The 108,738-nt window shown below is 69.8% G+C and carries 111 protein-coding genes, 16 pseudogenes and 1 riboswitch (2 of these 128 cut by a window edge); of the genes and pseudogenes, 60 read left to right on the top strand and 67 right to left on the bottom strand.

The genetic code is table 11. The features are described 5' to 3' along the window. Both MU852_RS14350 and MU852_RS14345 read left to right on the top strand, forming a co-directional pair. On the top strand, positions 1-2,108 hold the 3' portion of the coding sequence (locus MU852_RS14350) for a PAS domain S-box protein (protein WP_249750128.1). 1,360 nt of this gene lie to the left of the window's left edge; only the last 2,108 of its 3,468 coding nucleotides appear in the window; its start codon lies beyond the left edge, outside the window; it ends in the stop codon at positions 2,106-2,108. Continuing rightward, positions 2,009-2,332 (top strand): response regulator, encoded by a 324-nt coding sequence (locus tag MU852_RS14345; protein ID WP_249750127.1) that lies wholly within the window; start codon positions 2,009-2,011, stop codon positions 2,330-2,332. Before MU852_RS14350 ends, MU852_RS14345 begins: the two co-directional genes overlap by 100 nt. A 63-nt stretch (positions 2,333-2,395) precedes the next feature. On the opposite strand, the gene MU852_RS14340 is transcribed toward MU852_RS14345, so the two are convergent. Both MU852_RS14340 and MU852_RS14335 read right to left on the bottom strand, forming a co-directional pair. Continuing rightward, positions 2,396-2,752 carry a DUF6481 family protein gene (locus tag MU852_RS14340; protein ID WP_249750126.1) on the bottom strand — a complete coding sequence of 119 codons (357 nt, stop codon included), beginning with the start codon at positions 2,750-2,752 and terminating at the stop codon, positions 2,396-2,398. A gap of 227 nt (positions 2,753-2,979) precedes the next feature. Next, positions 2,980-3,162, bottom strand: coding sequence for a hypothetical protein (locus MU852_RS14335; RefSeq protein WP_249750125.1), 183 nt, complete (start codon positions 3,160-3,162; stop codon positions 2,980-2,982). A gap of 541 nt (positions 3,163-3,703) precedes the next feature. On the opposite strand from MU852_RS14335, the gene MU852_RS14330 reads away from it, so the two are divergent. Continuing rightward, positions 3,704-4,798, top strand: coding sequence for a cell wall hydrolase (locus tag MU852_RS14330; RefSeq protein ID WP_249750124.1), 1,095 nt, complete (start codon positions 3,704-3,706; stop codon positions 4,796-4,798). Positions 4,799-4,827: 29 nt separating this feature from the next. Here MU852_RS14330 and MU852_RS14325 read toward each other — a convergent pair whose 3' ends face one another. Continuing rightward, positions 4,828-5,589, bottom strand: coding sequence for a DUF1365 domain-containing protein (locus MU852_RS14325; RefSeq protein ID WP_249750123.1), 762 nt, complete (start codon positions 5,587-5,589; stop codon positions 4,828-4,830). Next, positions 5,586-6,926: an NAD(P)/FAD-dependent oxidoreductase gene (locus MU852_RS14320; RefSeq protein WP_249750122.1), complete on the bottom strand. Its 1,341-nt coding sequence runs from the start codon at positions 6,924-6,926 to the stop codon at positions 5,586-5,588. The genes MU852_RS14325 and MU852_RS14320 overlap by 4 nt, the downstream gene beginning before the upstream one ends. A 130-nt stretch (positions 6,927-7,056) precedes the next feature. Here MU852_RS14320 and MU852_RS14315 point away from each other — a divergent pair, with 130 nt between their 5' ends. The 7 genes and pseudogenes from MU852_RS14315 to MU852_RS17975 all read left to right on the top strand — a co-directional run bounded on the left by MU852_RS14315 (position 7,057) and on the right by MU852_RS17975 (position 10,545). Further along, positions 7,057-7,440 carry a sigma-70 family RNA polymerase sigma factor gene (locus tag MU852_RS14315; protein ID WP_283843654.1) on the top strand — a complete coding sequence of 128 codons (384 nt, stop codon included), beginning with the start codon at positions 7,057-7,059 and terminating at the stop codon, positions 7,438-7,440. 8 nt (positions 7,441-7,448) lie between these two features. Further along, the gene (locus MU852_RS17545; RefSeq protein ID WP_283843653.1) at positions 7,449-7,625 is read left to right on the top strand and encodes a sigma factor-like helix-turn-helix DNA-binding protein; all 177 of its coding nucleotides are present in this window, start codon (positions 7,449-7,451) and stop codon (positions 7,623-7,625) included. Further along, complete coding sequence (chrR, locus tag MU852_RS14310; RefSeq protein WP_249750121.1) at positions 7,622-8,263, top strand: cadmium/peroxide/UV radiation responsive anti-sigma factor ChrR; 642 nt, start codon at positions 7,622-7,624, stop codon at positions 8,261-8,263. Before MU852_RS17545 ends, chrR begins: the two co-directional genes overlap by 4 nt. A 54-nt stretch (positions 8,264-8,317) precedes the next feature. Further along, positions 8,318-9,055 (top strand): annotated as a pseudogene (locus MU852_RS14305) (DUF1295 domain-containing protein); the annotation flags it as partial. A 58-nt stretch (positions 9,056-9,113) separates the two neighbouring features. Continuing rightward, positions 9,114-10,133: an SAM-dependent methyltransferase gene (locus MU852_RS14300; RefSeq protein WP_249750120.1), complete on the top strand. Its 1,020-nt coding sequence runs from the start codon at positions 9,114-9,116 to the stop codon at positions 10,131-10,133. Between the two features lie 11 nt (positions 10,134-10,144). Beyond that, a complete protein-coding gene (locus tag MU852_RS14295; RefSeq protein WP_347342310.1) occupies positions 10,145-10,420 on the top strand; it encodes a DUF2177 family protein in 276 nt (91 codons plus the stop codon). Further along, positions 10,417-10,545 (top strand): DUF2177 family protein, encoded by a 129-nt coding sequence (locus tag MU852_RS17975; RefSeq protein WP_347342398.1) that lies wholly within the window; start codon positions 10,417-10,419, stop codon positions 10,543-10,545. Before MU852_RS14295 ends, MU852_RS17975 begins: the two co-directional genes overlap by 4 nt. Before the next feature lie 71 nt (positions 10,546-10,616). On the opposite strand, the pseudogene MU852_RS14290 reads toward MU852_RS17975, so the two are convergent. The 4 genes and pseudogenes from MU852_RS14290 to MU852_RS14275 all read right to left on the bottom strand — a co-directional run. After that, positions 10,617-12,266 (bottom strand): annotated as a pseudogene (locus MU852_RS14290) (cisplatin damage response ATP-dependent DNA ligase); the annotation flags it as partial. A gap of 98 nt (positions 12,267-12,364) precedes the next feature. Further along, positions 12,365-13,480, bottom strand: a complete 1,116-nt coding sequence (locus tag MU852_RS14285; protein WP_249750119.1) for an ATP-binding protein — start codon at positions 13,478-13,480, stop codon at positions 12,365-12,367. A 95-nt stretch (positions 13,481-13,575) separates the two neighbouring features. Further along, positions 13,576-14,178, bottom strand: coding sequence for a hypothetical protein (locus MU852_RS14280; protein ID WP_249750118.1), 603 nt, complete (start codon positions 14,176-14,178; stop codon positions 13,576-13,578). An 83-nt stretch (positions 14,179-14,261) separates the two neighbouring features. Then, positions 14,262-14,567, bottom strand: a complete 306-nt coding sequence (locus MU852_RS14275) for a BolA family protein (protein ID WP_249750117.1) — start codon at positions 14,565-14,567, stop codon at positions 14,262-14,264. A gap of 45 nt (positions 14,568-14,612) precedes the next feature. On the opposite strand from MU852_RS14275, the gene MU852_RS14270 reads away from it, so the two are divergent. The 3 genes from MU852_RS14270 to MU852_RS14260 all read left to right on the top strand — a co-directional run bounded on the left by MU852_RS14270 (position 14,613) and on the right by MU852_RS14260 (position 15,945). Then, positions 14,613-15,281, top strand: coding sequence for a J domain-containing protein (locus MU852_RS14270; protein WP_249750116.1), 669 nt, complete (start codon positions 14,613-14,615; stop codon positions 15,279-15,281). A gap of 132 nt (positions 15,282-15,413) precedes the next feature. Then, the gene (locus tag MU852_RS14265; protein ID WP_249750115.1) at positions 15,414-15,653 is read left to right on the top strand and encodes a DUF4170 domain-containing protein; all 240 of its coding nucleotides are present in this window, start codon (positions 15,414-15,416) and stop codon (positions 15,651-15,653) included. A 91-nt stretch (positions 15,654-15,744) separates the two neighbouring features. Continuing rightward, positions 15,745-15,945, top strand: a complete 201-nt coding sequence (locus MU852_RS14260; RefSeq protein ID WP_249750114.1) for a hypothetical protein — start codon at positions 15,745-15,747, stop codon at positions 15,943-15,945. A gap of 4 nt (positions 15,946-15,949) precedes the next feature. Here MU852_RS14260 and MU852_RS14255 read toward each other — a convergent pair whose 3' ends face one another. Continuing rightward, positions 15,950-16,615: a protein tyrosine phosphatase family protein gene (locus tag MU852_RS14255; protein ID WP_249750113.1), complete on the bottom strand. Its 666-nt coding sequence runs from the start codon at positions 16,613-16,615 to the stop codon at positions 15,950-15,952. 81 nt (positions 16,616-16,696) lie between these two features. Here MU852_RS14255 and MU852_RS14250 point away from each other — a divergent pair, with 81 nt between their 5' ends. The 5 genes from MU852_RS14250 to lpxK are packed head-to-tail and all read left to right on the top strand — an operon-like array spanning position 16,697 to position 21,533. Further along, entirely contained in the window at positions 16,697-18,535 is a 1,839-nt protein-coding gene (locus MU852_RS14250; protein ID WP_249750112.1) for an ABC transporter ATP-binding protein, read from the top strand. Then, the gene (locus MU852_RS14245) at positions 18,532-19,215 is read left to right on the top strand and encodes a lysophospholipid acyltransferase family protein (protein ID WP_249750111.1); all 684 of its coding nucleotides are present in this window, start codon (positions 18,532-18,534) and stop codon (positions 19,213-19,215) included. The genes MU852_RS14250 and MU852_RS14245 overlap by 4 nt, the downstream gene beginning before the upstream one ends. Positions 19,216-19,225: 10 nt before the next feature. Beyond that, entirely contained in the window at positions 19,226-20,143 is a 918-nt protein-coding gene (locus MU852_RS14240; RefSeq protein ID WP_249750110.1) for a 3-deoxy-D-manno-octulosonic acid transferase, read from the top strand. 5 nt (positions 20,144-20,148) lie between these two features. After that, on the top strand, positions 20,149-20,520 hold the full coding sequence (locus tag MU852_RS14235; RefSeq protein ID WP_249750109.1) for a hypothetical protein: 372 nt from the start codon (positions 20,149-20,151) through the stop codon (positions 20,518-20,520). Further along, positions 20,517-21,533, top strand: a complete 1,017-nt coding sequence (lpxK, locus tag MU852_RS14230) for a tetraacyldisaccharide 4'-kinase (protein ID WP_249750108.1) — start codon at positions 20,517-20,519, stop codon at positions 21,531-21,533. The genes MU852_RS14235 and lpxK overlap by 4 nt, the downstream gene beginning before the upstream one ends. On the opposite strand, the gene MU852_RS14225 is transcribed toward lpxK, so the two are convergent. Beyond that, positions 21,518-22,843 carry a metal-dependent hydrolase family protein gene (locus tag MU852_RS14225; RefSeq protein WP_249750107.1) on the bottom strand — a complete coding sequence of 442 codons (1,326 nt, stop codon included), beginning with the start codon at positions 22,841-22,843 and terminating at the stop codon, positions 21,518-21,520. The genes lpxK and MU852_RS14225 overlap by 16 nt on opposite strands. Before the next feature lie 126 nt (positions 22,844-22,969). Between MU852_RS14225 and MU852_RS17540 the strand changes: the two genes are divergently transcribed. Together MU852_RS17540 and MU852_RS17535 are read left to right on the top strand one after the other, a co-directional pair. Then, positions 22,970-23,494, top strand: a complete 525-nt coding sequence (locus MU852_RS17540) for a murein L,D-transpeptidase catalytic domain-containing protein (protein WP_283843648.1) — start codon at positions 22,970-22,972, stop codon at positions 23,492-23,494. Next, positions 23,463-23,669 (top strand): murein L,D-transpeptidase catalytic domain-containing protein, encoded by a 207-nt coding sequence (locus MU852_RS17535; protein WP_283843647.1) that lies wholly within the window; start codon positions 23,463-23,465, stop codon positions 23,667-23,669. The genes MU852_RS17540 and MU852_RS17535 overlap by 32 nt, the downstream gene beginning before the upstream one ends. Here MU852_RS17535 and trhO read toward each other — a convergent pair. From trhO to MU852_RS14200, 4 genes and pseudogenes are all read right to left on the bottom strand, one after another. Next, positions 23,639-24,606: pseudogene (trhO, locus tag MU852_RS14215) on the bottom strand (oxygen-dependent tRNA uridine(34) hydroxylase TrhO). The gene MU852_RS17535 and the pseudogene trhO overlap by 31 nt on opposite strands. An 18-nt stretch (positions 24,607-24,624) precedes the next feature. After that, positions 24,625-25,899: a phosphoribosylamine--glycine ligase gene (gene purD / locus MU852_RS14210; protein WP_249750106.1), complete on the bottom strand. Its 1,275-nt coding sequence runs from the start codon at positions 25,897-25,899 to the stop codon at positions 24,625-24,627. A 48-nt stretch (positions 25,900-25,947) separates the two neighbouring features. After that, positions 25,948-26,406, bottom strand: a complete 459-nt coding sequence (locus MU852_RS14205; protein ID WP_249750105.1) for a hypothetical protein — start codon at positions 26,404-26,406, stop codon at positions 25,948-25,950. An 18-nt stretch (positions 26,407-26,424) separates the two neighbouring features. Then, positions 26,425-26,586 carry a hypothetical protein gene (locus MU852_RS14200; protein WP_249750104.1) on the bottom strand — a complete coding sequence of 54 codons (162 nt, stop codon included), beginning with the start codon at positions 26,584-26,586 and terminating at the stop codon, positions 26,425-26,427. A gap of 65 nt (positions 26,587-26,651) precedes the next feature. On the opposite strand from MU852_RS14200, the pseudogene xseA reads away from it, so the two are divergent. The 5 genes and pseudogenes from xseA to argS all read left to right on the top strand — a co-directional run bounded on the left by xseA (position 26,652) and on the right by argS (position 31,949). Beyond that, positions 26,652-28,132 (top strand): annotated as a pseudogene (gene xseA, locus MU852_RS14195) (exodeoxyribonuclease VII large subunit). 79 nt (positions 28,133-28,211) lie between these two features. Next, the gene (gene lspA, locus MU852_RS14190; RefSeq protein WP_249750103.1) at positions 28,212-28,718 is read left to right on the top strand and encodes a signal peptidase II; all 507 of its coding nucleotides are present in this window, start codon (positions 28,212-28,214) and stop codon (positions 28,716-28,718) included. Between the two features lie 69 nt (positions 28,719-28,787). Continuing rightward, positions 28,788-29,351, top strand: coding sequence for a DUF3035 domain-containing protein (locus MU852_RS14185; RefSeq protein ID WP_249750102.1), 564 nt, complete (start codon positions 28,788-28,790; stop codon positions 29,349-29,351). A gap of 134 nt (positions 29,352-29,485) precedes the next feature. Continuing rightward, positions 29,486-30,145 (top strand): Tat pathway signal sequence domain protein, encoded by a 660-nt coding sequence (locus MU852_RS14180; protein WP_249750101.1) that lies wholly within the window; start codon positions 29,486-29,488, stop codon positions 30,143-30,145. Between the two features lies 1 nt (position 30,146). Beyond that, the gene (gene argS / locus MU852_RS14175) at positions 30,147-31,949 is read left to right on the top strand and encodes an arginine--tRNA ligase (RefSeq protein ID WP_249750100.1); all 1,803 of its coding nucleotides are present in this window, start codon (positions 30,147-30,149) and stop codon (positions 31,947-31,949) included. A gap of 3 nt (positions 31,950-31,952) precedes the next feature. Here the strand turns inward: argS and MU852_RS14170 are convergent, their stop codons facing one another. Next, on the bottom strand, positions 31,953-32,111 hold the full coding sequence (locus tag MU852_RS14170; protein ID WP_249750099.1) for a hypothetical protein: 159 nt from the start codon (positions 32,109-32,111) through the stop codon (positions 31,953-31,955). Positions 32,112-32,183: 72 nt separating this feature from the next. On the opposite strand from MU852_RS14170, the pseudogene MU852_RS14165 reads away from it, so the two are divergent. Next, positions 32,184-33,217 (top strand): annotated as a pseudogene (locus MU852_RS14165) (adenosine deaminase). Here MU852_RS14165 and pncA read toward each other — a convergent pair. The 3 genes from pncA to MU852_RS14150 all read right to left on the bottom strand — a co-directional run bounded on the left by pncA (position 33,214) and on the right by MU852_RS14150 (position 35,979). Further along, a complete protein-coding gene (pncA, locus tag MU852_RS14160; RefSeq protein WP_249750098.1) occupies positions 33,214-33,852 on the bottom strand; it encodes a bifunctional nicotinamidase/pyrazinamidase in 639 nt (212 codons plus the stop codon). The pseudogene MU852_RS14165 and the gene pncA sit on opposite strands and share 4 nt — an antisense overlap. A 2-nt stretch (positions 33,853-33,854) precedes the next feature. Then, positions 33,855-34,820, bottom strand: a complete 966-nt coding sequence (locus MU852_RS14155) for a class 1 fructose-bisphosphatase (RefSeq protein ID WP_249750097.1) — start codon at positions 34,818-34,820, stop codon at positions 33,855-33,857. 124 nt (positions 34,821-34,944) lie between these two features. Continuing rightward, the gene (locus MU852_RS14150) at positions 34,945-35,979 is read right to left on the bottom strand and encodes an alpha/beta hydrolase (RefSeq protein ID WP_249750096.1); all 1,035 of its coding nucleotides are present in this window, start codon (positions 35,977-35,979) and stop codon (positions 34,945-34,947) included. A gap of 210 nt (positions 35,980-36,189) precedes the next feature. Beyond that, positions 36,190-36,284, top strand: a riboswitch (glycine riboswitch). A gap of 44 nt (positions 36,285-36,328) precedes the next feature. Here MU852_RS14150 and gcvT point away from each other — a divergent pair. From gcvT to gcvPB, 4 genes and pseudogenes are all read left to right on the top strand, one after another. Then, positions 36,329-37,440: pseudogene (gcvT, locus tag MU852_RS14145) on the top strand (glycine cleavage system aminomethyltransferase GcvT). Between the two features lie 11 nt (positions 37,441-37,451). Next, entirely contained in the window at positions 37,452-37,817 is a 366-nt protein-coding gene (gene gcvH, locus MU852_RS14140) for a glycine cleavage system protein GcvH (protein WP_249750095.1), read from the top strand. A 230-nt stretch (positions 37,818-38,047) separates the two neighbouring features. Then, positions 38,048-39,396 (top strand): annotated as a pseudogene (gene gcvPA / locus MU852_RS14135) (aminomethyl-transferring glycine dehydrogenase subunit GcvPA). A 14-nt stretch (positions 39,397-39,410) separates the two neighbouring features. Beyond that, positions 39,411-40,984: pseudogene (gene gcvPB / locus MU852_RS14130) on the top strand (aminomethyl-transferring glycine dehydrogenase subunit GcvPB). A 2-nt stretch (positions 40,985-40,986) separates the two neighbouring features. Here the strand turns inward: gcvPB and MU852_RS14125 are convergent. Next, a complete protein-coding gene (locus MU852_RS14125; RefSeq protein WP_249750094.1) occupies positions 40,987-41,589 on the bottom strand; it encodes a TetR/AcrR family transcriptional regulator in 603 nt (200 codons plus the stop codon). Between the two features lie 70 nt (positions 41,590-41,659). Between MU852_RS14125 and MU852_RS14120 the strand changes: the two genes are divergently transcribed. From MU852_RS14120 to MU852_RS14110, 3 genes are all read left to right on the top strand, one after another. Further along, positions 41,660-42,679: an SDR family oxidoreductase gene (locus tag MU852_RS14120; RefSeq protein ID WP_249750093.1), complete on the top strand. Its 1,020-nt coding sequence runs from the start codon at positions 41,660-41,662 to the stop codon at positions 42,677-42,679. A 192-nt stretch (positions 42,680-42,871) separates the two neighbouring features. Next, complete coding sequence (locus tag MU852_RS14115) at positions 42,872-43,198, top strand: hypothetical protein (protein ID WP_249750092.1); 327 nt, start codon at positions 42,872-42,874, stop codon at positions 43,196-43,198. 128 nt (positions 43,199-43,326) lie between these two features. Beyond that, positions 43,327-43,794, top strand: coding sequence for a DUF6789 family protein (locus MU852_RS14110; protein WP_249750091.1), 468 nt, complete (start codon positions 43,327-43,329; stop codon positions 43,792-43,794). A gap of 72 nt (positions 43,795-43,866) precedes the next feature. Here MU852_RS14110 and MU852_RS14105 read toward each other — a convergent pair whose 3' ends face one another. From MU852_RS14105 to MU852_RS14085, 5 genes are all read right to left on the bottom strand, one after another. Then, on the bottom strand, positions 43,867-44,382 hold the full coding sequence (locus MU852_RS14105; RefSeq protein WP_249750090.1) for a F0F1 ATP synthase subunit B: 516 nt from the start codon (positions 44,380-44,382) through the stop codon (positions 43,867-43,869). Next, positions 44,382-44,954 carry a F0F1 ATP synthase subunit B family protein gene (locus MU852_RS14100; RefSeq protein ID WP_249750089.1) on the bottom strand — a complete coding sequence of 191 codons (573 nt, stop codon included), beginning with the start codon at positions 44,952-44,954 and terminating at the stop codon, positions 44,382-44,384. Before MU852_RS14100 ends, MU852_RS14105 begins: the two co-directional genes overlap by 1 nt. A 66-nt stretch (positions 44,955-45,020) precedes the next feature. Next, a complete protein-coding gene (locus MU852_RS14095) occupies positions 45,021-45,245 on the bottom strand; it encodes a F0F1 ATP synthase subunit C (protein ID WP_008261286.1) in 225 nt (74 codons plus the stop codon). Between the two features lie 56 nt (positions 45,246-45,301). Beyond that, entirely contained in the window at positions 45,302-46,087 is a 786-nt protein-coding gene (locus MU852_RS14090) for a F0F1 ATP synthase subunit A (protein WP_249750088.1), read from the bottom strand. A gap of 6 nt (positions 46,088-46,093) precedes the next feature. Then, positions 46,094-46,456 (bottom strand): AtpZ/AtpI family protein, encoded by a 363-nt coding sequence (locus MU852_RS14085; protein WP_249750087.1) that lies wholly within the window; start codon positions 46,454-46,456, stop codon positions 46,094-46,096. Positions 46,457-46,706: 250 nt separating this feature from the next. On the opposite strand from MU852_RS14085, the gene ispH reads away from it, so the two are divergent. Continuing rightward, positions 46,707-47,678, top strand: coding sequence for a 4-hydroxy-3-methylbut-2-enyl diphosphate reductase (ispH, locus tag MU852_RS14080; protein ID WP_249750086.1), 972 nt, complete (start codon positions 46,707-46,709; stop codon positions 47,676-47,678). Between the two features lie 6 nt (positions 47,679-47,684). On the opposite strand, the pseudogene scpB reads toward ispH, so the two are convergent. The 5 genes and pseudogenes from scpB to MU852_RS14055 form a co-directional block, all read right to left on the bottom strand. Further along, positions 47,685-48,355 (bottom strand): annotated as a pseudogene (scpB, locus tag MU852_RS14075) (SMC-Scp complex subunit ScpB). Then, positions 48,348-49,181 carry a segregation and condensation protein A gene (locus MU852_RS14070; protein WP_249750085.1) on the bottom strand — a complete coding sequence of 278 codons (834 nt, stop codon included), beginning with the start codon at positions 49,179-49,181 and terminating at the stop codon, positions 48,348-48,350. Before MU852_RS14070 ends, scpB begins: the two are co-directional and overlap by 8 nt. A 48-nt stretch (positions 49,182-49,229) precedes the next feature. After that, positions 49,230-50,279, bottom strand: coding sequence for a beta-N-acetylhexosaminidase (gene nagZ, locus MU852_RS14065; protein WP_249750084.1), 1,050 nt, complete (start codon positions 50,277-50,279; stop codon positions 49,230-49,232). After that, positions 50,276-51,064 carry an SPOR domain-containing protein gene (locus MU852_RS14060; protein WP_249750083.1) on the bottom strand — a complete coding sequence of 263 codons (789 nt, stop codon included), beginning with the start codon at positions 51,062-51,064 and terminating at the stop codon, positions 50,276-50,278. Before MU852_RS14060 ends, nagZ begins: the two co-directional genes overlap by 4 nt. A 77-nt stretch (positions 51,065-51,141) precedes the next feature. Next, positions 51,142-52,330, bottom strand: a pseudogene (locus MU852_RS14055) (deoxyguanosinetriphosphate triphosphohydrolase). Positions 52,331-52,459: 129 nt separating this feature from the next. Here MU852_RS14055 and erpA point away from each other — a divergent pair. Together erpA and MU852_RS14045 are read left to right on the top strand one after the other, a co-directional pair. Continuing rightward, complete coding sequence (gene erpA, locus MU852_RS14050; protein WP_249751973.1) at positions 52,460-52,777, top strand: iron-sulfur cluster insertion protein ErpA; 318 nt, start codon at positions 52,460-52,462, stop codon at positions 52,775-52,777. Positions 52,778-52,859: 82 nt separating this feature from the next. After that, entirely contained in the window at positions 52,860-53,780 is a 921-nt protein-coding gene (locus MU852_RS14045; protein WP_249750082.1) for a hypothetical protein, read from the top strand. Between the two features lie 6 nt (positions 53,781-53,786). On the opposite strand, the gene MU852_RS14040 is transcribed toward MU852_RS14045, so the two are convergent. From MU852_RS14040 to MU852_RS14025, 4 genes and pseudogenes are all read right to left on the bottom strand, one after another. Further along, on the bottom strand, positions 53,787-53,987 hold the full coding sequence (locus MU852_RS14040; RefSeq protein ID WP_249750081.1) for a hypothetical protein: 201 nt from the start codon (positions 53,985-53,987) through the stop codon (positions 53,787-53,789). Beyond that, positions 53,984-55,167: pseudogene (locus MU852_RS14035) on the bottom strand (PepSY-associated TM helix domain-containing protein). The gene MU852_RS14040 and the pseudogene MU852_RS14035 overlap by 4 nt, the downstream one beginning before the upstream one ends. Positions 55,168-55,473: 306 nt before the next feature. After that, positions 55,474-56,376 (bottom strand): annotated as a pseudogene (locus MU852_RS14030) (TonB-dependent receptor); the annotation flags it as partial. Then, the gene (locus MU852_RS14025; RefSeq protein WP_347342397.1) at positions 56,325-57,041 is read right to left on the bottom strand and encodes a TonB-dependent receptor plug domain-containing protein; all 717 of its coding nucleotides are present in this window, start codon (positions 57,039-57,041) and stop codon (positions 56,325-56,327) included. The gene MU852_RS14025 and the pseudogene MU852_RS14030, both read right to left, overlap by 52 nt. A gap of 350 nt (positions 57,042-57,391) precedes the next feature. On the opposite strand from MU852_RS14025, the gene MU852_RS14020 reads away from it, so the two are divergent. From MU852_RS14020 to MU852_RS14000, 5 genes are all read left to right on the top strand, one after another. Further along, positions 57,392-57,700 (top strand): metalloregulator ArsR/SmtB family transcription factor, encoded by a 309-nt coding sequence (locus MU852_RS14020; protein WP_249750079.1) that lies wholly within the window; start codon positions 57,392-57,394, stop codon positions 57,698-57,700. Beyond that, entirely contained in the window at positions 57,697-58,377 is a 681-nt protein-coding gene (locus MU852_RS14015; protein ID WP_249750078.1) for an SdpI family protein, read from the top strand. The genes MU852_RS14020 and MU852_RS14015 overlap by 4 nt, the downstream gene beginning before the upstream one ends. Positions 58,378-58,409: 32 nt before the next feature. Continuing rightward, positions 58,410-59,354 carry an alpha/beta hydrolase gene (locus MU852_RS14010; RefSeq protein WP_249750077.1) on the top strand — a complete coding sequence of 315 codons (945 nt, stop codon included), beginning with the start codon at positions 58,410-58,412 and terminating at the stop codon, positions 59,352-59,354. A 69-nt stretch (positions 59,355-59,423) separates the two neighbouring features. Continuing rightward, the gene (locus tag MU852_RS14005) at positions 59,424-59,720 is read left to right on the top strand and encodes an autorepressor SdpR family transcription factor (protein ID WP_249750076.1); all 297 of its coding nucleotides are present in this window, start codon (positions 59,424-59,426) and stop codon (positions 59,718-59,720) included. Continuing rightward, a complete protein-coding gene (locus MU852_RS14000) occupies positions 59,717-60,091 on the top strand; it encodes an ammonium transporter (RefSeq protein ID WP_249750075.1) in 375 nt (124 codons plus the stop codon). The genes MU852_RS14005 and MU852_RS14000 overlap by 4 nt, the downstream gene beginning before the upstream one ends. A 2-nt stretch (positions 60,092-60,093) precedes the next feature. On the opposite strand, the gene MU852_RS13995 is transcribed toward MU852_RS14000, so the two are convergent. The 3 genes from MU852_RS13995 to MU852_RS13985 form a co-directional block, all read right to left on the bottom strand. Next, complete coding sequence (locus tag MU852_RS13995; protein ID WP_249750074.1) at positions 60,094-60,834, bottom strand: prephenate dehydrogenase/arogenate dehydrogenase family protein; 741 nt, start codon at positions 60,832-60,834, stop codon at positions 60,094-60,096. A gap of 130 nt (positions 60,835-60,964) precedes the next feature. Further along, a complete protein-coding gene (locus tag MU852_RS13990; protein WP_249750073.1) occupies positions 60,965-62,296 on the bottom strand; it encodes a dihydroorotase in 1,332 nt (443 codons plus the stop codon). 165 nt (positions 62,297-62,461) lie between these two features. After that, positions 62,462-63,424 carry a glycosyltransferase family 9 protein gene (locus MU852_RS13985; protein WP_249750072.1) on the bottom strand — a complete coding sequence of 321 codons (963 nt, stop codon included), beginning with the start codon at positions 63,422-63,424 and terminating at the stop codon, positions 62,462-62,464. 86 nt (positions 63,425-63,510) lie between these two features. Here MU852_RS13985 and MU852_RS13980 point away from each other — a divergent pair, with 86 nt between their 5' ends. From MU852_RS13980 to rnhB, 7 genes and pseudogenes are all read left to right on the top strand, one after another. After that, positions 63,511-63,744 carry a hypothetical protein gene (locus MU852_RS13980; RefSeq protein WP_249750071.1) on the top strand — a complete coding sequence of 78 codons (234 nt, stop codon included), beginning with the start codon at positions 63,511-63,513 and terminating at the stop codon, positions 63,742-63,744. Positions 63,745-63,936: 192 nt separating this feature from the next. Beyond that, positions 63,937-64,284 (top strand): hypothetical protein, encoded by a 348-nt coding sequence (locus tag MU852_RS13975; protein ID WP_249750070.1) that lies wholly within the window; start codon positions 63,937-63,939, stop codon positions 64,282-64,284. Positions 64,285-64,421: 137 nt separating this feature from the next. Next, on the top strand, positions 64,422-64,781 hold the full coding sequence (locus MU852_RS13970; RefSeq protein ID WP_283843869.1) for a nuclear transport factor 2 family protein: 360 nt from the start codon (positions 64,422-64,424) through the stop codon (positions 64,779-64,781). 83 nt (positions 64,782-64,864) lie between these two features. Then, on the top strand, positions 64,865-65,674 hold the full coding sequence (ygfZ, locus tag MU852_RS13965) for a CAF17-like 4Fe-4S cluster assembly/insertion protein YgfZ (protein ID WP_249750068.1): 810 nt from the start codon (positions 64,865-64,867) through the stop codon (positions 65,672-65,674). Between the two features lie 16 nt (positions 65,675-65,690). Continuing rightward, positions 65,691-66,449, top strand: coding sequence for a 3-oxoacyl-ACP reductase (locus MU852_RS13960; RefSeq protein ID WP_249750067.1), 759 nt, complete (start codon positions 65,691-65,693; stop codon positions 66,447-66,449). A gap of 72 nt (positions 66,450-66,521) precedes the next feature. After that, positions 66,522-67,117: pseudogene (locus MU852_RS13955) on the top strand (DNA-3-methyladenine glycosylase I). Then, positions 67,110-67,751, top strand: coding sequence for a ribonuclease HII (rnhB, locus tag MU852_RS13950; protein ID WP_249750066.1), 642 nt, complete (start codon positions 67,110-67,112; stop codon positions 67,749-67,751). Before MU852_RS13955 ends, rnhB begins: the two are co-directional and overlap by 8 nt. Before the next feature lie 4 nt (positions 67,752-67,755). Here rnhB and MU852_RS13945 read toward each other — a convergent pair whose 3' ends face one another. Then, complete coding sequence (locus tag MU852_RS13945; RefSeq protein WP_249750065.1) at positions 67,756-68,031, bottom strand: hypothetical protein; 276 nt, start codon at positions 68,029-68,031, stop codon at positions 67,756-67,758. A gap of 295 nt (positions 68,032-68,326) precedes the next feature. On the opposite strand from MU852_RS13945, the gene MU852_RS13940 reads away from it, so the two are divergent. Together MU852_RS13940 and MU852_RS13935 are read left to right on the top strand one after the other, a co-directional pair. Next, positions 68,327-70,888 carry a TonB-dependent receptor gene (locus MU852_RS13940; protein WP_249750064.1) on the top strand — a complete coding sequence of 854 codons (2,562 nt, stop codon included), beginning with the start codon at positions 68,327-68,329 and terminating at the stop codon, positions 70,886-70,888. Between the two features lie 10 nt (positions 70,889-70,898). Further along, positions 70,899-72,590, top strand: a complete 1,692-nt coding sequence (locus MU852_RS13935; RefSeq protein WP_249750063.1) for an alkaline phosphatase D family protein — start codon at positions 70,899-70,901, stop codon at positions 72,588-72,590. On the opposite strand, the gene dxs is transcribed toward MU852_RS13935, so the two are convergent. The 5 genes from dxs to MU852_RS13910 all read right to left on the bottom strand — a co-directional run bounded on the left by dxs (position 72,591) and on the right by MU852_RS13910 (position 76,668). Further along, positions 72,591-74,504 carry a 1-deoxy-D-xylulose-5-phosphate synthase gene (dxs, locus tag MU852_RS13930; protein ID WP_249751972.1) on the bottom strand — a complete coding sequence of 638 codons (1,914 nt, stop codon included), beginning with the start codon at positions 74,502-74,504 and terminating at the stop codon, positions 72,591-72,593. Positions 74,505-74,563: 59 nt separating this feature from the next. Beyond that, positions 74,564-75,406 (bottom strand): polyprenyl synthetase family protein, encoded by an 843-nt coding sequence (locus MU852_RS13925; protein ID WP_249751971.1) that lies wholly within the window; start codon positions 75,404-75,406, stop codon positions 74,564-74,566. Positions 75,407-75,474: 68 nt separating this feature from the next. Beyond that, the gene (locus tag MU852_RS13920; RefSeq protein WP_249750062.1) at positions 75,475-75,816 is read right to left on the bottom strand and encodes a tRNA-binding protein; all 342 of its coding nucleotides are present in this window, start codon (positions 75,814-75,816) and stop codon (positions 75,475-75,477) included. Continuing rightward, complete coding sequence (locus MU852_RS13915) at positions 75,813-76,061, bottom strand: exodeoxyribonuclease VII small subunit (protein ID WP_249750061.1); 249 nt, start codon at positions 76,059-76,061, stop codon at positions 75,813-75,815. The genes MU852_RS13920 and MU852_RS13915 overlap by 4 nt, the downstream gene beginning before the upstream one ends. Positions 76,062-76,110: 49 nt before the next feature. Further along, positions 76,111-76,668, bottom strand: a complete 558-nt coding sequence (locus tag MU852_RS13910; protein ID WP_347342309.1) for a histidine phosphatase family protein — start codon at positions 76,666-76,668, stop codon at positions 76,111-76,113. Positions 76,669-76,953: 285 nt separating this feature from the next. On the opposite strand from MU852_RS13910, the pseudogene MU852_RS13905 reads away from it, so the two are divergent. The 5 genes and pseudogenes from MU852_RS13905 to MU852_RS13885 form a co-directional block, all read left to right on the top strand. Next, positions 76,954-77,367: pseudogene (locus MU852_RS13905) on the top strand (GNAT family N-acetyltransferase); the annotation flags it as partial. A gap of 127 nt (positions 77,368-77,494) precedes the next feature. Then, positions 77,495-77,779, top strand: a complete 285-nt coding sequence (locus tag MU852_RS13900) for a nucleotidyltransferase family protein (protein WP_249750060.1) — start codon at positions 77,495-77,497, stop codon at positions 77,777-77,779. A 129-nt stretch (positions 77,780-77,908) separates the two neighbouring features. Next, entirely contained in the window at positions 77,909-78,109 is a 201-nt protein-coding gene (locus tag MU852_RS13895; protein ID WP_249750059.1) for a HepT-like ribonuclease domain-containing protein, read from the top strand. Beyond that, on the top strand, positions 78,109-79,287 hold the full coding sequence (locus MU852_RS13890) for a vWA domain-containing protein (RefSeq protein WP_249750058.1): 1,179 nt from the start codon (positions 78,109-78,111) through the stop codon (positions 79,285-79,287). The genes MU852_RS13895 and MU852_RS13890 overlap by 1 nt, the downstream gene beginning before the upstream one ends. 74 nt (positions 79,288-79,361) lie before the next feature. Next, entirely contained in the window at positions 79,362-79,865 is a 504-nt protein-coding gene (locus MU852_RS13885; protein WP_249750057.1) for a hypothetical protein, read from the top strand. Between the two features lie 58 nt (positions 79,866-79,923). On the opposite strand, the gene MU852_RS13880 is transcribed toward MU852_RS13885, so the two are convergent. The 18 genes and pseudogenes from MU852_RS13880 to MU852_RS13795 form a co-directional block, all read right to left on the bottom strand. Beyond that, complete coding sequence (locus MU852_RS13880) at positions 79,924-80,106, bottom strand: CsbD family protein (protein ID WP_249750056.1); 183 nt, start codon at positions 80,104-80,106, stop codon at positions 79,924-79,926. A gap of 86 nt (positions 80,107-80,192) precedes the next feature. Continuing rightward, positions 80,193-80,636: an NUDIX domain-containing protein gene (locus MU852_RS13875; protein WP_249750055.1), complete on the bottom strand. Its 444-nt coding sequence runs from the start codon at positions 80,634-80,636 to the stop codon at positions 80,193-80,195. Between the two features lie 25 nt (positions 80,637-80,661). Next, positions 80,662-81,702: a sensor histidine kinase gene (locus MU852_RS13870; RefSeq protein ID WP_249750054.1), complete on the bottom strand. Its 1,041-nt coding sequence runs from the start codon at positions 81,700-81,702 to the stop codon at positions 80,662-80,664. After that, on the bottom strand, positions 81,699-82,100 hold the full coding sequence (locus MU852_RS13865; protein ID WP_283843868.1) for a response regulator: 402 nt from the start codon (positions 82,098-82,100) through the stop codon (positions 81,699-81,701). The genes MU852_RS13870 and MU852_RS13865 overlap by 4 nt, the downstream gene beginning before the upstream one ends. A gap of 20 nt (positions 82,101-82,120) precedes the next feature. After that, entirely contained in the window at positions 82,121-83,647 is a 1,527-nt protein-coding gene (locus tag MU852_RS13860; protein ID WP_249750052.1) for a sensor histidine kinase, read from the bottom strand. A gap of 50 nt (positions 83,648-83,697) precedes the next feature. Continuing rightward, positions 83,698-85,781, bottom strand: a pseudogene (gene flhA, locus MU852_RS13855) (flagellar biosynthesis protein FlhA). Next, positions 85,781-86,533, bottom strand: a complete 753-nt coding sequence (gene bla, locus MU852_RS13850) for a class A beta-lactamase (RefSeq protein ID WP_249750051.1) — start codon at positions 86,531-86,533, stop codon at positions 85,781-85,783. The pseudogene flhA and the gene bla overlap by 1 nt, the downstream one beginning before the upstream one ends. Positions 86,534-86,687: 154 nt before the next feature. Continuing rightward, complete coding sequence (gene flbD / locus MU852_RS13845; protein WP_249750050.1) at positions 86,688-88,118, bottom strand: sigma-54-dependent transcriptional regulator FlbD; 1,431 nt, start codon at positions 88,116-88,118, stop codon at positions 86,688-86,690. A 35-nt stretch (positions 88,119-88,153) separates the two neighbouring features. Continuing rightward, positions 88,154-88,484: pseudogene (fliN, locus tag MU852_RS13840) on the bottom strand (flagellar motor switch protein FliN). Continuing rightward, positions 88,484-89,131, bottom strand: coding sequence for a FliH/SctL family protein (locus MU852_RS13835; RefSeq protein WP_249750049.1), 648 nt, complete (start codon positions 89,129-89,131; stop codon positions 88,484-88,486). The pseudogene fliN and the gene MU852_RS13835 overlap by 1 nt, the downstream one beginning before the upstream one ends. Before the next feature lies 1 nt (position 89,132). After that, positions 89,133-90,167 carry a flagellar motor switch protein FliG gene (gene fliG, locus MU852_RS13830; protein WP_249750048.1) on the bottom strand — a complete coding sequence of 345 codons (1,035 nt, stop codon included), beginning with the start codon at positions 90,165-90,167 and terminating at the stop codon, positions 89,133-89,135. Next, positions 90,167-91,807: a flagellar basal-body MS-ring/collar protein FliF gene (gene fliF / locus MU852_RS13825; RefSeq protein ID WP_249750047.1), complete on the bottom strand. Its 1,641-nt coding sequence runs from the start codon at positions 91,805-91,807 to the stop codon at positions 90,167-90,169. Before fliF ends, fliG begins: the two co-directional genes overlap by 1 nt. Before the next feature lie 122 nt (positions 91,808-91,929). Beyond that, complete coding sequence (locus MU852_RS13820) at positions 91,930-93,012, bottom strand: Glu/Leu/Phe/Val family dehydrogenase (RefSeq protein ID WP_249751969.1); 1,083 nt, start codon at positions 93,010-93,012, stop codon at positions 91,930-91,932. Positions 93,013-93,099: 87 nt separating this feature from the next. Beyond that, positions 93,100-94,122, bottom strand: coding sequence for an alpha/beta fold hydrolase (locus MU852_RS13815; RefSeq protein WP_249750046.1), 1,023 nt, complete (start codon positions 94,120-94,122; stop codon positions 93,100-93,102). A gap of 32 nt (positions 94,123-94,154) precedes the next feature. Then, positions 94,155-94,691, bottom strand: coding sequence for a methylated-DNA--[protein]-cysteine S-methyltransferase (locus MU852_RS13810; RefSeq protein ID WP_249750045.1), 537 nt, complete (start codon positions 94,689-94,691; stop codon positions 94,155-94,157). Continuing rightward, positions 94,675-95,430, bottom strand: a complete 756-nt coding sequence (locus MU852_RS13805; RefSeq protein WP_249750044.1) for an AlkA N-terminal domain-containing protein — start codon at positions 95,428-95,430, stop codon at positions 94,675-94,677. The genes MU852_RS13810 and MU852_RS13805 overlap by 17 nt, the downstream gene beginning before the upstream one ends. 56 nt (positions 95,431-95,486) lie before the next feature. Beyond that, a complete protein-coding gene (locus MU852_RS13800; protein ID WP_249750043.1) occupies positions 95,487-95,801 on the bottom strand; it encodes an Ada metal-binding domain-containing protein in 315 nt (104 codons plus the stop codon). Between the two features lie 57 nt (positions 95,802-95,858). Then, positions 95,859-96,539, bottom strand: coding sequence for a winged helix-turn-helix transcriptional regulator (locus MU852_RS13795; RefSeq protein ID WP_249750042.1), 681 nt, complete (start codon positions 96,537-96,539; stop codon positions 95,859-95,861). A 68-nt stretch (positions 96,540-96,607) separates the two neighbouring features. Here MU852_RS13795 and MU852_RS13790 point away from each other — a divergent pair, with 68 nt between their 5' ends. Genes MU852_RS13790 through MU852_RS13780 form a run of 3 tightly spaced genes read left to right on the top strand, consistent with a single transcriptional unit; the run spans position 96,608 to position 97,908 of the window. Next, on the top strand, positions 96,608-97,045 hold the full coding sequence (locus tag MU852_RS13790; RefSeq protein WP_249751968.1) for a VOC family protein: 438 nt from the start codon (positions 96,608-96,610) through the stop codon (positions 97,043-97,045). Between the two features lie 10 nt (positions 97,046-97,055). Further along, positions 97,056-97,538: a VOC family protein gene (locus MU852_RS13785; protein WP_249750041.1), complete on the top strand. Its 483-nt coding sequence runs from the start codon at positions 97,056-97,058 to the stop codon at positions 97,536-97,538. A 22-nt stretch (positions 97,539-97,560) separates the two neighbouring features. Continuing rightward, positions 97,561-97,908: a DUF1428 domain-containing protein gene (locus MU852_RS13780; protein WP_249750040.1), complete on the top strand. Its 348-nt coding sequence runs from the start codon at positions 97,561-97,563 to the stop codon at positions 97,906-97,908. A gap of 6 nt (positions 97,909-97,914) precedes the next feature. Here MU852_RS13780 and mdoH read toward each other — a convergent pair whose 3' ends face one another. The 6 genes from mdoH to dnaG form a co-directional block, all read right to left on the bottom strand. Further along, positions 97,915-99,849, bottom strand: coding sequence for a glucans biosynthesis glucosyltransferase MdoH (mdoH, locus tag MU852_RS13775; RefSeq protein ID WP_249750039.1), 1,935 nt, complete (start codon positions 99,847-99,849; stop codon positions 97,915-97,917). A 60-nt stretch (positions 99,850-99,909) separates the two neighbouring features. After that, on the bottom strand, positions 99,910-101,463 hold the full coding sequence (locus MU852_RS13770) for an OpgD/OpgG family glucan biosynthesis protein (protein ID WP_249750038.1): 1,554 nt from the start codon (positions 101,461-101,463) through the stop codon (positions 99,910-99,912). 107 nt (positions 101,464-101,570) lie between these two features. Next, on the bottom strand, positions 101,571-102,344 hold the full coding sequence (locus MU852_RS13765; protein ID WP_249750037.1) for an extensin family protein: 774 nt from the start codon (positions 102,342-102,344) through the stop codon (positions 101,571-101,573). Between the two features lie 9 nt (positions 102,345-102,353). Next, positions 102,354-103,226 carry a hypothetical protein gene (locus tag MU852_RS13760; protein WP_249750036.1) on the bottom strand — a complete coding sequence of 291 codons (873 nt, stop codon included), beginning with the start codon at positions 103,224-103,226 and terminating at the stop codon, positions 102,354-102,356. A 78-nt stretch (positions 103,227-103,304) separates the two neighbouring features. Next, positions 103,305-105,248, bottom strand: coding sequence for an RNA polymerase sigma factor RpoD (gene rpoD / locus MU852_RS13755; RefSeq protein ID WP_249750035.1), 1,944 nt, complete (start codon positions 105,246-105,248; stop codon positions 103,305-103,307). Positions 105,249-105,319: 71 nt separating this feature from the next. Continuing rightward, on the bottom strand, positions 105,320-107,182 hold the full coding sequence (gene dnaG / locus MU852_RS13750) for a DNA primase (protein WP_249750034.1): 1,863 nt from the start codon (positions 107,180-107,182) through the stop codon (positions 105,320-105,322). Between the two features lie 83 nt (positions 107,183-107,265). Between dnaG and MU852_RS13745 the strand changes: the two genes are divergently transcribed. Both MU852_RS13745 and MU852_RS13740 read left to right on the top strand, forming a co-directional pair. Beyond that, positions 107,266-107,529: a hypothetical protein gene (locus MU852_RS13745; RefSeq protein ID WP_249750033.1), complete on the top strand. Its 264-nt coding sequence runs from the start codon at positions 107,266-107,268 to the stop codon at positions 107,527-107,529. Next, complete coding sequence (locus tag MU852_RS13740) at positions 107,529-108,488, top strand: patatin-like phospholipase family protein (protein ID WP_249750032.1); 960 nt, start codon at positions 107,529-107,531, stop codon at positions 108,486-108,488. Before MU852_RS13745 ends, MU852_RS13740 begins: the two co-directional genes overlap by 1 nt. Positions 108,489-108,722: 234 nt before the next feature. Here MU852_RS13740 and MU852_RS13735 read toward each other — a convergent pair whose 3' ends face one another. Continuing rightward, a protein-coding gene (locus MU852_RS13735) for an LD-carboxypeptidase (RefSeq protein ID WP_249750031.1) crosses the window boundary here: on the bottom strand, positions 108,723-108,738 show its 3' portion. It continues 806 nt past the right edge of the window; 16 of the gene's 822 nt are visible here — the last part of the coding sequence; its start codon lies off the right edge, out of view; the stop codon is at positions 108,723-108,725.

The raw sequence follows: 108,738 nt of genomic DNA, 5'->3' as shown, positions 1-108,738 counted from the left end.
AGGACTGGACCGACGGCGTCGTCAGCGCCCACGGGCGCTTCAGCCTGCGCGATCTCGGCGCCCCCTTGATCGCCGATCTGGCCGCCGGCGAGACCGTGCGCGTCGAGGATGTGCGCGACGACCCCCGCACCACGCAGGCCGCGCCCGCCTTCGAGGCCCTGCAGACCCGCGCCCTGATGCGGGCGCCCCTGATCCGCAACGGCCGGCTGCGCGCCTTTCTCTATGTCCACTCGGCCCAGCCCAGACTCTGGACGGACGCCGAAGCCGCCCTGCTGGAAGAGGTCGCCGCCCGCACCTGGGCCGAGATCGAACGCGCCCGCGCCGAGGCCGAGACGCGCGAGAGCGAGGCGCGCTTCCGCGCCGTCGACACCGCCCCCGTCCTGATCTGGGTCACGGCCAAGGACCGCAGCCGCGCCTTCGTCAACCAGGCCTATGTCGACTTCTACGGCTCGACCTATGAAGCGGCCCGGACGGCCGACTGGCGCGCCTGCCTGCATCCTGACGACCAGCAGCGGATCCTTGAGGAATCCTTGGCGGGAGAAGCGACCGGGGAGCCCTTCTCGATGGAGGCGCGGTATCGGCGCCACGACGGGACCTGGCGCTGGCTCAAGTCCTTTTCCCGGCCGCGGACAAGCGGCTCCGAGGTCGTCGGCTTCGTCGGCGTGGCCTTCGACGTCACGGACATGCGCGACGCCCGGATGCGGCTGGAGGAATCCGAGAGCCGTTTCCGCACCGTCGCCGACAGCGCGCCCGTCCTGGTCTGGATGAGCGACGACGCCGCCCAGCTCGTCTTCGCCAACCGCCTCTATCGAACCTTCTTCGGCGTGCGGTCGGAACGGCAGCTGCGCGACAGCTGGCGGCGTCTGATCCACCCCGACGACGAGACCGTCTTCACCGGCGCCTTCATGCGCGCCTTCGAGGCCCGCGACCGCTTCGAGGCGCTCAGCCGCGTCAACCATCCGACGCTGGGCCAGCGCTGGCTGCGCACCGAGGGCGTGCCCCGTTTCGACGCCGAGGGCGCCTTCCAGGGTTATGTCGGCGCCAGCCTGGACGTCACCGAAGCCAAGCGCGCCGAGGACGACCTCAAGCGCATCAACGAGCTGCTGGAGGACCGGGTCGGAGAAGCCCTGGCCGAAAAGGCCCAGGCCGAGGCGCAATTGCTGCACGCCCAGCGCCTGGAGGCCGTGGGTCGCCTCACCGGCGGCGTCGCCCACGACTTCAACAATCTGCTCACGGTGGTGATTGGCGCCCTCGACATCATCCTGCGCAGCGAAGACCCGGCGAAACGCAAGAAGCTGGGCGAAGCCGCCCTGTCCGCCGCGCGGCGCGGCGAAAGCCTGACCCACCAGCTGCTGGCCTTCTCGCGACGCCAGCCTCTCCGCCCCGAGGCCGTCGACCTGAACGCCCTCATCCGCGAAGGCGAGCCCCTGATGCGTCGCGCCGTGGGGGAAGCGGTCGACTTCCAGGTCCGGCTGAAGCGCGGCGGCGCCCGGGTCAATGTGGACCCCGCCCAGTTCGAAGCCGCCTTGCTGAACCTGATCGTCAACGCGCGCGACGCCCTGGGCGATGTCACGGCGGATCGCGACGGCGCGCCGCGACGTCCGGCCCGCGTTTCCATACGGACCCTGTCATGTGAAATCGGGCCCGACGACGAAGGCCCCGATCTTCCCGCCGGGCGTTATGTCTGCGTGACCGTATCGGACACCGGCGCGGGCATGACGGCCGAGGTCATCGACCGGGTGTTCGAGCCCTTCTTCACCACCAAGGCGGTCGGCAAGGGCACCGGGCTGGGCCTCAGCCAGGTCTATGGGTTCGCGCGTCAGTCGGGCGGCGGCGTTCGGGTCGCCTCGACGGTCGGGCGCGGCACGGAGGTTCGTCTCTACCTTCCCCCGCTTGCGGAAGCCGAAGCGCCGACGCGGGCGCCGACGCGCTCGACGCCCCCGCCCGAAACGGCTTTCGCCGGGGGCGCCGGCTTCTGCTGGTCGAGGATGACGCCAATGTCGCCGCCGTGGCCGTCGATCTGCTCGAGGGCTTCGGCTTCGACGTCCAGTTGGCCGAAACCGGCGAGGCCGCCCTGGGCGCCCTGGCCGCGGGCCGCTTCGACCTGATGCTGACCGACGTGGTCATGCCGGGCGGGATGAGCGGCGTGGATCTGGCGCGACGGGCCGCGCGCGACTGGCCGGACATGCGCATCGCCCTGACCAGCGGCTATGTCGGCGACGATGTCGACGGCGTTCTGGCCGATGCGCCGTGGCCCTTCCTGCGCAAACCCTATTCGGCCGATCAACTCCGCCGCTTGGTCGAGGGGACGCCGGCCGCGTCGGCTCGATGACGGATACGAAAAAGCGCGCCGCGGGAACCCGGGCGCGCCTTTGATCGAGATCGGGCCGCGGAGTTAGCGGCGCGCCTTGCGGGCCGCGTAACGGGCGTCGCGACGCGCCTTCTGCTCTTCCTTGGTCAGCTGCTTGCGAGCCTTGCGGTCGGCGCGCTTTTCGGCGTCGATCGCGTCTTGGGCCTCGCGTTCGGCCGCCATCCGCGCGGCTTCCTTCTCGGCCTTCTCGCGGCGCACCTCGGCCTTGGCCAGTTCGTGCTGCTGGCGCAGAGCCTCCTTTTCGGCGGCGCGCTTCTCGGCCAGCCGGTCGAATTCGGGATCGGGGGCGGCGGGCTTGGGCTTGAACTTGGCGAGCAGGGCCTTCTTGGCTTCCTGCTGGGCGGTCAGGCGGTCGGTGAATCCGGTCTTGATGTCTTTCATGCGGGCGAGCGCTGTTTCCTTGTGAGCGGCCGCGACGGCGGCCATCGAGGGTCAGGCGGCGAACGGCGCACGGCCCGAAGCGGCCGCACAAAGCCTAAACCGGCGGCGAAATCAAGGTCCGAAACGGTCGATGGCGAGCATCGGCGCGGGCCGCCTGAACAAGCCGCGCCATGTGTCGCAGATAGGTCGCGCCTCGCCGGATGCAAGGCGCGCCCCCGTAACGAGCGTCAGTTCGGCTTCTGAGCGTGGCCGGCCGCAGTGCCGGCGGCGCCGCCGACCGCGGCGCCCACGGGCCCGGCGGCGACGGCGCCGGCCACGGCACCCGTGGCCGCCTTCTGTTCCACGGTGGCCCCGCAGGCGGCAAGGGCGAGGGCGGCGGCGGTCAGGGTCAGGATGGCGATGCGGGTCATGATGTCCTCCAATGGCTCCGCTTCAAACACCCGTGCGCCGCTCCAGTTCCCCGAGCCGCGCGACAAAGCATCCCAATACCAGATTACGCCTGGCAGGCCCCGTCGGCCACGCCCCATGTAAGCTTAGATCACGCGCCGATGTGCAGTCTATGCAAGTATTCGGGTCTCAGGCCGAAGAGGATCGTCGACGTTCCAATGCTTATTCATCGACCCCGCGTTCAAAATCTCGCCCCATACGCGTCGCAAACGTGAAACTTCAGCGACTTAACCGTCAGCTTGCGAATCGACCACATTAGGGTCACAAACACCGCTATATAGGCCCGTCCTCGACGTCCGGGCCCGTGAGCCGAACGTCGTCTGCAGGCTGGAACGCGACCGTCAGAGTCGCCCGGCCGGCGAGACTACCCCCGGGGGCGGCGTTTCCAGCCCTGCTGACTAGGATACTACGTTGTCGCATTCCTCGCAGACGCGCGCCATTTCGGCTGCCGATCGTGTGGCGAAGGTCAAGCCTGTCCACGCGGCCGCCGCTTTCGGCGGTCTGGTGGGACTGGCGATCGGGGCCGCCTATCTGGGCGGCGTGGCGGCGCAGGAGACGACCCTGCGCGCGCAGGCCGAACGTATCCAGGGCGCCACCGCCGCCGGCTTCACCGAAGAAGCCCTGTCCGCCGCCGCCGGCGGCCTGGATCCCAGCGCGCTTGCGATCGCCCGACGTCACGACCCCTACACCAGCGCAGGCTCGGCCGAGCGCGACCGCCAGGCCGAACTGCTGGCCGCCCGCCTGGAGCAGCTGCGCGCCAACCCCGGCGATCCCAACCTTCGTCGCGCCAGCCTGTCGGCCCCGACGCCCGCCCAGCCCTTCCGCATGGATCACGCGCTGGACGCCAGCCGCGACCTGGATTGCCTGACCCAGGCCGTCTATTACGAAGCGCGCGGCGAGGGCCGCGACGGCATGAGCGCCGTGGCCCAGGTGGTTCTGAACCGTGTCCGCCACCCCGCCTTTCCCAAGAGCGTCTGCGGCGTCGTCTATCAGGGCGCCGCGCGTCGCACCGGCTGCCAGTTCTCCTTCACCTGCTCGGGCGTGATGCGCGGGCGCGTAAACCAGGCCGCCTGGAACCGCGCTCGCGACGTGGCGTCCAAGGCCCTGTCGGGGGGCGTGTACGCCGCCGTCGGCAACGCCACCCACTTCCACACCACCGGCGTGTCGCCGGCCTGGCGCGGATCGCTGGTGCGCGTCAGCCAGGTGGGCAGCCATCTGTTCTATCGGTTCGGCGGCCGCTCCGGCTCGCGCGGCGCCTTCACCTACGCCCCCCGGCCCTCCACCGACGCCGACCAGCCGCGCCTGATCCAGGCCGCGATCAATCCCGTCGAGGCCGCGCGTCAGGCCGGCGAGGCCGTCGCCTATTCGCTGGTTCTGGCCCAGGAAGGCCGCGCTGCGCCCGAGGCCGCCGCCGCGACCACGACCGCCGCTAGGCCTGCCGCACAGCAACGCAGCGCCCCGGCCTCGGCTTCGCAGGCGCAGCCTTCGACGCCGTCGCCCGCCGCCTCCGCGCGCGCTCAGGCCGCGCCGACGCCGCGTGCGGCGCGTCCGGCCGAATCCCCCAAGCCTGAAGCCGCCGCGTCCGCCAACGCCGTCTGACCGCTCCGACGACGGTCGTCGCGAACTTGTCAGGCTCCGTGGGCCCTGTCCGGGGACGGCGCGGGATGGAGGGGGACGCGCTTGAGCCAAAGCTTCAGCGCTTCCCAGTGGATGGCGGCCACCACCTTAAGGGTCAGCAGCGGCATGGCCAGGACGACGCGGAGGATCGCGCTGTCCGTTAGGGCGTGGCGGCGCCCGGTCATCGCGGCGGTGATCAGCAGGCCGTCGCGATCCGTCCCGTCGATCTTCAGGGCCATGTGATCGTCCGGGGCGCGCCCCCGAAACGCATAGCGCATGTCCATCCCCATGAAGGGCGAGACGTGCAGCGCCTTTCGCGCCTCCTGGCGGAACGCCCCGGCCCCCGCCGCCTCGGCGTCGACGGGCAGAACGTAGGCGTGTCTTTCGCCGAAGGTGCTGGAGACCTCGTAGATCACCGCCGCCAGCCGCCCGTCGGCGGCGTGGCAGTAGTAAAGACTGATCGGATTGAAGACGTAGCCCAGAACGCGGGGCATGGTCAGCAGCCGCACGGCGCCGCCGCCGATGTCGACGCCCGCTTGGCGGAGGCGTCCCAGGACCTGATCGCGAAGGGGCGTGGGCGATCCGTCGCCATGATCCCGGTCATGGAATCCCAGCAGGTTGAAGCGATTGCGCGACAGAAGCCGCAACCGCGCATCAATCTGGTCCAGTTCGGCCAGGTCGAGCAGCAGCCAGAACACCCGATAGCGCAGCCTGTGTTCGCGAGGACGAAGGCGCCTGTGCGTCACCTCGCCGTGATACAGGGCCGAGTTCACGCCACGCGCTCCAGCCCCGCATGGCTGGGGATGACGTTGATGCGTCCGCTCTCGTTCTCGACGGACCAAGGACGGCGCACGCCGCCGAGCTGTTCGGCCACCGCCAGACCCGACTGGAGGCCGTCCTCGTGGAAGCCGGCGCCGAAATGGGCGCCGCAGTACCAGACGCCGCCCTGCCCCTGCAGGGTCCAAAGCGCCTTCTGCGCGCGGATCGCGGCCGGGTCGAAGATCGGGTGCTCGTAGACTTCCGTTCGCAACAGCGTTTCCGGGCGCGGCGGGCGCGGCGGGTTCAGCGTGACGAACAGGTCGGGACCCGACAGGCCCTGCAGCCGGTTCATCCAGTAACTGACGCACAGTCCGCCCTCGACGCCGATGTAGTTCCAGGCCGCCCAGGCGCGTCGGCGACGCGGCATCAGGCCCGCGTCGGAATGCAGGACCGTCAGGTTGCGGCTGTAGCGGAAGGCGCCGAGCAGCGCGCGCTCCGCTTCGGTCGGCTGGGCCAGCATCGCCAGCGCCTGGTCGGCGTGGGCGCCGATCACGACGTGGTCGAAGCGGTCCTTGCGCCCCTGGCTGTCCAGCACCTCGACCTGCCCGTCGATGCGCCGCACCTCGACCGCGCCGTTGGCCAGCCGGATGTCCTCGCCCAAGTCCTGCGCCAGACGAGAGACGTAGGCCCGGGCGCCGCCCTGGACGGTGCGCCATACCGGCCGGCCGGTCAGCTTCAACAGGCCGTGGTTGCCGCAAAAACGGATGAAGGATTCCGCCGGATAGTCCATCAGGGTGTGCGCCGGAGACGACCAGATGGCCGCGGCCATCGGCAACAGATGGTCGTCCCTGAAGGCTTCGCTGAAGCCTTCGCGCTTCAGATAGTCGCCCAGGGTCAGACTGGCGTCCGACAGCGTCGCCAACTGCGCCGGCGCGTCTCGATAGAAGCGCAGGATTTCCCGCAGCATGGTCCAGAAGCGCGGCCGAAAGGCGTTGCGCCTCTGGGCGAACAGGGCCGGCGCCGCATATTCGAACCGGCCTTCGTCCAGCGAGACCGCGAACGACATGTCGGTCGCACGGCTGGCGACCCCAAGGTGATCGAACATCGCCACCAGATTGGGATAGGTCGCATCGTTGAAGACGATGAAGCCGGTGTCCACGGGCGTGGTCCCGGCGGGCCCCTGAACGTCCACCGTATTGGTATGACCGCCCAGGCGGTCGGCCTGTTCATAGACCACCACCTTGTGGCGACGGGCCAACAGCCAGGCGCACGACAGGGCCGATATGCCCGACCCCACGACCGCGATCCGCAACGGCCGGGTCGTGTTTTCGGGGCGGTGGGCGATCGGCATGAAGACTCCGGCTTGACTTTAGGCTTCGATACGTCGCGCCGGGAGGTTCGGATGCTGTCATCCGCCGACGTTCCGCCCGCGTAAAAGGACCATGCATGAGACGGTCGCCCTATCATCGGTACGCCGCCCAATGAGCCCTGATCACGCAGCGGGGGACGAGAACGGCCGACTGATCCAGGCGGTCGCGATCCGCCGCGACCGAGAGGCCTTCGCCCGTCTGTTCGAATATTTCGCCCCTCGCCTGAAGGCCTATCTGATGCACGCGGGCGCCCCGGCCGGCGCCGCCGAGGACTTCGCCCAGGACGCGATGCTGACGGTCTGGCGGAAGGCCGATCTGTTCGACCCCAGCCGCGCCAGTGCGGCGACGTGGATATTCACCATCGCCCGAAACCGTCGGTTGGACGTGCTGCGCAAGGAATCCCGCCCCTTGCCCGTCGCCGATCTCAGTCTTCTGCCTGACGAGCCCGATCGCCCGGATGACCTCTGTCAGGCGCCGAAGAGGCGGCGCGTCTGACCGAGGCCATGCGGCGACTGTCGCCCGACCATATCGAGGTGCTGCGCCTGGCCTTCTTTCAGGGCGCCGCTCATTCCGAAATCGCCCGCCATCTCGACCTTCCCCTGGGAACCGTCAAATCCCGCATTCGCAAGGCCATGATCAAGCTTCGTATCGCGCTCGAACCGCTGAGGGGACTAGAATGACCCCGATGCGCCATTCCGTTTCCGACGATCGCCTTCTGGCCTATGCGGCCGGAGCGCTGAGTTCGCCAGAGGCCCTGGTGGTCGCCACGCACCTGTGGATGCGGCCCCAGGCCGGAGCCTTCGCGCGCCGGCTCGAGGCCGTCGGCGGGCGCCTGTTGGAGGACATACCGCCTGAACCCCTCCCCGCCGACGCCCTGGCGCGCGTGATGGCCCGGGCCGAGACCGATGCGGGGACGGTCGAGCCCGCCTTGCCGCTGAACGACATGCCGCAGTTGCCCGAGCCGCTTCGCCGCCACGCGCTGGGCCCGTGGCGATGGATGGGACCCGGCGTGCGCGTGCGCGACGTTCTGGGGCCGCGCGACGGCGCTTGCCGCGTCATTCTGCTGGAAATCCAGCCTGGCCGGGTGATGCCGCGCCACACGCACGGCGGCGTGGAACTGACGTGCGTCCTGTCCGGCGCCTACGCCACCGACGACGAGCGGTTCGACAGGGGCGACCTGGAGGAGGCGGATCAGCACACCCTGCACCAGCCGCGCGTCGTCTCCGACGAGGCCTGCCTGTGCGTGGCCGCGCTGGACGGGCAGATTCTGCTCGACGGCTGGCTGGGGCGGCTGATCCAGCCGTTCATCCGCCTCTAGGGGCGCATCCGGGGCCGCCTTCCTTCGTAGAGACCACGAACGCCGGGAGGGATCATGCTGGTCATCGTCGTCTGCGCCGTCCTGGCCGTCATCGCCCTGTCCATCGCCTGGGTGATCGTGCGCTTCGCCGGCGACGGCGGCTGGACCGATGTGGTGTGGGCCCTGTCGATCGGCGCCATCGGGGCCTTGGCCGCGCTGTGGCCGGCGACCGACGCGATCGACGCGCGCCAGCGGCTTGTCGCTGTGCTGATCGGCCTATGGGCGCTTCGGCTGGGCGGCTACATCGCGGTGCGCACCGCTCGCTCGGACACGCCGGATCCCCGGTATGAGCGCTTCAAGACGCAATGGGGCGGATGGGGTTTCAAGGCCTGGGCGTTTCTGATGATACAGGCGGCGACCGTGGCGGTTCTGGCCGTGTCGCTGCGGGCCGCCGCCATCCGCCCAAACGCCGATCTGGGGTGGCGCGACGCCCTGGCGGCCCTGATCGTGCTGATCGCGGTCGGCGGGGAAGCGCTGGCGGACCGCCAGATGGCCGCCTTCCGTCGCGAGCCCTCCAACAAGGGCAAGGTCGCCGATACGGGCCTGTGGGCCTGGTCGCGGCATCCCAACTATTTCTTCGAATGGACCGTCTGGCTGGCGTGGCCGGTGATGGCGCTGAGCCTTGATCACCCGTTCGGCTGGCTGTCGCTGATGGCGCCGGCGATGATGTGGTGGCTGCTCAATCACGTCAGCGGCGTGCCGATGCTGGAGGCGCAGCTGCTGAAGTCGCGACCGCAGGCGTATCGCGCCTACCAGCAGCGCGTGTCCCGCTTCTTCCCCTTCCGCCCAAGGCCCGCTGACCGGAGGCGTCATGCCCTTATCCGCCCTTCTGCGATCCGCCCAGGACGCCCCCGCGCCGGATTTCATCGTCCGGCCCGCCATCGCCGCCCTGGTGGCGGGCGCGCGCAAGGGACTTCAAGAGACGCCCGACGCCGACGCCCGCTTCGCGCGGGAAATGGCCGGACGCGTGATCGCCGAGCACGTCGAGGCCGCCAACGCCCAGCACTACGAGCTCCCGGCCGAGTTCTTCCGCATCTGCCTGGGGCCGCGCCTGAAATACTCGTGTTGCCTGTACCCCGCCGGAACCGAAAGCCTGGCGCAGGCCGAGGAAGCGGCGCTGGCTGAGACCGCCCAGCACGCCGGCCTCGCGGATGGTCAGCACGTTCTCGAACTTGGCTGCGGCTGGGGCTCGCTGTCGCTGTGGATGGCCGAGCGCTACCCCGCATCGACCATCACGGCGGTGTCCAACTCGGCCGGTCAACGCGCCTTCATAGAGGGACAGGCGCGCGAGCGCGGCCTGTCGAACCTGACCGTCCTGACGCGCGACATGAATGACTTTGACATCGACCGTCGTTTCGACCGCATCGTCTCGGTCGAGATGTTCGAGCACATGGCCAACTGGCGCGCCCTGCTGACCCGCGCGCGCCGGTGGCTGACGCCGGAGAGCGCGATGTTCATCCACGTCTTCGCGCACCGGACGACCCCCTATCGCTTCGAGGCGTCGGACCCTTCCGATTTCATCGCCCAGCACTTCTTCACCGGCGGGGTGATGCCCAGCCATGGCCTGATGCGGCAATATTCCGACCTGTTCGAGGTCGAACAGGACTGGCGCTGGAGCGGCGCCCACTATCAGCGGACCGCGCTGGACTGGCTGGCCGCGATGGACGCCCAGCCCGAGGCCGTGGCCCGCATCATGCGCGACGTCTATGGCGACCAGGCCCGGCTGTGGACCCGGCGCTGGCGGCGCTTCTATCTGGCCACCGCCGGCCTGTTCGGCGACGCCGGCGGTCGCGAATGGGGCGTCAGCCATTATCGTCTGCGCGCCGTCTGAAGGAGACTGTCATGCGCTATCTGCTGGCCTATCTCGGAAGCGGGCTGACCATGGGGGTGCTGGACGCCATCTGGCTGACGCTGATGGCGCCGCGGCTGTATCAGCCCGCGATCGGGGAACTGATGGCGGCCCGCCCCAACATGCGCGCCGCCGTCGCCTTCTACCTGATCTATGTCTTCGGCGTGGTCGTGGTGGCGGTCCTGCCGGCGCTGCGGGAAGGGTCCGCCCTGCGTGCGGCGGGCATGGGCGCCGTGCTCGGACTGGTGGCCTATGCGACCTCGACCTGACCAACCAGGCCACCCTGCGGGTCTGGCCGACCCACATCACCCTGATCGACCTCGCCTGGGGCGTCGTCCTGACGACCACGGCCGCGCTGGGCGGCTACTGGCTGGCCGCCCGCTTCTCGTCCTGACGACGGGCGGGGGCGGCCCGGCGTGGTCGGTCACCCGCTCGCGACGGCGATGCGCCCCCGCCGCTCTCGATGGCGTCCAGAAGATCCATCACGTCGTCCAGCGTGTTGGCTTCGCGCGCGGGCTTGTCCCAACGGATTCGGCTGACGCGCGGAAAGCGCATGGCGACCCCCGACTTGTGCCGGCTGGAGCGTTGCAGGCCCTCGAAAGCGATCTCCAGCACCAGGCCGAAGTCGCGCTCGGCCCGAACTGAGCGAACAGGTCCGAAGCGGTCGACGGTATGGTCGCGCACGAACTTGTCCAACTGCTTCAGCTCCTCGTCGGTGAAACCGAAATAGGCCTTGCCCACCGGGGTCAGCGCTCCCGTCAGTCCAGACGCCGAAGGTGTAGTCGGAATAGAAGCTGGACCGCTTTCCGTGGCCGCGCTGGGCGTACATCAGCACGGCGTCGATGACGTGCGGGTCGCGCTTCCACTTGAACCAGGGCCCCTTCGGACGACCCGCCAGATAGGGGCTGTCCCATCGCTTCAGCATCAGGCCCTCGGCGGCCGCGCCGACCGGGGATCGGCCCTTAGACGACCCAGGGCCTCCCAGCTGGCGTAGTCGACCAGCGGCGACAGCCGCAGCCGATCGCCGGGGTGGGCGTCCACCAGGGCCTCCAGCCTGGCCCGCCGCTCGGCCAGCGGAAGCGCGCGCAGATCCTCGCCGTTCCAGGCCAGCAGATCGTAGGCCAGGACGCCGGCCGGGTGGGCGGCCATCAACTTGGCGTCCACCGCCTTGCGGTTCAGCCGCTGCTGCAGATCCCCGAACGGCGCGGGCCGCCCGTCGCGCAGCACCAGCAGCTCGCCGTCGATCGCGCCGTCGAAGTCCAGCCCCTCCATCACGTCGGGAAAGGCGGCGGAAATCTCGTCGCCGGTGCGGGAATAGAGGCGCGCGACGCCGCCCTCCCGCACCGCCTGGACCCGGATGCCGTCCCACTTCCATTCGGCGGCGTAGTCGGCGGGCGAAAGCTTGGGAAAATCGACCGCCTCGTCGATGGCGACCGCCAGCATCACCGGCCGGAAACGTCCCGGCGCATCGGGACTGGGCCGTTCGGCCCGCCCCTCCAGCCAGGCGAACAGGTCGGCGTAGGGCGGATCGACCGCGTGCCAGACCTCCTCGATGTCCGAAACGTCCACAGCCGTCAGGGCCGTCTGCGCCTCGTCGCCTTCAGGGTCGGGCGGCTGCGCGATCGCGGCGGGCCGGATCATGGCCGCCGCGGTCTTGGCCAGCCGGGCCGACAGACCGATCCGCAGGCCGCCCGTGACCAGTTTCAGCAGCGCCCAGCGCCCCTTGGGTTTCAACGCGTCCAGCCAGCCCTCGATGAGCAGCTGAACCTCGCCGCGCTTGGCGCGCAACAGCGCATCCACCACCTCGGCCAGTTCCGGTTCGCGGTTGGGGCGATAGTCCGCGGGCGACGGCCACAGCAGGGCCACCGTCTCGGCTAGGTCGCCGACATAGTCGTAGGACCAGCCGAACAGCACCGGGTCGACCCGTCCCTCCACCGCCTTGCGGATCAGGGCCGGCTTGGCCGCCGTAAACGTCAGGTCGCCGGTCAGGGCGGCCAGCGCCCATCCGCGGTCCGGATCAGGCGTCGCCTTCAGATAGTCGCGCACCAGCACCAGCTTGGCGTTGCGCGACGCCGTCAGGGACAGGCGATCCAGAAGCTCGGCGAAGGCGCGCATGGTGATCCGTCATCGGCGTCGAAAGCGTCGCCGAGGGGACAACGGGAAACGCCGCTCAGGTTTCCCCCGAAGGCGTGCGTATTCGCCGGGTCGTCGTCTCAGGCGGCGACCGACTGCGCCAACGCCGACGACAGGCCGGCCACGGCTTCCCGCCCGCCGGGGACGCGGCCGATCACGTTCGCCAGGGCGGCGAAGTCGATCGGCTTGTTCAGATAGGCGTCGGCGCCGGCCTGCAGGCCCGCTTCGTGGTCCTCGCTGCGGGCCGAGGCGGATAGGACGACGATCGGCGTGTCGGCGTTCAGTCCGCCCTCGCGGATCAACCGCGTCGCCGTAAGGCCGTCCATCACCGGCATGTTCACGTCCATGACGATCAGGTCGAACGGCTGTTCGGAGGCCGCCTTCACAGCCAGTTCGCCGTTTTCGGCCGTGACGGTGACGTGCGCGGCGGAACTCATCCACGCCTCCAGGATCATGCGGTTCACGGGATGGTCCTCGACCACCAGCACCCGCAGGGAGGCGACGCCCTCGACCTCGGCGTGGATTTCCTCGGCCGGCGCCGGCCGGGCCCATTCGACCACCTCGGCCTCGACCGCGAAGGTGAAGGCTGATCCCTGGCCCAGGCGCGACGTCACCGTGATGTCGCCGCCCATGATGTTGGCCATGCGGCGCGAGATCGTCAGACCCAGACCCGTGCCGCCGAACCGGCGCGTCGAGGAGGCGTCCACCTGGGTGAAGGGCTGGAACAGCCGCTCCAGATCCGCCGGCGCGATTCCGGCGCCGCTGTCGGTCACCTGGAACTCGAACCGCGCGCGCTGGTCTGAAATGCGCTCGCCGCGCACCACGTAGCGGATTTCTCCCGTATCGGTGAACTTGACCGCGTTGGACAGCAGGTTCTGGACCACCTGGCAGACGCGCAGGGGATCGCCGCGAACCACCATCGGCACCTCGCCCTCGAAGGTCGAGACGAAGCCCAGCCCCTTGGCCTCGGCCTGGGCCTCGAACGGCCCGGTGATGCGCTTGTGAAGGTCCTCGATCACGACGTCGACGATCTCGAAGGTCATCTTGCCGGCCTCGATCTTGGTCATGTCGAGGATGTCGTTGAGAAGGCTCAGCAGGTTGTCGCCCGAGTTGCGGATGATCGACAGATACTCCCGCTGGGTCGTCTCCAGCCGTGTGGCGCTGAGCAGCTGGGCCGCGCCCAACACGCCGTTCATCGGCGTGCGCAGCTCGTGGGAGATGACGCCCAGGAAATTGGACTTGGCGTCGTTCGCGGCGTTGGCCTTGTCGCGAGCGCTTTCCAGCTCTTCGATCAGATGCGCCTGGTGCGCCTGGAAGGCCCGGATTGCTCCTCGCGCAGCATGGTCATGGTCACCAGCACGAACAGCCCGGCGGCCGTGAACGGCAGCACCAGCAGCAGGGACCAGAACTCCGGCTGGCCGATCAGGCTCAGCAACATGACGATCGAAGCCGCGCCGTAGGGCGAGGAAATGATCACGGCCTGGCGGGGCGAGCTGCGAAGCTGGGCGAAGACCAGCACATAGCCCGACACCACCAGCGCCACGGCCAGGGGCTGGCCGAACGGCGCCCCGGAAAACCACGCCAGCAACGGCGCGACGGCCCAGGCGCCGGTGGTGACGGTGGCCACGGTCGGGAAGACGAACCCCCAGCCGCCGTCGACCCGCTCGGCCATGCGTCGCTCGAACGCGCCGCGAACGGCCCCGGCGCCGACCGTGCCCCCGAACCACAGCAGGGCCTGCCACCACGGCACCACGCCGAGCAGGCCCAGCGCCCAGCTGGCGATGATCAGATAGCGCAGATACTGCGTCTGCAGGATCGCCGTCAGGGCCTGGGCGGCGTCGCCCGCGTGCTGATCAGCGGTCATCGGCTTCGCGACGCCGTCGGATTCCACCATGCAGCCGTCCCCCACGTTCTGTTTGGTCGCGTGACGCTAAAACGAAGGTTCTAAGACGAAGTGAACGCTGATCTTTTGCGCAATCAGGCGCTGTGCGCCGCTTCCGATGGCGTCAAGGCCTTGATCGACAGGGCGTGGACCGGGCCGGCCATCTCGTCCTTCAGCAGGCCGTTGACCATGCGCTGGCGCTCCACGCGCGACCGCCCCTCGAAATCGTCCGAAACGATCACCAGATTGAAGTGGCTCTCGCCGCCCGGCCGCGCGTCCATGCCGCCTTCATGATGGTGGCCGGCGTGGCGCCAGCTGTCGTCCTCCAGTTCCAGCCGCTGCGGCGACAGGGCCGCCGTCAGCTTTTCCCGGATTTTCGCGGCGACGGGGCCGTCAGACATGATCGTTTCCTTGATGGCGTCCAATTCGGGACTACACTTCGGCTGATGTCCGCTTCCTTTCAATACAAGCCGCGCTTCACCGACATTCGCGTGAAGCCGCCCAAGCCCGAGGAAGAGGCCGCCCAGGCCGACGTCCTGCACCTGAAGCCGGGCGAAAAGCCGTGCCAGTGGCCCGACTGCCGCAAGGCCGCGACCGCCAGGGCGCCCAAGTCGCGCGAGCGGCTGAACGACTTCTACGAATTCTGCCAGGTCCACGCCGGCGAATACAACAAGGGCTGGAACTTCTACGCCGGCATGAGCGAAGGCGAGATCCGCGCCGCCCAGGAGAACGAGGCGATGACCGGCGGCCGCCCGACCTGGGAGATGAAGGCCGGCAAGCTGAGCCGCGAAGCGGCGGCCTTCGCCGCCAAGATGGGAACGGCCAACACCGGCGGCTCGGGCTCCTGGCGCGACAGCTTCGGCCTGTTCGGACGCCGCGGCGACCAGGCGACGGCGGCGCCGGCCGAGGATCGGCGCATCGGGAAGCTGGAGCGCGCGGCCCTGGCGGACCTGGACCTGGACCCCGGCGCCGACAAGGCGGCGGTCAAGGCGCGCTATCACGAGATGCTGAAGCGGTTCCACCCCGACACCAACGGCGGCGATCGCGGCGCCGAGGCGAAACTGCAGCGGGTTATCAAGGCCTGGAAGACGCTGAAGAAGGCGGGCCTAGCCTGATGGGAAACAAAAAGGCCGGTTTCCACCAAGGTCGACGGCCTTCGTTGCGCCCGTCACCCGGTCCTCGGTTGATCCTGTCGGCCTTAACGCCTATTCCGCCGCGCTAACGCCCTCCCCTTCAAGGATCCCGTCATGGCCGAAGTCAAAGAGACGCCGCAACTGCTTCACCTCGTCATCGGCGGCGAACTGCGCCATCTGCACGAGCCGGTGTTCCGCGACCTGTCCCAGGTCGAGTTCGTGGGCGCCTACGGCAGCTACGACGAGGCCAAGAAGGCCTGGAAGGCGCGCGCCCAGGCCACGGTGGACAACGCCCATATGCGCTACTTCATCCTGCACGCCCACAAGCTGATCGACCCGCGCGGCGAGGGCTGATGGTTGCGGGGCGGAACGTCCGCCCCGCCCCGCGCGCTTGCCTGCCGCGATCCAGCGCCGGCCGACCGCCGGCGGCGAAAGGGCGTTGCACATGAACCTCGACGGCCAACAGATATTCCAGCTCGTCAGCCTGCTGTGCGTGCTGGCGCTGTTCATGGTCAATCTGCGCGGCCAGATCCGTTATCGACGCTGGTTCAAGCGCTGGGAGGCCCAGCGCAAGGCCCGGCGCGACGCCGAGCAGGCGCGGGACGGCGGAACCGACGATCGGCCGTCGTCGGGCCCGTGGGGCTGACGCCCTATTCGCGGCGCAGCAGGCGTTCCGTCAGCAGGGTGCCCCACCAGCCGGCCTTGAACTCGGCCCGGATCGCCTTGGGATCATAGGCGTCGCTGTCCACCCAGTCGATGAAGGACACGCCCCGAGGCTCCACCTCGCGCACATACTTCTCCAGCGTGAAGTCCAGCACCCCGGTCAGCCCCTCGCGGTGGTGCAGGTATTTCTTCGACAGCTCGCGCATGGCCAGGGAGATCGGTTCTCCCAAATGGAAATGCCTGTAGAGCACCGCCATCATTCCGGCCCGGTCCGCGCCCGACTTGCAATGGATCAGCGCGGGATATTGGATCGTGCGGAACAGGTCGCGCGCGCGATGGATGCGGTCGCGTCCCGGCGCGTCGCGCGAATCCAGCGGCGCATCGATCATCGTCAGGCCCAGCCGTTCGCAGGCGTCGCGCTCAAGCCAGTAATAGCCTTCGTCGCGCTGGCCGCGCAGGTTGATGACGGTGCGGACGCCCTTCTTCTTCCAGTACGCCAGCTGGCGCGGCGACGGCTGGTTCGTGCGCACCAGGTCCGGCCCCAGCCAGTGCGCGTTGGAGAAGGCCAGGCGAAGGAAGGCGTGGTCGGCCCAGAAATAATGCCAGTGCGCCCGAAAACGCCCCATGCTGGTGGAAAGATCGAAACGCCCCATATCCGCGCCCATAGCGAACCCCAGCGCCCGCGTCATCACCCACGGGTTGACTTGGACCGCCAGCCGTCCGACCGAGAGCCGATGACCGTCCCCGCCGCCCCCGAGTCCCTGCCGCTGCGCGCCCTGCTGGGCCGGATCTGGCGGGACTATCTGTCCCGCAACAAGCTGGCGCTCGTCACGGCCATGATCTGCGCGGGCGTGGCCGGCGCCCTGTCGGCGGTGCTGCTGGGCCTGCTGGAACCGGCGGTGAACGGCCTGTTCGTGCCCGGCGGGGGGCCGGTGCGGCTGTTCAATATGGTCAGTCTGAACGACGCCCAGGCCCTGGCGTGGATTCCCGTCACCATCGTCGCGGTGGCCATGGTTCGGACCTTCGCCTCTGCCGGGCAGTCGGCGCTGATCAACCGGCTGGGCCACGGCATCGTCGGCGACATCCAGGTGCGGCTGTTCGCGGCCATGATCCGCGCCGACCTGGCGCGGCTGCGGGCCCAGCATTCGGGAGCCTTCGTCTCCACCGTCCTCTATGACGCCAACCTGGTGCGCGAGGCCTTCACCTCGGGCGTGGTCAACTACACCCAGCACGGCCTGACCCTGATCGCGGTCATCCTCTACATGTTCTGGATCGACTGGAAGCTGGCGATGGTGGTGATGCTGGGCATCCCGGCCGTCGCCCTGATCCTTCGCCGCTTCGGCCGCAAGACGCGCAAGGCGGCCAGGGGCGCCATGGCCGAGAGCGAGGCTCTGTCCACCGCCCTGATGGAGAATCTGGACGGCGTCCGTCTGATCAAGATCGAGAACCGCGAGGCCGCCGAAGAGGCGCGCGTGGCCCAGGTCGTCGCCCGCCGCCAGCGCCACGTCATCAAGGGCGCCAACGCCCGCGCCTTCGCCGGCCCCGCCAGCGACCTGGTGGCCTATTCCGTCGTCGCCGCGGTGATGGCCTATGCCGGATGGCAGGCGCAGCAAGGCGTGATGGACGTGGGCGAGTTCGCCGCCTTCATCGGCATGTTGCTGGCCGCCGGTCAGTCGCTGCGCCAGGTGACCAATCTGGCCACCGTGATGAGCGAGGGCTTGACGGCGGCGCGCCGGCTGTTCGCCGCCCTGGACATCCAGCCCGAGATCCGGGAAGCCAGCCACGCCGCCGCCCTGCCCCCCGGACCGGTCGAGGTGGTGCTGGACGACGTCTCCTTCGCCTACGCCCCCTCGCGCGAAGGCGTCGCCCCGACCCTGGATCACGTCGCCATCCACATCGCGCCGGGCGAGACCGTGGCCCTGGTCGGCCCCTCGGGCGGCGGCAAGAGCACGATCCTGAGCCTGTTGCCGCGCTTCTATGACGTCACCGGCGGCGCGGTCCGCCTGAACGGCGTGGACATCCGCGACCTGCAACTGCCCGACCTGCGCGACCACATCGCCCTGGTGACGCAGGAGCCCTTCCTGTTCGACGACACCATCGCCGCCAACATCGCCTATGGCCGCACGGATGTGTCCCAGGACCAGATCGAGGCGGCGGCCCGCGCGGCCGCGGCCCACGACTTCATCGTCGGCCTGCCGGACGGCTACGACACCCGCGCGGGCGAGGCGGGGGTGCGCCTGTCGGGCGGCCAGCGTCAGCGCATCGCCATCGCCCGCGCCTTCCTGAAGGATGCGCCCGTTCTGTTGCTGGACGAGGCCACCAGCGCGCTGGACACCGAGAGCGAGGCCCTGGTCCAGGCGGCGTTGGAGCGGCTGATGCAGGGCCGCGCCACCCTGATGATCGCCCACCGCCTGTCGACGGTCCGGAACGCCGACCGCATCTATGTGCTGGACGGGGGCCGCGTGGTCGAACAGGGCGCGCATGACGATCTGGTCGCCCAGGGCGGCCTGTACGCCCGCCTGGCCCGCCAGCAGTCGCTGGACGGAGCGCCCAGCCTGGAGACCGTGGCGTGAGGCCGCTGCGCAACCCGGCCGTCCAATCCGCCCTGGCCTGGATCCTGGCGCAATGGATGCGGTTCTGTTTCGCCACCATCCGGTGGACGCACGAGAACCAGGCCGCCGCCGAACAGGTCTGGGCCCAGGGCGGCGGGGTGCTGTGCGTGTTCTGGCATTCGCGCATCGGCTTGTCGCCGTCCTGCTGGCCGCTTCACCGCGCCCAACCGGCCAAGGCGCTGATCTCGCTTTCGGCCGACGGGGAGTTCATCGCCAAGGCCGTGGCGCGCCAGGGCTTTCCGGCCGTGCGCGGCTCTTCGGCGAACAAGGACAAGGCCGACCGCGCCAAGGGCGGGTCGCAGGCCCTGCGTGACGGACTGAAGCAGTTGAAGGTCGGCGCCCTGGCCATCACCCCCGACGGCCCGCGCGGCCCCGCCAACGTCATGGCCGAGGGGACCACCCTGCTGGCCAAGCTGTCCGGCGCGCCCGTGCTGCTGATCGGCATGAGCTGCCATCCGGCCATACGCCTGGACAGCTGGGACCGCGCCGTCCTGCCCCTGCCGTTCGGCAAGGGCGCCATCGTCTGGGATCGGGTCGACTATCCGGCTGGGGCCGAGCCCGCGGCGGTCGTCGCCGACTGGACCGCGCGGCTGAATGCGGTGGAGGCCCGCGCCGACGCCCTGACCGGCCTGGGCGTGTGAGGCCGCCCGCGTGACGCCGCTTCCCCTGCTCCTCTATCGCCTGGCGACGCGGCTGCTGGAGCCGCTGGCCCCGCGCCTGCTGGACGCCCGCGCCGCCCGCGGCAAGGAGGATCCCGTCAGGGTCGATGAACGCCTGGGCGTGGCCGGCGCGGCCCGCCCACCGGGCCCCCTGGCCTGGCTGCACGGGGTCAGCGTGGGCGAGACCCTGTCCCTGCTGCCGCTGGTGGCGCGCCTTCGCGCGGTGCGTCCGGACGTGACCGTTCTGGTCACTTCCGGCACCGTGACCTCGGCGCGCATCCTGGCGGACCGCCTGCCGCCCGGCGTCATTCACCAGTACGCCCCCGTCGACGGCCCGGGCGTGGTCGCCGCCTTCCTGGACCACTGGCGGCCGGATCTGGCGGTGTTCGTCGAGAGCGAGCTCTGGCCCAACCTGCTGCTGGAGGCGCGCCGGCGCGACGTCGCCCTGGCGCTGGTCAGCGCGCGCCTGACCCAGGCCACCGCCGAGCGATGGGCGCGCTTCCCCGCCTCGGCCCGGCGCGTGACCTGCGCCTTCGACCTGGTCATGCCCCAGGACCGCGCTTCGGCCGAACGGCTGGAGGCCATGGGCGCTCGCGTCGACGGCCTGGTCAATCTGAAGCTGGCGGGCGATCCCCTGCCCTTCGACAAGGCCGCCTTCAGCCGCCTCAGCGCCGCCGTGGGCGACCGCCCGGTCATCGTCGCCGCCAGCACCCATGAGGCCGAGGAGGCCGCCATCGTCCGCGCGCTGGACGCCCTGCCCGGCCGCAACTGCCTGATCCTCGCCCCCGCCATCCGGAGCGTGGCCCCGCGATCGAGGCGGCCCTGCGGCGCGACGGCTATCGCCTGGCCGTCCGCTCGCGCGGGGAACAGCCGGACGGCGACACCGACCTCTACCTGGCCGACACCCTGAACGAGATGGGCCTGTTCCTGCGTCTGGCCGATGTGGTGGTGATGGGCGGCTCCTTCGCCCCCGCCCTGGGCCTGGCCCCCGTCGGCGGTCACAATCCGCTGGAGCCGGCGCGTCTGGCCAAGCCGGCCGTGACCGGGCCGGACGCCTCCAACTGGGCGGCGGTCACCGAAGCCCTGGTGCGCGCGGGCGGGCTGGCGGTCGTGGACGCGCCGTCCGACCTGCCCGGCGTCCTCGGACCTCTGCTGGCCTCGCCCGATGCGGCCAAGGCCATGGGCGAGCGCGCCCGCCGCGCCGCCGCCGAGGCCAACGGCGGTCTGGACCTGCTCTGGAGCCGTCTGTCCGCCCTGCTGCCGCCCGCCGAGGCCCGACGGCGATGAAGCTGAACACGCCCCGCTGGTGGTATCGCCGCCAGCCCGACCACGCGCGCATCTCCCGCGCCTTGCTGCGTCCCCTGGGCTGGATCTGGGCCGGCGTCACCGCCCGTCGCATCGCCCGCGCCGCGCCGGTCGATCCCGGCTGTCCCGTGATCTCGGTCGGCAATCTGACCGTCGGCGGGTCGGGAAAGACGCCGGTGGCGCGCGAGATACTGCGCCTGCTGCGCAGCGGCGGCCTGGACGCCCAGGCTTTGTCGCGCGGCTACGGCGGATCGCTGGAAGGTCCGGTTCGCGTCGATCCGGCCCTGCATCGGGCCGCCCAGGTCGGCGACGAGCCTCTGATGCTGGCGCAAGGGGCGCCGGCCTGGATCGCGCGCGACCGCGTCGCCGGCGCCCGCGCGGCCGTGGCGGCGGGGGCCCAGGCCCTGGTGCTGGACGACGGGCACCAGAACCCGGCGCTCCGGAAGACGATCAGCCTGATCGTCGTCGACGGAGAGACGCGCGACGACGAATGGCCCTTCGGCGACGGCGCCGTCTTCCCGGCCGGTCCGATGCGCGAACCGCTGGCCGCCGGCCTGGCGCGGGCCGACGCGGTGGTGATCATGCTGCCGACGGATGTCGACACGGCCGATCCCGAACTGCTCGCCCTGTTCGGCGACCTGCCGGTCTTCACCGCCCGCCTGACGGCCGAGACGCCGCCGCCGCCCGGTCCGCAGGTCGGCTTCGCCGGCATCGCCAAGCCCTGGAAGGTCGAGCGCTCGCTGATCGCGGCGGGCTGCGACCTGGCCGACTTCGTCCCGTTTCCGGACCACGCCGCCTATCGGCCCGAGCAGCTCCGTTTCCTGCAGGACCGCGCGGCCACCTTCGACGCGGGCCTGGTCACCACCGAGAAGGACTGGGTGCGGCTGCCCGCCGACTGGCGCGCCAGGATCGCGGCCTGGCCGGTCGTCGCCCGCTTCGACGACGCCCTGACCTTCACCGCCTTCCTGACCGGCAGGCTTCAGTCGGCGCGGTAGATCACCCCGCCCTTCATCACGAAGCGCATCCGCTCCAGTTCGGTCACGTCCGTCAACGGATCGCCCGCCACCGCGACGATGTCGGCGGGCCTGCCGGGCGCGATCTTGCCGGCCTCGCCGGAGATGCGCAGATGTTCGGCGGCGCCGACGGTGGCGGCCTGGACAGCCTCCAGCGGGGTCAGGCCGGCGCGGACCAGCAGCGCGAACTCCTGGGCGTTGTCGCCGTGGGCCGAGACGCCGCTGTCGGTGCCGAAGGCGATCCTGACCCCGCCCTCGTGCGCGCGCCGCGCCATGTCCAGCATCCTCGGCCCCGCCTCCAGCGCCTTGGCCGTCTGAGCCGGCGTGAAGAAGTTGTCCGGCCCCGAGGCGATGCGGGCGACGAAATCACCCGCCAGCAGGGTGGGCACCAGCCAGGCGTCATGCTGCTTGAACAGCTGGATCGACTGGTCGTCCAGATAGGTGCCGTGCTCGATGGAATCGCCCCCCGCGCGCAGGAAGGCGTTGATGCCGTCCACGCCGTGGGCGTGGGCGGTGACCTGGCGGCCCATGCGATGGGCGCTCTCGACGATGGCGGCCAGTTCCGGATCGCTGAACTGCTGGGCCAGTCCAGCGGCGGTGTTGGACAGGACGCCGCCCGTGGCCGTGATCTTGATGATGTCGGCCCCGGCCCGCACCTGGGTGCGGACGGCGCGCATGCAGTCCTCGGGCCCCGAACAGATGCTTTCGGACGACAGCAGGTGCATGACGTCCTCGCGGTAGCCGTTGATGTCGCCGTGACCGCCGTGGATCGACACGGCCGAGCCGGCGGCGATGATGCGCGGCCCCGGCACGTCGCCGCGCCGGACCGCCTCACGCAGGGCGAAGATCGCCTCATTGCTCGCGCCCAGATCCGCCACGGTGGTGAAGCCCGCCATCAGGGTGCGCCGGGCGTAGCGGGCGCCGACCATCGCCTGGTCGGCGTCCGACTGGGTCACGTTCTCCAGGCGCGCATTGGGATTCTGCTGGCCGGTCAAGTGGACGTGGCTGTCGATCAGGCCGGGCAGGACGAAGGCCTCGCGCAGATCGACGACGCGGCCCTGCGAGGCGTCGCCGACGAACCCGTCGCGCGTCTCGACGACTTGGTTCCCGCGGATCACGAGAGTTTTATCGCGCTGCACAACGCCGGTTTCCGGGTCGGCCAAAAGCCGCCCCACTTCCAGGAACGTCGTCGTCTGATCGCCGGAAATCGCCGACTGGACGGGGGTTTGACGTGCAAGCGCCGGCGTCGCCGCCGCCACAATCATCGCCGCAAACAAGCCAAGCCGTTTCATGAATCCCCTCCGAATCAATGGCTTCACCGTGCGCCTGGGCGCGTTTCGGCCCAAGGCTCAGGTTGCCTCCCGAGAAACCTTTTGAAACAAATAGCGCCTAAGAACAAACCGCAACGAGGGCGTCGCATGCGGCTATCGAGACGAGGGCTGATCCTTGGCGGATCGGCGATGCTGGCGGGATGCGCCAGCGCCAGGGCCACCCCCATCGTGACCGCGCAGGCCGCGCCTGTAGTCCCGACCGCCGCGCCCAGCGCGGCGCCGGCTCCGGCCATTCAAACCGCCAACCTGACCGCGCCCCCGCTCGATCCACGCGGTCGCGTGCGCAAGGACCTGATGGAGCGCGCCATGGCCGCGCTGGACATCCATCACCGCCGCCTGCCGCTGCGCGACCGGATGTATCTGGTCGATTTCCAGAAGTTCTCGGGCGATGAGCGCCTCTACGAGGTCGATCTGGAAGGCGGCCAGGTGACGGTCCTGCGCACCTGCCACGGCCGGGGCTCGGATCCGTCGCACACCGGCTACGCCCAGCGCTTCTCGAACACGCCCGATTCCAACATGTCTTCGGGTCGGCGCCTACGCCACCGCCGGCGCCAGCTGGGGATCGCAGCAGGGGCCGAACGTGCTGCTGGACGGGCTGGAATACACCAATGACAAGGCCCGCGAGCGCGCCATCATCATCCACGGCGCCGACTACGCCGACCCGGATTTCCTGGCGCGCGAGGGCAAGCTGGGCCGCAGCTACGGCTGCTTCTCGGTCGCCCACGCCGATCTGCCCGACCTGCGCGAGCGCATGGGTCAGGGCCGCCTGCTGTTCGCCTGGGCCTGATCGGCTTGCGGTCCTGGGGCGCCGAGATGCGTCGCGCCGCGTGACCGCGCGATCTCGACCTGACGCTGACGCTCGGCGTAGCCCTGTCGCTGGTCCTGGTCGCGGGTGTCGTGGCAGCGGTCGCAGCAGACGCCTTCGACATAGTTCGCCGACGCTCGGCCCGCCGGGCTGACCGGCATCCGACATCCCCGGCATAGGGTGTGGCGCCCCTGGGCCAGGCCGTGCCCCACGGCCACCCGCTCGTCGAAGACGAAGCATTCGCCGCGCCACAGGCTGTCATCCTTAGCCACCGTCTCCAGATAGCGCAGGATCCCGCCCTCCAGGTGATGCACCTGGTCGACCCCTTCGGCCTTCAGGAAGGCCGTCGCCTTCTCGCAGCGGATCCCGCCGGTGCAGTACATGGCCACTCGGCGCGCGCCGCTCTGTTGCAACAGCGCCCGCCCCTCGCCCCGGAACCAGTCGGGAAAGTCGCGGAAGCTGCGGGTGTTGGGCTGGACGGCCCCCTCGAAGGCGCCGACGTCGCCCTCGTAGTCGTTGCGCGTGTCGATCACGAGCGTCGTGGGATCGGCGATGAGGGCGTTCCAGTCCTGGGCCGCCACATAGACGCCGGCCTGCCGCGCGGGGTCCAGGTCGGGCTGGCCCATCGTCACGATCTCGCGCTTGATTCGGACCTTCAGCCGCAGGAAGGGCGCGACATCCGTGCTGGCGAATTTCACGTCCAGATCGGCGAAGCCCGGCATGCGCGAATGACGGACAGAACCTCGTCCACCCCCGCCGCCGGGCCGGCGATGGTTCCGTTCAGGCCCTCATGGGCGACCAGCAGCGTGCCCCGCACCTCGCCCGCTTCGCAGGCCGAAAGCAGGCGATCGCGCACGGCCTCTCGGTTCTCGATCGGGGCGAACCGGTAGAGGGCGGCGACCCGGAAACCGCCTTGCAGGGTCCCGGCTGGCTCCACTCAGCCCCGCTCCAGCGCGCGCCAACCGATGTCGGTGCGATTGAATCCGCCCGGCCAGTCGATCTTGCGGATCGCGTCATAGGCCCGCTCGCGCGCCTGGGCGATGTCGTCGCCCTCGGCGCAGACGTTCAGCACCCGCCCGCCCGCGGCGCACAACTGGCCGTCGTCGCGCCGCTTGGTCCCGGCGTGGAACACCTGGACATGAGGGCCGAAATCCTGCTCGGCGCCGCGGATGATCGAGCCTTCCAGCGGGCTGTCGGGATAGCCCTTGGCCGCCATGACGACGCAGATGACCGTCTGCGGCTTGAAGCTCGGCGCCGGCAGGCCCGAGACATCGCCGCGCGCGCATGCCAGCAGATAGGGCACGATGTCGCCGGCGAAGCGCATCATCAGCACCTGGCATTCCGGGTCGCCGAAACGGGCGTTGAACTCCACCACCTTGGGGCCGTCATGGGTGGCCATCAGGCCGGCGTAGAGCACGCCGCGATAGGGCGCCCCTTCCTCGGCCATGCGGGCGACGGTCGGCTGGACGATGCGGTCGTTCGCCTGCCGCACCAGGTCGGGCGTGAAGACCGGGGCCGGCGAATAGGCGCCCATCCCCCCGGTGTTCGGGCCCAGATCGCCGTCGAAGGCGCGCTTGTGATCCTGCGCCCCGCCGAACAGCAGGGCCCGCTGGCCGTCGCACAGGGCGAACAGCGAGCCTTCCTCGCCGTCCATGAACTCCTCGATCACCACCCGTGCGCCCGCCGCGCCGAAACGGCCGCCCAGCATCCGCTCGATCTCGGCCTCGGCGTCGGGGCGGTCGGGGCTGATCGCCACCCCCTTGCCGGCCGCCAGGCCGTCCGCCTTGATGACATAGGGCGGCTTGAAGACGTCCAGCGCCGCCTTGGCGTCTTTCACCGTGTCATAGACGCCATAGCCGGCGGTCGGGATCTCGTGTCGCTCCAAGAACGCCTTGGAGAAGGCCTTGGACGTTTCCAGCTGCGCCGCCTTGGCGGTGGGTCCGAAACAAGGCACGCCCAGCGCCGCCAGCCGGTCGGCCAGGCCCGCGGCCAGGGCGACCTCGGGCCCGACGACGACCAGATCGGCCTTGATCTCACGCGCCAGGGCGGCCAGCCCCTCGGCGTGGTCCGCCTTCACCGCGCGCAGTTCGCACAGCGCCTCCATGCCGGGATTGCCCGGAGCGGCGACAAGCCGCGTGGTCAGCGGCGACTGGGCGATCTTCCAGGCCAGGGCGTGTTCGCGCCCGCCCGATCCGACGAGGAGGATGTTCATGCCCCGGACATGACCGGCCCGGATCGGCCGGTCAAGCGCCGGAAACGCTTAACGGGCCGGGGCTTGGGCGGCGCCGGTCGGCATCATGCCGGGCGTCCACGCCGGCAGCGCCTGCAGCTGGGCCAGCGTCAGCTGCGTCGTCAGGTCCTTTTCGCCGTTGCGGTCGACGGACGAGAGGTCGCCGACGGGAACCACGACCTCCAAGTCGCCGGGCCCTTCCAGATCGACGACGATGTGGGTCAGCCGGCCTTGGGCGTCCAGCACCAGCGTCTCGACGTCGCCCAGATCGGTGTTCGCCTCCGACAGCAGGTCCGCGTCCTCCAGCTGTTCGCGCGTCATGCCGAACGCCAGGGCGGCGCTTGTCGTCGCGGCGTCCGCCCGCGTTTCCGAAACGGGTTGCGGGGCGGCGTTGGGCGCAGGCGCCTGCACCACGTCGTCGTCACGGTCGGAACAGGCCGCGGCGCCGACGAGGCACAGGACGGCGGCGAGGGATGTGAGGCGCTGCATATCTCGTTCTTTCCTTTTTCAGAGCACCGCCGAGACGACATAGACGGCCACCCCCAACAGGATGACGCCGAAGATCAGCAGCCAGGGGCTCATGGCTCCGCCCTCGCCGCTTCGGCGCTGAAGACCACGCTCGCGCGGCGAACGGTCCTCGGGATCTGTGCCTTGCGGGTCGACGGGCATGAAGGAGCGAACGGCGAGGCGGCCAAGCCGTTCCCGCGCGGATCGACGCAGGCTAGAGTGCGCGCATGAGCGACGACTCCTATGTGTTCGAAGGGCCGGCCGATCCGCCTGCCCCACGCGACAACAATCCGCCCCTGTCGATTTCGGATCTGTCCTTCGCCCTGAAGCGCACGCTGGAGGAGCGCTTCGGCCACGTCCGGCTGCGTGGCGAGATTTCCAAGGTCAACCGCCATGCCTCGGGCCACGTCTATCTGACGCTCAAGGACGACAAGGCGGCCATCGACGGCGTCGTGTGGAAGGGCACCGTGCGCGGCCTGGGCGTCCAGCCCGAAACGGGCCTGGAGGTCATCGTCACCGGAAAGATCACCAGCTACCCGGCCCGGTCCTCCTACCAGATCGTGATCGAGAGCATGGAGGCCGCCGGGGCCGGCGCCTTGTTGGCTCAGCTTGAACGGCTGAAGGTCCGCCTGCGCGAGGAAGGTGTGTTCGACCCGGCGCGCAAGAAACCCCTTCCCGCCTTCCCCCGCACCATCGGCGTCATCACCAGCCCGACCGGGGCGGTCATCCGCGACATCCTGCACCGGATCGCCGAGCGCTGGCCCTGCCGGGTCATCGTCTGGCCGGTGGTGGTCCAGGGAGACGCCGCCTGCGGCCAGGTGGCCGCCGCCATTCGCGGCTTCGACGCCCTGCGGCCCGGCGGTTCGGTCCCGCGTCCCGATCTGCTGATTGTCGCGCGCGGCGGCGGCTCGGTCGAGGATCTGTGGTGCTTCAACGACGAGGGGCTGGCCCGCACCGTCGCGGCCGCCGCCATCCCGATCATTTCCGCCGTCGGGCACGAGACGGACACCACCCTGATCGACTTCGTGTCGGACCGGCGCGCGCCGACGCCGACGGGCGCGGCGGAACTGGCGACGCCGGTCCTGAACGACCTGCGCTACGCCGTGGCGGACCTGGACCGGCGCCTGGTCCAGGCGGGCGGGCGGCTGATCGAGGATCGCCGCACCCGCCTGCGCGCCGTCGCGCGCGGCCTTCCGGCGCGGCCCGAGGACCTGCTGGCCCTGGCGCAGCAGCGGCTGGACCACGCCGGCAGCCGGTTGGAATCCGCCCTCACCCGCCACGCCGCCGAAAAGCGGCACCGGCTGGTCGGCGTCGCCGCGCGCCTGGGGCCGGGACTGCTGGACCGCGTCATCGAGCGCCGGCGCGACCGACTGACCGCGCTTGAGCCGCGTTTCCGCCCCGCCGTGGACCGCCGCCTGGTTCGCGATCGCGACCGGCTGACCGCCCTGTCCCGCGCCCTGACCAGCCTGGACCCGTCCCGCCCCAAACCCGGTTTCGCCCGCGTCGAGGATGTCGAGGGGCGCTGGGTGACATCGGCCGCGGACCTGTCGTCCGGCCAGGCCGTGTCCCTGGTGTTCGGCGACGGCGCCCGCGCGGCGGTCGTCGACGCGGACCCGCCGTCGGCGGCCCCGCCCGCAGCGCCCCGCGGCGCCCCCCGCGCACGCCACGACCGCGCCCGGCGGCGTCCGGCCAGGGCGACCTGTTCTGATCGGCGGCGATTTCGCCCCTCCCCCGTGCGGCCGCTTCCTGCTAAGCGCGCCTCTTCCGTCGCCCGTCGAAAGCGCAGAATGAAGATTTCCCGCCTCGCCCTGGCCGCCTACGGCTTCGCCCTCGCGGTCATCGTCCTGGATCAGTTGACCAAGGCCTGGATCATCAGCGGCGTCTCGCTGCACGAGGTCGGCCAGGTCCCGGTCCTGCCGCCGATCCTGAACTTTAGCTGGGTCGAGAACACCGGCGTCAGCTTCGGCCTGTTCGGCGGCGGCGAGGCGCGGTGGGGTCTGACGATCTTCTCGCTGGTGGTTTCCGCCGGCCTGGCCTGGTGGGCGCTGAAGGCCGACCGCCGGCTGCTGGTCACGGCGATCGGCCTGGTCATGGGCGGCGCGCTGGGAAATGTCATCGACCGCGTGCGCTTCGGCTATGTCGTGGACTTCATCGACTTCTCCGGCACCGGCGTCTTCCCGTGGGTTTTCAACGTCGCCGACAGCGCCATCACCATCGGCGTCGTTCTGCTGATCATCGACAGCCTGAAGTCCGAACGCGCGGCTCCGGTTGGCGCAGCCCCTGAAAAGTCGTAATCACCCCGTCTTCACTATTGCGAACCGCGCCCGCCGGGCGCCCGCGCAAGCCGAGTCGAGCCTGAATCCATGCGTCATCGCAGCGTCGCCGTCCTGACCCTCGCCGCCTCCGCCCTGGCCCTTTCGGCCTGCGGCAGCATCCGCCAGGGCGTCGGCCTGTCCAAGGTCGTGCCGGACGAGTTCGTCACCGTCTCCACCGCCCCCCTGACCGTGCCGCCCGAGTACGGCCTGCGCCCGCCGGCCCCCGGCCAGCCCCGTCCCCAGGAGCTGGCGCCCGAAAGCGCCGCGCGCCAGATCCTGCTGGGTCAGCGCCAGGCCATCACCCGCACCCCCGGCGAGCAGGGCCTGGTCGCCCAGGCCGGCGCCGACCAGGCCGACCCCCTGGCCCGCTACGTCATCGACGACGAGTTCGGCGACATCGCCCACAAGGACGAAAGCTGGGCCAATCGCGTGATGTTCTGGCGCAAGGACGACGCTTCGACCCAGGCCGCCACGGTCCGCCAGACCGCCGACGGCCAGCAGACCATCGATCCGGCCAGCGAGGCCGCGCGCCTGCAGGCCCTGACCGGCGGTCGCGAAGGCATCACCATTTCGCCCCGCCGCGAAGGCGGCTTCAAGCTGCCGGGTCTGTGATCCCATCCGGGCGGGGCCGCCGCTCCTCCCGCCGTTTGCCGCGCCTCGCTTTAGCCGCTATCAGCGACGAGCGTTGCGCGGTCGGGCGCCGATCGTCGCGCGCCGCCCTGTTCGCTGTCGGAAAAAATAAGCTGATGCGTCGCGCCCTTACCGCCCTGGCCGCCCTGTCTGTCGCGGCCGCTCTCGTCCCCGCCGCCGCCCAGGCCCAGACGTCGCCGCGCGACCGCCAGTCGGGACAGCAGGCGGAACCGGAGCAGCGCTCGCGCGCGCCGCGCATCGCCCCGCTGCGGCGTCGCGCCAACGCCGGCCCCTGCCCCTATGTGAAGGTGCTGTACGACGCCGCCCGCTACGTCGAGCTGGCCGACGACCGGGCGACCATCGCCAACGTCGGCTACACCGGCGAGATCGAGGGCGTCAGCGCCGACTGCGAGTATCGCGAATCCGACCCGATCCGCCTGGACATGCAGATCCTGTTCGATCTGGGCCGCGGCGCCCAGGCGACCGGCGACCGCAAGACCTATCGCTATTGGGTCGCCGTCACCGAACGCAACAGCGCCGTCCTGGCCAAGGAATATTTCGACCTGCCGGTCGACTTCCAGGGTCAGCGCGAGACCTCGGTTCGCGAGGAACGCACCATCGTCATCCCGCGCGCCGACGTCAGCACCAGCGGTTCGAATTTCGAAGTCCTGGTCGGTTTCGACGTCACCCCCCAGATGGCCGAGTTCAATCGCTCGGGCAGCCGCTTCCGGGTGAACGCCGGCGCGCCCCAGACGCAGACGCCGCCGAGCCAGTAAGATGCCTGACCTGAAGACCGTCCTGAGCGAAGCGGTCGGCGCCGCCTTCGCCGCCGAAGGCGTGGACACGGCCCTGGCGCGCGTCACCCCGTCCGACCGCCCCGACCTGGCCGATTTCCAGTCGAACGGCGCCCTGGCCGCCGCCAAGGCGCTGAAGGCCAATCCGCGTGAGCTGGCCGGCAAGGTCGCCGCGCGTCTGGCCGGCGATCCCCGCCTAGCCTCGGTCGAAGTGGCCGGACCGGGCTTCATCAACCTGAAGCTTTCCGACGCCGCCCTGGCCCAGCGCGCCGCAGAGGTCGCCGCAGATCAGGCCCACGCCGGCGCGGCCGTCGTCGCCGATCCGCGCAAGGTGGTCATCGACTACGGCGGCCCGAACGTGGCCAAGCCGATGCACGTCGGCCACCTGCGCAGCGCCATCATCGGCGAGAGCCTGAAGCGGCTGTTCCGCTTCCGCGGCGACCACGTCACCGGCGACGCCCACTTCGGCGACTGGGGCTTTCAGATGGGCCTGCTGATCACCGCATGCGGCGACGAAGGGCTGGCTGACGCCTTCATGGTTCCGGGCGACGGCCCCTTCCCGACCGCCAGTCCCGTGACCCTGGCCGACCTGGACCGCCTCTATCCCCAGGCCGCCGCAAAGGCCAAGGAAGACCCCGCCTTTCGCGACCGCGCCCGCAAGGCCACCGCCGAGCTGCAGGCCGGACGGCCGGGCTATCGTGCGCTGTGGTCCCATTTCGTGGCCGTCAGCCGCGAGGCGCTGAAGCGCGAATACGGCGACCTGTCGGTCGATTTCGACCTGTGGAACGGCGAAAGCGACGCCGATCCCCTGATGGACGAGATGATCGCTCATCTGAAGGCGGCCGGCCTGCTTGTCGAGGACGACGGCGCCCAGGTGGTCCACGTCGCCCGTCCCGGCGAGACCCGCAAGAAGAAGCTGGCCGACGGCTCGGTGATCGAGGCGCCGTCCCCGCCGCCGCTGCTGGTCATCAGCTCCGAAGGCTCGGCCATGTACGGCACGACCGACCTGGCGACGATCCTTGACCGCAAGAAGGCGTTGGCGCCGGACCTGGCGCTTTACGTCGTCGACGAACGCCAGGCCGAGCATTTCGAACAGGTCTTCCGCGCCGCCTATCTGGCCGGCTACGCCGCGGAGGGGTCGTTGGAGCATCTTGGCTTCGGCACGATGAACGGCCAGGACGGCAAGCCCTTCAAGACCCGCGCGGGCGGCGTGCTGAAGCTGCGCGACCTGATTGACCAGGCGACGGAAAAGGCGCGCGAGCGCCTGCATGACGCCAAGCTGGGCGACGATCTACCGGCGGACGAGTTCGAAGCTATCGCCCACAAGGTCGCGATCGCCGCGCTGAAGTTCGCGGACCTGTCGAACGCCCGCACCACCAGCTATGTTTTCGACCTCGACCGCTTCATGAGCTTCGAGGGCAAGACGGGGCCTTACCTGCTGTACCAGGCGGTCCGCATCAAATCGCTGCTGCGCAAGGCCGCCGACCAGGACGTGACCGCCGGCCGGATCGCCATCGCGGAGCCGGCTGAGCGGGACCTGGCGCGGACCCTGGACGCCTTCTCGACCGCCGCTTCGGACGCCTACGACAAGCGCATGCCGCATCTCGTGGCCGAGCACGCCTATCGCGTGGCCCAGTCCTTTTCGAAGTTCTACGCCGCCTGCCCGGTGCTGGTCGCGCCGGACGAGGCCACGCGGCGTTCGCGCCTGGCCCTGTCGGCGGCGGCCCTGCTCCAGCTCGAAAAGGCGCTGGACCTGCTGGGCATAGAGACGCCCGAACGGATGTAGCGGTCAGTCCGACGTTTGGTCTTCGGAGAAGGCGTCGTCCACCTCGTCCTCGGTGATCCGCTTCTTGGGATCGCCCGGCTGGCCCAGGTTCTGCTCCTCGGTGCCGTCGCCCATGACGCCAGGGGTGGTGTTGATCTTCGGCTCGTCTTGTTTGTCAGCCATGACAATGCTCCTGTTGCACCCTGCTGAACGTGCGCTGCGCCGCGCCGTTCCTCCCACGCTCGCGAGTTCCCGATGACCCCATCCGCCGATCTGGACGCCTATATCGCCGGCCTGCCCAAGGCCGAGCTTCACCTCCATATCGAGGGCTCGCTGGAGCCTGAACTGATGTTCGAGCTCGCCCGGCGCAACGGCGTCGCCATCCCCTATGACAGCGTCGAGGCGGTGCGCGCGGCCTACGACTTCTCGAACCTGCAGGACTTCCTGGACATCTATTACGCCGGCGCCGCCGTCCTGCTGACGCGGCAAGACTTCGAGGACCTGGCCTTCGCCTACTTCCAGCGCGCCGCCGCCGACAACGTCCGCCACGCCGAGATCTTCTTCGATCCCCAGACCCACACCGACCGCGGCGTGCCCTTCGGCTTGGTGGTCGAGGGCCTGATTGCGGGAATGGATCGGGCCAAGGCCGAGTTGGGCGTGTCCAGCGGGCTGATCCTCAGCTTCCTGCGCCACCTGACCGAGGAAGAGGCCTTCGCCACCCTGGACGCGGCCAAGCCCTATCTGCACCACTTCATCGGCGTGGGGCTGGATTCATCCGAGGTCGGCCACCCCCATCCAAGTTTCAGCGCGTCTTCGCCGCCGCCCGCGACCTGGGCCTGAAGCTGTGCGCCCACGCCGGCGAAGAGGGCCCGCCAGCCTATGTCCATGAGGCGCTGGACCTGCTGCACATCGACCGGATGGACCACGGCAACCGCTCGATGGAAGACGAAGCTCTGATCGAACGGCTGGCGCGCGAGCAGATGACCCTGACCGTCTGCCCGCTGTCGAACCTGAAGCTGTGCGTCGTCGATGACCTGAAGAACCATCCCGTGCCCCAGATGCTGCGTCGGGGCCTGCACGTCACCCTGAACTCGGACGACCCGTCCTATTTCGGCGGCTATGTGAACGACAACTACAGCCGCCTGGCCGAAGCTGTGGGCCTGACCCACGAACAGGTCACCCAGTTAGCGCGAAACAGTTTCGAAGGCGCGTTCCTGCCCGAGGCCGACAAGGCGGCGCGGATCGCAGAGGTGGACGCCTACGCCCGTTCAGCCGGGGTTCTTGGCTAGAAGGCGTTCAGCAGTTCGGCCGCTTCAACCTCGACCACGCCCAAGGCTGCGAAACGGCTCTGAGCCGCCGCCTCGGTCTGCGGCGCGATCGCGCGGCTGGCGTCGCGGATAACGGCCGCCTCGAACCCCTCGCGCACCGCGTCCTCGGCAGTGAAGCGGACGCAGTAGTCATAGGCCAGGCCGCACAGGAAGACGCGGGCGACCCCGAGTTCGCGCAACAGGCCGCTCAGGCCCGTCGGCGTCCGGCGGTCGTTCTCGAAGAAGCCGGAATAGCTGTCGACCGCGGGATTGCAGCCCTTGCGAATGACGGCGAGCGCCCTGCGCACGGCCGGCGCCGCGTCCGGGTGGAAGTCGGCGCCCGGCGTCCCCTGGATGCAGTGGTCCGGCCACAGCATCTGGCGGCCGTAGGCGACCTCGATCTCGGTGAAGGGCGTCGCGCCCGGATGGTTGGAGGCGAAGGAAATCTGGTCCGGCGTATGCCAGTCCTGAGTGACGATAACCCGCTCGAACCGCTCCGCCAGCCGGTTGATCGCCGGCATGATCCCCGCCCCGCCCTGGACCGCGAGGCTGCCGCCCTCGCAAAAGTCGTTCTGCGGGTCGATGACCAGAAGCGCGTCGTCGGGGCCGATCCTCATGGTCAAACGCCGGCGTAGGCGTCGATCTCGTTGGCCGAACCCAGCGCCACCGGGATGCGCTGGTGCAGCTGCTCGGGTTGCACGTCCAGGATGGCCTGCGTCCCGTCCGTGGTGGCCTTGCCCCCGGCCTGTTCGACCAGCAGGGCCATCGGATTGCCCTCGTACATCAGGCGCAGCTTGCCGGGCTTTTCCGGTTCGCGCCTGTCCCAGGGGTAGAGGAACACCCCGCCCCGCATCAGGATGCGGTGCACGTCGGCCACCATGGCCGCGACCCAGCGCATGTTGAAGTTCTTGCCGCGCGGGCCGTCCGCCCCCTTCAGCACGCCGTCGACATAGCGCTGCACCGCCTCCGACCAGTGGCGCTGGTTCGACATGTTGATCGCGAACTCCTTCGTGTCCGGCGAAACGGCGATGGCGTCATGCGTCAACCGCCATTCCCCGTCCGCCGACAAGGTGAAGCCCTTCACGCCCGAACCCGTCGTCAGCACCAACATCGTCTGGGCGCCGTACAGGGCGTAGAGGGCCGCGACCTGGCTGCGGCCGGACTGCAGGAAGTCGGCCTCGGTCGGCGTCCCCTGCGGCGCCCTCAGCACCGAGACGATGGTCCCGACAGGCGCGTTGATGTCGATATTGGACGATCCGTCCAGCGGGTCGAACAGGGCCAGGTAGTCGCCCGCGTGGTCCGCCGGCTGAACCGTCTCCATCTCCTCGGACGCCACCCCCGCCACGGCGTGACAGGCCAGCAGCGCCGCGGTCAGGATGTCGTTTGAGATGACGTCGAGCTTCTTCTGCTCCTCGTCCTGGACATTCACGGCGCCCGATGCGCCCAGCGCGCCGACCAGCGCCCCTTCCGCCACCACCTTGCGGATGTCGACGCACGCGCCGGCGACGACGCGCAGCACCGTCTTCAGGCCTTCCGGCGCATCCAGCGTCCCTAGGTGATCGTCCAGGCTGATGCGGTCGGTCATGGCGGATCCTGCGTATGGCTGTTGGTTCTTGCGTTCATGGCGGGCCGGCCGCCGGGCGGCAACCGCCGCGCACGAAAAAGGGACGCCCGGGGGCGTCCCTCTCCCGTCTCTCCGCCGTGGCGGATCAGATCGGCAGGATGGCCGTGCCGAAGGCGCGCTTCAGTTCGTGCGCGGCGAAGGTCTGGGCCGCCATGGCGTCGGGCAGGACCTGCGCCATGCCGAAGAACTCGTGCGTCGAGCCGTGGAAGGTCTTCTGACGGACGTCGACGCCCGCCTGCTCCAGCTTTTCCGCCAGCAGTTCGCCTTCGCTGCGCAGCGGGTCGATCTCGGCGCAGATCACCGTCGACGACGGCAGGCCGATCAGGTCGGCGTTCTCGACCAGATTGATGCGCGGGTCCTGGGCGTCGCCCTCGTTCTCGAAGATGTGCTTCACGAACCACTGCATCATCGGCTTGTTCAGCGGCTTGGCCGTGGCGTTCTCGACATAGGAGGCGTTGTCCATGTCCACGCCCGCGACCGGATAGACCAGCACCTGATGCACCGGCGCCGGCAGCCCCGCGTCCCGCGCCATCAGCGACACCGATGATGGCAGGTTCCCGCCCGCGCTCTCGCCCATGACGGCCACCTTCTGCGGGTCGCCGTGGAAGCTCTGGGCGTTGTCCAGGACCCAGCGATAGGCCGCCAGGGCGTCGTCGTGCGCTGCGGGGAATTGCTCGGGCGCCTGGCGATAATGCACGGACACCACGATGACGTCGGCCATCTTGGACACGCCTCGCGGGCCGCCGTCATAGACGTCCAGGTCGGCGATCACGAAGCCGCCGCCGTGGAAATAAACCACGACCGGATGCAGCTTGTCCTCGGAATGCGCGTGCGGCTTGTAGATGCGGGCCTGAAGCGGGCCGGCGGCGCCGGGGATGGTGATGTCGGTCGTCTTCACGCCCAGGTCGTCGGCGGGATCCTTGCCGGCCTTGCGCAGCAGGGATTTCACGGCGTCCGTGGGCGTCGGCTGCCGGCGCGCCTCTTCCGGCGACAGGGTTTCGATCGGCTTGGGGTTCAGGGACGCCAGTTCGTCCAGCACCTTCTTCATCGGCGCGTCGGGCTTGGCGGGATGGTCGCGCGGCGTGTCGGATTCGCCGAACAGCTTGTCAAGGATCGACATTTTGTTTGTCCTGGGTTTCGAGCGGGGGTCTCGGCATGGGAAACCGCCACGCGCCATGTCGTTCCAGTCCCGGCCCGTTCGGCTTGACTTCCGCCCGGAGTCGGTGGCTTAGGTCGGACGCTCTCGCGGGAGAGATCGGGGCCGGCGAACCGGGCTCGACGCCGAAGGCGCAACCGCCCCGGAAACGCTCAGGCAAAAGGACCGCGAAGCGCGATAGACGCTGGAAAGTCGCCGTATGGCGCGCCGACGGAGCAAGGCGGTCCCGACCGCCGGAATCTCTCAGGCTTCAGGACAGCGGGGGCGCGAGACCGGCGGGCGACCGCTCCCACCCGCGACCCCGAGAGTCCGAATGACCGACGACACGCTGAAGACCACGCCCCTCAACGCCGCGCACAAGGCGCTGGGCGCCCGCATGGTCGGCTTCGGCGGCTATGAGATGCCGGTCCAGTACGAAGGCGTCCTGGCCGAGCATCGCTGGACCCGCGAGCACGCGGGCCTGTTCGACGTCTCGCACATGGGCCAGTGCCGCATCTCCGGCGACGACGCCATCGCTCAGTTCGAGCGTTTCGTTCCCGGCGACTATCAGATCCTGAAGGCCGGCAAGCAGAAGTATTCCTTGCTGCTGAACGCGGACGGCGGGATCATCGACGACCTCATGGCTGGCCGTCCCGACCACGACGGCCTGTTCGTGGTCGTCAACGCCGGCAACAAGGACGAGGACTTCGCCTTCTGGAACGCCAACCTCGAAGGCGACGCGAGGCTCACGGTGCTGGACCGCGCCCTTCTCGCCATCCAGGGCCCCGAGGCCGCCGAGGTCATGGCCGCGCACGAGCCGGTGCTGGCCGAGATGGGCTTCATGGAATGCGCCCGACTGATCCTGTTCGGCGTGGACTGCTTCGTCTCCCGCTCGGGCTACACGGGCGAGGACGGCTTGAGATCTCCGTCCCGACGGACCAGGCCGAACGCGTCTGGAACACCCTGCTGGAGGACGCCCGCGTCAAGCCGATCGGCCTGGGCGCCCGCGATTCCCTGCGCCTGGAGGCCGGCCTGCCGCTGCACGGCCACGACATTGACCCAACCACTTCGCCCGTCGAGGGCGCCCTGACCTTCGCCCTGTCCAAGTCGCGCAAGGAACGCGGCGACTTCAACGGCGCCGAACGCATCCTGAAGGAGCTGGCTGACGGCCCCGCCCGCGTCCGTGTCGGCCTGGTCGTCAAGGAGGGCGCCCCCGCCCGCGAAGGCGCCGAGATCGCCGACGCCGACGGCAACGTCATCGGCAAGGTCACCTCGGGCGGCCCCTCGCCCAGCCTGGGCAAGAACATCGCCATGGGCTACGTGCCGCCCGCCTTCGCCGCGCTGGGCACGGCGCTCAAGGTGGTCGTGCGCGGCAAGCCCGCCGCGGCCGAGGTCGTCGACATGCCCTTCGTGGCGCAACGCTATTATCGCAAACCCAAGGCCTGAAGGATCAGACCATGAAGTTCACCAAGGATCACGAGTGGGTCAGCCTGGACGGCGACATCGCCACCGTCGGCATCTCCAAGCACGCCGCCGACGCCCTGGGCGACGTGGTGTTCGTCGAGGTGCCCGAGGTGGGCAAGACGGTCTCCAAGGGCGACAGCTTCGCCGTGGTCGAGAGCGTCAAGGCGGCGTCGGACGTCTACGCCCCCGTCTCGGGCGAGGTGGTCGAGGCCAACGACGCCCTGTCGACCGCGCCTGAAACGGTCAATTCGGCCCCCGAGGCCGACGGCTGGTTCGCCCGGATCAAGGTCTCCGACGCCGGCGAGCTGGACGCCCTGATGGACCAGGCCGCCTACGACGAGTTCCTGAAGACCCTCTGAGTTCCCAGGGCGCTCTTGTCATCCCGGCCGAAGCGAAGCGGAGAGCCGGGGCGGACGAGCCGCCAGCCTTCCTGGTCCCGGAGAGCGCAGCTCATCCGGGACACGCCGACCGCCCTCCCCTTGTCCCGGTTCAGCCCTTCGGGCCGACCGGGACGGACCATTGAAAGCCCATCCCGTCCCGGCTCTCCGCTTCGCTTCGGCCGGGATGACAAGCGGAATGTGAACATTAGATGCGTTACCTCCCCCTGACGCCCGACGACCGCACGGCGATGCTCGCCGCCATCGGCGCCGACTCCATCGACGACCTGTTCATCGACGTGCCCCAGGCGGCGCGGCTGGACGGCCCCGTGGACCTGCCGCGCGTGGCGGGCGAGCTGGAGGTGGAGCGCGCCCTGTCGGCCATGGCGGCCAAGAACGCCACGGCCGGCGCCGTGCCCTTCTTTTGCGGCGCGGGGGCCTACAAGCACCACGTCCCGGCGACCGTGGACCATGTGATCCAGCGGTCGGAGTTCCTGACCAGCTACACCCCCTACCAGCCGGAAATCGCCCAGGGCACGCTGCAGTACCTTTACGAGTTCCAGACCCAGGTCGCGAACCTGACCGGCATGCCGGTCGCCAACGCCAGCCTCTACGACGGCTCCACCGCCATGGCCGAGGGCGTGCTGATGGCGACGCGCGTGACCCGCCGCAACAAGGCGGTGATCTCGGGCGGCGTTCACCCCCACTACGTCAAGGCGACCGAGACCGTGGTCCACGCCGTCGGCGTCGAGACCCAGGTCCTGGCCCCGGCCGTCGACGCCGAGGCCGCCGTCATCGACCAGATCGGTCCCGACACCGCCTGCGTCGTCGTCCAGACCCCTAACGTCTTCGGCACGGCGACCGACGTGACCCGGATCGCCGAGGCCGCTCACGCCGCCGGCGCCCTGCTGATCGTCGTGGTGACCGAGGCCGTGTCCATGGGCCTGCTCAAGTCGCCCGGCGAGATGGGGGCCGACATCGTCGCGGCCGAGGGCCAGTCGATCGGCAATGCGCTCAACTTCGGCGGCCCCTACGTCGGCCTGTTCGCCACCCGCGAGAAGCTGATCCGCCAGAGATGCCCGGCCGCCTGACCGGCGAGACCGTGGACGCCGACGGCGAGCGCGGCTTCGTCCTGACCCTGTCGACGCGCGAGCAGCACATCCGCCGCGACAAGGCCACGTCCAACATCTGCACCAACTCAGGGCTCTGCACCCTGGCCTTCACCATCCACATGAGCCTGCTGGGCGAGACGGGGCTGCGGAAACTGGCCCTGTTGAACCACGAGAAGGCCGTGGCGACGCGCGACGCCCTGGCGGCGATCCCCGGCGTCGAGGTGCTGACCCCGCGCTTTTTCAACGAGTTCGCGATCCGCCTGCCCAGGAACGCGGCCCAGGTGGTCGACACCCTGGCCGGCCACCACATCCTGGCGGGCGTGCCCTACAGCCGCCTGGCGCCCGACGCCGGCATGGACGACGTCCTGCTGGTCGCCGCGACCGAGACAACCCTGGACCACGACATCAAGCTCCTGGCGGCTTCGCTCGCCAAGGTGCTGGCGGCCTGAGCGGGAGACAGACCATGAGCACCATGAACACCGTCGGCCGCCCGACCGCCCCGAACGCCGTCGATCACGACTACAAGCATCCGACCCTGACCGGCGGGCGCGGCCTGCTGCAAGACGAGAAGCTGATCTTCGAGGGCGACGGCTGGGGCAAGACCGGCGTCGATCTGCCGGAACCCAAGACGGACGCCTCGGACCTGGGCGACCTGGTCCGCAAGGATCCGATCGGCCTGCCCGGCCTCAGCGAACCCGAGGCCATGCGCCACTATGTGCGCCTCAGCCAGAAGAACCACGCCATCGACCTGGCCATCTATCCGCTGGGTTCGTGCACGATGAAGCACAACCCGCGCCTGAACGAGAAGATGGCGCGCCTGCCCGGCTTTTCGGACATTCACCCGCTGCAGCCGCAGTCGACGGTGCAGGGCGCGCTGGAGCTGATGGACACCCTGGCCCACTGGCTGAAGACCCTGACCGGCATGCCCGCCGTGGCCCTGTCACCCAAGGCCGGCGCGCATGGCGAGCTGTGCGGCCTGATGGCCATCCGCGCCGCCCACGAGGCCTCGGGCCAGCATGAGAAGCGCCGCAAGGTCCTGGTCCCCACCAGCGCCCACGGCACCAACCCCGCCACCGCCGCCTTCGTCGGCTATTCGGTGGTGGAGGTGGCCCAGACCGACGACGGCCGCGTGGACGTCGCCGACCTGGCCGCCAAGCTGGGCGACGACGTGGCCGCCATCATGGTGACGAACCCCAACACCTGCGGCCTGTTCGAGCGCGACATCCTGGAGATCAGCCGCCTGACGCACGAGGCGGGCGCCTACTTCTACTGCGACGGCGCCAACTTCAACGCCATCGTCGGCCGGGTGCGCCCCGGCGACCTGGGCGTCGACGCCATGCACATCAACCTGCACAAGACCTTCTCGACGCCTCACGGCGGCGGCGGTCCGGGCGCGGGTCCGGTGGTGCTGTCGGAGGCCCTGGCCCCGTTTGCGCCCGCCCCCTGGGTCGTTCACGACGACAATGGCACGCCCTGATCGAGCGGGAAGAGGGCGCCGCCGCCCAGGCCTTCGGCCGCCTGTGCGCCTTCCAGGGCCAGATGGGCATGTACGTCCGCGCCCTCAGCTACATGATGAGCCACGGTTCGGACGGCCTGCGCCAGGTCGCCGAGGACGCCGTGCTGAACGCCAACTACATCAAGGCCCGCCTTCAGGACCTGATGAGCCCGGCCTTCCCCGACGGCCCCTGCATGCACGAGGCCCTGTTCGACGACGAATGGCTGAAGGGCACGGACATCACCACGCTCGACTTCGCCAAGGCGATGATCGACGAGGGCTTCCACCCGATGACCATGTATTTCCCGCTGGTCGTCCACGGCGCCATGCTGATCGAACCGACAGAGACGGAGTCGAAAGCCGAACTGGACCGCTTCATCGAGGCCATGCGTCTGCTGGCCCAGGCGGCGAAGGCCGGCGACGTCGACCGCTTCAAGGGCGCGCCTTTCCACGCTCCCCTGCGGCGTCTGGACGAGACCCGCGCCGCCCGTTCGCCCGTGCTCCGCTGGACCGCGCCCGAAGGCTCCAACCAGGCGGCCTGACCCTATCCGGCGACCCGTCTCAGGGCCGCGAAGGCCTTCCGCCCGAACGTTTCGGGCGGAAGGTCGGGGTTGGCCAGCCAAGCGTCCATGGACTGCTTGATGATGCTGACGGTCGCGCCCGCGACGACGCGACAGGCGACATCGTCATCCGGCAGGCCCTTGCGCGCCGCCAGCGTAAGCGCCAGCAGGCGTTCCACCGCCTCGTACTTGGCCTGGTCGCCGGCGCGGAGGGACGGCGTGGCGGCGATCAGCGCCGCCACCGCCCGCGCCTCCTGCGACCGATGCCGGTCGGCCAGGTCGAACAGGGCGTTCTCCACCATGTCCAGCATAGGCTCGTCCGCGGGACGCGCGGCCACCGCATCGGCCACCCATCGGGGAAAGTCCGCCTTGGTGGAGAAGACGATCTCCTCCTTGGAGCCGAAGTAGTTCAGCAACGTGCGCCGCGAAACGCCCGCGGCCGCCGCCACCTCGTCGAGCGTCGTCGGCTCGAACCCATTGGCCAGGAACAGCCGCATCGCCTCGGCCTGGATGCGCGCATGGGTCGCCGCGCGCTTGCGCTGGCGCAGGCCGGCGTCGGCATGTTTTTCGTTTTGCACTTCTTGCATATTTGCACCGGATGCAGATATGCAAGTCCGGCGCCCTCCGTGGCGACTCTCGAAACGACAGGATAGACCGATGGCGACCTGGACCACAGACGATATTCCCGACCAGAGGGGCCGCCTGGCCATCGTCACCGGCGCGACCGGTGGATTGGGCCTGGAGACGGCCCTGGCGCTGGCAGGCGCGGGCGCCGAGGTGGTGCTGGCGGGGCGAAATCCGCTGAAGGGGGACAGGGCCGAACGGATGATCCGCGACCGTCATCCCCACGCCGAGGTGCGTTTCGGCCTGGCGGACCTGGCGGACTTGGCGTCGATCGCCGCCTTCGGCGATCGCCTGCTGGCCGATGGCCGGCCGATCGACATTCTGGTCAACAACGCCGGCGTTATGGCCCTGCCCCGGCGCGAGACGACGGCCGACGGTTTCGAGCGGCAGTTCGGCGTCAACTACCTGTCTCATTTCGCCCTGACGGGGCGTCTGCTGCCGTTGCTGACGGCGGGCCGCGCGCGGGTGGTTCAGCTGTCGAGCATGGCCCACCACGGCGGCCGCATCCGTCTCGACGACCTGAACCATGCGCACGGCTACCGCCCGTGGCCGGTCTATCAGCAGTCCAAGCTGGCCATGCTGATGTTCGCCGTCGAGCTTCAGCGGCGCAGCGACGCCCACGGCTGGGGCCTGACCAGCGTCGCCGCCCACCCCGGCGTCGCCAACACCGACCTGATGTCGAACGGCCCCGGCGGCCTGACCGGGTTCGGCGCTCGGCTGTTCCTGCCGCTGCTCACCCATTCGGCGGCGGCCGGCGCCCTGCCCAGCCTGATGGCCGCCACCCTGCCTGCCGGATGCGACGCCGGGCGGCTATTACGGCCCGCAGGCGCTTGGCGAATGGCGCGGCCCGCCCGGCCCCGCGCGCGTCGACCCGGCCGCCCGCGATCCAGAGGTGGCGCGCCGTCTCTGGTCCGAGTCGGAGCGTCTCACCGGCGTTCGCTACGGCTGAGCCCTCGTCCGCGTTGCGGCCGGGTCACAGGGCGGCGGTTCTTTTCGACCATGACCAAAGCTTCACCTGTCCGCCACGCATCGGCCATCGACTCCGCGCGTTGATCCGCTGTGGCGCGGTCGCCACGGCCGTCGTTTCCTTTCCCGACAAGGGATCGGGCGGCCGCGGCGGCCGTTGTCAGAAGACGCCCTCCTCCCCACCTGCCGTATCTCGTGACCTACGCTTCCTCCCTCGCCCTGCCCTCGCCCGTCCGATCCCGCAGCCGCCTGCTGCGGACCGCCCGGCGCTGGGCGCTGATGGCCGGCGGCCTGCTGGTCGTGATGTTGGGCATCCTGATCGCGCCGCTGCCGGGCCCCGGCGGCGTCCCGGTGATCGCGGTCGGTCTGATGCTGATCCTGCGCAGTTCCTTCTGGGCCAAGCGTCAATCCATCCGCGCCCAGTACGCCCGGCCGAAGTGGGTCTATCCGTTCCGCCGACTCATGCGTCGAAAGCCCGAGATCGCGCCCGTCTTCTGGCAGCAGGCCCTGCGCGCGGAAAAGATGATGTTGCGTCGTCGCCGCCGTCTTGTGCGCGTGCGTAAGCGAATTCGCCGTTCTTTCAGAAGGCTTTTTCGCCGCGCCTAGGCGAAATCGACGCGCGTCATGCTGCGCCCGCTAACCACGGGAAGTTGAACCCGCGCGACCCCCGACCGGCGTATCCTCCCCTTCGCGTTATCAGAGAACCGTAACAAGCGTTGGGAGGCGCTCAGGTCATGATGTCACGCGTACAAAAGGGCCTCGTCGCCGGCGTCTTCGCCACGATCGCGGCGTCGCTGCTCGAAATCCCGAACATGTTCCTCAACTGGTTCGATCCCTTCCAGGGGGTCATCGCCAGCATCATCGGCATGCCGGGCAACATGGCCGTCGGATGGGGAATCCATCTGATCAGCGGCGTCTTCATCCTGGGGCCGCTGTTCGGCTATCTGTGCCCCCGCCTGCCCACCGACACGCCCGAGACCAAGGGCATCGTCTTCGCGGTCGGCGCCTGGGTGGTGATGATGCTCGGCGTCTTCATGCTGGGCGACTATCGCACCTTCTCCAGCGGCGCGGGCTTCGGCACCGTGGCCTGGCTGCTGATCACCCATGCGGTGTTCGGCATCGTGCTGGGCAATGTCTATGCCCGCTTGGTCGCGCGCGAGAAGCGCGGGGCCACGATCATCGGCGGCGCGCCCGCCCACTGACGTCGCGCACCGCGCATGAAAAAGGCCCCCGGCGTTTCCGTCGGGGGCCTTTGGTCGTTCGGGACCAGTCGATCAGTTCAGCCGGTCGCCGATCTGGGCGATGGCCGCATCCAGCAGCGGGTCCTTGGCCTGGCCGGCCAGCCGGGCCGCCAAGATGTCCTCCGCGGCCTTGGCGGCAAGGTCGGCGGCGGCGGCCTTGACCTCGGCCGAGGCCTGGGCCTCCGCCTGGGCGATCCGGTTCTCGGCCAGCTTCTGGCGACGCGCCAGCGTCTCTTCCAGCTTGGCCTTGGTCTCGGCCTCCAGACGCCGCGCATCCGCCTCGGCGGCGGCCAGCAGGTCCGCGGCCTGGGCCTCGGCCTCGGCCTTCTCCTTGCGGATCTGCGCCAGCATGGCCTCGGCCTCGGCGCGCAGACGCGCGGCCTCGTCCAGGTCCGCCTGGATCTTGGCGCCCTTGGCGTCCAACTGGGCGGCGGCCATCTTCGGCACGCCCGCCGCGATCAGTATGCCGAAGAAGATCAACAGGCCGACGCCGACCCAGATCTCTGCGTTCGACAGGTCCCAGATGCCGTGTTCGAAGATCAGGTTCATCAGGCGGCTCCCTTGACGGCGGCCAGTTCGGCGGCCGTCGCGCCCTTGCCCGTCAGCCGCTCCACCATGGCGGCGGCGGCGTCGGAAGCGATGGTGGAGACGTTGGACATGGCGGCGTCGCGGGTCTTGCCGATGGCGGCCTCGGCCTCGGCGATGCGCGCGTTGACGACCGCCTCTTCCGCAGCCTGACGCGCATTGGCCTCTTCGGTGACGCGCGCCTTGGCGGCGGCGGCGGTGGCGCGCGCGTCGGCGCGGGCCTTGACCACCTCGGCCTGGGCCTGGGCGGCCTGGTCGGCGGCCTCGGCCTGGACCTGACGCGCCGTGGCGACGGCGGTGGAAATGGTGTCGGCCCGTTCGTCCATCACCTTGCGCAGGCGCGGCGCGAAGACCTTGGACACCAGCAGATACAGGACGGCGAACAGGATCAGCAGATAGCCGATCTGTCCGGCCCAGTGCTCGAACTGGGATTGCGGCAGGCCGCCCGAGCCGTGATCGCCGGGCGTCGCCGTCTCGGCGTGCAGGTCCCGTTCGACCGAAGGCGGGACCGCGTCGATGGTGTGGGTGCTGGCCATGAACCGTCTACTGCAGGATCAGATGAGCGGCGCGCGGGCGAACCCCGCGCGCCGTATCGGCTGATATCAGCCGAAGATCATCAGGATGCCGAGCACGAAGGCCAGGATGCCCAGGGCTTCGGCGAGGGCGGCGCCCACGAACAGGTTGCCGACCTGGCCGGCGGCGGCCGACGGGTTGCGCAGGGCGCCGGCCAGGAACTGGCCGAAGATGTTGCCCACGCCCAGGGCCGAACCGATCATGCCCAGGGTGGCGAGACCAGCGCCGATGTACTTCGCGGCTTCAGCGTCCATGATTGTATTCCTAGATTAAGTCGTTGGTGGTTGGGGTGAAGAGGCTGAACCGGCCCTTAGTGGGCGTGGTCCAGGTTGACCACATCGTTCAGGTAGATGCAGGTCAGAACGGCGAAGACGAAGGCCTGGAGGAAGGCCACCAGGAACTCCAGCGCGGTCAGGGCGACGACCATGCCCAGCGACAGGGCCGCCACCGGGAAGGCCAGCAGGCCCACGCCGCCGCCCAGGCCCAGAAGGCCCAGCGACACGACGAAGCCGGCGAAGATCTTCAGCGCCACGTGGCCGCCCAGCATGTTGCCGAACAGACGAAGCGCCAGGGTGATCGGCCGCAGCAGGAAGGAAACGAACTCGATCAGGCCCACCACCGGGCGCAGCAGCAGCGGCGCGCCCATCGGCCAGAACAGCTTGAAGAAGCCCAGGCCGTTCTTGGCGAAGCCCACGACCAGCACCAGGCCGAAGGTGATCAGCGCGAAGGTGGCGGTGATCGCCAGCTGAGACGTCGCCGTGAAGGTCAGGAACAGGCCCAGCAGGTTCATGCCCAGGATCAGCAGGAAGATCGTGAACACGAACGGGAAATACTTGCGGCCGTCGTGGCCGATGATGGAGTCCGCCAGATTGTCGATCAGGCCGAACACGCCCTCGCCGGCGGCCTGCAGGCGGCCCGGCACGACCTGGGCGTTCGACGTCACGGCGGCCAGGAAGCCGACGATCGCCACGAAGGCCGCCGTCATGGCGATGTGCGAATTGGTGATCGCCAGGTCCACCGTGCCCAGCACCGGCAAGGTCACGTCGGGAAGGTCGATGACCTTCTGGATCTGAAACTGATGAATCGGATCGGCCATAGAGCCTTATCGTTCCTCGTCTTCGCCGGCTTCGACATAGGGTTCGGACGGAGCCGTGGTCCCTTGCGCCTTCGCCTGCGCCATCAGCCGGTTGGCCGTGCGGCGCGCCATGTAAATCGACAAGGCGAAGCCCAGAAGGACGCCGCCGATCAAACCCCACGGACGAGTCCCCAGGACCCAATCCGCGACGAAACCGAACGCCAGTCCCACGAAGACGCCGCCGAGCAGCTCGGCGATGATCTTGTAGGCCTGCCCGGCCACCTTCTGGCCGGTCAGTTCGGCGGATTTCTCCGCCGTGGTCCGCGCCTCCAGGTCGGATGCGCTTTGCTGCTGGAGGCGTTTGATCGCCTCTTCACGCGATTCCGTCATAGGGGACAGGGCCTGTGCGCTCAGCGCCCGAACAGTGCGTCCGGGCGGGTCTGAATTCGGCGCGGAAACTAATCGTGAGCGGCCGATAGGTCAAGGCGCGCGACACACGACTTAAGGCTTTGTCTGCATTCGATTTTCTTCACCCACAGGCGCGGCGCGGCGAAGCGTCGCTCTCGATGATGTGAGAATCCCCGCCCTTGCGCGGCCCGCCGCCGTGGCGGGTCCGCATCGGAACGACTAGGTTGGCGCCATGAACGTCCATGCGCCGCCCCCGCCCCCCGAACGTCGCCGGATCGCCGTGCGCCTGGCGACGCCGCGCGGCTTCTGCGCCGGGGTGGACCGGGCCATCCAGATCGTCGAGCGCGCCATCGAGAAATACGGCGCCCCGGTCTATGTGCGCCACGAGATCGTCCACAACCGCCATGTGGTCGAGCGGCTGAAGGCCATGGGCGCGGTCTTCGTCAAGGAACTGGACGAATGCCCCGACGACCGGCCGGTCGTCTTCTCGGCCCACGGCGTGCCCAAGTCTGTGCCGGCCACGGCCCGCTCGCGCGAGATGCTGTTTCTGGACGCCACCTGCCCCTTGGTGTCCAAGGTCCATGTCGAGGCCGAGCGTCACCACGCCGCGGGCCGCCACATCATCCTGATCGGTCACGCCGGCCACCCGGAGGTGATCGGCACCATGGGCCAGCTGCCCGACGGCGCCATCAGCCTGGTCGAGACCGAGGCGGACGCCGAACGGTTCGAACGTCCCGGCGACCAGCCCCTGGCCTACGCCACCCAGACCACCCTGTCGGTCGACGACACCGCCGGCATACTGAAGGTGCTGAAGCGGCGTTTTCCCGAACTGCCCGATCCGCACAAGGAAGACATCTGCTACGCCACCACCAACCGGCAGGAGGCGGTCAAGACCCTGGGCCAGGGCTGCGACCTGGTGCTGGTGGTCGGCTCCAAGAACTCGTCCAACTCGGCCCGGCTGGTCGAGGTGGCGATGCGCGCCGGCGCCCGCGACGCCCGGCTGGTCGACGACGCTTCCCAGGTCGACTGGGCCTGGTTCGAGGGGGTGGACGCCGTGGGCGTCACCGCCGGGGCCTCGGCGCCCGAACCCCTGATCGCCGCCCTGGTCGACGCCATCGCCGCCCGTTTCGACGCCGTCGTCACCGAGGACGCCGGCGCGCGCGAGACCGTCACCTTCAAACTGCCCCGCCTGCTGACGGCCTGAACCGCTTCAGCGGTCCTCGCCGACGAAGTCCTGGGCGAACTCGGGGGCGTCGTCTTCCAGCGGCAGGCTTCCGTCCTCGTCGTCGGCTTCGGACGCGCGCGTCGGATCCGGGACCTCGAAACCGACCGGCAGCGACAGGTCCAGCAGGCCCGCCGCCTTCATCTCCTGGACGCCGGGCAGATCGTACAGGGTGGCCAGGCCGAAATGCTCCAGGAAGCGGTCCGTCGTGGCGTAGGTCACGGGCCGGCCCGGCGTGCGCCGCCGCCCCGCAGGCGCACGAACCCCATCTCCAGCAGCAGGTCCAGCGTGCCCTTCGACAGGCTGACGCCGCGCACGCTCTCGATCTCGGCGCGGGTGACGGGCTGGTGGTAGGCGATGATGGCCAGGGTCTCCAGCCCGGCCTTGGACAGGCGGCGCGGCTCCTCGCGCTCCTCGGTCATCATGAAGGCCAGGTCCGGCGCGGTGCGGAACCGCCAGCGGTCGGCCACGCACTCCAGCTCGACCCCGCGCCCCTCGTAGCGGGCGCGCAGGCCCGACAGGGCGCGCGCCACATTGACGTTGTCCGGCAGGCGGGCGGCGATCTCGGCGGCGCTCAACGGCCCGGCGGCGGCGAACAGCAGGGCCTCCACGCGCCGCTCGATCTCGGCTTCGTCGGGCTGGAACGACAGGTCAGACATAAGAATATCCGCTCATCCCCTCACTTCCAGCGGCTGCCCCGCGCCGCTTCAGATACAGGTCCGCGAACGCCTGCGCCTGGCGGATGTCCATCGCCCCCTCCTTGACCAGTTCCAGACTGGCCGAAAGGGTGGACGCCGTATAGCTGGCCTGACTGGGGCCGTCCTCGTCCTGGCGGTGCGGCGCGACCCGATCCAGCGGGGTCCAGTCGGCCAGTCTGGGCATGATCTCGCGCAGCCAGTCGCGCGCCGCCTCCAGCGGAAAGGCCTCCACGCGCTGGCCGGGGGCGTATCGCCGGGCTTCCTCGCGCCTGCGCTGGACCACATAGGCGCTCATCAGTTCATACAGGCTGGCGTCGATGCGGTCGGATGGAACGATCACCGTCGCCTCCGGATCGCCGCGCGTGAAGACGTCGCGCTTCAGCTGGGGGCGCGCCATCAGCTGCTCCACCGCCTTCCTCATCGCCTCCAGCTTCTGCAAGCGGAACGCCAGGGCGGCGGCCATCTCCTCGGCCGGCGGCTCTTCCGGCTTGCCCTTGTCGGTGCGCGGCAGCAGCAGGCGCGACTTCAGATAGGCCAGCCACGACGCCATCACCAGATAGTCCGCCGCCAGGGCGAAGTTGCGCCGCCGCGCCTCATGCACGAAGGCCAGATACTGTTCCGCCAGCTGGGTGATCGACAGCTTCAGCAGGTCCACCTTCTGCGTCCGCGCCAGGGCCAGCAGCACGTGCAGCGGCCCCTCGTATCCGTCCAGGTCGACCACGAAGGCCTCGCGGTCCTCGACCTCCTCGGCGTTGAAATCCAGGTTGGGCTGAAACGCTTCAGACATTTTCTGGGCCTATCGCGCCTTGCGCTACTTGAGGCCGCGCCGTGCGGATCACGTCTGCGCCTCTCCCACGTCCGGTCCCTTGGCGGCGTCCAGCCGCCCGCCCACGGTGCGGAAGAAGCGGTCGTGCGCGGCCACGGGGTCCAACGGTTCCGGCGTGCGCACGATCCGGGCCAGGGCGGCCTCGGCGCGGCGACGCGCCCCGCCCTTCAGCGGTCCAACGCCCTGGGCGACCTGGCGCATCTCGTCCATGTCGCCGTTCCAGTGGATGACGATGTCGCAGCCGGCCTTCAACGCCTTGTGCGCCCTCTGCGTCAGACTGCCGGACAGGGCGTTCATCACCAGGTCGTCCGACAGCAGCAGCCCCTTGAATCCCAGATGCTCGCGGATCAGGCGGATGGCGGCCTTCGACTGCGTGGCCGGGCGCTTCGGGTCGATGGCGGTGAAGACGATATGGGCCGTCATGCCGATGGGCATGTCCGACAGCGCCTTGAACGGCGCGAAGTCCCAGGCGTCCAGCGTGTCCAGGTCGGCATGGACCGTCGGCAGGGCCTTGTGCGTATCGGCGAAGGCGCGGCCGTGCCCGGGCATATGCTTGATGCAGGGCAGCACGCCCCCGGCCAGCAGCCCTTCCGCCGCCGCCCGGCCCAGGAGGGCGACCGTCTGCGGATCGCGGCCATAGGCGCGGTCGCCGATGATGTCGTGGGCGCCGGGCACCGGCGTGTCCAGGACCGGCAGGCAGTCGACGGTGACGCCGACCTCTCGCAGATCGCGGGCCATCAGCCGCGCGCCCAGCCGGACCGTCTCCCGCGCGGCGTTCACGTCGTTCGCCGTCTTCAGATAGGCGTCGGCCGGGGGGTATTTCGGCCAGTGCGGCGGGCCCATCCGCTGGACCCGCCCGCCCTCCTGGTCGATCAGGACGGGCGCGTCGGGATCGCCCAGCACGGCCCGCATCTCGTCGGTCAGGGCCCGCACCTGGTCCGGCGTGTCGATGTTGCGCCGGAACAGGATGAAGCCCCACGGCCGCGCCTCGGCGAAGAAGGCCTTTTCCGCCTCCGTCAGCCGATGGCCGGCGCAGCCGTAGATGGCGGCCGACGTCACCGGACGATGCAGTCCCGGCCCGCCGCCTTCAGGGCGTTGCAGAAGGCGGTCGCCCGCTCGCGCGACAGGCCCGCGAAGGCGGTGCGATAGAGCGTCGATCCGCTGGACGTCGTCACCTCCGTCACCCGCTTCTGGGCGCCCGAGGCGTATTGGCCGAAGCGTCCCGCCACGGCGGCGTATTCCCGATCCGCGATCTCGGTGGAGGAGAACGCCCCGATCTGGACCGAGGCCGATCCCCCGGCCGCGGCGGGCGCAGGGGCTGGCGCCGGCGCGGCGGGCGTCGAGGCGGCGGACGGGGCGGGCCGCGGCGCAGGCGTGGCCGAGGCCGCCGGGGCCGCTGGCGCCAGCCCCTGGCCGGTCGGGGCCGATGCGGGCGGCGCGGCGGGACGCGGCTGGGGCGCTTCCGGCGGCGGGGTGAAGGTGATCGGCGCGTCGGTCGTCTCGGTCGCCTCGTCACGATAGACCCGAACGCCCTCGGCCGGATCGACCGGCTGGGCGTCGATGGGCGGTGCGGACTTCATCTCGCCCACGGGCTGGCCCACCGCCGGCGGCGCGTCGGTCGAAGCGCGCAGGCCCGAGCGATAGAAGAAGATCACGGCCACGATCAGCAGCAGCAGCACCGCCGCGCTGACGATCAGGGTCACGGGCGGCGTCCGGCCGCCCCCGCCGCCCACGCGCCGGCCGCCGTCGCGCGGATCGAAACTGTTGCGGCGGAAGGGCAGGTCGTCGTCGGTCGGCGGCGTATAGGCGCCGCGGCCAGGTCGGTTGTCGTCATCGAAGGACATGGGGCGCTCCGCCGTCTCAATCCGGCGCGATCGGTGCGCCGATCCGCCATCCTAACCCGCCGCCCCGCGCTTTCGAATCACAGATCGAGCGCCAGGTCGAGGCTGAAGAGCTTCTGGTGCACCTCGATGGCGTAGCGGTCGGTCATGCCGGCGATGTAGTCGCACACCGCCCGCGCCCGCCGCGTCCGATCCTCCGTCATGGCGGGCGCCCCCATTCCGGCGGCATCACCTCCGGCTCGGCCATGAACAGCTCGAACAGCTGCGACAATACCCGCCGCGCCTGGCTTCGCGTGCGGTTGACGCGGTAGTGGCGATACATCCGTTCGAACAGGAACTTGCGCAGCACCGCCGGTCGGCGTGCATGGACCGCGAGAAGTCGACCATCGTGCGCTTGGCCAACCGCACGTCCTCCGTCGAGCCGACCCGGTCGTCCTCGATCCGCCGGGCCGTCTCGGCCAGCACGTCCTCGACCATCACCCCGATCATGCGCCGCACCGCCTCGATCCGCAGCATCCGCTCGTCGATGCCGGGCCAGTCGCGCCGCACCTCGGCCAGGATCGGCCCGATCAGCGGCACCTGATCCAGGTCGCGCAGGGTGAACAGCCCCGCCTGCACCCCGTCGTCGACGTCGTGGTTGTTGTAGGCGATGTCGTCGGCGATCGCCGCGCACTGGGCCTCCAGAGAGGCGAAGGTGCCCAGCCCCAGGTCCCAGTCCGCCTCCCCGCCCTGCCGATAGGGCCGCACCACCGACCAGGCCGGCTCGTCCAGCCGGTGCGCCACAGGGCCATTGTGCTTGATGACGCCCTCGACCGTCTCCCAGCTCAGGTTCAGGCCCTCGAACTGCGGATAGCGCTTCTCCAGCTCCGTGACGACGCGGAAGCTCTGCACGTTGTGGTCGAAGCCGCCGAACTCGGCCATCTGGATGACCAGCTCGTCCTCACCTGCGTGGGCGAAGGGCGGATGACCCAGGTCGTGGGCCAGGGCGACGGTCTCGGCCAGGTCGTCGTCCAGCCGCAGCGCGTGGGCCAGCGACCGCGCGATCTGCGCCACCTCCAGGGAATGGGTCAGGCGGGTGCGATAGTGGTCGCCCTCGTGCGCCACGAAGACCTGGGTCTTCTCCTTCAGGCGGCGAAAGGCGGTGGCGTGGATGATGCGGTCGCGGTCGCGGGCGAAGGGGGTGCGCGTGCGGCTGGGCGGCTCGAAGAAGCGGCGGCCCTTCGTCAGCTCGGGCAGCTCGGCGTAGGCGGCTCTGGGCGTCTGGCTCACGTCATCAACTTTGAAGGCGGGCCCTTTGCGAACGCCCGCGCCCGCCTCATATAGACAGGCGTGAGCACCGTCCAATCCACAGAACCGTCCACACCCGCCTTCTCGGTCGCGCCGCGCGCGCCGGAAGGCATCGTCCTGGCCGCCAGCGCCGCCAAGCGCCTGGCCAGACTGGGCGCGGCCGAGGGCAAGGCGCTGATGCTGCGCGTGGCGGTGGACGGCGGCGGCTGCTCGGGATTCCAGTACCGGTTCGACCTGGTCGAGACGGCTGAGGACGACGACCTGCGCATCGAGGCGGACGGCCAGACCGCCCTGGTCGACCCGGTCTCCATCCCCTTCCTGAAGGGCTCCGAGATCGCCTATGTCGACGAACTGGCCGGCGCCCAATTCGTGGTCAAGAACCCCAACGCCGCCTCCAGCTGCGGCTGCGGCGTCAGCTTCTCGATCTAGGCGGCAGCCCGCCCCGATGCTGGGCGTAGATTGACATTTTATCTAGCATGAGTTGCAATCTTCCCAAAGGGAACAGATTGCAATGAGCAAACTTGACCGTTGTTGGTGTCTAGTTGCCAGCGTGCTTTCGTTGGCCATCGTCTTGTCGTCTCCGGCGACGGCCCAAGAAGGCTCCGAGCCGACCCAACTACCGCCGGTGGAGGTGACCGCCCAAAGACTTAATGAAGTGGTCCGGGCTTTCGTAGCCGACGTGTCCGAAGTCCACGAGCGTGGAGGCCAGATTGCGCGCTTCGACACCCGCATCTGCCCCGGCGTGGTCAACCTGCCCGCTGATATCGCCCAGACGCTCAACGACCGGATTGCATCCGCCGCCCACGTCGCCGGACGAGCCGTCGGCGGTCCCGGCTGCGTTCCGAACGTCCTCGTCATTTTCACCGACGATTCCGACCGCCTGGCCAACGAACTGGCTGACGCCCATCCTTCCGCCTTCTCCTTCTACGTCAGCCTCAATCAGAATGCCGAAAGCGCCCTGACCGCGTTTCGCGCGCCAGGGGAAACAGTGCGTGTCTGGTACATGGCCCGCGAGACCACGGGCATAGAGCAGGCGTTCCGGATCGGCCGTCCCCGAGGCACTTTTGAAATCCGGGCTCCAATAGGACTTTACCCCAACAGCGGGCGACTGAGCGCCGCGCATGAAACAGTGATCACCCGGTCCTTGATCATCGTCGACACATCCCGTCTGGGTCCAGTCAACCCGCACGCACTGGGCGACTATCTGGCTATGATCTCCTTGGCGCGGATCGACATCCACACATCGACCGCGCACCTGGACACCATTCTGAACCTGCTTTCGGACCCCGACGCGCGGCCGGAAGGCCTGTCATCATGGGACAAGGCCTATCTGCAAAGCCTGTATTCCGCGCGCGCGAACAGCGCCAGCACCGGTCTCCACGTTCGAGAGATCGCCAACCGGATGACACGCCGAGTAGCCCAAACACAGTAGGCGCGCTCAGCTTCTTGATCTGACCAGGGCCCAGGCCGTCGCCACGACGGTCGAGGCCAGAAGCGCCGAGCCGATCCAGTCCCAGGCGCCGTCTTCCAGCAGGGCGCCGACCAGGCCCGCCAGGCTCAGCACGAACAGCACGATCGGCGCGCGGAACACCGCCCACAGGCTCAGGTCCTTTCGATTGGCGCGGTGAGGACGGCTCATGCCGGCCTCCGACGCTTGACCAGCCACAGATAGAGGCCCGAGCCCAGGATGACGATGGTCGCCAGGTCCAGCAGCGCCCACAGGATCTTCAGCGCCATCCCGCCGTAGTCGCCGAAATGCAGCGGCTGCGACACCGACAGCGTCTTTACATACCACGGCATCTGCGCCACCGCCGCCAGCTCTCCCGTCCGCGCGTCGATCAGGGCCGGCGTCGTCATGTGCGTCGTCAGCGGCGTGTCCCCGTGGAAGAAGACCGCATAGTGGTGGTCGGTCGAATAGGCCGTGCCGGGAAAGGCCACGAACTGCAGCTGCATGCCCGGCAGGGCCGCCCGCGCCCGCTGCACCGCCGCGTCCAGCGAGCTGCGCTCGCCCGTCGGCGCCGGCGATCATAGGCCGCGGTCAGTTCCTTCAGCGCCGTGTCCTTCCAATAGGCCAGGATCGGCGTCGCCAGGGTGTTGACCACGCCGGTCACCCCCACCACCAGCACCCAGCCGACCGTCACCACGCCCAGCAGGTTGTGATAGTCCAGCCAGCGCGTCCGCGCGGCCTTCTTCACCCGCACCGTGCCGAACGGCAGCCGCCTCATGAAGGGGGCGTAGAGCACCACGCCCGACACCACCGCCGCCACCAGCAGCAGCCCCATCGCCCCCAGGAACAGCATCCCCGGCAGGCCCAGGAACATGTCGGTGTGCAGCTGCAGCAGGAACTCCATCACCGGATGGCCGGCCACCGGCGGCGCGGCCGCCCCCGTGGTCTGGTCGATCGGCTGGAACGTATACCGCCCGGCCGGCCCGTCGGGATCGATGCTGGTGACGTTCACCACCGGCCGATCCTCGTCGAAGCTCATGAAGGCGGGGACCTCTCCGGGCCTTTTCGCCAGGGCGATTTCCAGAACCCGGTCCAGGCTCAGCCGCGGCGCGGCCAGATCGCCCGTCGCGGCCTGGTCGCCCAGCAGCAGTTCGTCCAGCTCATGGGTGAAGACCAGCGGCAGGCCGGTCAGGCACAACATCAGCAGGAACAGGGTCGAGACCAGGCTCGACCATTTGTGAACCCAGGACCAGGCGCGGATCGTCCGCGTCTTCATCCGCCTCAGAACTCCGCGGAGACCGACAGGCGATAGGTCCGCGGCGCGCCCAGCGTCAGATAGTTCGACCCCGGATAACCGCCGACGGCGACCCATTGGTCCTCGTCCGCCACGTTCTCGACCCGTGCCCGCACGGTCAGCGGCTTGCCGCCCGCCTCGAAGGCGTAGCGGACGCCCGCGTCGAAGCGGGTCCAGCTGTCCAGTTCGACCGTGTTGTCGGCGCTCGCGGCCTGCGAGCCGGTGTGGATCGCCCGCCCCTCCAGCGTCAGGCCGTCCAGCCCCGGCACGTCCCATTCGACGTTGGCGTTGATCTGGAAGTCCGGCACGCCGATGGCCGACTTGCCCTTCCAGCGCCGGGTTCAGCGCCTGGTTGATCTCGGTGTCCAGCCACGTCGCGCCGCCGATCAGGCGCAGGCCCGTGATCAGCTCGCCGAACACGGTCAGCTCGACGCCCTGATTTTCCTGTTCGCCACCGTCGCTATAGACGCCCGTGTCCGCGTCGAAATAGGCGGACGGCAAGGTGGTGCGGAAGACGCTCAGCGTGCCGCCGAACGAACCGGCGTCGTACTTGGCGCCGACTTCCATCTGTTCTGCGCGATAGGGCTCGAGCACCTCTCCGGCGTTGACGACCCGCACACCGTTGACCACCGCCGGCGCGGTCGTGCCCGGAACCAGCGCCTCGGCGTAGTTGGCGTAGAGCGAGATGGCGTCGGACGGCTTGTACACCAGGGCGAAGGCCGGGGTCATCGCATCGCTGGAATAGGACGAGAGACCGGCCCCCGTATTATACTCGTAGGACTTGGTCTCGATCTCCTGGTAGCGGGCGCCGATCGTAGCCAGCAGGCGGCCGTCGAACAGGCTCAGCATATCGGCGACGGCGACGGAGGAGGTCTTGACCCGCTCGGTCACGCCCGGATCGTCCAGGTCGCCGCCGACGAAGAAGTCGGGGTTGGGCGCGGGCGTGAACACCGGATTATACAGATCGCTGGGGAAGCCCGAGAAGTCGGAGAAGGCGTAGGCGTTCTCGGACTTGGACTGCACCTGCGAGGCCGAGGCGACCAGCCGGTGCCCCACCGGCCCCGTGGTCAGATCGGCCCGGACGCCGATGTCGCCGGACCACACCGTGTCCTCGCGCACATTGTCGAAACGGTAGGCGCTCAGGGTCCCGTCGGCCTGGGCCGTCGGATTGGCCAGGACGTTGTCCTCCTTGCCCTGCCGGCCGCCGAAGGCCGCCCAGACGGTGACGTCGTCGGTCAGGTCGAACTCGCCGCGCGCGGCGCCGAACAGCTGTTCCTCGTCGGTGTAGGTCCAGGGCTGGGCGAAGTCGACGTCGGCCGACGGCGGGGCCGGATGGCGCCCGCCGGCGTCACGGTCGGACGCGGGGCGTCGATGCGGTGGTCCTGCCAGCCCAGGTCAGCCGAGAAGCGCGCACGATCGCCCCGGCGATCCAGGCCCAGACCGACGACGCGCAGCTGGCCGTCCTCGCCCTCGACCGAACCCTCGCCGTCGCGGCTGACCAGGTTCAGGCGCGCGCCCCATTCGTCGTCCTGGCCGAAGCGGCGGGCCAGGTCGGCGGCGGCGTAGATTTCATCATGGCCCGACACGCCGGCGGTCAGGCGGGTCAGCGGCTGGGATCCCGCCCGCTTGGGCACCAGGTTGAAGGCCCCGCCCACGCCGCTGCCGCCCGGCGCCGCGCCGTTCAGAAAGGCGGTGGCGCCATGAAACACCTCGACCCGTTCGACCAGTTCGGCGGCCACGAACTGGCGCGGCAGCACGCCGTACAGGCCGTTGTAGGTCATGTCGTCCGAATAGACCGGGAAGCCGCGGATGACGTACAGCTCCTGGAAGTTGCCGAAGCCCTTGGACACCCGCACGACCGGATCGTTCTGCAGCACGTCGCCGATGCTGCGCGATTGCTGATCGCGCACCAGCTTCTCGGTGTAGCTGGTCGAGGCGAACGGCGTGTCCATCGCATCCAGATTGCCGAACAGGCCGACCCGGCCGCCCGTGGCCACCTGGCCGCCCGCCGCCGCGCCCGGCAGCCGCACCTGCGATCCGGTCACCACGATCTCGTCCAGCTGGGCGGGCTCCGCACCGCCGGTCTGGGCCAGGGCGGGGGCGGCGACGGTCAGCGCCAGCAGGCTGGCGGCGCAGGCGAAACGGCGGCGGGAGGAGCGAACCATGAATTGCAACGCATTCTCAGGAGGAGGAGGAGACGGCGCTCTCTACGCGCCGTTGCGACTGCTTTGCAATGGCGGAAGGCCGGAATGTTCGAGTCCGCCACTTGTAATTAGCAGTTCTCCTAATTAGGGATGTCGCTATGAACACTCTGTTCAAGGCCCTGTCGCATCCCGTGCGCCGTCGCATCATCGCCATGCTGCGCGCGGGCCCGCTGGCGTCAGGCGACATCGCCGCCGCCTTCGACATGAGCTGGCCCACCATAACCGGCCACCTCAACGCCCTGAAGGAAGCCGGCCTGGTCAGCCCCGAGCGCGACGGCCAGACCATCCGCTATCGCCTGGAAATCTCCGCCGTCGAGGAGGCCATGGCCTTCCTGATGGACATCGCCGGCGCTGGAAGCCGCGCCGACGCCCCCGCCCCGCTCAAACCGCAGGAGACGCCCAAATGACGACCCGCCGCTTGACGCTTCTGGACATCGCCACCGCGATCATGACCGTGGTGATCCTGGCCATGGCGCTGTGGGCCGCGACACGCGCGCCGGACGTCGCCTATCCGATGCATTTCAACACGCGGGGCGAACCCGACCGCTGGGGCGACCGCACGGAACTGGCCGTGCTGCTCGGCTTCATGGCCGCCATGACCGCGATCACCGCCGGCATGATGGGCTGGTACGCCGAGAAGGCGGAGGACCCCGCCCGCCGGCGCAGCCTGCGTATGGGCCAGATGGTGTCCCTGGTCAGCATCGGCGGGGTCACGGGCCTGATCCTGTGGTTCACCGTCGGCGCCATGACGAACGGACAGCCGCCCGCGATCGGCTGGGCCATGGCCGTCACCGGTCTGATCCTGGCTGTGGTGGGCGGCGGCCTGGGCCGTGTCGGCCCCAATCCGATCGTCGGCGTCCGCACGCCCTGGAGCTACAAGAGCCGCCTCGCCTGGGACCGGTCCAACCGCCTGGCCGGACGGCTGTTCTTCTGGATCGGCCTGGGCCTGATCGTGGCCGCCCCGATCGCGCCCCAGCCGGCGGCCTCCATCGCCATGGTCGTGATGATTTTGGTCGCGGCGATCTGGCCCATAGTCGAAAGCTGGCGCGTCTGGCGCAGCGATCCCGACCGCCAGCCCTTCTGACACCCCAGCCTCGACCGCCGGAGAATTCGATCATGCTGACCCTGCTCGCCGCAGCCGCCCTGCTGGCCGGACCGACCGCCGCCGACGTGACCCTGCCGGCCCAGCCCGCGCCGCTGTCGGGAACCCTGCTGAGCCCGGACGGCGCGCCCTCGGCCGTCGTGGTCATCCTGCCCGGTTCCGGCCCCACCGACCGCGACGGGAACCAGGCGCCGGCCATCCGCGCCTCGACCTATCGCCTGCTGGCCGAGGGACTGGCCGCCGAAGGGATCGCCACCGTCCGCATCGACAAGCGCGGGATCGGCGCCAGCGCCGCCGCCGGCTTCGACGAGACGAAGCTGCGCTTCTCGGACTACGCCGCCGACGCCCGCGCCTGGGCCGCCCAGGCCGCGCGTCTGACGAACCAGCCCTGCGCCTGGCTGATCGGTCACAGCGAGGGCGCCCTGGTCGCTCTCCAGGCCGTGCAGGACGGCCCGAGCCCCGACGACGACAGGATCTGCGGCCTGGTCCTGCTGTCGGGCGCCGGGCGCCCGGCGGGGGTGGTGTTGCGCGAACAGCTGACCGCCGTGCCCGAGCCGCTGAAGACCCAGGCTTATGACGCCCTGACCCAGCTGGAGGCGGGCCGCACGGTCGCCGATCCGCCCGCCGCCCTGGCCGCCCTGTTCCGCCCGTCGGTCCAGCCCTATCTGATCTCGTGGCTGCCGCTGGATCCCGCCGCCCTGCTGGCCGCCTACGAGGGGCCGGTCTTCATCGGCCAGGGGACCACCGACATCCAGGTCGGCGTCGTCGACGCCCAGACCCTGGCCGCCGCCGATCCGGACGCGACCCTGAAACTGTGGGACGGGGTCAACCACGTCCTCAAGACCGCCCCCGTCGACCGCGCCGGCAACCTGGCGACCTACGCCGATCCCGACCTGCCGCTGGCCCCCGGCGTGGCGCGGGATGTGGCGGCCTTCATCAAGGCGAACGCCGCCCCCTGATGCTCCCTGGCGCTGGCGTACGTCCACATCGGCCTTGACTCATTTCGACGATTAGCTAATCATCACATCATGAGTTCGGTATTCAAGGCCCTTTCCGATCCTACCCGTCGCCGGGTGCTTCAGCTCCTTCGCCAGGGGCCGATGAGCGCGGGCGAGATCAGCGACCGGTTCGACGTCTCCAAGCCGACCATGTCGGCGCACTTTGCGGTGCTGAAGGAGGCCGACCTGGTCCATGCGGAGAAGGCCGGGAAGTCCGTCCTCTATCACCTGAAGCTGTCGGTGCTCGAAGAGGCGCTGCTGGGCTTCGTCCAGTCATTCGAACCCGGCGCGGAAACGCCCCGGCCCGCGGAGGAGACCGCTCGATGAGACACGACCTGATCCCCAGCCTGATCTGGGCCGGCGGCCTGATCGCCGTGGCCCTGGCCGCCTCGACGGCGCGCGACATGGGCTATCTCGGCGGCGACGCGGTCAATCGCATCGTCCTGGGCGCGACCGGCCTGATGATCGCGTGGTACGGCAACCGCCTGCCCAAGACCTTCGCCCCCAGCGCCCACGCCCGCCGCGTCAACCGCGTCGCCGGCTGGTCGATGGCGATCAGCGGCCTGACCTACGCCGCCCTGTGGGCCTTCGCCCCCTTCCCGGTCGCCCTGATCGGCGGCTGCGGCGCGGTGATCGCGGGCATGGCGGTGACGCTGGCATACTGCCTGTCGCTGCGGGCCGGCGCGCGGGCGGTCTGAGCCTATCCCTCGTCCAACTCCCCCCGCGCCATCTCGGCCAGGGCGAAGAAGCGGTCGCGAACCCCGGCGGCGTAGGGATTGTCGCGTTCGATGGCGTGGAACACCGCCGGGCTGTCGTGGCGCACCATGTCCACCGCCTGCATCAGCCGCTCGAAGCTGGCGGTGGTCATGCGCGTCGGCAGGGGCTCCATCTTCAGCAGCACCCGCGCGATCAGATGCGTCAGCCCCTGCACCGTCGCGGCCTCGCGGTCGTGATCCTCAGGGCTGACCTGAAACACCTTGAGCGTCAGCGCCCGGCGGCAGAAGGCGGCCACGCGGCGGGCGGCCTTGGCGCCCCGCACCTCGCACACCGCGATCCTGAACCCCGCGATCCCGTCGCGCGCGCTCTGCGGCCCGAACAATGGGTGCGTACCCACGATCCGCACGCCAGGCGGCAAGGCGGCCTGCATCGCCCGCGCCGGCTTCACCTTCACAGAGCCGACGTCGATCACCAGGGCGTCGGGCTGCAGGTGGGGCGTGATCGCCGCGAGCGTCTCCTCCAGCGCCCCGACCGGCACGGCCAGGATCACGACCGGACAGGCGGCCGCCGCCCCCAGGTCGGCCAGGGTCGCGACGCCCTCGCCGTCCGTCGCGGCCGGGTCGTGGGCGATCACCTGGAACGACGCCGCCAGATATCGAGCCGTCAGCCGCCCGAAGGCGCCGAAGCCGATCAGGCCGAGACGAGGTTTCGACGCCCCCGCCATCCCCGTCATCCTCGGGCTTGACCCGATGACCGGCCGCAGATCGGGCTGTGCGCCCGCCCCAGGCGCGAGGCGGTCGCCCTTCCGATCCTCGGATCAAGCCCGAGGATGACGACAGTGAACGACATGGAATTCACAGCGTCTCCTGGAACCGCACCGGCCGGCCGTGCGCCGATCCGATCAGTTCGCCGTCCTGCATCACCACCCGGCCGCGCACGAGGGTCGCCATCGGCCAGCCGGTGGCCTCCACACCGTCGAACGGGGTCCAGCCGCAGCGCGTGGCCTGCTGGTCGTGCGTGATGGTCCGCTTGGCCTTCAGATCGACGATGGTCAGATCGGCGTCATAACTGACGGCCATGCGGCCCTTGTTCGCCGTGCCGAACACCCGCTGCGCCCCGCCCGAGGTCAGGTCGATGAACCGCTCCAGGCTCAGCCGGCCGTTCGCGACATGGGTCAGCATCAGCGGCACCAGCGTCTGCACCCCCGGCATCCCGGACGGAGACGCGGGATAGGGCTTGGCCTTCTCCTCCTTGGTGTGCGGCGCGTGGTCGGACCCCAGCACGTCGGCCACGCCCTGCTGCATGCCCCACAGCCACAGGGCGTCCACATGGTCCTGCGACCTGATCGGCGGGTTCATCTGGGCGTAGCTGCCCAGCCGCTCATAGGCTTCCGGCCCCACCAGCGTCAGGTGCTGGGGCGTGATCTCGACGGTCGCGACATCCTTGTGGAAGCGCAGATATTCCATCTCGTCCTTGGTCGTGACGTGCAGCACATGGATGCGCGCGCCCGTTTCCCGGGCCAGGCCGACAAGGCGCCGCGTCGAACGGATGGCGCTCTCGGCGTCGCGCACCTCGGGATGGCTGGTCCAGTCGCCGGTGCGGGCCAGACCGCGCCGCTCGACCAGCCGGTATTCGTCCTCAGAGTGGAAGGTGGCCCGACGGCGCACATTGCTCAGCACCTTGCGAACCCCGTCGTCGTCGGCGATCAGCAGGTCGCCGGTCGAGGCGCCCATGAACACCTTGACCCCGCAGCAGCCGGGCAGCCGCTCCAGTTCGCCCAGATAGTCGGCGTTCTCGTGGGTGCCGCCGATGTAGAAGGCGTGGTCGGTCCACATCCGGTCCTTCGCCCGCGCCAGCTTGTCCGCCATTGTGTCCGGGTCGGTGGTGTTGGGATTGGTGTTCGGCATCTCGAAAACGGCGACGACGCCGCCCAGGGCCGCCGCGCGCGACCCGGTCTCCAGGTCCTCCTTCCACTCCAGCCCCGGCTCGCGGAAATGGACCTGGGTGTCGATCACGCCGGGCAGGACGGTCAGGCCGGTCGCGTCGAAGGGCTCGCCGGCCGAGGCCTGGCTCAGGTCGCCGATGAAGGCGATCTTGCCGTCGATCACGCCGACGTCGGCCATGCCGCGCCCGGCGTGGTTGGCCACCTCGCCGCCGCGCACGATCAGGTCATAGGTCTGGGTCATCGCACCATCCTCGTATCCATCACCGTCATCCTCGGGCTGAGACTCGAGGATCGGACCCTCCGCATCGCGACAGGCGATGCATCGGCGGCTGCTTTCTACCGGACTCCACCGCGCTTGCGGAACCCTCGATCCTCGGGTCAAGCCCGAGGATGACGGCAGGAAAGGTCACCCCTCCCGCAACACCTTCTGCGCCGCCTTCAGCACCCGCTCCCACGGCAGGTCCATCATGTGCTGGATCGCCTGGTTCAGGTTCGGGTCCAGCCTTCGGAACTCCTCGAAGCTGCGCGGTCCGCGCACCGCCACGCCCTTCCAGGGTCCGCGCGTCGCCTCGTCCGACGGCCCGAAGGCGGCGACGACAGGCACGCCCGCCGCCACCGCCAGCTGGGTCCAGATCGAATCCGCCCCGACATACAGCCGCGCCTTCGACAGGGCCGCGACCGTCTGCAGCCGCGTCAGCCTGCCCTGCAGCTCGATCACCCGCGCGCGCGGCACGGCGTAGCGGATGGTGTGGGCCGCCTCGCGGTCGATCTCCTCGCCCACGATCATCAGCCGTCCCCCCGCCAGCGGCCCGTCGTCGGCCAGCAGCTTGGTCGCCACCTTGGCGTAGCGTTCGGCCGGCCAGCGCCTGCCCATCCATTCGACCCCCGGCCCGACCGCCAGGATGGGCCCGTCGCCGCCGCTCGTCGGGATCATCGTCTCGACCTGCGCCGTCGTGTCGTCCGAGACATACAGCCGCGGCGCCGGCGTCTCGTCCGGCTCCAGCTTCAGCACGCGCGCGGCCGCCTCGACCGCGTGCAGGCCCGGCGGGTCCTCGCCCCGGACGGCCCGCTTCTGTCGCCGCAGCTTGCCCGACAGGGCCGAACCGCGCATGTCCACGACCAGCCCCCACTTCGTCGCCCGCACCTGGTTCCACAGCGCCAGCCATTCGAAATGGCCCTCGCGCTCCAGAACCATCAGTTGATCCAGTCGCGGCGTGTCGGCGAACAGCGGCGCCGAGGCGGCGGACCCGACCACGGTGAACCGCGCCTGGGGCAGGCTTTCGACCAGGTGCGCCAGGACGCCCGACGACAGCACGGCGTCCTCGGCGTCCGCCTCGGCGATATACAGGATGGGAAAGCGCCCGATCATCCGATGAACGACTAAAGGGATTCCGCACCGATTTCAGCGCCCGCGTGGGTTTTTCCACCGTCTCGAAGATGCGATACAGCGACGCGATGAAGACCGTCCCCGATCCCGCCGCGACCGCCGCGACCGCCGCCCTGGAACGCTATCGGGACCAGCGCGTCACCGCCATCCACCGGTTGGACCTGATCGCCAGGGGCGCGACCCTCAGCTACGAGGACGGAACGCCGGTCGACATGGCGTCGGAAAAGCGGCGTCTGGAAGAGATGGTCGCCGACAGGGACCGCCGCATCGCCGCCCTCGAGCGCGACCTGGGCCTGACTTGAGCCTGCCGCTCCTGCCGGGTCGGACCTGCGGCGGCTGCGTCGAGTGCTGCCGCGTCATCCCGCTGGACCTGCCGGAACTGGCCAAGCCCACGGGCCAGCTGTGCGCCTATTGCGTCAACGACGCGGGCTGCTCGGTGCACGAGGTGCGCCCCCAGACCTGCCGCATCTGGTTCTCTGTGGCGCGCGGTCGAATTGTCGGACGACTGGCGCCCCGACCGCAGCGGCGTGATCGTCCGCCCCGACGGGGTCGAGGACGGGGTCATCACCCTCTATGTCGTGCGCCCGTCCGACTTCCTGGGCTCGATGGACTTCTTCGCGACCGTCGCGGGCTGGATCGCCGAGGGCGTCGAGGTGGCGCTCAGCATCCCCGGCCCGGTCGGAACCTATCCGGCCCGCGCTGTCGTCACCGGCTGGCTGCGCCCGGCGGTCGAAGACGCCGATCCGGCCGACTTCCTGGCCCGGACCCTGCGCGCCCTGGACCGGCTGGGCGAACACGACTTCCAGCCGGACGGGTTCGAGACGCGCTACGCCGTGGTCTGAGGCGCCATTCAGGGCACGTATGGCGGCGAGACGGAGGACACGGACTTCGCAGCGCCGTGGTAGGATCGTCCCCGTGACATCCACGGACATTTCCACGTTCCGCGCCGGAGCAACGCCCATGACCGTCGAGGCCCAACATCCGCGCCGCGCGCGCCTTCTACGACCTGATGTTCAACCAGAGCCGCCCCCGCGAGGCGGTCGAAGCCTATGTCGGCGACCGCTACGTCCAGCACAATCCGGTCGTGCCGGACGGGAAGGACGGCTTCATCGCCTATTTCGAGCGGATGGCCCGCGACTATCCCGGCAAGCGCGTCCACATCGTCCGCGCCCTGGGCCAGGACGATCTGGTGGTTCTGCACACCCGCCAGGAATGGCCGGGCGACAGCGACTGGGCCGGCATCGACATCTTCCGCTTCCAGAACGGCCGCATCGTTGAACACTGGGACGTGCTGCAACGCGTGCCCGAACAGGCCGCCCACGCCAACACCATGTTCTGACCCGACCCCGCCATACCCTCCACACCGATTTTTGCACGCGGCGCCGTCTGGAGACATTCGCCGCCCGGCCCTATCTAGCGCCCATGCCCGTCGCCCGCCTGTCCAGCCGCGCTCTGATCGCCGTCACCGGCGCCGACGCGCGGCCGTTCCTGCACAATCTGCTGACCCAGGACGTCGAGGGACTGGCGCCCGGCGAACTGCGGTTCGGCGCCCTGCTCTCCCCGCCGGGCCGGCTGCTGTTCGACCTGTTCATCCTCGGAACGGAGGACGGCGTCCTGCTGGACGTCGCCGCCGACCGGCGCGACGCCCTGCTGCAGCGCCTGTCGATGTATCGGCTGCGCGCCAAGGTTCAGATCGCCGCCGACGACCGGCCCGTCTTCGCCGCCTGGCCCGAAACGCCCGCCGGTTTCCTGGCCGACCCGCGCACACCGCTGCTGGGCGGGCGCTTCTATGGCGAGGCTACGGCCGACGCGACCGAGGCGGACTACGACGCCCATCGCCTGGCCGTCGGCGTCCCCGATCCGGCGACCGACGCCCCCGCCGACAAGACCTATCCGATCGAGGCGGACTTCGACCTGCTGAACGGCGTCGACTTCGCCAAGGGCTGTTTCGTCGGCCAGGAGACGACCTCGCGCATGAAGCGGCGCGGAACGATCAAGAGCCGCATGGCGCCGCTGGACTTCGACGGCCCGCCCCCGCTCTTCGGCGCCGAGGTCCTGCAGGGCGATCTGCGCGCCGGCCAGGTCCTGTCCGGGCGCGACGGCTCGGCCATGGCCCTGCTTCGCCTGGACCGCCTGGACGGCGACCTGACCGTGGACGGCCGACCCGTGCGCGTGCGCCGCCCGGCCTGGATGAGCGCCGAGGCCTTCGCCCCGCCCGAAAACCGATCCTGAAGACAGAGCCTCGCCCATGAACATCGCCGACCAGATCGTCCTCGTCACCGGCGGCGCGCGCGGCGTCGGCGCGGCCGCCGTCCGCGCCTTCGCCCGCGAAGGCGCCCGCGTCGTCGTCAACTGGCGCAACAGCGGCGAGGCGGCCCAGGGCCTGGCCGCCGAGATCGGCGCGCGCGCGATCGCGCTTCAGGCCGACGTCGCCGACCGCCCCGCCGTCCAGGCGATGGTCGAAAAGGCCCAGGCGCATTTCGGCGGGCCCGTCACCACCGTCGTCAACAACGCCCTGGACTACAGCTTCAACGGTGACGCCCGCTCGATGCTGGCCGACATCGGCTGGCGCGAGCTGGAAAACCAGTTCTCGACCGTGGTGCGGGGCGCCCTGAACGTCATCCAGGCGACCGCGCCCGGCATGATGACGGTCGGTTTCGGCCGGGTGGTGAACATCGGCACCAACCTGTTCCAGAACCCGGTCGTGCCCTATCACGACTACACCGCCGCCAAGGCGGCCCTGCTCAGCCTAACCCGCACCGCCTCGGCCGACTTGGGGCCGGCGGGGATCACCGTCAACATGGTGTCGGGCGGCCTGTTGCGGACCACCGACGCCAGCGCGGCCACCCCGGACGCCGTCTTCGATCTGATCGCCGGCATGACCCCTCTGCGCCACGTCACCACGCCGGAGGAGTTCGCCGACGCGGTCCTGTTCTTCGCCTCCCCCTGGAGCCGCGCCGTCACCGGCCAGAACCTCGTCGTCGACGGCGGACTGGTCCGCGACTGACCGGCCATCTTCGGCCGCTTTAGGCACGCAGGCGCGCTTCCCTTCCCGCGAACAGATCGGCAACATCGCGCCATGACCGACTCACACGCGCAAGGCCGCTGCGGCTGGTGCGGGACCGATCCGCTCTATGTCGCCTATCACGACCGGGAATGGGGCGTGCCCGAACGCGACGCCCGCGCCCTGTGGGAAAAGCTGGTGCTTGACGGCTTCCAGGCGGGGCTGGCCTGGATCACCATCCTGAGAAAACGCGAGGGGATGCGCGACGCCTTCGACGGCTTCGACCCCGAGATCGTCGCCCGCTACGACGAGGCGGACATCCAGCGGCTGCTTGGCGACGCCCGCATCATCCGCTCGCGCGCCAAGATCCAGGCCGCGATCAACGGCGCCCGCGTGTGGCTGAAGATGCGCGACGAGGGCGAGGATTTCTCGGACTGGCTCTGGTCCTTCGTCGGCGGCCAACCGATCAGAACGACTGGAGCGACTATCGCCAGGCGCCGACCCAGACAGCGGAATCCGTCGCCATGGCCAAGGCCCTGAAGGCGCGCGGCTTCAACTTCTGCGGCCCTGTCATCGTCTATGCCTTCATGCAGGCCGTCGGCATGGTCAACGATCACCAGACCAGCTGCTTCCGTCACGGCCGGCTTCGTGCGATGGCGGGGCATGGCTAAGTCTCCCGCCAAATCCCGGGCCTTCCCGACCCTGGCGCTCGAAACCGTCTTGATCCAGCGCGTCGCCGGCCCGGTCTGCGGCGTGGACGAGGCGGGCCGCGGTCCCTGGGCGGGCCCGGTCTCGGCGGCGGCCGTCATCCTGAACGCCGACGACCTGCCCGCGGGCATCGACGACTCCAAGGCCCTGACCGCCGCCCGCCGCGAAGCCCTGGAGATCGAGATCAAGGCCCGCGCCGTCGCCTGGGGCGTCGGCTTCGCCTCGGTCGAGGAAATCCACGAGTTGAACATTCTGCACGCCACGGGCCTGGCCATGTGCCGCGCGATCGAGCAACTGGCGGTCCGGCCGGTCGCCGCCCTGGTGGACGGCAACTACCGGTTCAAGCTGCCGTGCGAGATCCAGACGGTGGTGGGCGGCGACGGCCTGTCGCTGTCGATCGCGGCGGCGTCCATCCTGGCCAAGACCGCGCGCGACCGTCTGATGATCGAGCTGGACGGGCGCTATCCCGGATATGGCTTCGCCAGCCACAAGGGTTACAACGCTCCGGCCCACCAGGCGGCGTTGAAGGTCCTGGGGCCCTGCCCCGCCCATCGGCGCGGCTGGTCGCCGATCAAGGCCTTGCTGGAAGAGGCCTGACGCCTCAGACGTGCATGAAGCCGCCCAGCAGCGCGCCCATCAGGGCGGCGACGGCCGCCCCCGCGATGGCCAGCATCCAGCGCGGCGGCGGGGGCAGTTGCGGCTCGGCGTCGATCTCTGTCTCGGGCGTCTCCAACGGGGCCGGCCGGCTGTAACGCTGGACGTTGTGGGTGAAGACGTTGCGCGTCTCCGGGCGCGTCTCCGGGCGCGGCGCATCCCAGGTCCAGTCCGCCTCGGCCACGCGCGGCGCCCACGACTTCGGCTCGGCCGTCGGCCGCACGCGATAGTCGTCGGCGCGGGAGGCGGGTCTGACAGGGTGAACGGGCGGTTGCATGTGCGAACAACGGCAGGGCGCGATTCGCGTTCCGTCTCGGATTGTGTTGTTTTCCCGACCTGTAGCGGAAAAACCTCGGCGAGATCGCCCGGTTCGGCGCCCCTGTCCGCACAAATCCCGCCCACGGAGCAATCGCCTCCGATCCGTCACGGCAACGTCGCAGGTCCGAAGCCGCGCCGTCGCCGGCCCGACATTACCAGCGGTTAGTCGTCGCCATTCTTGCCAAGCTTGGGGATGAGACATGGCGATTCGATTGAAGACTCGACTGCTGGCCGCGGCGGCCGCGACCGGCGTGATGGGCCTGGCCCCCGCCGCCCTGGCCCAGGATGCCGAGACCCGGAACGGAACGCCCGCCGAACTGGGCGAGATCGTCGTCACCGCCCAGCTGCGCGAGCAGGATCCGATCGAGGTTCCCTTCGCCCTGACCGCCTATTCCGGCCAGTTCCTGGAAGACCTGGGCGTGCAGGAATTCGACCAGCTGTCGGCCTTCGTGCCCGGCTTCCTGGTTCAGAACCAGTCGCCCAACAATCCGGGCTTCGTGATGCGCGGCATCACCTCCGATTCCGGCGCCGCCACCGCCGAGCCGCGCGTCTCGGTGTTTCAGGACGGCGTCTCCATCTCCAAGTCGCGCGGCTCCTACGTCGAGCTGTTCGACATGGAGCGGATCGAGGTCGCCAAGGGGCCGCAGTCGACCCTTTACGGCCGGGGCGCCCTGATCGGGGCCGTCAACCTGGTCCAGAACCGCGCCCGTCCCGGCCGGACCGAAGCCTACGCCCAGGCCGAGTTCGGCGACGAAGGCTATCGCATGGTCGAGGGCGCGCTGAACCTGCCGGTCGGGGACAACGCCGGCCTGCGCCTGGCCACGCGGATGAAGACCCGCGACGGCTATGTCGACAACCTGCTGGGCGGCGAGGACTATAACTCGATCGAGACCCAGGCCTTCCGCCTGTCGGGCGCCTGGACGCCGTCGGACGCCATGCGCTTCGACCTGATCGCCAACTATCAGACCGACGAGGCCTCGGGCACCTCGTTCAAGTCCATCGCCTATGCCCCGTTTGATCCCGCCACCGGCGCGGTGCTGGGCGATGCGGCTCCTTGGGAGGGCGCGGCCCTGACGCCGGGCGCCGATTTCGACGGCGGCAAGAGCCTGGGCCTGGACCGCGAGGTCTGGGGCGTAACGGGCCTGGCGCGCATCGAACTGTCGCCCAGCCTGACCCTGAACTCGACCACCGCCTATCGCCAGTTCGACTCCTACGAGACCTTCGACGCCGACGGCGTGTCGCTGCCGATCCTGACGGCGGCCGAGGACGCCCACGGCGAGCAGTGGAGCCAGGAGTTCCGCCTGAACTACGACAACGGCGGCCGCCTCAGCGCCTTCGCCGGCGCCGGCTGGTTCCAGGAAGAGGGCTACCAGCGCGCCCCCACCCAGTTCGACGAGCGGTACGCCCTGATCCAGCTGGCGACGGCGCTGGGCGACCAGCGGCTGAAGCTGCCGTATGTCGCCACCCTGCCCAGGGTGGTGGGCGGCGTGCTCACGGGCCTGCTGCCCGGCTCGGCCGCCCCCCTCATCCCCGGCCTGCTGAACAACCTCAAGACCAACCACACCGAGGTCTCGACCAACAGCAGCGACCTGACCTCCTACGATCTGTTCGGCGACGTGACCTATCGCTTCACCGACCGGTTCGAGATGTCGGCGGGCCTGCGCTGGACCCAGGACGAGAAGACCACCGGCCTGTCCAATCGCGTCGAGAACGGCCGGTCGATCGCCGGCGGCCTGATCGCGGTCCAGACCCTGGCCGCGCGCGCGACGGCCCTGGCCCAGGCCGGCGACCTGGCCGGCGCCGCCGCCCTCCAGGCCCAGATCGGCCGACTGCTGCAAGGCCTGGCCACGCCCGGCGCGGCGAACCTGCCCCTGGCCAGCGGCCTGCCCCTGTTCGGCCTGACCGCCCAGCCGACCGCGAACAACGGCGACTTCATCTACCAGGACCACGACGACGACGGCCTGACCTGGCGCGTCACCGCCCGCTACGCCCTGTCGGACGACGCCAGCCTCTACGCCAACTACGCCCGCGGCCGCCGTCCCGAAATCCTCAGCGTCAGCGCGCCCTCGGCCCCGCTGGGCGCGCCGACCTTCAACGTCATCGAGGCCGAGACCGTCGACAGCTACGAGGTCGGCGCCAAGACCGCCCTGATGGACGGCCGCCTGCGGCTGGACGGCGCGGTGTTCCACTACGCCTACGAGAACTTCCAGACCACCGAGCAGGTCGGCACGGCCTTCATCACCGTCAACGCCGGCGAGGCCAAGGCCTACGGCTTCGAGGGCCAGGCCTTCTTTGGCGTCACGCCCGACTTCGACCTGTTCGCCACCTATGGCTACAACCACTCGCGCTTCGAGAGCGGCGCGCGCGACGGCAACCGCTTCCGCCTGTCGCCGGACAACATGGCCTCGATCGGCGCCCTATGGCGCCTGCCCGTCGCCGGCGGCGCGATCGAAATCCAGCCGACCTACACCTGGCAGTCCAAGGTGTTCTTCGACGACGACAACGACCGGCCCGAGCTCCAGACCGGCAACTTCGTCGCCGACCTGGTCCAGGACGAGTTCCAGGACAGCTACGGCCTGCTGAACCTGCGTGTCCGCTATGCCCCGGAGATGGGGAACTGGGGCGTCGAAGCCTTCGGCGAGAACATCCTGGACGAGGAATACATCAAGGACGCCGGCAACACCGGCGACGCCCTGGGCATGCCGACCTTCATCGCCGGCCGCCCCGCCGCCTACGGCGTCGTCTTCAAGCTGAAGCTCTGAGGAACGACCGATGAAACTGGATCGCCGCAGTCTCCTGGGCCTGCTGGGCGCGGGCGCGACCACCGCCTGCGCCACCACGCCGGCCGCCACCCAGGCCGGGCCGGTCGCCTTCCTGCACGGCGTGGCCAGCGGCGATCCCGACACCCGTTCGGCGATCTTCTGGACGCGCGTCACCCCCGCCGATCCGGCGGCGGGCGACGTCGTCCTCGCCCTGGAGGTGGCGCGCGACGCCGACTTCGGCGACATCGTGCGCCGCTCCACGGGCCTGCGCGCCCGCGCGGAACGCGACTTCACCGTCAAGCACGACCTGGACGGCCAGGGGCTGGAGCCGGGAAGCGAGTATTTCTACCGCTTCGTCGCCGGCGAGGCGATCTCGCCGGTGGGCCGCGTCCGCACCCTGCCCGAGGGCGCGACGCCCGACGTGGTCATGGCGGTGGTGTCGTGCCAGCTCTATCCCGGCGGCCTGTTCAACGCCTATGACGCCATCGCCGGGCTGGAGCGGCTGGACGCCGTCGTGCATCTGGGCGACTACATCTACGAATACGGCGCCGAGGCCGACGACTACGGGATGGTCGCGGGCCAGCAGTTGGGCCGCACGCCCCAGCCCCCGCACGAGATCGTCAGCCTGTCCGACTACCGGACCCGCCACGCCCAGTACAAGACCGACCCCGACCTGCAGGCCGCCCACGCCCGCGCCGCCTTCATCTGCGTGTGGGACGATCACGAGGTGGCCAACGACACATGGAGCGCGGGGGCCGAGAACCACCAACCCGCGACCGAGGGCGATTTCGCCGCGCGCAAGGCGGCCGCGCTTCGCGCCTATTACGAATGGATGCCGATCCGCGAGCCCAAGGCCGGCGCGATGAAGCAGGCGATCAACCGCGCCTTCGACTTCGGCGACCTGGCCACCCTGGCGATGGTCGAGACGCGCCTGACCGCCCGCGCCGAACAGCTGTCCTACGCCGATCTGACGATGACGGCCGAGGGAACGCCCGATGTCGCCGCCTTCGAGGCCCGTCGCCAGGATCCCTCGCGCGACCTGCTGGGCGACGACCAGCGGCGCTGGCTGACCGACACCCTGGCGCGTTCGCGGGCCGCCGGCCGTCCCTGGCAGGTGCTGGGCAACCAGGTCGTCACCGCCCGCGTCAAGGGCCCGCAGATCGACGAGATGATGCCGCCCGAACAGGTCGCGGGCCTGCTGGCCGGCCTGCCCGCCGACATCCGCCCCCAGGTCGAGGCCTCGATCCAGCTGTTCAAGCTGGGCCTGCCCTTCAACCTGGACAGCTGGGACGGCTATCCCGCCGCGCGCGAACGCCTGTACGCCGCCTTCCAGGCCGCCGGGGTGGAGCCGATCGTCCTGGCCGGCGACAGCCACGCCTTCTGGGTCAACGAGCTGCACGACGACGCAGGCCGCCGCGCGGCGGTCGAGTTCGGCACCTCGTCCATCTCCAGCCCCTCGCCGGCCGACGCCGTCGGCGGGTTGCCGCTGGGCCTGGCCCTGATGGCGGCCAACCCGCAGGAGGTGAAGTTCTGCGACCAGTCGTCCAAGGGCTTCATCCTGCTGACGCTGGACCGGGATCAGGCCACGGCGGACCTGCGCGCCGTCTCGACCATCATGGCCAAGCCCTACGAAACCCGGACGGTGAAGCGCTACCGCGTCGCCCGCACGGCGACGGGCCTGGGTCCGCTGATCGACGGCTGATCAGGCGCGCGCGGCGCGCGTCGCGCCGACGCCCAGGGCGCTGAAGGCGGCGGCGGCGATCTGGTCGGCGTTCAGGCCCGCGGCCGCATACATGGCCTCGGGCTTGTCCTGGTCCTGGAAGATGTCGGGCAGGTGCAGGGTGCGGACCTTCAGCCCGCCGTCCAGCGCACCCTTTTCGGCCAGCAGTTGCAGCACGAAGGCGCCGAAGCCGCCCATGGCGCCCTCCTCGACCGTGATCAGGGCCTCGTGCTCGCGCGCCAGGCGCAGGATCAGGTCGGCGTCCAGCGGCTTGGCGAACCGCGCGTCCGCCACCGTCGCCGACACGCCCCGGGCCGCCAGCAGGTCCGCCGCCTTCAGCGATTCCTGCAATCGCGTGCCCAGGCTCAGGATGGCGACCGAGGTTCCCTCGCGCACGATGCGGCCGCGGCCGATCTCCAGCGGCGCGGCCAGGTCCGGAATGTCCACGCCCACGCCGTCGCCGCGCGGATAGCGGAAGGCGCTGGGCCGGTCGTCGATCTCCAGGCTGGTGGCGATCATGGCGGCCAGTTCGGCCTCGTCCGACGCCGCCATCAGCACCATGCCCGGCAGCGCCCCCATGAAGCCGACGTCGAACGAACCGGCGTGGGTCGCGCCGTCCGCCCCGACCAGGCCGGCCCGGTCCATGGCGAAGCGAACCGGCAGCGACTGGATCGCCACGTCGTGCACCACCTGGTCGTAGCCGCGCTGCAGGAAGGTCGAATAGATGGCGCAGACCGGCTTCATCCCGTCCGCCGCCAGGCCGGCGGCGAAGGTCACGGCGTGCTGCTCGGCGATGCCGACGTCATAGGTCCGGTCCGGGAAGGCCTGGCCGAACAGGTCCAGCCCCGTGCCCGACGGCATGGCGGCGGTGATGGCCACGATGGACGGGTCGCGCTCGGCCCGCTTGATCAGTTCGGTCCCGAAGACCTTGGTGTAGCTGGGGGCGTTCGAAATGGCCTTGGCCTGCTTGCCCGACACCACGTCGAACTTCACCACGGCGTGCAGCTTGTCGGCGCTGGACTCGGCCGGCGCATAGCCCTTGCCCTTCTGCGTCACGACATGGACCAGAACCGGCCGGTCGGTGATGGCCGCCGCATTCTTCAGGATGGGGACCAGGTTCTCCATGTCGTGGCCGTCGACCGGCCCGACGTAATAGAAGCCCAGTTCCTCGAAGAAGGTGCCGCCCACGATCATGCCGCGCGCATATTCCTCGGCCTTGCGCGCCGCGTCGCGGAAGGGGCGCGGCATATGGTCGACGAACTTCTTCCCGACCTTGCGGATATTGCGATAGGCGCCGCCCGAGACCTGCTTGGCCAGATAGGCGCTCATGCCGCCGACCGGCGGGGCGATCGACATGTCGTTGTCGTTCAGAATGACCATCAGCTGGCCGCTGGTCGCCTCGGCGGCGTTGTTCATCGCCTCATAGGCCATGCCCGCCGACATGGAGCCGTCGCCGATGACCGCGACCACCCGGTTCGTCTCGCCCTTCTGGTCGCGCGCGGCGGCGAAACCCAGCGCGGCGCTGATCGAGGTCGAGGCGTGGGCGGCGCCGAACGGGTCGTATTCGCTCTCGCTGCGCTTGGTGAAACCGGACAGGCCCCCGCCCTGGCGCAGGGTGCGGATGCGGTCGCGCCGCCCGGTCAGGATCTTGTGCGGATAGCATTGGTGCCCGACGTCCCAGATCAGGATGTCCTTGGGCGTCTCGAACACATGATGCAGCGCGACCGTCAGCTCGACCACGCCCAGGCCCGCGCCCAGGTGCCCGCCCGTGACGGACACCGCGTCGATGGTCTCGGCGCGCACCTCGTCGGCCAGCTGCTGCAGCTGGGCCACGCCGAAGCCCCGCATGTCGGCGGGAAACTTGACGGTGTCGAGAAGCGGAGTGTCGGGCATCAGACGCGGAAACCTTGCGAAGTCTTGATCGGTCAACCCGTGAGGTCGAGCGACGTTGCCTATCAGGACCGGCGCTTTAGCACAAAGTCCACGCTGGCTCTGAGGATTTCGGCGTCGTCGCCGAACATGTCCAGGTGGCCGCGCGCCTGGTCGGCCAGGTGCGTGACCCTGTGTCGCGCCTCATCCAGGCCCAGCAGGGTGACGAAGTTGGTCTTGCCCAGGGCCGCGTCCTTGCCGCCGGCCGCCTTGCCCATCTCTTCGGCCGAGCCCTCGGCGTCCAGCAGGTCGTCGACGATCTGATAGGCCAGGCCGATGTCGTTGGAGAAGTTCATCAGGGCCAGGCGATGCGCCGGCTCGGCGTCGGCGATGATGAGCGGGATCTCGAAAGCATAGGCGAACAGGGCGCCGGTCTTCAGCCGCTGCATCCGCGCCACCCCGCCCAGGTCGTCGCGCACGCCCAGCAGGTCGATCATCTGTCCCCCGGCCATGCCGCGCGCGCCCGACGCCTCCGACAGGCGCGCAGCCAGCAGGCAGCGGATCGCCGGATCGTCGTGGGTGTCCTCGTGCAGCAGGATGTCGAAGGCCGCCGTCTGTAGCGCGTCGCCGGCCAGCACGGCCGTCGCCTCGTCATAGGCGCGGTGGACGGTGGGGCGGCCACGGCGAACGTCGTCGTCGTCCATGCACGGCAGGTCGTCGTGGACCAGGCTGTAGGCGTGCACGCACTCCAGGGCGCAGGCGGCGCGCAGCACGGGCCGTTCCTCGATGTCGAACAGCCGCGCGGCCTCCAGGGCGAAGAAGGGCCGCAGCCGCTTGCCCGGCCCCAGGGCCGCATATCGCATCGCCTCGGTCAGGCGCGATTCCGGTCCGTCCGCGCGCGGCAGCAGTTCGTCCAGCGCCACCGTCATCAGGTCCGCGACCTCGGCCACCCGGTCGATCACGGCCTGCTCGGGCGAGTTGGCGGCGACCAGATGCGTCAAAACAGCCGCCCGCCCAGCGGAAGATCGCGGTCCACCCCGACCAGGACGACCTCGCCGTCCGCGTCGGGAAAGCCCAGGGTCAGCACCTCGGACATGACCGGCCCGATCTGGCGCGGCGGGAAGTTGACCACGGCGGCGACCTTTCGGCCCTCCAGCTGGTCGATGGTGTAGTGTTTGGTGATCTGGGCCGACGACTTCTTCACCCCGATCTCCGGGCCGAAGTCGATCAGCAGCTTGAAGGCCGGCTTCCTCGCCTCGGGAAACGGCTCGGCCTTGATCACCTGGCCGATGCGGATGTCGACCTTCAGGAAGTCGTCGAAGGCGATTTGCCCGGTCATTCGAAAGACGCCGCCTCCACGCCCCTGGCCTGGCCGTCCGGGCCGACGACGATCTTTTCGACGCGCAGCTGGGCCGCCTTCAACCGCTCCTCGCAATGGGCTTTCAGCCGCGCGCCCTCTTCATAAAGCGCGATGGATTCCTCCAGCGGGGCCTGGCCGGATTCCAGCCGGGACACGATGGTTTCCAGGCGCTGCAGCGCCTCTTCGAAGCTGAGATCGGCGGACGGGGGGGCAACGTCGGTCATGGGGGCGGACCCTAGAGGGGGCGCGTCCCGCTTCAACAGCGACGAAGGTTCAGCGCCGCTCGTATCGGCGCTGGGACCAGTATTTGAAGCCCTGGTTTTGGACCAGCCGCCAGCCGTCGGCGTTCAGCCGCCGTCCGACCATGTGGTTGAAGTAGCCATGGGCGAAGACCAGCACGTCCTTGCCGCCCGCCGCCCTGGCGATCAGGACCTGGGCGGCCTGTTCGGCGCGGGCCTCGGCCTGTCGGCGCGTCTCCTGCCCGCCATGATGATTGAAGGCGTGCCACCAGAACCGCGACACCACGCCCCACCATTTGGGCGACAGCCTGATCCAGTCCGGGATCGGCGGCGGCGGCAGCGGCGCTTCGATGAACAGGGCGTCGGTCATGGTCTCGCGGCCCGCGGCGACCGCGGCGGCGGTTTCCTGCGCCCTCTGGCGGGTGGAGACATAGATGGCGCCCGCCCCTTCGGCGGCGGCCACCAGTGCGGCCGGCGGGGTCTGGCCGGCGCGCAGGCCGCCGACCTCGTATTGCGCCCACCAGTCGCCGTACTGGCGCGCGGTGATCAGGCATTTTCTCGACAGCGCCGGCTCCCCGTGACGGATCAGCACGATGCCGCCGGGACGCAGCGCGATCGGCAGGCCGGCGGCCTTCGGGGCCGCCTCCGGCGCAGCGTCTTCGGACGATCGAGGGATAGGGCGGGCGATGACATGGCGAACGGACGGGCCTTTGGTTTCAAGGCTTTGGCGTCCTCAGTCCTCCCCAAGCGCTACAGGCGGGCGATCGCCGGCAAGCGCGCCCCTCAAGGTCGTAACCGCCCTCGCGCACGGATACAACCTCGCCCGTGCGTGTCCGTGAGGTGACGCCGACGCGGGACCGCGCTAGAGCCGCCGACCATGACCGACGCCGTGATCCGCCCCGCCCTGCCGAACGACGCTCAGGCGCTGGCCGACTTGGGCCGCCAGACCTTCATCGACACCTTCGTGCGCGGCTTCGCCATCCCCTATCCGGCCAGGGACCTGGCGACCTTCCTGGACGCCAGCTTCGACCCCGCGACGATCACGCGAAAGATGGCCGAACCCGGCGCCGCCTGGTGGGTGGCGGAACGGGACGGCGCGCTGCTGGCCTTCGCCAACGCGGGTCCCAACACCCTGCCCCACCCGGACGCCGGCGCCGCCGACATGGAGCTTCGCCGCCTTTACGTGGCCAGCGCCGCCCAGGGCCTGGGCCTGGGGACGCGGCTGCTGTCGCTCTCTCTGGACTGGATGCAGGCCCAAGGCGCCGGGCCGCTGTGGATCGGCGTCTGGAGCGGCAATCTGAAGGCGCAGAAGCTCTACGCCGCCCACGGCTTCAGAAGGTCGGCGAGTACCAGTATCCGGTCGGCGCCTGGCTGGACGACGAGTTCATCTTGCGACGCGGATAGCCTATATTGGCGCCATGACCCGCGCCGACCTTCTGGAAAAGCTGCGCGCCTTGAAGCCCTGGCTCGAAGAGCAGGGCATCGTCAACGTGCGCCTGTTCGGCAGCTACGCCCGCGACGAGGCGGGACCGGACAGCGACGTGGATCTCCTGGTGGATCTATCCCGGCCAATGGGCATCCGATTCCTGACGATCGAGCGCCTGCTCTCCGAACGATTGGAGAAGCCAGTGGAATTCTGCTCGTGGGAAATCATGCGCCCCCACGTAAGGGCCAAGGTCGAGAAAGACCTGATTCTTGTCTGACGAGGCCGATGCTGACCTGGTTGTCGAGATGCTGGACGCCACCGACCGTGTGCGAACCTACGTCGCGCTGGACGGCCGAAACGGGTTTCTGCGGCAGGGGCTGGTCTATGACGCCGTCTGCATGAATCGTTGCGGATCGGCGAATGCGCCCGATTTCTCAGCGACGAGGTCAAGAACCGGCTTCCGACCATCCCGTGGCCGGACATCATCAGCCTGCGCAATCGCGTGGCGCATGGCTATGAGACGCTCAAGCCCGACGTCTTGTGGCTGATCGCGAGCGAGAGCCTGCCGGAATTGGACGCCGCCCTGCGTAGCCTGGACGAGCGCTGATGCTCCTGCCCTTTTTCACCGCCCTGCGCGACGCCAAGGTTCCGGTGTCGATGAAGGAATGGCTCCATCTGATGGAGGCCCTGGATCGCGACGTGGCCGGCCGTCGGGTCGAGGCCTTCTACCATCTGTCGCGCGCCGTCCTGGTCAAGGACGAAAAGCACTACGACCGCTTCGACCAGGTGTTCGGCGCGGTGTTCAAGGGCGTGGAATCGGTCGGCGCGGGCGAGGACCTGACCACCGACATCCCCGAGGACTGGCTGCGGCTGCTGAACGAGAAATACCTCTCCGACGAGGAGAAGGCCCAGATCGAGGCCCTGGGCGGCTTCGACGCGCTGATGGAGATGCTGAAGCAGCGGCTGGAGGAGCAGAAGGAGCGGCACTCAGGCGGAAACAAATGGATCGGCACGGGCGGGACCAGCCCCTTCGGCCACGGCGGCTACAATCCCGAGGGCGTGCGGATTGGCGGCCCCAGCCGGCACGGGCGCGCCGTCAAGGTCTGGGAGAAGCGCGAGTTCCGGAACCTGGACGACACGGTCGAGTTGGGCACCCGCAACATCAAGGTCGCCCTGCGCCGTCTGCGCCGCTTCGCGCGCGAGGGCGCGGCCGAAGAACTGGACATCGACGGCACGATCGACGGCACCGCCCGCCAGGGCTGGCTGGACGTGCGGATGCGTCCCGAGCGGCGCAACACCATCAAGGTCCTGCTGTTCCTGGACGTCGGCGGCTCGATGGACGGTCATATCAAGCTCGTCGAGGAGTTGTTTTCCGCCGCCCGCGCCGAGTTCAAGAACCTGGAGTTCTTCTATTTCCACAACTGCCTCTACGAAGGCGTCTGGAAGGATAATCGCCGGCGTCACGCCGAGCGCACCCCCACCTGGGACCTGCTTCACAAATATCCCGGCGACTGGCGGGCCATCTTCGTCGGCGATGCGACCATGAGCCCCTATGAAATCACCATGCCGGGCGGTTCGGTGGAGCACTGGAACGAGGAGGCCGGCGCCGTCTGGATGAAGCGGGCCCGCCAGCAATGGGACCGGTCCGTCTGGCTCAACCCGGTCCAGGAGCGATACTGGGACTACACCGCCTCGGTCGGCCTGTTGCGCGAGGTGATGGACCAGCGGATGTATCCCCTGACGCTGGACGGGCTGGACCGCGCCATGCGGGCGCTGACGCGTTAGGTCCGTGACGCGATAGACGGGTGACGCGCCGACAGGGCATGTTAGGGTCGCCGCTCCAGCCGCCGAGGTCCCTGATGCTGTTCACCGCCCTCGCCCATCTGATGCTTCAGTCCCCCGCGCCGGTCCCCGAGATCGCGTGGGACGCTCCCGCGCCCGCGGTTGCGGAGGTCGCGGCGCCCCGGCCTGAGGGCGCGCCCGTTCCGCAATGGGCGCTGACCGATCCGTTCGGCTATGAGCGCGCCCGCTGCAATCCGATGGTGCGGGGCGACACCCCGCTGGACGTCTGCCAGAGCCAGGTCAGAAGCGCCCTGGCCGCGGCTCTGGGCGACGATCTGCCCGACGCCCTGAGACCGCGCGGCATGGCCGGCGATTGCCAGATGGTCGAGGCCGCCGCCGGCGGTTCGGACTACGCCCTGCAATGCGGCGACCGGAGCCGGAACGCGGTCGCCTCCACCGCGCCCCAGGAGATGGATTGTCGTCCCCGCCCCGAGCGCGGCGGCTTCACCTCGGAGTGCCGACCGGCGAACAGCCTGGAGTCGAAGGGCCTGAAGCTGCGGCTTTGGGGCGGCGAGGACTGAGGCACGCAAAAACGCCGCCCGCGACAAGGCGGGCGGCGTTCGAATCGTTTCGCGAGGATCAGTTGCGGTTGTCGCGCAGGCTGTCCTTCACGCCGCCGACGGCGTTCTGAACCTTGCCTTCCACCTGATCGGCGCGGCCCTCGGCCTTCAGCTTTTCGTCGCCGGTCACCTTGCCGGCGGCTTCCTTGATCTTGCCGCCGATGTTCTTGCCGGCGCCTTCGATACGGTCTTGATCGGGCATAAGAATTCTCCTGTCCTGTTCGGCGTCCTGATGACGCAGAGAGGCGCCGAAAGAACGGATCACCCGGGCGCGGAGTTCCGTACGGCTCAGCTGACGTGGCGCATCCAGGCCGCCACCGCCCAGGCGTGGGCGTCGTGGCGCAGGCGCGACAGGGCCACCGTCGGATCCAGCCAGGTCAGGGTGTGATCCGCCTCCTGCTTGGCTTGGGGATCTTCCGACACGATGTCGGCGGTCCAGTAGCCGCCGACATTGTTCACCGCCTCGCCGGTGGTCTTGACGAAATACTGGCCCGCCTCGGCGATCCGCTCGCCGGGGCGCACGGTCAGTCCGGTCTCCTCGACGAACTCGCGCGCCAGGGCCTGGGCCTCGGTCTCGTCTCCGTCCAGGGCGCCGCCCGGCAGGTCGAAATAGCTCTGCGCGCCCCGCTCCACCCTCACGCAGGCCAACAGCCCGTCGCGCAGCACCAGGCCGAAGGCCGTGGGGCGCCGGCGGTGGTCCAGGACGGGATCGGGACGGCCGAATTGCAGCATGATCAGGACAGAACGCGCAACGCGGCTAGAGGTCGAAGACCAGGCGCGCGCGCACGCCCTTGTGGCCCGGGTCGAACTCCACCGCCGAGCGCAGGCCCGACGCCATGGCGGAGATGATCTTGCCGCCCAGGCCGGTGCCCTTGGGCGAGCCGTCGCCAAGGCCGGGCCCGTCGTCCTCGACCGTCAGTATGGCGCGGCCGTCGCTGTCGGACTTCAGGTGCACGCGGATTTCGCCGCCCTGTCCGGGCGCATAGGCGTATTTGACCGCATTGGTGACCAGTTCGGTCACGACCACGCCCAGCGACACGGCCTGGTCCGTCGTCACGCTCATCGGTTCGGCGTCCAGGACCAGGCGCGGCGACCCGGCGTCGGGCCCCACCGACTTGGACAGTTCGTCCACCAGCCCCGTCAGATATTCGTCCATCGCCACCCGGCTCATGTCGCCAGAGGTGTAGAGGCGACGGTGCACGTGGGCCACGGCCTCGATCCGGGCCTGGGACTCGCGCAGCGCGTCCTTGGCCCCCTGGTCCGACACATGCCGCATCTGCAGCGACATGAAGCTGGACACCAGCTGAAGCGAGTTGCCGACCCGATGGTTGACCTCGCGCAGCATGGCCTCCGCCCGGTCGCGGGCCAGGCGGATTTCCTCCTGCGCGGCCTCGTTCTCGCGTTGCAGGCGACGGCGCAGCAGCGCGTCCTCCAGCGCCGCGCGCAGCAGGGAGGTGAAGTCCTCCGACACGTCCTTGATGACATAGTCGGCGGCGCCGGCGCGCAGAGCCGCGACCGCGATGCGGCCCTCCTGCGCGCCCGTCACATAGACGACGGGCGGCGGCTCGGGCAGGGCCATGATGTCCGGCAGGATGTCCAGGCCGTCGCGCGCAGGCATGTAGTGATCCAGCGCGCAGACGTCATAGGCGCCGGCCCGCAGCAGCTCCAGTCCCGCGTCGCCGTCGGACGCACAGGTGACGGCGTAGCCGTGCCGCCCCAGCTCCTTCTCGACCAGCCGCGACAAGCCGCGATCATCGTCGATGTAAAGCAGGCGAATGGTGCCCGGAATTTCGCTCACTCGATCTCCGGAGCCTGCATGACCGACAGGAACAGGCCCAGCTGGCGGATGGCGCCGGCGAAGGATTCATAGTCCACCGGCTTGGTGATATAGACGTTGCAGCCCAGGTCGTAGCAGCGTTGGATCTCGACCTTGTCGTCCGTGGTCGTCAGCACCACGACCGGCGCGCGACGCAGACGGTCGTCGGATTTCACCTTCTCCAGAATGTCAGTTCCCGACATATCCGGCAGGTTCAGGTCCAGCAGGATCAGCAGCGGGCCGTTGGCCAGCACCTCGGCGCTGAAAAGATAGTCCAGGGCCGAGCCGCCATCATCGAAATGCTTGATTTCGTTATTGATGTTCGCGCGGCGAATGTTCTTCTCGATCAGCTTGGCGTGACCGTGGTCGTCTTCGACCATGACGATTTTTACGGGGTGGGTCACAGCGCGGCTCCTGGTTCCGAGACGATCAGTCGTTTGGGGAATTTCAGGATGAAAGTCGAGCCCTTGCCGAGCTCGGACTCCACATCGATGGTTCCCCCCAGGCGACGGACGCTGTTGCGCACGAAGGCCAGGCCCAGTCCCTCGCCCGTCCGATCCTGGCGCCCCGATCGGCGGAACAGCTCGAAGATGCGTTCGTGGTCGCGCGGCGCGATGCCCCGCCCGTTGTCCGCGATCCGATAGACGGTCCAGCCGCCGGGGACCTCCTGGCCGGACACGACGATCTCTCCGGGTCGGTCGTGATCCAGATACTTGACCGCGTTGTCGATCAGGTTGCCGAAGATCTGCTCCATCGACAGCCGGTCGCTTTCCAGCACGGGCAGCGTTTCCACCACGATCCTGGCGCCCGAGGCGTCGGTCTGATGGTGGACGCTGTCTGCGATGTTCTGGGCCATGGCGGTCATGTCCAGCGTCTCGGGCGACAGGTTACGCCGCCCTTCGCGCGACAGCTTGAGGATGGCGTTGATCAGCCGGTCCATCTTCTCGGTCGAGGCGCGGATGAAGCCGATGGCCTCGGGCATGTCCTCGCGCACGGCCATGACCACGTCGGGCTGGACCTCGCGGACCTTCTGGGCCTCGGTGATGGCGTTGTCGATGACCTTGCCCGCCTGCTCCAGCTCGGAGGTGTAGCCCATGACGTTGACCAGCGGCGCGCGCAGGTCGTGGCTGACGATATAGGCGAAGCGCTGGATTTCCTCGTTGGCGCGGATCAGGTCGCCGGTGCGTTCCTCGACCGTCGCCTCCAGCCCCGCGTTCATCTGGTTCAGCTGGTCCCGCGCGCCCTGGATCTCGATCACATAGCGCCGCACCAGCCAGGCGGACAGGCCGGCCAGCACCAGCACCAGCAGGGCCGCCGTCACATTGGCCGCCACGGTGGCCCGCGCCAGCCGCTCCGACGATTCGCTGCGCGCGGCGATGCGGGTGGACTTGAGCTGGTCGAAATCGGCGACGGCGGCCCGCAGGTCGTCCATGACCACCTTGCCCTGCCCCGAACGCACGGCCTGGATGGCCGGCCCGATCCGCCCCTCGCGCGCCATTCGCAGCGTCGAGGCGAGTTCCGCCTGCTTGGTGGTGGCCAGTTCCTCGATGCGACGCACAGAGGGCCAAAGGGACGGGTCGTCCATCGCCGCCCGATGCAGCCGCGCCGTGGCCGGACCCAGAACCTCCTGGGCCTGCCGATAGGGCTGCAGGAACTCGCTTCGTCCGGTCAGCAGGAAGCCGCGCTGCGCGGTCTCGGCGTCAAGGGTGGCGATCAGCACGGTGCGGGCGTCGCGGCGCATGGCCTGGGCCGTCTCGATCTGATCGTTCGTCTGGGCCGTGCGCTGGCTCATGACGAAGGTGACGACGTTGACGGCCAGCAGCAGGGAGAAGGCGACGGCCAGCAACCCCATCACGGATCGCGCCAGCGACGGCGTGCGCAGGAACTCGCCGATGCGGCTCCAGGTCGAACGAACAGAAAGGTCCATGGGAACGGAGCTTTAGCGTGGCCGCACGCCCCGTCAAAGCGATTGTCGTCTCAGACCTGCCCCAGGGTGCGCAGCCGCGCCTTCGGATGGATTTCGTTCTGGCTCATCACCACGGTCTGGCCGCGGAACCGCTCGATGATCGACCGGACGTAGGGACGGGTCTGGGGGCCGGTCAGAAGGACCGCGTTCTCGCCCGACATGGCGATGCGTTCGAAGGTGTCGCGCACCGCGCGGATGAAGTCCTGAAGCCGCGAGGGCGCCATGGCCAGCTGCTTGTCCTCGCCCCCGCCCACCAGGCTTTCGGCGAAGGCGTTCTCCCACTCCGGCGACAGGGTCACGATCGGCACGGCGCCGTCTCCGCCCTGATGCTGCCAGCACAGCTGCCGCGCCAGGCGGGCGCGCACATGCTCCACCAGGGTGGTCACGCTGGTGGTGTGCGGCGCCGCTTCCGCCAGCCCTTCCAGGATCGCCGGCAGGTCGCGGATCGACACCTTCTCGCGCAGCAGCGACTGCAGCACCCGCTGCAGGGTCGTGACCGTCACCACCGTCGGGATCAGTTCCTCGACCAGCTTCTGCTGCTCGGGGCCCAATTCCTTGAGCAGCTTCTGGACCTCGCCGTAGGACAGCAGCTCGGCCATGTTCTCCTTCAGGATCTCCGTCAGGTGGGTGGTCAGCACCGTGGCGGGATCGACGATGGTGTAGCCGCGGAAGGTCGCCTCCTCGCGCAGGCCCTCCTCGATCCAGGTGGCCGGCAGGCCGAAGGCCGGCTCCTTCATGTGCTCGCCGGGCAGTTCGACCTGTCGCCCGGCCGGGTCCATGGCCATCAGGTGGCCCAGCCGCACCTCCCCCGCCCCGGCGTCCATCTCCTTGATGCGGATGGCGTAACCCTGGGTCGGCAGCCGCATGTTGTCCAGGATGCGCACCTGCGGCATGACGAAGCCGTATTCCTGCGCCAGCGACCGACGCAGCGCCTTGATCTGGTCGGTCAGGCGACGCCCCTCCAGGTCGTTGATCAGGGCCAGCAGCGAGTAGCCCAGCTCGATCTTGACCTCGTCGATGGTCAGGATGTTGCTGATGGGCTCCTCGACCTCGGGCTGCGGCTTGGCGGCGTCGAGCTCCTCGGCCGTCGGCTGCGGCTTCAGACGCTCGCGGCCCAAGCGCCAGGCCATGAAGCCCGAACCGATGGCCAGGGCCGCGAAGGGGATCAGCGGCATTCCGGGGATCAGGCCGATCAGGCCCGCCGCGCCCGACACCACGCCCAGCGACACCGGATTGGTCGCCAGCTGCGTCACCAGGGCCTTGTCCGCCGTGCCTTCCACGCCCGCCTTGGACACCAGGAAGCCCGCGGCGATCGAGATGATGATGGCCGGAACCTGCGTCACCAGGCCGTCGCCGATGGTCAGCTGCACATAGGTGTTGGCCGCGTCCATCGCCGGCATGCCGTGCTGCAGCGTGCCGATCAGGATGCCGCCGATGGCGTTGATGAAGGTGATGATCAGGCCGGCCACGGCGTCGCCGCGCACGAATTTCGAGGCCCGTCCATGGCCCCGAAGAAGGTCGATTCCTGTTCCAGCTCCTTGCGGCGCAGCTTGGCCTGATCCTCGGTGATCAGGCCCGAGGACAGGTCGGCGTCGATGGCCATCTGCTTGCCCGGCATGGAATCCAGGGTGAAGCGCGCCGACACCTCGGCGATCCGCGTCGACCCCTTGGTGATGACCACGAAGTTCACCACCAGGATGATGGCGAAGATGATCACGCCGATGATGAAGTTGCCGCCCATCATCAGCTGGCCGAAGGCGTTGATGACCTGTCCGGCGGCCGCGTGACCCTCTTGCCCGTGGGTCAGGATCAGCCGCGTCGAGGCCAGGTTCAGCCCCAGCCGGAACAGCGTCGAGACCAGCAGCACGGTCGGGAAGATGGCGAAGTCCAGCGGGCGCTTCATCATCACCGCCGTCATCAGGATCAGCACGCTGGACACCAGCGAGATCGCCAGCAGCAGGTCCAGCAGCATCTTCGGGACCGGCAGGATCAGCAGCATGATGACGCCGATCACGCCGACCGCCATCAGCACCTCGCCGCGGTTCAGCCAGCCCAGCACGTCGCGTCCCGTGGGGCGCGCCATGCCGTCCTTCATCAGCGGGACGTCAGCCACGGCCCAGCACCTCCAGCGCCCGGCGTCCGGCGTCGGCGATCACCGCGTCGCGCTGGTCGTCCGTCGCCTGGGTCGCGCCGGTCAGATAGACCGCCATCAGCACGGGCGCGCGCGCTGACCGGCGTCATCATGCCGATGTCGTTGGCGGTGCCGTTCATGCCCGTGCCGGTCTTGTGCGCCACGGTCCAGCCTTGGGGCGCGGCGGCCTTCAGCCGGTTCGGCCCGGTCGGCGAGGCGACCAGCCAGTCGTGCAGCAGGGCGTCGTGCGCCGGGCTCAGCCGGTCGCTGAACGCCATCAGCCGAATGTTGGCCAGGGTCTGGGCCGGCAGGCAGGTGTCGCGCGGATCGTCGGCGAGGGCGGTGTTCAGCTCGGGCTCCAGTCGCGAGATCAGGGTCGTGGTGTCGCCGAAGCTCGGCCACCACTGACGCCATACGCCGATTCCGCCCATTTCCCGGATCAGGATGTTCGCCGCGGGATTGTCGCTCAGTTCGACCGCCGCCTGCATCAACTGCCGGATGCTCAGGTCGCGGCCGACGGCCGGCCCCGTGGTCGGCGCATGGGGGATCATGTCCGCCCGGGTGACGCGCACGCGGCGTTCCAGGTCTTCCTCGCCGCGCTGGACCCGCTGCAGGGTCGCCGCCGCCAGGAAGGCCTTGAAGGTCGAGCAGAAGGGAAAGCGCTCCTGGGCGCGCCACAGGGCCTGGCGGCCCGAGGCGACGTCCAGCGCGGCCACGCCCAGCCGCCCGCCATGACGGCCTTCCAGGTCCGACAGATGCAGGTCCAGCGGCTGCGCGTCCGCCTGGGGGTCTCGCGGCGATAGCAGCCGGCCAGCGCCAGCGCGCCCGCGCCGGCCAGCAGGCCTCGACGGTCCGGCGTCCGCGCCATCCTCAGGCGGCGTATCCGGCGCCGGGCGTCCCGCCCGAGACGCCGCTTTGCGGCGCGGGGATGCTGGCGCCCTCGTCGGCGTATTCGTTCAGCTTGTTGCGAAGCGTGCGGATCGAGATGCCCAGGATGTTGGCCGCATGGGTGCGGTTGCCCAGGCAGTGGGTCAGGGTGTCCAGGATCAGCGTCTTCTCCATCGCCGCCACCGTCTGTCCGACGAAGCTGCGGGTCACGGCGTCGGCGGCCTGGGCGGCGCGGGCGGCGGGGCCGGCGTCCAGGGCCGGAGAGGCGACGCCGACGGAGCCGCCGTGCGCACCGGCGTCCAGCGCCAGCGGACGGCCGTCGGGCAGGCGGATGGCCTCCACGTCGATCTCGGCGCCGGTCGCCAGAAGCACCGCGCGGTGCATGGCGTTCTCCAGCTCGCGGACGTTGCCGGGCCAGCGGTGCGCGGTGACCGCCTGGCGGGCGGCGGGCGACAGCGGTCGGGCGGCCACGCCGTTGGCGGCGGCGTATTTCTTGACGAAGTGATCGGCCAGCACGGCGATGTCGCCCGGCCGCTCGCGCAGGGACGGCAGGCGCAGGTTCACGACGTTCAGGCGATACAGCAGGTCCTCGCGGAAGGTCCCTTCCGACACGGCGCGCGCCAGGTCGCGGTTCGAGGTCGCGATGATGCGGATGTCGACCTTGACCGGCTTGGTGCCGCCGACCCGGTCGATGACCCGCTCCTGGATGGCGCGCAGCAGCTTGGCCTGCAGCCGGGCGTCCATCTCGCTGATCTCGTCCAGCAGCAGGGTGCCGCCGTCGGCCTCCTCGAACTTGCCGATGCGGCGGGCCACGGCGCCGGTGAAGGCGCCCTTCTCGTGGCCGAACAGCTCCGATTCCAGCAGGTTGTCCGGAATGGCGGCGCAGTTGACGCTGATGAAGGGCTTGTCCTTGCGGCGCGAATTCTCGTGCAGGTAACGGGCCATCACCTCCTTGCCGACGCCGCTTTCGCCGGTGACCAGAATCGAGGCCTCCGAACGCGCCACCTGGTCGGCCAGCTGGATGACGTGCTTCATCGACGGGTCGGCCGAGATCATCGGCTTCTCGTCGTCGGCCACCGCCGACAGCACCGCGGCGATCAGGTCGGCCTCGGGCGGCAGGGGGATGAACTCCTTGGCCCCGGCCTTGATGGCCGCCGCCGCCTCGCGCGCGTCCGCGTCAATGCCGAAGGCCACCACCGGCACGCTGATCCGCTCGGCCTCGTTCGCTCCGATCAGGCTGGCGATGTCCAGCTTGTAGTCGACCATCAGCAGGTCCGCGCCCTGCCCCCGTCGCAACAGGTCGGTCGCCTGGTCGCATCGCTCGACGTGATTGACCTTGGCGCCGTGCGCCATCGCCATCTTCACCGCCGAGGCCAGTTGCCCGCTCAGTCTGCCAACCACCAGAAGACGCATCGTTCTTCTCCTCTAATCTCTCGCGCGGTCGCCGATCAGGCGCCCGCATCCTCGGTCTTGATGATTTCCGTCATGGTCACGCCCAGGCGGTCGTCGACGACCACCACCTCGCCGCGCGCCACCAGGCGGTTGTTGACGAAGATGTCGATGGCCTCGCCGACCTTGCGATCCAGCTCCAGCACCGAGCCTTTGTTCAACTGCAGCAGCTGCGCCACCGACATGTGCGACTTGCCCAGCACGGCCGAGATGTTGACCGGCACGTCGAAGACGGTGGCCAGGTCGGCGGCGCTCTTCGCCATGATCCTCCAACGCCGGCAGGGCGGCGGGATCGGTGAATTCCTCAAGCGACAGATCGTCGGAAGCCATCAGACGTCACTCCTGTCCAGGACGGGATTTTCGGCGTGCCCGGCTTCGGCGGCCAGGGCGGCGGAAAGGGCCTCGCCCACGCGCCGGGCGGCCTCTTCGGGATCGTAGTCGGCGCGGCCGTCGGCCCACTCCAGCTGGAAGGCGGCCGCGGCCAGCCCCGCTTCGTCGCGAAAGGCGACGGCGCCGGTGAAGCCGGAATCGGCGGCGGCCTGGGCGATCATGGCGCGCGCCGTCTCGTCCAGCCCGGCGCCGCGCACCACCAGGCGGGGCGAGGCGTCGACCTCCTGGGCCAGCAGCTCCAGCGCGGCCTTCAGCGGGGCCTGCGGGAAACGGTCCAGGGCCGCGCCGGCGATGGCCCGCGCCGCCTGCAGCGCCAGATCGGCGGACTGCTCGCGGTGGGCCTGGGCCACGCTCTTGAGGGTGGAAAGCGCGGCGCCGGCGGCCTGGGCGATCTGGCTCAGCGCCAGGGCGCGGACGTGTTCGACCTCGGCCAGGGCCTGTTCGCGCGCCTCCAGACGCGCCTGGGCCACCAGGGCGTCCACCTCGGCCGGCAGAAAGCTGCGCTTGACGGGCCGCCATTGCGACGGGCGCACGACCTCGCCGTCGGCGTCGAACTCGGTGTCGAAGGTGAAGGGCTTGGCGTTCATGTCAGTAGATCAGCTCGTCGTCGGCGCCCTGGCCGGCCAGCATGATGTCCCCCTTGGCCGCCAGGTCCTTGGCCACCTGGACCATCGCCGTCTGGGCGGCGTCGACGTCCTTCAGCCGCACCGGGCCCATGGATTCCATGTCCTCGCGCATGATCTTCGACGCGCGTTCGGACATGTTGGAGAAGAACATCTCGCGCAGCCCTTCCGAGGCGCCCTTCAGCGCCAGGCCCAACTGATCCTTCTCCACCGCCCGCAGCAGGGTCTGGACGCCGCCCGGATCCAGCTTGGACAGGTCCTCGAACACGAACATCAGGGCGCGGATGCGCTCGGCCGATTCGCGGTTGCGTTCCTCCAGGGCGCCGATGAACCGCGCCTCGGTCTGGCGGTCGAAGGCGTTGAAGATGTCGGCCATCATCTCGTGGCTGTCGCGCTTGGAGGTGCGCGCCAGGTTGGACATGAACTCGGTGCGCAGCGTCTGTTCGATCTTGTCCAGGATTTCGCGCTGCACCGGCTCCATGCGCAGCATCCGCTGGACGCATTCCAGGGCGAAATCCTCGGGCAGGCTGGTCAGCACCCGCGCGGCGTGGTCCGACCGGACCTTGGACAGGATCACGGCGACCGTCTGGGGATATTCGTTCTTCAGATAGTTGGCGAGGACCGCCTCGTTCACATTGCCCAGCTTGTCCCACATGGTCCGGCCGGCCGGACCGCGGATTTCCTCCATCAGGCCGTCGACGCGGTCCTTGGGCAGGAAGGCGCTGAGCAGCTTCTGGGTCTGTTCGTAGCTGCCCATGACCGAGCCCGAGCCCGACAGGCCCGAGACGAACTCGATCATCAGGGCCTCGACCGCCTCGGCGGTGACGTTGCCCAGGGTGGCCATGGCCTGCGAGATCTCCTTGACCTCGTCGTCGTCCAGCCGCTCCCACAGGGCGGTGTGCTCCTCGCCCAGCGCCAGCAGGATGACGGCGGCCTTCTCCGGCCCCGTCAGCTTGTTGGGGTCCTCGATCGCGGCCTTCTTGGAGACGAGCTTGGGCATCAGCCTTCCGCCACCCAGGTCCGCAGGATGCCGGCCGCCTCATCGGGGTGGCTCTGGACGAAGTCCGCCACCTTCTTGACCGAAGAGGCCTTCACCTGGCCCTCGATGCGGGCGATGTCGATCTTCTGCTCCATCTCGCTGGGCGGCGGCAGCTGGACCAGCTGGGGCTGGCCGTCCGGGCCGATCACCGTGGTCGTCTGAAGCTGCGTCACCGGCACGCCGTCCGCCCCCGCCAGCGCCGGCACGCCCGCCCCGCCGGTCGCCGTCTTCAGCAGCGGGCGCAGCACGAAGAAGATCAGCAGCACGCCGGTGATCAGCAGCACCAGCAGTTCGATCCCGCGCATGATGTCGTTCTTGGAGAAGTCCAGCATCCCGCCGGCGCCGTCCAGGTCGCCCGCCAGGCCGGCGTCGCGGTTGAAGCGAACGTTGACCACCTCGATCTTGTCGCCGCGCGCCTCGTCGATGCCGACGGCGGCGGCGACGAGGGCCTTGATCTGGGCGATCTCCTCGGCGGTGCGCGGGGCATAGGTCGGCTCGCCCTTGCCGTCGGCGGCCGGGGTCAGCTTGCCGTCGACCGCGACCGCCACCGCCAGCTTGCGCACCTCGCCCGGCTCGCGCGTGGTGGTCGTGGTGGTGTTGGAGATTTCGTAGTTGGTGGTCTCGGTGTTCTCGGCGCTGGTCGAACCGAGCGGCGTGGTGTTCGGCGCCGCGCCGCCGGGGATGTTGTTCGTCGCGGTCACCGCGCCGTCCGGCTGGCCCGTGGTGTCGGACGACTGGGAGCCGTTGGTGGAGGTGGAGCGCACCACCTGGCCGTCCGGGTCGAACTTCTGCTCCTGGGTGGTCGAGCGGCTGCGGTCGATGTCGGCGGTGACCTGAACGCGCGCAGCGCCCACGCCGACCACGCCCTCAACGATGTCCTTGATGCGCGCCTGCAGCTGCGCCTCGGTGGCGTTCTTGGCCTCCAGAGCCGAGGCGGTGGTGAACTCGCCGCCGTCGTTGCCGGCGGCCAGGGTGCGGTTGTTCTCGTCGGCGACCGTGACGCGGTAGGGCTTCAGGTTCGGCACCGACGAGGCGACCAGGTTGCGGATGGCGTTGACCTGGTCGCCGGTCAGGTCGCGCCCGCCCAGGCCGACCAGCACGGCGGCCGTCGGCTCGCCCGCGGCGGCGGTGAACATTTCGCGGCGCGGCATGGTGATGTGGACGCGGGCGGCGGTGATGCCGCGCATCGACATGATGGTGCGGGCCAGTTCGCCCTGCAGGGCGCGCTGCTCGTTCAGCTGCTGCTGGAACTCGGTCTGGCCCAGGACCGACTGGTTGTCGAACAGCTCGTAGCCGACCGAGCCCGAGGTCACCAGCCCCTGGCCGGCCAGCATCATCCGCGCCGTGCCGACCTCGTCGCGGTTGACCATGATGGTCGAACCGTCGCCCTTGGACGAATATTTAATGCCCGCCTGGTCCAGGGCGGCGGTGATCTCGCCGGCCTCGCGCAGGTCCAGGTTGGAGTAGAGCAAGGCGTCGGGCGCCTGGCCCATGCGCAGCATGACGGCGACCAGCACCGCCGCCACGCCCGCGGCGACGCCGAGAATGGCCGCCAGGCGACCGATCCCGAACTTCTTCAACGCCTCGGTGAAACCGCCCACGCGTCCCCGCCCCATACTCGCGGAAGACCCGGACGACCCCGCTAGGCAGAAAATGCCGCCCGGATGGTAAACGCCGCGTTAAGAGACGGTTACGCGCCGTCCCTCAACGCGGCCGCACGGCCTCAGGCCGCCTTGCGGCGGTCCTCGCGCGCGCCGGCGATGCGGGCCTCGGCGATGGCGTCGGCGATCTCGTGCGTCGGGCGCGTCTCGGCCGCGGACCGCTCCAGGATTTCCTCGAAGGTCTCGATCAGGCGCGCCAGCTTCATCTCCACCCAGTTCGGGTCGAAGGCGCCGCGCGTCTGGCGGGCGTTCATCTCCGCCGCGACATTGATGATGCCGCCGCCGTTGACGACATAGTCGGGCGCGTACAGCACGCCGCGCTCGAACAGGATGCGGCCGATCTCGGGCGTCGCCAGTTGGTTGTTGGCCGCGCCGACCACCGCCCGGGCGCTGATCCGCTCCAGCGTCTGCGGGTTCAGCGTCGCCCCCAGGGCGCACGGCGCATAGATGTCCGCCTTGACGTCATAGATGGCGTCCGGCGCCACGATCTGGGCCCCCGTGCGCGCGGCGACCTCGGCCAGGACGGCGGCGTTGACGTCGGTCATCACCAGCTTGGCGCCGGCGGCCGCCAGCTTGTCGGCCAGGTATCCGCCGACGTGCCCGACGCCCTGGACGGCGATGGTCAGGCCGGTCAGGTCGTCCTGCCTGAACAGCCGGCGCGCCACCGCCAGGGTCGAGCGATAGACGCCCTCGGCCGTCACCGGGCTGGGGTCGCCCGACGCTTCCGGCCCGTCCTTGAGGCCCAGAACCCGCGTCGTCTCCTTGCGCGCCTCGGCGATGTCGGCGACCGACACGCCCACGTCCTCGGCGGCGTAGTAGATTCCGCCCAGCGTATCGACGGCGCGGCCGAAGGCGCGGAACAGCTCAGGCGTCTTCTGGGTGCGGCTGTCGCCGATGATGACCGACTTGCCGCCGCCCATCTCCAGGTCGGCGATCGCGTTCTTGTAGCTCATGCCCCTGGACAGGCGCAGCACGTCCTCCAGCGCCTCGGCCGCCGAGCCATAGTTCCACATCCGCGTGCCGCCGACGGCCGGACCGCGCGCGGTCGAGTGAACGGCGACGATCGCCTTGAGACCGGTTTTCTCGTCGAAAAAGGCGTGCACGCCCTCATGATTCGCGAAAGACGGAGAATCGAACAGCGTCATGCCCATGATAGGCGCTCCCTGGGTAATATTCTTGTTGCCCGGCAGATAGGCCGCTCGCCTGTAATGGGCAAGCATGACCGTTTCGCGTCAGCGTTTCGCCAGGGCTTCGAGATGCGGCAGAACCGGCCCGGCGCCCGACGGCAGCGGCCCCGCCGGATCGCGCAGGAAGCCGACCACGTCGCGATAGACCGCCTCGGCGTCCAGGTCCCGGTTCAGCAGATGCCACCCGTTCGGATACCAGGCGGTCCGCAGGGTCGCGTCGGCGGGCATATGCTCCAGCGCCCGGCGCATCGGCCCCTTCTCCACGACCTCGTCATGGGCGCCGTACATCAGGATGGCGGGCGTGCGGATCAGGCCGATCCGCCGCGACGAGGCCTCCATCAGGTCGACCAGGCCGTAGATGGTGTCGAACCGCGTGGAGAGCAGGCTCTGGGGGTCGCGCCCGTTGCGGTAGAGCTCCAGCACATTGGACGAGGCCTGGATGCGGTCCGCGATGAAGCGGGGCGGCTCGACGGCCTTGGACCCGGCCATCCGCGCGGCGATGTTCAGGGCGGCGCTGTTCAGCCAGCCTTGCGTGGTCCAGCCCCAGACGCCCGGCGCCAGCAGCACCACCCGGTCCGCGTCGGGCGGCCGATCCGAGCCGAAGGCGGCGGCCGCCACCGATCCGCCCATGCTCTCTCCGACCACGGCGATCAGGGCGTCGGGATGCGCCGCGCGGGCCAGGGCGACGGCCTCGCGCAGGTCGTCGGTCATCCGCGCCTGCCCGGCCCATTCGCCGCGGCCGGGGGCGGCGCCGAACCCGCGCTGGTCATAGGCCCAGGTCTCGATCCCCTGCTCGGCCCACCACGGCCCGGCCAGCCGGAAAGAGGCGGCGTGGTCGTTCATGCCGTGCAGGGCCACGATCACCGCCCAGGGCCGCTCTCGCGGGGTCCAGCGCATCAGCGGCAGGCGCGCGCCGTCGCTCATAACCAGGGCGCGATCCTGAACCGACGGCCCGGCGAATCCGGCGGACGGCGTCAGCGGCGGCTGGATATGCGGCGCGGCGCACGCGGCCAGAGCCAGGACGGTCAGAACCAGGGCGGAGCGCAGGGCGGCGGGGAGAAGCCTCATGCCCCTCAAATGCGCCTTCGCGGTCATGGTTTCTAGAGACGGCCGGCCGCCTCGTGCGCCAGCAGCCACCGCTTGCGCTCCAGACCGCCGGCGTATCCGGTCAGCGTGCCGCTCGCCCCGATCACCCGATGACAGGGCACGATGACGCCGACCGGATTGGCGCCGTTGGCCAGGCCCACGGCCCGCATCGCCTTGGGCGCGCCGATCGCGGCCGCCAGCTGGCCGTAGCTGCGGGTCTCGCCGGCCGGAATGTCGCGCAGCGCCGCCCACACCCGGCGTTGGAAATCGGTGCCGCCGGTCCTGACCTCCACCGCGTCGAAGGCGGCCAGGTCGCCGGCGAAATAGGCCGCCACCGCCGCGCGCACGGGCTCGGGCGCCCGTCCCGGCGTCAGGACGACCTCGCCGTAATGGCGGCGCAGCAGCCGCCGCATCCGGTCCTCGAAGTCGTGAAAGTCCAGCGCGCGCACGGCGCCGTCGGCGTCGGTCACGACCAGCACCTCGCCCACGGGCGATGCGACGCGGTCCAGGGTCAGGGTCAAGGTTTCGGGGGCGTCATGCGGCCTGGGCATTCAGGGTCTCCTTGGCCAGGGTCCAGTACAGCGCGCCATAGGCCCGCCAGGGCCGCCAGCGTTCCGCGCGCGCGCGCAGCATCGGGTCGTCGGTCGTCAGACGGTCGCTGGGCGGGTCGTCGCCCGCGTCGCTCCACTCGCCCGGCGGCCTGCGTCCCGGATGGGCGGCCACCGCCTCGGCCAGGACCGGATCGGTCGACAGGTCGCGGGCGATGGCGACAGGGTCCGCCGCCAGGTCCAGCACCCGCCGCGTCCGCGCCAGGACCCCCGGCAGGGCGCAAAGCGCGTCGATCTCGACCTCGGCGGTCAGCCGCTCCGACGCCCCGGCGTCCGGCCGAACCGAGATCCGGCCGCGCGCGCCATCGACCTGCGGCGCCAGCATGCGGGTCCAGGCGTCGCCCGACACGGTTTCGGGCATGGCCGACCGGGCGGCCAGCGACGCCAGCATGGCCGGCCAGTCATAGGGGGCGCGGTAGCTGAGGCCTAGCCGGATCGTTCCCCCTGCCTCCCCCGTGCGGCGTCGCCGCAGCGCCGACGGCGGGCGTCCGTACAGGCCCTGGAAGGTCTCGTTGAACCGCCGCACGCTGCCGAAGCCCGAGGCCAAGGCGATCTCGGCCATCGACAGGCCGGTCTCGTGGATCAGCTGCTTGGCCAGGAGCACGCGCCGCGTCTGGGCCACGCTGACGGGGGCGGCCCCCAGGTGCTGGCGGAACAGACGGCGCAGCTGCCGTTCTCCCACCCCCAGCCGCGCGGCCAGGGCGTCGACGTCGCCCCCGTCCAGCGCCCCGCCCTCGATCAGGGCCAGGGCGCGGCTGACGGTGTTGGACGATCCCCGCCAGGCCCCGCCGCGCGGCGCTTCGACGCCGCGCCATCCGGCGAAGTCGGGCGCCGTCTCCGGGCGGCAGCGCAGGCAGGCGCGAAAGCCCCGGCCTCGGCCGCCGCCGCGCTGGGGTGGAAGGTCACGTTCTCGCGCCGGGGCGTGCGCGCCGGGCACACCGGCCGGCAATAGATTCCCGTCGACGTCACGCCGGTGAAGAATCGCCCGTCGAAGCGGGCGTCGCGCGCCACGACGGCGCGCCAGCAGGTCTCGAAATCCAGCGAAGAGTTCATGGGCGGAAGGATGCGCCCGCGCCCCCACGATGTCTCGCGGTTTTCGGACATGGATCGTCAGAACGCCTTGGGCGGCAGGGCGAAGAAGGTCGTGAACCGCTCGGCCAGGTTCCGGTCCCCGGCCAGCCTCAGCACGCCCTCCGCCTCCAGCCCGGCCAGCGGCGCCCCGCCATAGACGGCCCCGGCCAGAACCGGCGGCTGGGTGTCGAACACCACCTCTGCGCCGTCGGCCTGCGCCCGCTCGGCGCTCAGGCCGCCGTCGGCGATGCGAAGGCGAAAGCTCTCGTCGCCGAACCGCAGGCCCACGTCCAACCGGGCGTCGCCGGCCTTGGCCGCGTCGAACATGGTCTCCAGCGACATCACCACAGACACCGGGCTCAGCGGCAGGGTGGGATCGTGCATCGGCGACCGCGCGGCCCAGCGGCCCAGCAGGGCGAAAATGGGCTTCAGCTCCCGCCCCCAGTCCGTCAGCTCATAGACCTGGACCGAGGCCGGCGGCGGCAGCTTGCGGCGACGCACGATGCCCGAGGACTCCAGCCCTTCCAGCCGCTGGGTCAGGACGTTGGCCGACAGGCCGCACAGGTCCTTCTTCAGATCGCCGAACCGCCGGGGCCCGAACATCAGCTCGCGCATGACCAACAGGGCCCAGCGCTCCCCGATCAGGTCCAGCCCGTGCGCCGCCCCGCAGGCGTCGTGATACTTCCGCCCAGGCTTTGCGGTTACTTTTTCTAACTTCATGGTTGACTATCATAATCATCACGCTCACGGTGCGCAAACCTTAGGAGAGGAGAAACGCCGTGCCCAAGATGATCTTCATCAACCTGCCCGTCGCCGACCTGGCCCGTTCGATCGCCTTTTACGAGGCCGTGGGCGCGACGAAGAACGACAAGTTCAGCGACGACACCGCCGCCTGCATGGTGTTGTCGGACGTGATTCACGTGATGCTGCTGACCCACGACAAGTGGAAGGGCTTCACCGACCGCGCCATCCCGGACGCCCACGCCTCGGCCCAGGTGCTGTTGTGCCTGTCGGAGGACAGCCGCGAGGCCGTCGATGCGGTCGTCGGCAAGGCCGCGCAGGCGGGCGGTCAGGCCGATCCGAACGCTGTTCAGGACTATGGGTTCATGTACGGGCGCAGCTACGCCGACCCGGACGGCCACATCTGGGAAACCATGTGGATGGACGCCGCCGCCGTCGCGGCCGGACCGGAAGCCTTCGCCGCCGACCAGCACCAACCGGCCTGAGGCCAGGGACATGACCGACAAGATCGTTCCCTGTCTCTGGTTCGACGGCGATGGCGAGGAGGCAGCGCGCCTCTATGTCTCCCTGCTGCCCGACAGCCGCATCGATTCCGTCAACCGCTCGCCCGTCGATACGCCCTCCGGCCCCGCCGACAGCGTGCTGACGGTCCAGTTCACCCTGGCCGGCCGGCGCTACATGGCCCTGAACGGCGGGCCGAACTTCACCTTCGACGAAGCCGTCTCCTTCATGGTCATGACCGAGGATCAGGCCGAGACCGACCGGCTGTGGGACGCCTTGACCGCGAACGGCGGCCAGGAAAACGTCTGCGGCTGGCTGAAGGACCGCTGGGGCCTGTCCTGGCAGATCACCCCGCGCCGGCTGATGGACCTGACCACCGACCCGAACCGCGCGCGCGCCGAGGCCGCCATGCGGGCCATGATGACCATGCGCAAGATCGACATCGCGGCGCTGGACCGCGCCGTCGCCGACCTTTGACCCCCAAGCCAAGGAGAACGTCATGACCTACGTCAGCGGCTTCGTCACCCCCGTCAAGATCAGCGACAGGGAACGCTACATCGCCAGCGCCAGGGCCGCCTCGCCCCTGTTCAAGGAATACGGCGTCCTGTCCCATGTGGAGGCCTGGGGCGACAACCTGCCCGCCGGCAAGCTCACCGACTTCAGGATGGCGGTGAAGGCCGAGGAGGGCGAGACCGTCGTCTTCTCCTGGGTCGTCTGGCCGGACAAGGCCACGGCCGACGCCTTCGAGGCGAAGATGATGGACGACCCGCGCTTCCAAGAGCTGGACATGCCCTTCGACGGCAAGCGCATGATCTACGGCGGCTTCGAAACGGTTTTCGAAGCCTGATCCGCATCAAGCGGCGGCGACCGCCAGGGCTGGCGTCGGTCGGGGAATCGTCAGGAAGCGGCTCGGCGCCGGCGTCCGGGTCTCCGCCGGCTCGGCCAGCGCCTGGGTCAGGGCCTGGGCCTGGACGATCACCGGATGGGGCGCCAGCACCTCGGGCGTGGCCAAAAGGTCGTCGCCGACCGCCCGCGCCGTCACCGCCGACAGCCAGAAGGCCCCCGCCAGCCCCAGGGCCGGCGGCGCGGCCCACAGCAGGGCGGCCGGGTTCAGCGCCAGGCACAGCCCCGCCAGCCCCAGGCCGAAGGCGAACTCGGCCCGGTGGGCGGCGAAGGCCTCGCTCCAGGACAGGCCGTCCAGGTCGCGCCGCTGCGGCGCCCAGCCCGAATCCCGGCCCGAGAGCACCGACACGACCGCCCGCGTCTGGGCGAACAGGGCCGCCGGCGCCAGCAGGGTCGACAGCGCCGTCTCGATCAGGATGTTCCTGACCGCCGCGTCCGCCCCGCCGAACCGGTCCAGCTCTCCGCGCGCCGTCGCCGCGACCAGGGCCATGAACTTGGGCAGGATCAGGAAGGCCGCCGACACCGCCATGACGCCCAGCAGGGCGCCGGCCGCCGACGGCGAGCCCGCGCCGATCCGCGCGCCCGCCAGCTCGTCCGGGAACACCATCAGCCCGACGCTCAGCGCCAGCAGCGCGATCCACATCGGCGCGGCCAGATAGGTCGAGAAGCCCCGCACCAAGTGGAACCGGCTGACGGGGTTCAACCCGCGCGCCGTCACCACGCCCAGGTGCTGCAGATTGCCCTGGCACCAGCGGCGGTCCCGCACGATCTGGTCGATCAGGCTGGGCGGCCCCTCTTCCCACGATCCGCCCAGGTCCGGCTCCAGCCGCACCCGCCACCCCGCGCGTCGCATCAGGGCGGCCTCGACGAAGTCGTGGCTCAGGATATGGCCGCCAAAGGGCTTTCGCCCCTTCAGGTGCGGCAGGCCGGCGCGTTCGGCGAAGGCGCGGACGCGGATGATGGCGTTATGGCCCCAATAGTTGCCTTCCGTGCCGCACCACCAGGCCATGCCGCGCGCGAACATCGGCCCGTACAGGCGGCTGGCGAACTGCTCCAGCCGCGCGAACAGGGTGCTGGCCCCGATCACGGCCGGGACCGTCTGGATCAGGCCCGCGCGCGGATCGGCCTGCATCAGGCCCGACAGACGGCCCAGCACGGCGCCGGTCATCAGGCTGTCGGCGTCCAGGACCACCATGTGCTCATAGGCGCCGCCCCAGGTCCGGACCCAGTCGGCGATATTGCCCGCCTTGCGGTCGATGTTCTCGGCGCGGCGGCGATAGAAGACCCGCACGCCGCCGCCCAGGGCCTCGCGCAGCCGGCGGAACGCCGCCTGCTCGGCCACGGCGATCATGGGCGCGCGCGTGTCGCTGAGGATGAACAGGTCGAAGCGGTCGGCCAGGCCCTCGGCCTCGACGTCGCGCATCATCGCCTCCAGCCGCGCGAAGACCGGGCCGGGCGCCTCGTTATAGACCGGGGCCAGGATCGCCGTGCGCGCCGTCAGCGGCTGGGTCGTCCCCTCGTCCCGGCGCGGCGCCAGGCTGACCGCGAATCCGGCGAAGACCGAGGCGAAGGCGAAGGCGGTCCAGGCGAACAGGCTGGCGAACAGCACCAGATGCACCACCTCGGCGCCCGTCAGGAAATCGGCGCTGAAGGCGTCATGAAGCACCACCACCGCCAGCACGGTCGTCAGCACGGTGAAGGCGATCAGCGCCGCCCGCCGCGCCCACGGCTGCCCCATCGTCCGGCCGAAATCGCGCACGGGCGGCTGGTCCAGCGCCTGCACCGGCATCGCCAGCGGCGCGGCCGCGGGCAGATCGGAAAGAGGGTTGCGGGCGTCCGGCGCGGACACGTCCGCCTCCCGGAGCGCCGCCGAAACGGACGCCATGGTCGATCCTGATTGTCTGTGGAGCGGGGAGGCTCGACCCACGGAACGACCGAACACCGTTCAGGTTGCGCGTTCCGCGAAAATCTGAGCCGTCCACGTCTCGGTGAGACGCCGCCCGTTCCGCGTTCGAAGCCAGGCTTTCACGTCCGCCGGTTCATCCGATGACGGCGCCACGTCGAAAATGAGGCGCCAGGTGCGCTCAAAGCCGGTCTCGGTCGGATCGGCGGCGACCAGTTCGATGTTGGACACGGCGCCGCGCACCGCGCTCACGGCCGCCCGCGCGTCCTCGGGCCGCAGCCGCGCCAGGTCGGCCCCGCGAAACTCCACCGCCATGCGCCGCCCCTCTCCAGGCGGGGCGCCGGGCCGTCCCGCCCGGCCGGATCGCGTCGCCGTCACCCGGGCCAGGGTCTCCAGGCCCGGCGCATCCCCGTCCCACGTCAACCGATAGCGCAGGGTGCGCGTCTGGCCCGCCGCCGGTCTCGCGGCGGGCGTCCAGAAGGCCACGATGTTGTCCAGCGTCTCGCTACGCGTCGGAACCTCGACCAGCCGCACGCTCCCCCGGCCCCAGCCGCCGACCGGCTCGACCCACAGGCTGGGCCGCCGGTCGTAATACGCCTGGCTGTCCTGATAGCTGTCGTAGTCCCGGTCGCGCTGGATCAGGCCGAAGCCGCGCGGATTCTCGTCGGCGAAGGCGCTGGTGACGACCCGCGGCGGATTGGACAGCGGCCGCCAGATGCGCTCCCCCGCCCCCGTCCAGATCGCCAGCCCGTCCGAGTCGTGGATCTCGGGCCGCCAGTCCTCGCGCGGGCCCGACGTGTTCTCGCCGTACCAGAACATGCTCGTCAGGGGCGCGAACCCCGGCTGGGCGTAGCCGCGCCGGAAGACCAGCATGGCCTCGACCTCCTGCACCAGGCCGTCCCCCGCCCGATCGTTGACGAAACGGTAGGCGCCGACGACGCCCGCCCCCTCCATCAGGGCGTGGATCACCAACCGCCCGCTGGCGTCCGGCCCCAGCCAGAAGCGGGTGAAGTCGGGAAACTCCTCCGGTCCCTCGGCGTAGGTGTCCAGCGCCAGCCCCGCGCCCGACAGGCCGTACTGCCCGAACGGCCCCGGCGAGCGGAAGTAGGAGGCGCCCAGGAACGACAGCCATTCGGCCCGGCCCGGCCCGGCCACGGCCCGGAAGCCCGCGAAGCCGACGTCGTCCGGCAGGGCCCTGAACGGACTGTCCTCGGGCACGATGAAATAGGCGGGATCATAGGTCAGCCGACGGCTGCGGCCGCCCTCGACCAGATTGATCTCCACCGCCCGTCGCGCCAGCACGCCCAGCGACATGAATTGCAGGCCCCAGTCGGCGCCTTGGTCGGCGCCCATCGTCACCGTCCGCTCGGGATCGAAGACGACGCGGAACCCCTCGTCATAGGTGATGGCGTCCAGGTCGCCCGCCGCCTCGGGCCGGGGCGCATGAGGGCGCGCGGCCAGGTCGCGGGCCAGGGCCTTCACGGTTTCGAAGCTGAAGGCCTCGCCCTCCTGGGCCAGGGCCAGGCCCGGCGGCAGGGCGAAGGCGGCGCCCAGGCCGGCAAGGCCCTGAAGCACGGCGCGACGGCGGGGAATCATGCGCGACCTCGTCATGAACGCCCCCGCCCGACAGACTAGAAAGCCGAGCGACCGCTCGGGTTCAACCCTCATCTCGCATTTGCGAAGGACGCGATGTCGCGCCGGCCTCAGCGGCAGAAGCGGGTGTCGGTCGCTTCCAGGTGCAGATGGTCGTGGTGGACGGCGTTGTAGTCGGGGCTCAGCGTCGTGCCGAACACGCGGCAGGCGTCGTCGCGGATGCGGCGCAGGAAGCGCGCCTCGGCCCCGTCGCCGTTCCAGTCGCGCGCCACGCTGATCCGGCGTCCGTCGCGCAGGCGCACACCGGCGAAGTCCAGGGCCGCCGCCTGGGCGTGGGCGCTGATCCGGTTCGAGCCCACGCCGTTATTCACGTTGCGGCAGGCGTAGGCGCCCATGTGGTCGATCTGGACCACGTCCGAGCCCAGGATCTCGCGCGCCGCCGGCTCCAGCGACTGCCGCCGCCAGACGCTCAGCGCCAGCGCCGTCTGGCAGGTCATCTCCACCTCGCCGGGCGCCATGCGCGCCACCGTGCCCATGTCGGCGCCCAGCACGCCGCCCTGGCTCAGGCCGCAGGCGGCGGTGTTCTGGCGATCCGGCACGGGGCTGAAGCGCACCCGCGCCGCCGTCAGCTGGGCCATGCACTGGCCCAGGTCCGCGCCCGCGCGCTTGACCGCCCCTTGCGTGCCCCCGTCGATCGGCCGGTCGATCAGCGCGCCCACCAGCGGCGCGGGCGTCTGCGAATAGGGATAGGCCGGGGGCCGCAGCGGCTCCGGCGGGCGCCGCACGCACCCCGCCATCGTCAGCGCCGCCGCCAGCCCCAGGATCAGGGCGGTCTGCGCCAGGCGAAAGGCGGGCGGGCGGGGTGCGAAGGCGCGCTCGGTCATGGCCCCAGCCTAACCGATTCCGGGCTCGTCCGACGATGGCGCGAAACGGATCGGGCCCGGATAGTCCAGGTCCATGCTGTATGGATCCTTTTGCGCGGAATTCTGGTCCCGCTCCGCGCTGAGGCGAAGATGCTGATCGACCATCATCGCCAGGGGCGTGATCGGCTCCGGCAGGGGCCGCAACCGCCCCTCCCCGTCGAAATAGCGCCGCGCCCAGCCGCCGTCGACCGCATGGGCGAAATAGCAGGCCGTCGCCTCCGGCCCCAGGTGCCGTGCGCGCCAGTGGTACATGAAGGCGGAGTACCGCGCCGCCTCGCCCATCGGCTGGTCCATCAGCATCGCCCAGGCCAGCTTCGTCGCCTGGTCGATGATATCGGCGTCGCGCTCGGCCATGTATCGCGCGATCGCCTCTTCCTCCGACGGTTGGTCCGCGGCGGCGGCGGCGGCCTCTCCGGCGCGCTCCGCCAGCTTGGCCAGGGCCTCGGCCGAGCGGATCAGCGTCTGGGCCTCCGCGCCACGTCCTTGCGCCAACAGGCTGCTGGCGCGCTGCATCGCCGTTTCCACGGCCGTCTGCGGATCGACCGGCGGCCCCTGCGGGACCGGCGGCGGCGCCGTCTCGCGCGCCGGCTCCAGTTCGCCATCCAGCTTTTGCGCGATGTCCTTTCGGGTCCAGCCCTCCAGCCGCGCCTTCTTCCTCAGATTGGACAGGCCGACGTCGAACCGGCGCGCGATCGACGGCCCGCTCTCCCCGCCCTCATAGGCCGCGCGCACCCGCGCCCAGACCTCCGGCCCCCGATATTTCTTCAGGCGATAGTGTTCCATGACGACGGCGTAGCCGCCCGCGTCGTCGAAATCGGACGTAGGCGTCGTTGCGTCGTCCAAGTGGTGCCCGCGCCGTCGTCCAATTCTCTCATGCCGAAAGCGAAGGGGCGGCCCCGTCGGAGCCGCCCCTGCCTTGTCTCAGCTGTCCAGGAAGGACCGCAGCTTGCGGCTCCGGCTGGGGTGCTTCAGCTTGCGCAGCGCCTTGGCCTCGATCTGGCGGATGCGTTCGCGGGTCACGCTGAACTGCTGGCCGACCTCTTCCAGCGTGTGATCGGTGTTCATGCCGATGCCGAAGCGCATCCGCAGCACCCGCTCCTCGCGCGGCGTCAGCGACGCCAGCACGCGGGTCGTGGTCTCGCGCAGGTTGGACTGGATGGCGGCGTCGATCGGCAGGACGGCGTTCTTGTCCTCGATGAAGTCGCCCAGGTGCGAATCCTCCTCGTCCCCGATGGGGGTTTCCAGGCTGATCGGCTCCTTGGCGATCTTCAGGACCTTGCGCACCTTCTCCAGCGGCATGGCCAGCTTTTCGGCCAGTTCCTCCGGCGTCGGCTCGCGGCCGATCTCGTGCAGCATCTGGCGGCTGGTGCGGACGATCTTGTTGATCGTCTCGATCATGTGCACCGGAATGCGGATGGTCCGCGCCTGGTCGGCGATCGAGCGGGTGATCGCCTGACGGATCCACCAAGTGGCGTAGGTCGAGAACTTGTAGCCGCGGCGGTACTCGAACTTGTCGACCGCCTTCATCAGGCCGATGTTGCCCTCCTGGATCAGGTCCAGGAACTGCAGGCCGCGGTTGGTGTATTTCTTGGCGATGGAGATCACCAGGCGCAGGTTGGCCTCGACCATCTCCTTCTTGGCCTGGCGCGCCTCGCGTTCGCCCTTCTGCACCGTCTGGACGATGCGGCGATAGTCGTCGATCGGCAGGCCGGCTTCCAGCGCCACGGCGGCGACGTCGGTGCGAATGGTCGCGATCTGGCTGGCCTCGTTCTCGCTGAACTTGGTCCAGCGCACGCCCATGTCCTTGACGTTCTCGGTCCAGTTGGGGTCCAGCTCGGCGCCGAAATAGGCCTTCAGGAACTCGGGCCGCGAGATGCCGTAGCTGTCGGCCAGGCGCAGCAGCCGGCCTTCCAGGCCGATCAGCCGCTTGTTGATCGCATACAGCTGCTCGACCAGCGCCTCGATGCGGTTGTTGTTCAGCTTCATCGTCTTCAGACGGTCGGAAATGGCCGTCGTCAGCGCCTCGTAGGTCTTCTGGTCCTTGGCGCTCAGGGTCTCGCCCTTCAGCCGCGCCTGCACCAGCTTGTCCTGCAGCCCGCGGAACTCGCCGAAGTCGGCGGCGATGGCGTTCAGCACCTCCATCACCCCATCCCTCAGCTCCGCCTCCAGCGCCGAGATCGACATGCCGCCGCCGTCGTCGAAGTCGTCCTCGTCCTCGTCGTCCGACTCCGGCTTGTCTTCCGCCGATTTTTCCTCGGGCTCGTCTTCCTCTTCGCCCTCGGGCTGGGCGGCGCCCGGCAGGGACGAGGGGTTCAGCACGCCGTAGGTGGCGTCCAGGTCGATGACCTCGCGCAGCAGGATGCGGTTGTTCTCGAGCTCGTCGCGCCAGACCATGATGGCCTCGAACGTCAGGGCGCTTTCGCACAGACCCGAGATCATGGCGTCGCGACCGGCTTCGATGCGCTTGGCGATGGCGATCTCGCCCTCGCGGCTCAGCAGTTCGACCGAGCCCATCTCGCGCAGATACATCCGCACCGGGTCGTCGGTGCGATCATAGGCGGCCTTGGCGGGCGTCTCGGCGACGGCGGTTCCGGCGGCGGCGGCGACGTCGGTGGACTGCTGCTCCTGCGCGTCCTCCTCGGCCTCCACCACGTTCACGCCCATTTCGGACAGCATCGCCAGCGTGTCCTCGATGGCGTCGGGCGTCACTTCTTCCGAGGGCAGAACCTTGTTCAGCTCCTCCATCGTCACATAGCCGCGGGCCTTGGCCTGCTTGATGAACTTCTTGACGCCGGCGTCCGTCAGATCGAGCAGGGGCCCGTCGGTCGAGACTTCGGCTTCCTGCGTTTCGGTCTGTGCGCTCATATTCAGTCTGTCTCCGGTCGAGGCGGTGATCAGGCCCCCGACGAAAATACAATGCCCGGCGGTCCGTAAGGTTACGAGCCCGCGTTGTCTTCCCATATCGTCCCGGCTTTGATCGCACGGCGAAGCGCATCCCGCTCGGCCTTCAGCCGGCGGAACGCCTCATCTTGCCCGGGCACGTCGCGCGCCTGGGCCAAGGCGTCCTCCAACGCGGCGACGCGCGTCGAAGCGTCGAACGCCTGCGACCATCGGACCCTTGCCTCGGCGAGGGGCGCATTTGCGGCCAGGAATGGCGCGCCGGACTTCGCCGCCGCCTTCTCGACCTCGCGCACTAAGGCATCGTGACCCGATTGCGCCAGATGGCGACGCATGGCCGCAGAGTCAAGGGATTGTCCCGACAGACGCAATCGGACCAGCTCCTGCGCCAGCCCGTCCAGGCCCCGGTCGCCGAATCCGTGGGCCGCGATCGCCTCCAGATGGTCGTCCATCCGTTCGGGATCGTCGATGGCCCCGTGGGCGAGGGCCGCCGGCACGGGTTCGATGGCGCGGATCAGCGACTGCATCGCCTGGGCGCCCTCGGCCGTCTGGCCCTGCTTGGGCGGCGGACCGAACCGGCCGCCGCGCCCCTGCCCCGGCGTCCAGGGCGCACGAGGTTGAGATCGCGGGAACAGGGCGTCGAAGCGATCGAACAGGTCGCGACGATACTGCTCGGCCAGGTCGCGATCCTGGATCGCCTGGGCGGCCTGGCGCAGGCGCGCCTTGAACCCGGCCTTGCGCTCGGGCGTGTCCAGAAGCTCGGCGTCCTGCTCGCGACGAAACAGGACCTCGGAAAAGGCGTGGGTCTCGCCCAACGCCTGACGCAGGGCCGGCGCGCCCTTTTCGCGCAGGATGTCGTCGGGATCCTGTCCGCCGCTCAGCAGGGCGAAGCGGAACGACCGCCCGGCCTTCAACAGCGGCAGCGACCGTTCGATGGCGCGATAGGCGGCGCGCAGGCCGGCCGCGTCGCCGTCGAAACACAGGACGGGTTCATGACTGACCCGCCACAGCCGCTCCATCTGCTCTTCGGTCAGGGCCGTGCCCATCGGCGCGACGGCGGGAAGGCCCGCCCGCTGGCAGGCGATGACGTCCATATAGCCCTCGACCACGATGATCGCCTGGTCGCTGCGGCTCTCGGCGCCCAGGATGCGCCGCGCCTCGGGCAGGCCGTAGAGGGTCGCGCCCTTGTGAAACAGCGGGCTTTCCGGCCCGTTCAGATATTTGGCCCGGTCGTCGGGATTCATCGCCCGGCCGCCGAAGCTGACGATCCGCCCGCGCGCGTCCAGGATCGGGAACATCAGCCGGTCGCGGAACCGGTCATAGGGCTGGCCGCCGCCCTCGGGCGCGATCAGCAGACCGGCCTCGACCAGATCGGCGGGGCGCGCCCCGCGCTGGATAAGCGCCTGCTTCAACCCCTCGCGATCGTTGGGCGCATAGCCCAGGCCGAAGCGTTCCCACTGGTCCTCGGGCAGGCCGCGCCTGTCCAGGTACTCGCGCGCCGCCTTGCCCGGCGTGCGGCGCAGATTGGCGGCGAACCACTTCTGGGCCAGGTCCATCCAGTCCGACAGGCCCTGGCGCTTCTGCTCGCGCTCGACCGCCTGGGGATCCTCGGCCGGAAGCTGCAGCCCCGCCTCGCCGGCCAGGCGCTGCACCGCCTCGACGAAGCTCAGCCGCTCGGTCTCCTGCAGGAAGGAGATGATGTCGCCGTGCTTGCCCGAGCTGAAGTCGTGGAAGAAGCCCTTGTCGTCATTGACGAAAAAACTGGGCGACTTCTCCTTCGTGAAGGGCGACAGGCCGACGAACTCGCGCCCCTGGCGCTTGAGCTTCACCGTCCGCCCGATCACGTCGGACGGGCGAAGGCGGGCCTTCAATTCGTCGATGAAGCGTTCGTCGAAGCGCACCGCCGATCCTTAGCCCCCGGCCGGGCCGCGCGCCAGCGGCGGGCGGACTTGTCGAGCGATCCGCGCCGGGCCAAAGGTCTTGCATGGAAACGCGCCGCTTCGCCCTGACCTGCCTCATGCTCGCGGCCCTGGGGGCGGCCGCCTGCCAGACGCTGCCGCGACCGGGGTTCACCCAGGCCGAGCTGGCCGCCGCCAGCCCGCCTTATCGCTACGACTTCTCCAGCGACACGGCCCGGGCGCGGTCGAGGCGGACACCCGGCGCGCCGCCCAGGCGCCGGCCGACGGTCGGTTCGACCTGCTGGCCCTGTCCGGCGGCGGCGCCAACGGAGCGTGGGGCGCCGGAGTGATGACGGCCTGGCCGGATCCGCCGACCTTCGAGGTGGTGACGGGGGTGTCGACCGGCGCCCTGATCGCGCCGTTCGTCTTCGCCGGACGATCGTTCGACCCCGCCCTGACCCAGGCCTACACCGGGGGCCATGCCGACGGTCTGTTGAAGTCGCGGGGGCTGCTGGCCCTGTTCCTGCCGGGCGTGTTCGATCCGGCCCCCTTGCGCGACCTGGTGCTGGACAATGTCGACGAGACGCTGTTGCGCGCCGTCGCGGCGGAGCACGCCAAGGGCCGCCGGCTCTATGTCGCCACGACCAGCCTGGACACCCAGACCCAGATCGTGTGGGACATGGGCGCCCTGGCCAGCCGCGACGATGTCGCGTCAAGGGTGCTGTTCGTGAACGTGCTGATCGCCTCGGCCAGCATTCCCGGCGCCTTCCCGCCGGTGCCGCTGACCTATGATCACGACGGACGGCAGGTCAGCGAAATCCATGTCGACGGGGGCACGGTCGCCAACTTCCTGGTGGCGCCGGAACCGCTGCTGCTGGCGGACAATCTGGGTGCGCGGGGCGAAGGGCGGATCTGGGTGCTCGTCAACGGCAAGCCCGAGCCCAAGTTTCAGGTCGCGACGCTCAGCCCGGCGCGGATCGCCGCGCGCAGTTTCGACACCATGATGAAGGCGATCACCCGCTCGGACCTGGCCAATACGGCGCAGTTCGCCCGCGTCAACGGCATGACCATGAACGTCGCCATGATCGGCCCCGAGACCGAGGAGGACAGCCTGGATTTCGGCCGCGAGAACATGAATCGCCTCTTCCAGGCGGGCCGCGCGGCCATGCAGGCCGGGCAGGCCTGGCGCACCGTCATGGATGCGCAGGGCCGGGCCGCGCCCCTGTTGCCGCCGCGCGCGGAATCCTCGAGCAGCGACACGGTGGCGGCCGCCGGCGAGCGAACGCCGGCCCCATCGCAGGATCAGTGAAAGCGAAGGCGATCAGGCGGTTCGTCCGTCATCCCCCGACTCCGAACGAACCGCCGCATCGCGGAGGCGTAGCCGCCGCGTCCCCCAACGCCTTGGCTAACGAAGTCCTAACGCCTCGCGGACCTGCATCTGACGTCGCGATGCGGCGGCTGTCGAGGGGGATGCGCCGGCCCGTCAAGGAATTGGGCGAGACTGTGTCTTTCGCGCCGCGCCGCGCCGCAACGAGAGGCCTGCTCACCGGCGGCCGAAG

The organism is Brevundimonas albigilva (assembly GCF_023503965.1).
Classification (GTDB): domain Bacteria; phylum Pseudomonadota; class Alphaproteobacteria; order Caulobacterales; family Caulobacteraceae; genus Brevundimonas; species Brevundimonas albigilva.
The sequence above is the reverse complement of the archived record's forward strand: the minus strand, read 5'-3'. Positions and strand labels throughout refer to the sequence as shown.

What these genes read in the sequence shown, in the direction of transcription:
- MU852_RS14340 (WP_249750126.1), bottom strand. Translation starts at nt 2,752, where the DNA reads ATGAAAGACATCAAGACCGGATTCACCGACCGCCTGACCGCCCAGCAG.
- MU852_RS14335 (WP_249750125.1), bottom strand. Translation starts at nt 3,162, where the DNA reads ATGACCCGCATCGCCATCCTGACCCTGACCGCCGCCGCCCTCGCCCTT.
- MU852_RS14320 (WP_249750122.1), bottom strand. Translation starts at nt 6,926, where the DNA reads ATGCCGATCGCCCACCGCCCCGAAAACACGACCCGGCCGTTGCGGATC.
- MU852_RS14315 (WP_283843654.1), top strand. Translation starts at nt 7,057, where the DNA reads ATGAGCCCTGATCACGCAGCGGGGGACGAGAACGGCCGACTGATCCAG.
- MU852_RS17545 (WP_283843653.1), top strand. Translation starts at nt 7,449, where the DNA reads ATGCGGCGACTGTCGCCCGACCATATCGAGGTGCTGCGCCTGGCCTTC.
- chrR (WP_249750121.1), top strand. Translation starts at nt 7,622, where the DNA reads ATGACCCCGATGCGCCATTCCGTTTCCGACGATCGCCTTCTGGCCTAT.
- MU852_RS14300 (WP_249750120.1), top strand. Translation starts at nt 9,114, where the DNA reads ATGCCCTTATCCGCCCTTCTGCGATCCGCCCAGGACGCCCCCGCGCCG.
- MU852_RS14295 (WP_347342310.1), top strand. Translation starts at nt 10,145, where the DNA reads ATGCGCTATCTGCTGGCCTATCTCGGAAGCGGGCTGACCATGGGGGTG.
- MU852_RS14285 (WP_249750119.1), bottom strand. Translation starts at nt 13,480, where the DNA reads ATGAACGGCGTGTTGGGCGCGGCCCAGCTGCTCAGCGCCACACGGCTG.
- MU852_RS14280 (WP_249750118.1), bottom strand. Translation starts at nt 14,178, where the DNA reads ATGGTGGAATCCGACGGCGTCGCGAAGCCGATGACCGCTGATCAGCAC.
- MU852_RS14275 (WP_249750117.1), bottom strand. Translation starts at nt 14,567, where the DNA reads ATGTCTGACGGCCCCGTCGCCGCGAAAATCCGGGAAAAGCTGACGGCG.
- MU852_RS14270 (WP_249750116.1), top strand. Translation starts at nt 14,613, where the DNA reads ATGTCCGCTTCCTTTCAATACAAGCCGCGCTTCACCGACATTCGCGTG.
- MU852_RS14265 (WP_249750115.1), top strand. Translation starts at nt 15,414, where the DNA reads ATGGCCGAAGTCAAAGAGACGCCGCAACTGCTTCACCTCGTCATCGGC.
- MU852_RS14260 (WP_249750114.1), top strand. Translation starts at nt 15,745, where the DNA reads ATGAACCTCGACGGCCAACAGATATTCCAGCTCGTCAGCCTGCTGTGC.
- MU852_RS14255 (WP_249750113.1), bottom strand. Translation starts at nt 16,615, where the DNA reads ATGGGGCGTTTCGATCTTTCCACCAGCATGGGGCGTTTTCGGGCGCAC.
- MU852_RS14250 (WP_249750112.1), top strand. Translation starts at nt 16,697, where the DNA reads ATGACCGTCCCCGCCGCCCCCGAGTCCCTGCCGCTGCGCGCCCTGCTG.
- MU852_RS14235 (WP_249750109.1), top strand. Translation starts at nt 20,149, where the DNA reads ATGGGCCTGTTCCTGCGTCTGGCCGATGTGGTGGTGATGGGCGGCTCC.
- lpxK (WP_249750108.1), top strand. Translation starts at nt 20,517, where the DNA reads ATGAAGCTGAACACGCCCCGCTGGTGGTATCGCCGCCAGCCCGACCAC.
- MU852_RS14225 (WP_249750107.1), bottom strand. Translation starts at nt 22,843, where the DNA reads ATGAAACGGCTTGGCTTGTTTGCGGCGATGATTGTGGCGGCGGCGACG.
- MU852_RS17540 (WP_283843648.1), top strand. Translation starts at nt 22,970, where the DNA reads ATGCGGCTATCGAGACGAGGGCTGATCCTTGGCGGATCGGCGATGCTG.
- purD (WP_249750106.1), bottom strand. Translation starts at nt 25,899, where the DNA reads ATGAACATCCTCCTCGTCGGATCGGGCGGGCGCGAACACGCCCTGGCC.
- MU852_RS14205 (WP_249750105.1), bottom strand. Translation starts at nt 26,406, where the DNA reads ATGCAGCGCCTCACATCCCTCGCCGCCGTCCTGTGCCTCGTCGGCGCC.
- MU852_RS14200 (WP_249750104.1), bottom strand. Translation starts at nt 26,586, where the DNA reads ATGCCCGTCGACCCGCAAGGCACAGATCCCGAGGACCGTTCGCCGCGC.
- lspA (WP_249750103.1), top strand. Translation starts at nt 28,212, where the DNA reads ATGAAGATTTCCCGCCTCGCCCTGGCCGCCTACGGCTTCGCCCTCGCG.
- MU852_RS14185 (WP_249750102.1), top strand. Translation starts at nt 28,788, where the DNA reads ATGCGTCATCGCAGCGTCGCCGTCCTGACCCTCGCCGCCTCCGCCCTG.
- MU852_RS14180 (WP_249750101.1), top strand. Translation starts at nt 29,486, where the DNA reads ATGCGTCGCGCCCTTACCGCCCTGGCCGCCCTGTCTGTCGCGGCCGCT.
- argS (WP_249750100.1), top strand. Translation starts at nt 30,147, where the DNA reads ATGCCTGACCTGAAGACCGTCCTGAGCGAAGCGGTCGGCGCCGCCTTC.
- MU852_RS14170 (WP_249750099.1), bottom strand. Translation starts at nt 32,111, where the DNA reads ATGGCTGACAAACAAGACGAGCCGAAGATCAACACCACCCCTGGCGTC.
- pncA (WP_249750098.1), bottom strand. Translation starts at nt 33,852, where the DNA reads ATGAGGATCGGCCCCGACGACGCGCTTCTGGTCATCGACCCGCAGAAC.
- MU852_RS14155 (WP_249750097.1), bottom strand. Translation starts at nt 34,820, where the DNA reads ATGACCGACCGCATCAGCCTGGACGATCACCTAGGGACGCTGGATGCG.
- MU852_RS14150 (WP_249750096.1), bottom strand. Translation starts at nt 35,979, where the DNA reads ATGTCGATCCTTGACAAGCTGTTCGGCGAATCCGACACGCCGCGCGAC.
- gcvH (WP_249750095.1), top strand. Translation starts at nt 37,452, where the DNA reads ATGAAGTTCACCAAGGATCACGAGTGGGTCAGCCTGGACGGCGACATC.
- MU852_RS14125 (WP_249750094.1), bottom strand. Translation starts at nt 41,589, where the DNA reads ATGCAAGAAGTGCAAAACGAAAAACATGCCGACGCCGGCCTGCGCCAG.
- MU852_RS14120 (WP_249750093.1), top strand. Translation starts at nt 41,660, where the DNA reads ATGGCGACCTGGACCACAGACGATATTCCCGACCAGAGGGGCCGCCTG.
- MU852_RS14115 (WP_249750092.1), top strand. Translation starts at nt 42,872, where the DNA reads ATGGCCGGCGGCCTGCTGGTCGTGATGTTGGGCATCCTGATCGCGCCG.
- MU852_RS14110 (WP_249750091.1), top strand. Translation starts at nt 43,327, where the DNA reads ATGATGTCACGCGTACAAAAGGGCCTCGTCGCCGGCGTCTTCGCCACG.
- MU852_RS14105 (WP_249750090.1), bottom strand. Translation starts at nt 44,382, where the DNA reads ATGAACCTGATCTTCGAACACGGCATCTGGGACCTGTCGAACGCAGAG.
- MU852_RS14100 (WP_249750089.1), bottom strand. Translation starts at nt 44,954, where the DNA reads ATGGCCAGCACCCACACCATCGACGCGGTCCCGCCTTCGGTCGAACGG.
- MU852_RS14095 (WP_008261286.1), bottom strand. Translation starts at nt 45,245, where the DNA reads ATGGACGCTGAAGCCGCGAAGTACATCGGCGCTGGTCTCGCCACCCTG.
- MU852_RS14090 (WP_249750088.1), bottom strand. Translation starts at nt 46,087, where the DNA reads ATGGCCGATCCGATTCATCAGTTTCAGATCCAGAAGGTCATCGACCTT.
- MU852_RS14085 (WP_249750087.1), bottom strand. Translation starts at nt 46,456, where the DNA reads ATGACGGAATCGCGTGAAGAGGCGATCAAACGCCTCCAGCAGCAAAGC.
- ispH (WP_249750086.1), top strand. Translation starts at nt 46,707, where the DNA reads ATGAACGTCCATGCGCCGCCCCCGCCCCCCGAACGTCGCCGGATCGCC.
- MU852_RS14070 (WP_249750085.1), bottom strand. Translation starts at nt 49,181, where the DNA reads ATGTCTGAAGCGTTTCAGCCCAACCTGGATTTCAACGCCGAGGAGGTC.
- MU852_RS14060 (WP_249750083.1), bottom strand. Translation starts at nt 51,064, where the DNA reads ATGTCCTTCGATGACGACAACCGACCTGGCCGCGGCGCCTATACGCCG.
- MU852_RS14045 (WP_249750082.1), top strand. Translation starts at nt 52,860, where the DNA reads ATGAGCAAACTTGACCGTTGTTGGTGTCTAGTTGCCAGCGTGCTTTCG.
- MU852_RS14040 (WP_249750081.1), bottom strand. Translation starts at nt 53,987, where the DNA reads ATGAGCCGTCCTCACCGCGCCAATCGAAAGGACCTGAGCCTGTGGGCG.
- MU852_RS14025 (WP_347342397.1), bottom strand. Translation starts at nt 57,041, where the DNA reads ATGGACACGCCGTTCGCCTCGACCAGCTACACCGAGAAGCTGGTGCGC.
- MU852_RS14020 (WP_249750079.1), top strand. Translation starts at nt 57,392, where the DNA reads ATGAACACTCTGTTCAAGGCCCTGTCGCATCCCGTGCGCCGTCGCATC.
- MU852_RS14015 (WP_249750078.1), top strand. Translation starts at nt 57,697, where the DNA reads ATGACGACCCGCCGCTTGACGCTTCTGGACATCGCCACCGCGATCATG.
- MU852_RS14010 (WP_249750077.1), top strand. Translation starts at nt 58,410, where the DNA reads ATGCTGACCCTGCTCGCCGCAGCCGCCCTGCTGGCCGGACCGACCGCC.
- MU852_RS14005 (WP_249750076.1), top strand. Translation starts at nt 59,424, where the DNA reads ATGAGTTCGGTATTCAAGGCCCTTTCCGATCCTACCCGTCGCCGGGTG.
- MU852_RS14000 (WP_249750075.1), top strand. Translation starts at nt 59,717, where the DNA reads ATGAGACACGACCTGATCCCCAGCCTGATCTGGGCCGGCGGCCTGATC.
- MU852_RS13995 (WP_249750074.1), bottom strand. Translation starts at nt 60,834, where the DNA reads ATGGCGGGGGCGTCGAAACCTCGTCTCGGCCTGATCGGCTTCGGCGCC.
- MU852_RS13990 (WP_249750073.1), bottom strand. Translation starts at nt 62,296, where the DNA reads ATGACCCAGACCTATGACCTGATCGTGCGCGGCGGCGAGGTGGCCAAC.
- MU852_RS13985 (WP_249750072.1), bottom strand. Translation starts at nt 63,424, where the DNA reads ATGATCGGGCGCTTTCCCATCCTGTATATCGCCGAGGCGGACGCCGAG.
- MU852_RS13980 (WP_249750071.1), top strand. Translation starts at nt 63,511, where the DNA reads ATGAAGACCGTCCCCGATCCCGCCGCGACCGCCGCGACCGCCGCCCTG.
- ygfZ (WP_249750068.1), top strand. Translation starts at nt 64,865, where the DNA reads ATGCCCGTCGCCCGCCTGTCCAGCCGCGCTCTGATCGCCGTCACCGGC.
- MU852_RS13960 (WP_249750067.1), top strand. Translation starts at nt 65,691, where the DNA reads ATGAACATCGCCGACCAGATCGTCCTCGTCACCGGCGGCGCGCGCGGC.
- rnhB (WP_249750066.1), top strand. Translation starts at nt 67,110, where the DNA reads ATGGCTAAGTCTCCCGCCAAATCCCGGGCCTTCCCGACCCTGGCGCTC.
- MU852_RS13940 (WP_249750064.1), top strand. Translation starts at nt 68,327, where the DNA reads ATGGCGATTCGATTGAAGACTCGACTGCTGGCCGCGGCGGCCGCGACC.
- MU852_RS13935 (WP_249750063.1), top strand. Translation starts at nt 70,899, where the DNA reads ATGAAACTGGATCGCCGCAGTCTCCTGGGCCTGCTGGGCGCGGGCGCG.
- MU852_RS13925 (WP_249751971.1), bottom strand. Translation starts at nt 75,406, where the DNA reads ATGACGGTGGCGCTGGACGAACTGCTGCCGCGCGCGGACGGACCGGAA.
- MU852_RS13920 (WP_249750062.1), bottom strand. Translation starts at nt 75,816, where the DNA reads ATGACCGGGCAAATCGCCTTCGACGACTTCCTGAAGGTCGACATCCGC.
- MU852_RS13915 (WP_249750061.1), bottom strand. Translation starts at nt 76,061, where the DNA reads ATGACCGACGTTGCCCCCCCGTCCGCCGATCTCAGCTTCGAAGAGGCG.
- MU852_RS13900 (WP_249750060.1), top strand. Translation starts at nt 77,495, where the DNA reads ATGACCCGCGCCGACCTTCTGGAAAAGCTGCGCGCCTTGAAGCCCTGG.
- MU852_RS13890 (WP_249750058.1), top strand. Translation starts at nt 78,109, where the DNA reads ATGCTCCTGCCCTTTTTCACCGCCCTGCGCGACGCCAAGGTTCCGGTG.
- MU852_RS13885 (WP_249750057.1), top strand. Translation starts at nt 79,362, where the DNA reads ATGCTGTTCACCGCCCTCGCCCATCTGATGCTTCAGTCCCCCGCGCCG.
- MU852_RS13880 (WP_249750056.1), bottom strand. Translation starts at nt 80,106, where the DNA reads ATGCCCGATCAAGACCGTATCGAAGGCGCCGGCAAGAACATCGGCGGC.
- MU852_RS13875 (WP_249750055.1), bottom strand. Translation starts at nt 80,636, where the DNA reads ATGCTGCAATTCGGCCGTCCCGATCCCGTCCTGGACCACCGCCGGCGC.
- MU852_RS13865 (WP_283843868.1), bottom strand. Translation starts at nt 82,100, where the DNA reads ATGGTCGAAGACGACCACGGTCACGCCAAGCTGATCGAGAAGAACATT.
- MU852_RS13860 (WP_249750052.1), bottom strand. Translation starts at nt 83,647, where the DNA reads ATGGACCTTTCTGTTCGTTCGACCTGGAGCCGCATCGGCGAGTTCCTG.
- flbD (WP_249750050.1), bottom strand. Translation starts at nt 88,118, where the DNA reads ATGCGTCTTCTGGTGGTTGGCAGACTGAGCGGGCAACTGGCCTCGGCG.
- MU852_RS13835 (WP_249750049.1), bottom strand. Translation starts at nt 89,131, where the DNA reads ATGAACGCCAAGCCCTTCACCTTCGACACCGAGTTCGACGCCGACGGC.
- fliG (WP_249750048.1), bottom strand. Translation starts at nt 90,167, where the DNA reads ATGCCCAAGCTCGTCTCCAAGAAGGCCGCGATCGAGGACCCCAACAAG.
- MU852_RS13820 (WP_249751969.1), bottom strand. Translation starts at nt 93,012, where the DNA reads ATGACGCTGTTCGATTCTCCGTCTTTCGCGAATCATGAGGGCGTGCAC.
- MU852_RS13815 (WP_249750046.1), bottom strand. Translation starts at nt 94,122, where the DNA reads ATGAGGCTTCTCCCCGCCGCCCTGCGCTCCGCCCTGGTTCTGACCGTC.
- MU852_RS13810 (WP_249750045.1), bottom strand. Translation starts at nt 94,691, where the DNA reads ATGCCCAGGCCGCATGACGCCCCCGAAACCTTGACCCTGACCCTGGAC.
- MU852_RS13800 (WP_249750043.1), bottom strand. Translation starts at nt 95,801, where the DNA reads ATGAACTCTTCGCTGGATTTCGAGACCTGCTGGCGCGCCGTCGTGGCG.
- MU852_RS13795 (WP_249750042.1), bottom strand. Translation starts at nt 96,539, where the DNA reads ATGAAGTTAGAAAAAGTAACCGCAAAGCCTGGGCGGAAGTATCACGAC.
- MU852_RS13790 (WP_249751968.1), top strand. Translation starts at nt 96,608, where the DNA reads ATGATCTTCATCAACCTGCCCGTCGCCGACCTGGCCCGTTCGATCGCC.
- MU852_RS13785 (WP_249750041.1), top strand. Translation starts at nt 97,056, where the DNA reads ATGACCGACAAGATCGTTCCCTGTCTCTGGTTCGACGGCGATGGCGAG.
- MU852_RS13780 (WP_249750040.1), top strand. Translation starts at nt 97,561, where the DNA reads ATGACCTACGTCAGCGGCTTCGTCACCCCCGTCAAGATCAGCGACAGG.
- mdoH (WP_249750039.1), bottom strand. Translation starts at nt 99,849, where the DNA reads ATGGCGTCCGTTTCGGCGGCGCTCCGGGAGGCGGACGTGTCCGCGCCG.
- MU852_RS13770 (WP_249750038.1), bottom strand. Translation starts at nt 101,463, where the DNA reads ATGATTCCCCGCCGTCGCGCCGTGCTTCAGGGCCTTGCCGGCCTGGGC.
- MU852_RS13765 (WP_249750037.1), bottom strand. Translation starts at nt 102,344, where the DNA reads ATGACCGAGCGCGCCTTCGCACCCCGCCCGCCCGCCTTTCGCCTGGCG.
- rpoD (WP_249750035.1), bottom strand. Translation starts at nt 105,248, where the DNA reads ATGAGCGCACAGACCGAAACGCAGGAAGCCGAAGTCTCGACCGACGGG.
- MU852_RS13745 (WP_249750033.1), top strand. Translation starts at nt 107,266, where the DNA reads ATGGAAACGCGCCGCTTCGCCCTGACCTGCCTCATGCTCGCGGCCCTG.
- MU852_RS13740 (WP_249750032.1), top strand. Translation starts at nt 107,529, where the DNA reads ATGACGGCCTGGCCGGATCCGCCGACCTTCGAGGTGGTGACGGGGGTG.